The following is a 112,322-nucleotide window of genomic DNA, read 5'->3' as shown; positions in this document are numbered from 1 at the left end:
AGATTGCCCGCCACACCTCGGCCGATGATTGCGCCGGTCTGGCGGACGCCGAGCTGCTGGCTTGGGATGCCCCCGACCTGCAACTGTGCCACCAAATCGAACTGGATCCCCAGCGCGGGATCGAGCTGGCTATCGAGTGCGAACGGCTGGCGCTTGGTCGCGATGCCCGCATCAAGCACTCCGACGGCGCCGGTTTCTCCAGCCATCTTGGCATCAAGGTCTATGGCAACAGCCACGGCTTCGTCAAAGGCTACGCGGCGTCGCGCAACTCTCTGAGCTGTGTGCTGATCGGCGAGCAGGATGGCGACATGCAGCGTGATTACGGCTACTCCTCCAGCCGTACCCTCGACGGGCTCTGGAGCCCGCAGCGCATTGCCGACGAAGCCGTTGAGCGTACCGTCTCCCGCCTCGGCGCCCGCAAGATCTCTACCCGCCATGCGCCTGTGCTGTTCCACCCAGACACAGCCTCCGGTCTGTGGGGCCATCTGGTGATGGCCATCAGCGGTGGCAACCTCTATCGCAAGTCGAGCTTCCTGCTCGACAAATTGGGCAAGCAGATCCTGCCAGAGTGGCTCACCATTCAGGAGTTCCCCCACCTGCTGGGCGGGCTCGCCAGTACCCCGTTCGATGGCGAAGGGGTGCGTACCCGCGACATGGATATCATCCGTAACGGCGAGCTGATGAGCTGGCTGCTTACCTCCTACTCTGCCCGCAAGCTGGGGCTGACCACTACGGGTCACGCAGGTGGCATCCACAACTGGCAGGTCTCCAATACCGGCCAGGATTTTCAGGGCATGCTGAAAGAGATGGGCACCGGTCTGCTGGTGACCGAGCTGATGGGGCAGGGGGTCAATATCGTCAATGGCGACTACTCCCGCGGCGCTGCCGGTTTCTGGGTTGAGAATGGCGAAATAGCCTATCCGGTCGAGGAGATCACCATCGCCGGCAATCTGGCCGAGATGTTCAGCCATATCGTGGCGGTGGGTCGTGACGAGGATGAGCGCTCCAGCCTCAAGACCGGCTCGGTGCTGGTAGAGAATATGAAGCTGGCGGGCCACTGATCCCGGTTTCAACAGAACCGAAACCATGAAAAAGGCCCCCTCGCCAACGCGAGGGGGCCTTTTTATCGGCCAGCGATCAGGGTGCTATCAGCCCTTGATGCGTTCGATGCGGCCACCCAGACCCTGCAGCTTCTGCTCGATGTCTTCGTAGCCACGGTCGATGTGATAGATACGGTCGACGATAGTGGAGCCTTCGGCCACGAAGCCGGCCAGCACCAGACTGGCGGAGGCGCGCAGATCGGTCGCCATCACCTGGGCTCCCTTGAGTTGCTCGGTGTCACGGCAGATGGCTACGTTGCCCTGCAGTTCGATGTCTGCGCCCATCCGTACCAGTTCGGGAACGTGCATGAAGCGGTTCTCGAAGATGGTCTCGGTGACCATGCCGGTGCCTTTGGCTACGGCGTTCAGCACAGTGAACTGTGCCTGCATGTCGGTCGGGAAGGCCGGGTAGGGGGCAGTCTTGATGGTGACCGGCTTGAGGGTGCGGCCAGTCATGTCGAGGGTGATCCAGTCTTCACCCTTCTCAATCAGGGCGCCAGCCTCTTCCAGCTTGACCAGTACCGCTTCCAGCAGGGTCGGGTCTGTCTTGCGGCAGGTGATCTTGCCGCCGGTGACCGCTGCGCCAACCAGGAAGGTTCCGGTTTCGATGCGGTCAGGCTGCACGCTGTAGTTGCCGCCGTGCAGACGCTCGACACCGTCGATGGTCAGGGTGTCGGTGCCCGCGCCCTGAATCTTGGCACCCAGGGTATTGAGGAAGTTGGCCAGATCGACCACTTCCGGCTCGCGCGCGGCGTTTTCGATCACGGTGCGGCCATCAGCCAGGGTGGCGGCCATCATCAGGTTTTCGGTACCGGTCACGGAGACCATATCCATCAGGATGTGGGCACCTTTCAGGCGACCATCGACACGGGCCTTGATGTAACCATCTTCGATGGTGATCTTGGCGCCCATCAGCTCCAGGCCGTGGACGTGCAGGTTGACCGGACGGGCACCGATGGCGCAGCCGCCGGGCAGGGAGACGTCAGCCGCGCCGAAACGGGCGGCCAGCGGACCCAGCGCCAGAATGGAGGCGCGCATGGTCTTCACCAGCTCGTAGGGAGCGACATGGTTGTTCACCGCACCGGTCAGCACGGTGACGTTGCCGTTGACCTTGGTGGTCGCGCCCAGCATCTCCAGCAGCTTGATGGTGGTGCCCACATCTTTCAGGCGCGGCACGTTGGAGAGGTGTACCTCTTCATCACAGAGCAGGGTCGCGAACAGGATCGGCAGGGCAGCGTTTTTGGCGCCGGAGATGGTCACTTCGCCGTTGAGAGTACAACGACCATCGATTTTGAATTTGTCCATTTTTACTTCGTTACCAAATCAGGAGGGCAATAGGAATTTACGTTCGCGTTTCCACTCGGCGTCGGTGAACGCCTTGATGGAGAGGGCGTGAATGGCGTTGCTGGCGATCTTGTCCATCAGCGGGGCATAGATGGCCTGCTGCTTCTTGACCCGGCTCATGCCGTCAAACATGTCACCGACGGCGATCACTTGGTAGTGACTACCGTCCCCTTTGACATGGACTTCGGACAATGGCAGAGCCTCAAGGAGTATCGCTTCAATTTCAGAGACTTGCATTATGCGTCCTCAGTTGTGAGCGGGGTTGACTGAAACAGCCCGGCCACCCCGTAGAGGTTGGCCAGGGTATAGAAATCACTGGAGGCGCCCACCAGTTGCGGTGTGGCGCCTCGCGCTAATACGGCTTTGGCCCATTTGACCAGCAGGGCCAGTCCGGCAGAGTCGAGGGTGGTGACGCCGCCGAGCTCGAGCTGGTCGTCCTGCCACCATTCGGCGCGGCGTTGCCACAGGTCATTGACCTGTGGCGCCTGCAGCTCACCGCTGAGAGTCATGGTTTGAGTACCAGCGGCTTGGCGTTGTGTTCGCGCAACTGGGCGATCACCGCATCGATGCCGTTCTGGCGGATCAAACCGCCGAGCTCGCTCTGCTTGGCGGAGAGCAGGCTGATCCCCTCGGCCACCATGTCAAAGGCTTTCCATTCGCCGGTCTTGTTGTTCTTGCGCAGCTTGAACTCGAGGAAGATGTCCGGCTTGCCGGCCTCTTTCACGCTGACGTTGACGGCGGTGATATTGCCGCTGGGAGCTTTGCCCGGCTCGACCTTGACGGTCTGCTTGTCAAAATGGGCCAGCGCATCTGCGTAGGAGCTCACCATGTACTCGGTGAACACCTCGACGAAGGCATTGCGCTGCGCTTCGGTGGTCTCTTTAATCTGGTTGCCAAGCACCTTGTAGGCGGCGAAGCGGTTGTCCACATAGGGCAGCAGCTCTTCGCGGATGATCACCCGCAGGTGATCCGGATTGCTTTTCACCTGGGCCTGATCGGCTTTCAGGCGGGCAAAGGTCTGCTTGGCAGCCTGATCCACCAGCGCGTTGGGGTCGGTGGCATCGACTGCGGCCTGGGCAGACAGGGAAAAGAGCATGCTGGTCATCAGACCCAGCAGCAGGGCGATTTTCTTGAACATGGTTACTCCTTCTTGCTGTCTGATTTGCTGTCGGAGGATTGGCTGTAGAGGAACTTGCCAATCAGATCTTCCAGCACGATGGCGGACTTGGTGTCTTCAATCAGGTCGCCATCCTTGAGCATCTCGGTGCCCATCTCCTCATCGCTGAAGCCGGGGGCCAGACCGATGTACTGCTCGCCGAGCAGACCGGAGGTGAGGATGGAGAGGGAGCTGGTATCGGCAAACTCGCCAGCGCTCTTTTGCATCATCAGGGTTACTTCGGGCACCTGGGTTTTCGGGTCCAGTACGATGTCGCTGACCCGACCAACCACCACGCCGCCGACCTTGACCGGCGAACGGACTTTCAGGCCGCCGATATTATCGAAATGCGCGCGCAGGGTATAGGTTTCTCCTTCCGGTTTGAAGCTCAAACCGGCCACTTGCAGGGCCAGTGCCAGAATGGCACCGATGCCAGCCAGCATGAAGGTGCCGACCAGGAATTCTACTTTGCTGAACTTCATCTTTACCTTATCCAAACATGACTGCAGTGAGTATAAAATCCAGGCCGAGCACGGCGAGGGATGAGTGGACCACGGTACGGGTCGTGGCCTGACTGATCCCGGCCGAGGTCGGCTTGGCATCATAGCCGTTAAAGAGCGCAATCCAGGTGACCACCAGGGCGAAAATCAGGCTCTTGATGGCGCCCTGCATGATGTCTTCATGCCAGTCGACGGAGGCCTGCATGGCAGACCAGAAGCCCCCTTCGTCCACGCCGAGCCAGTCCACACCGACCAGCTTGCCGCCGAAGATACCGATCAGGCTGAACATAAAGGCCAGCAGCGGCATGCTGATGACGCCAGCCCAGAAGCGGGGGGCCACCACCCGACGCAGCGGGTCGACCGCCATCATCTCGAGGCTTGAAAGCTGCTCGGTGGCCTTCATCAGGCCAATTTCAGCGGTCAGGGCCGAACCGGCACGGCCGGCAAACAGCAGTGCCGTGACCACAGGCCCCAGCTCCCGCAGCAGGGAGAGGGAGACCAGCGGTCCCAGGCTCTGCTCGGCGCCGAAATCCTTCAATACGTTGTAACCCTGCAGCGAGAGCACCATGCCGATGAACAGGCCGGAGACCAGAATGATGGCCACCGACTGTACGCCCACCACATACAACTGCTGGACAAGCAGCGGGAAGTGCTTGCGCGGCTCGGGTTTGCCCGCCAGCGCATGGAACAACATGATGGTGGCGCGACCAACGGAGCTGATAAACCGCACTCCGACCCGCCCCAGCTTGCTTATTTGACTTATTAACATCAGAGATCCTGTAGCAGATCGCCTGCCGGAAAATGAAACGGAACAGGACCATCGGGCAATCCTTTGAGGAACTGCTCGACTTCGGGATTGTGCTCCTCGCGCAGCTGGTCCGGCGTGCCGTGCGCCACCACCTTGCGATTGGCAATGATGTAGGCGTAATCGGCGATGCTCAGCACCTCTTTCACATCGTGGGTGACGATGACGGAGGTGATACCGAGGGCATCGTTCAGCTCCTTGATCAGCTTGACCAGCACCGCCATGGTGATGGGGTCCTGCCCGACGAACGGCTCGTCATACATGATGAGGTCGGGGTCAAGGGCGATGGCCCGAGCCAGCGCCGCCCGGCGCGCCATGCCGCCGGAGAGCTCGGAGGGCATCAGTTTCGCCGCGCCGCGCAAGCCCACCGCCTGCAGCTTCATCATGACGATGGTGTGGATCAGCTCCTCCGGCAGGCCGGAGTGCTCTCGCAGCGGGAAGGCCACGTTGTCGTAGACCGTCATGCCGGTAAACAGGGCGCCGCTCTGGAACAGCATGCTCATCCGCTTGCGCACTTCATAGAGGCGCGAGCGGGAGAGGGTGGGGATATCTTCCCCGTCAAACAGAATGTGACCGGACTCCGGTTTGAGCTGGCCACCGATCAGCCGCAGCAGGGTGGTTTTACCGATGCCGCTCGGGCCCATGACGGCGGTCACCTTGCCACGAGGAATGGTCAGGTTGATCCCGTCATACAACAGCCGATCTCCGTGACTGAAGGTCAGATCGGAGATGGTGATCAGGTCATTGTTCAAACAATTGTCCATCCGGTGTAAATGAGGTGCGAATTTTATGGGGTAGTCTAGGTCTAAGCAACAGCAAGGAACAACTATTGAACAGGCTGCAAGCCCATTTGCACGACAGTTTTCTGTAACAAAGTGCGTCATCGAGAGCGGGACTTGCCATCCGATTCGCTTATCCGGGCAGACTTTTTTATAATCCCGCAGCTAATTTCGGCCCGGAGCTGTGTCTTTATGTCTGTAAAGCCTGAGAAAGTGTCTGAACTGTTCGATTTTCGTCGCAGTGCCCGCGCGGTGCTGGACACAGAAAAGCAAGCCATTGATGGACTCTATCAGTATCTGAACGACGCCTTCGACAAGGCGTGCGAAATGGTGCTGCGCTGCGGTGGCAAGATAGTGGTCACCGGCATGGGCAAATCGGGCCATATCGGCAGCAAGATCGCCGCCACCCTCGCCAGCACCGGCACCCCGGCCTTCTTCCTTCACCCGGGGGAAGCGAGTCACGGCGATCTGGGGATGATCTCCAGTGGCGACCTTATCATCGCCATCTCCAACTCCGGTGAGAGCGACGAAATCCTGGCTCTGCTGCCGGTACTCAAGCGCCGCGGCATACCGCTCATCTGCATGACCGGTAATCCCGCCTCCACCATGGCCAAAGAGGCCAATGTGCACCTGTGCATCAAGGTGGAGAAAGAGGCCTGCCCGCTGGGGCTGGCACCCACTTCCAGTACCACGGCAACCTTAGTCATGGGCGATGCCCTGGCGGTGGCCCTGCTGGAAGCGCGCGGTTTTACCGCCGATGACTTCGCCCTCTCTCACCCGGGCGGTTCCCTTGGCAAGCGTCTGTTGCTGCGGGTCGGCGACCTGATGCACAGCGGTGAGCTGTTGCCCCAGGTGGGGATAGATGCCACCATCAGCCAGGCGCTGCTGGAAGTGAGCCGCAAGGGGCTCGGTATGACGGCGGTGGTCGATGGCAATGGCCTGCTGGCCGGGCTCTTTACCGATGGCGACCTGCGCCGCATTCTTGACCAGCAGATCGATATCCATCACACCCCCATCAGCCGTGTGATGACGGCCAACTGTGTTACCGTAGGTCCAGAGATGATGGCTGCGGAAGCCGTCAAGCTGATGGAAACGAGAAAAATCAACGGATTACTGGTCGTAGATGGTGACAAGCGCCCGCTCGGCGCCTTCAACATGCACGACCTGCTGAAAGCCGGAGTAATTTGATGCAAAACGTACCGACCCTCTATGGTCCGGTGACGCGCAGCCAGTTCGACAAGGCGGCGCAAATCCGCCTGCTGGTGTGCGATGTGGACGGGGTGCTCTCCAACGGCCTCATCTACATGGGAAACAACGGCGAAGAGCTGAAAACCTTCTGTACCCGCGATGGTGCGGGCATGCGAGCGTTGCTCAATGCCGGGATCGAGATCGCCATCATCACCGGGCGCAACTCCCGTATCGTCAGCGATCGGATGAAAAGCCTGGGGGTGGCTCATGTGGTGCAGGGGGCTGATAAAAAGCTGCCTCACTTCGAAGCGCTGCTGGCCAAGCTGGGGTTGCCTGCTGAGCAGGCCGCCTATATGGGCGATGACACCATCGATCTGCCGGTGATGGCTGCTTGCGGTCTGGGTATCGCGGTAGCCGATGCCCATCCGCTGGTGCTGAGTCGTGCCGATATGGTGACCCGGCTTGGCGGTGGCATGGGCGCGGTGCGCGAGGTGTGTGACCTCATTTTGCAGGCGCAGGGCCATGACGATTATCAGCCCGAGGCTTCGGTATGAGCAGACAGACCCTGTTGTTTGCCCTGCTGTTTCTGGTCGCGCTGGTTGCCTGGCAGTTGGGCAAGGTTGAGCTGGTGCCTGAGAGCGCCGTCAAAATCGAAAACTATCAGCCGGATTTTGTCGCCAAAGATCTGGTGACCACCCGTTTTGATATCAACGGCAAGCGCACCGAGCGGCTGGAGTCGACCTACGCCGAGTATTATCAAATCCTCGAGCAGGCCACCTTCGACAAGCCGGTGGTCTACATGTATGACGATCAGGGTGCCGCCGAGTGGAAGGTGACCGCCGAAACCGGCGTGCTCAACACCGGCGACAATGTCATCCTGCGGGACAAGGTGCATCTGGATGGTCTGCTACCTACCTCTTTCATCTCCACACTGGATACTCCCTATCTGGAGCTGGATCTGGTGACACAGGATGTGCGCAGCAACCGGGAAGTGAACATTCTGGGTCGGGATTTCCAGACCCAAGGGGTTGGCCTCAAGGGCCATCTGGACCGCAAATATTTTGAGTTACTGGATCAAGGCCATGCCATCTATTTCAATGAAAAACGCTAATCTGGCCCTCGCAGCCCTGTTGTTGTGTGGTGCGGTGACCGCCAAAGAGTCCGACTTTGCCGAGAAGGTCTACGTCGATGCCGTCAAACAGGTGGCCGAGATGCAGGACAACCGCATCACCTTCGAAGAGGATGTGACCATCAATCAGGGCACCATCCGGATCAAGGCTGACAAGGTGGTAGTGACCCGCTCCGGCGAGAAAGGGGCCGAGGTGATGACTGCCTACGGCAAGCCCGCCACCTTCTTCCAGATCCTTGATAATGGCAAGCCGGTCAATGCCCACGGCAACACTATCCGCTACGAGCTGAAGAACCGGCTGGTGACCATCACCGGCAACGGTCAGCTCAAGCAGGAAGATAGCCAGGTCAATGGCGATCTGATTCGTTACGACATCGTCAAACAGAAGATGATCGCCGAGAGCAAGAGCCCGAGTCAGCGGGTTAAAACCGTGTTCCTGCCGGATCAGGTAGAGAATTTCGACAAGCCCGCCGACCAGAAGAAGCAGGGAAAATAAGCCATGGCAGTGTTGAAAGCAGTGGGCCTGCAGAAGAGCTACAAGCGCCGCATGGTGGTGAGTGACGTCAGCCTTGAAGTAGGCACCGGCCAGATCGTCGGCCTGCTCGGCCCCAACGGGGCGGGCAAGACCACCTCCTTCTACATGATCGTGGGGCTGGTACAGCGCGATGCAGGTCTCATCACCATCGACGATCAGGACATCAGCTTGCAGCCCATGCATGTGCGGGCGCGCAATGGCATCGGTTACCTGCCGCAGGAGGCCTCCATCTTCCGTCGCCTGTCGGTGTTCGACAACCTGATGGGGGTGATGCAGACCCGCAAGGGGTTGAGTCGCGAGGAGCGTGAGGACAAGGTTCAGCAACTGCTGGAAGAGTTCAACATCACCCACATTCGCGACAACCTGGGTCAGAGCCTCTCCGGCGGTGAGCGCCGTCGGGTCGAGATCGCCCGTGCGCTGGCGGCCGAGCCGCGTTTTATTCTGCTGGATGAACCCTTTGCAGGGGTTGACCCGATTTCTGTGATAGACATCAAGAAGATCATTCAGCATCTGAAAGATAGAGGCCTTGGCGTCTTGATTACCGACCACAACGTCAGAGAGACTCTGGACGTATGTGAGAAGGCCTATATCGTCAGCCACGGCAAGATGATTGCCGAAGGTGCACCGGCTGACATCCTTGCCGATGAGCAGGTCAAGCGCGTCTATTTGGGCGATCAATTCAGTCTATAGTAAGGGGGCATGCCTTCATTTCCTTTGACGAGTGCCTCGCTGAACATAAGGATATCCCGACGTAGATGAAGCCGACATTACAGTTGCGTCTCGGTCAGTCCCTGACCATGACGCCGCAATTACAACAAGCGATTCGTCTGCTCCAGCTCTCCACTCTGGAACTTCAGCAGGAAATTCAGCAAGCGCTCGAAAACAACCCTCTGCTGGAGCAGGAAGAGAGCGAGGCGCAAGAGACCAGTCCGGAAGCGTCGGTCGATGCCAGCCAGCTGGATTCCAGCGATGCCATGGCCCAGGAGCAGATGCCGGATGAGTTGCCGGTGGATACCACCTGGGACGAGGTTTACTCTGCCGGCACCGCCCAGAGCGCGGGCCCCATCCACGATGGGGAAGATAGCGTCTATCAGGGTGAAACCACCGAAAACCTGCAGGACTATCTGTTGTGGCAGATGCGACTCACACCGTTCAGCGATGTGGATGCAGCCATCGCGCTCGCCATCATCGATGCCATCGACGAATCCGGTTATCTGACCGTTGCGCTGGAGGATATCCAGGCTGCCGTTACCAGCGATGACGTAGAGGTGGAACTCGATGAGGTCGAGGCGGTACTCAAGCGGGTTCAGCACTTCGATCCGGTCGGCATTGCTGCCCGTTCTGTGCAGGAGTGTTTGCTGATCCAGCTGGATCAGTATGACCCGCAGACCCCCTGGCTCAACGAGGCCAAGGAGGTGATCCTCGAGCACATGGAGCTGCTCGGCAACCGGGATTACCGCACCCTCGCCCGCAAGACAAAACTCAAAGAGAGCGACCTCAAGGAGGTGCTGGATTTGATCCAGCTGCTGGAGCCGCGCCCCGGCAACGGCATCATCCAGAGCGACTCCCAGTACGTGATCCCCGACGTCTCAGTGGTCAAGAAGGGTAGCAAGTGGGTGGTCGAGCTCAATCCTGACTCCGCCCCCCGCATTCGGGTCAACGAGACCTACGCCGCCATGGCCCGCAACGCCCGCAGCAGCACCGACACCCAGTTTATTCGCTCCCATTTGCAGGAAGCCAAGTGGTTCATCAAGAGCTTGGAAAGTCGCAATGACACCCTGCTGAAAGTGGCCAGTTGCATTGTCGAGCAGCAACAGGGCTTTTTCGAGTATGGTGAAGAGGCGATGAAGCCGATGGTGCTCAATGACATCGCCGAAGCGGTAGAGATGCATGAGTCGACCATCTCCCGGGTGACGACCCAGAAGTTCATGCATACCCCCCGTGGTATCTTCGAATTGAAGTTTTTTTTCTCCAGCCATGTGAACACCGAAGGAGGAGGAGAGTGCTCATCGACCGCAATTCGCGCGCTCATCAAGAAGCTGGTCACGGCAGAGAATCCTGCCAAGCCGTTAAGTGATAGCAAGATCGCGGATTTGCTGGCCGAACAGGGTATTATGGTGGCGAGACGCACGATCGCTAAGTATCGCGAATCCTTGTTTATCCCACCTTCCAATCAGCGCAAACGCCTGGTTTAGGCAAACAAAAGGATGATGTTATGCAAATTAACCTGACCGGACACCATGTCGAGATCACCGAAGCTCTGCGTGATTATGTGAATAACAAATTTGCCAAACTCGAGCGTCACTTCGACCACATCAATAATGTTCATGTGGTGCTTAGCGTGGAAAAACTGAACCAGATAGCGGAAGCCAAATTGCACGTCAGCGGTGGCGAAGTGTTCGCCAACTCTGAACATGCCGATATGTATGCTGCGATAGACACCTTGCTCGACAAGCTGGACAGGCAGATCATCAAGCACAAAGATAAGTTAAATAAAAAATAACCATGCAACTTGAACACATACTGAGTCGGGACTGCACCAAGAGTGCAGTCCCTTGTACCAGCAAGAAACGCGCCCTCGAGATCATCAGCGAGCTGGCCGCCGAACGCCTTGGCACCTCCCGTCAGGCACTGTTCGAATGCTTGCTGGCCCGCGAAAAAATGGGTAGTACCGGGATCGGTGCCGGTATTGCGATCCCCCACGGTCGCATTGACGATGAGTTCCCGCCAACCGCGATCCTGATGACCTTTGCCGACCCTATTCCTTTCGACTCCATCGACAATCAACCGGTTGACCTGCTGTTTGCCTTGCTGGTGCCGGAAAGCGAGTGCAAGCAGCATCTCAAGACCCTTTCTCTGATGGCTTCCAAGCTGGGTGACAAGGCGGTTTGCCGCCAGTTGCGTCAGGCAACCAGCGACGAAGAGCTCTATCAGATCATGACCTCGGCCTGACAGCAGGCCAAGGATGAAACACCCGTTTTGGCGTGAGGGAACAAGATGCAGTTAATCGTGGTAAGTGGACGTTCGGGCTCCGGTAAAACGATAGCCCTGCGAGTGCTGGAAGATCTGGGTTACTACTGTGTGGACAACCTGCCGGTCAATCTGCTGCCCCAGCTGATCGTCTCGGTCGAGAGCCAGTATGACAAACTGGCGGTCAGCATCGATGTGCGCAACCTGCCGAGCGATCCGGAGAAACTGGAAAATCTGCTGGCACAGGTGCGCAATGAGGGGCGGGTAGAGTTCTCCAGCTTTTTCTTCGACGCCGACAACGGCACCCTGCTCAAGCGCTATGGCGAGAGCCGCCGTTTGCACCCCCTCTCACGCAACAAGCTGTCGCTGGATGAGGCGATTCGGGAGGAGACCCACCTGCTGGCGCCACTCTCCTCGACCGCTGACCTGCGTATCGACACCACCACCCTCAGCATTCACGACCTGAGCGAGCTCATCAAAACCCGGGTACTCGGCAAGAAAGAGAACGAGTTGGTGCTGGTGTTCGAGTCGTTCGGCTTCAAGTATGGCATTCCCAAGGATGCCGACTTCGTGTTCGATGCTCGCTTCCTGCCCAATCCACACTGGATCCCCGAGCTCAAGCCCTTCACCGGCAAGGATGAGCCGGTCGCCAACTACCTCTCGGCGCAGGCTGACGTGATGCTGTTTACCCAGCAGATCGAGAACATGCTGGTTACCTGGTTGCCCCATCTGGAGCGCAACAATCGCAGCTACCTCACGGTCGGCATCGGTTGCACCGGCGGTCAGCACCGCTCGGTCTTTATTGCAGAGCGGCTGGCCAGTGCATTCCGTTTGCTTGGCAAGAACGTGCAGATCCGCCACCGCACTCTCGACAAGAGTGCCCCCCAATCCTGACGGACCAATAGGACGACCCGATGACTGTTTCCGCCTCGGTTGAAGTGAAAAACAAGCTGGGTATTCATGCCAGACCAGCCATGATGCTGTTCGAGCTGGTGCAGGGTTTCGATGCCCACGTGCTGCTGCGCAATGAAGATGGTGTGGAGGCCGATGCTGACAGCATCATCGGCCTGCTGATGCTGGATTCCGCGCAAGGGCGGCAGGTGGAAGTACAGGTTGAGGGCCCTGAAGAGGTCGAGGCCCTGGCCGCCGTGGTGGAGCTGTTCACTTCCGGCTTCAACGAGGAGTAGTCACTCCTCGTTTTTGTTTTGATCCGCACTGCAGTGATCGGCTGTGTAATGATTTAGGATTTGCATCCTGGCAGCAGGAGATAGTCGACAATACATTGTTGCATCGCTGAATCCTAGTCTCGGTTAATTATCTCGTCAGTAATACAATCAGCCTCATGGCAAGCTTGCTGCTCTATAGCTGGAGCGGCGTCTTAGCTAGCCGATGCGGCGCTCGAGCTGGCCGTTCTCTGCTGATAGCGCAGATCTTCCTCTATGGTGACCACCACTTCCAGCGGCTTGCCGGAGCGGAATACCGAGATGGTCAGCTTGGTGCCGGGGCGGCTCTCGACAATCTTGTCCATGGCGCTGCGTACGCCACTGATGGCCTCTCCGTTGATCTTGAGCAGCACATCCCCTCGCAGCAGGCCACCTTTGGCCGCCGGGCCGTTGGGATCCAGACTCTCCACCACCAGACCACGCAGGGCGCCGAGGTTCATCATCCGCGCGACTATGGGGTTGATCTCGACGCTGGAGATCCCGAGGTAGCCGCGGATCACCCGGCCGTTGGCGATCAGCTCATCCATGATCCGTTTTGCCAGCCGGTAGGGGATGGCGAAGCTGATGCCGTAGCTCTCCTGATTGCCGTTGAGGTGATAGGTGGCGGTGTTGATCCCCACCAGATCGCCACGGCCGTTGACCAGCGCGCCACCCGAGTTGCCCTCGTTGATGGCGGCATCGGTCTGCAGCAGATCCTGACGGCCATTGCTGTCGGGCCCCATGCTGGAGAGGCCGGTACGGCCGGTCGCACTGATAATGCCCTGGGTGATGGTCTGGCCGACGTTGTAGGGGTTGCCGATGGCGAGCACCACATCCCCCACTTCTGGTAGCCGCTCGGGATCCTGTGGGATCACCGGCAGGTTGTCTGACTCGATATAGAGCACGGCGAGGTCGGTGAGCTGATCGGTGCCGACCAGCTCGGCACTGAAGACCCGGCCATCCTGCAACGCGACGATGATCTGGTCGGCATCGGCGATGACGTGGTAGTTGGTCAGCACATAGCCGCGCTGGTTCATGATGACGCCAGAACCCAGCCCTTGCGGGCGCAGTTCCCCCTGATTGCCCTGATTGGGGGCAAAGCTGCGGGTGTAGATGTTGACGACGGCAGGGCCTGCCCGATGGGCGGCATAGGAGAAACTCAGTTCACGGGCATTGGTGATGATGCCGGGCAGTTGGGCACCACCGCGAAAATGGGGAAACAGCAGCAACAGCAGCGCCGCGACGGTCAATCCAAAACCGACAGACTTGCCCAAGTAACTGACTAAAGGGGGGATTTTCATGTCATTCTCATCCGTACAGGCTGCGCGCAGAGAATAACACTATCGATGGATAAAAATCACCCGCGGTGAAGGCCGCGGGTGATAGAGGGGTTGGCGAACAACTTGAGCGTTAGCGGATCACCAGATAGAGCGAGGAGTCGCCGCGCTGGATGTTGAGTGCCAGCACGTCAGGCTTGTTCTTGAGCGCCTTGGTCAGCTCGCCCAGGGTGTTGATGCGCAGGCGGTTGACCCCGATGATGATGTCACCCTTCTGCAGGCCGGAAGCAGCTGCCGGAGAGCGAGGATCAATGTCGGCCACCGCAACACCGGAGACCGGGTCGGTAGTGGTGCTCAGCTTGGCCCCTTCCAGTGCCGGATGCAGCGCGCTGGCGCGTACTTCGCTGTCATCGGCCTGTTTCAGGGTCACCTTGGCAGTTTGTGACTTGCCATCGCGGATCAGCCCCAGTTCGACCTGCTTGCCAGCGCCCATGGTGGCGATCTTGGCACGCAGCTCGCCGAAGGAGCGAACCGGTTTGCCATCGATGCTGACGATGATATCGCCGGCCTTGATGCCCGCCTTGTCGGCCGCCGAATCAGGCATGACCTGATTGACGAAGGCACCATCCTTCTTGTTGTAACCGAAGGTTTTGGCGATGTCGGAGGTGAGCTCGGTGCCGGTAATACCCAGCTGGCCGCGACGCACTTCACCGTACTTGACGATCTGCTCGGTCAGATCCCGCACCATGTTGGAGGGGATGGCAAAGCCGATGCCAATGTTGCCGCCGTTCGGGCCCAGAATCGCGGTGTTGATACCGATCAGCTCGCCACGCAGGTTGAGCAGGGCGCCGCCGGAGTTACCGGAGTTGATGGCCGCATCGGTCTGGATGAAGTTCTCCAGATTCTCGATGTTGAGGCCGCTGCGACCCAGCGCACTGACAATACCGGAGGTGACGGTCTGACCCAGACCAAACGGGTTGCCGATGGCCAGCGCATAGTCACCCACCCGCAGCTCGTCGGAGTCGGCAAACTTGATCTGCACCAGATCCTCGGCCTTGATCTGCAGCAGGGCGATGTCGGACTGCTTGTCTTCACCGATCTTCTTGGCCGCGTACTCACGACCATCCTTCAGATTGACCTTGATCTCGTCCGCCTCGTGAACCACATGGGCGTTGGTGATCACGTAACCCTTCTTGGCATCGACGATGACACCGGAGCCGAGCGCCTGGAACGGCTGCTCGCTCACCTGTTCATCGGGCATGTTGGGGCCGAAGAAGAACTTGAACTGTTCCGGCAGACGCTGACGGGTAATTTTTTTGCCAGAAACCGAGATATTGACCACCGCCGGGGTGACCTGTTCGAGAACAGGCGCCAGGCTTGGCATCTCCTGATTTGAACCTAACAGGGAAGGCAGTGCAGCCTGAGCAGGGGCCGCAGACATGGCGATACCGACACTGAGGGCTAGCACACTGAGCATGGAAAGAGGTTTACGCATATGAAAAACAGCTCCCAGAAAAAGTTGCATTGCAATCGTCAAAGTCAGACCACGGGACTGGCCAATTAGTTCCGCGAGGAACTAGTTTGGTTGCTTGAGCAGTCCGGAAGAGGCGCCAGCATAGTCGCGAGGCGGAACGCCTGGCTCTTCTGCCACATTGGCAGGGGCTTCTTCTACCAATGACTCGCGGAACAGCGGTTCCTGCGCCTTGGCCAGGAATTTGCTCTGCTCGGCCATGTGGCGATAGAGGGTCTGATACTGCTCGGCCAGTTGCTCCATCAGGGCGGCGCTGTCGGCGAAGTGGGTGTTGATCTGGCCCTGATAACTCTCGAGCTCCTTGTGGGCCTTCTTCAGTTCCTGTTCGAGACGGCCAGCATCGCGGCTACGCACCGAAAAACGGCCGAGAACGATACCGATAATCAAGGCCGCGACAGCCAGCAGGATCCCAGTTAACAGACTCATAGATGCTCCTTGTTACAGCTAAAACAGAGTGGGTTTATGCGGTCGTCATAACCGCCATGCCTTGATGGCACTATACCGTGCGTCCTGAGGCCGTGATACCATTTTGTCCTCGATTCAGGGACTTGGAGAGGCGCTCAAGGATGACACCGCAGCAAAAATACCAGCAGGATCTGCTGCGCCCCGGCTTTGTGGCCGACCCCGCGCAGGGGATGGCCATTAGCAGGCTGGAGCGACTGTATCAGGATTTGCTACGGCGCCCGACTCCGACCAGATCTCGAGGGCTGCTGGGTTGGCTGCAAAAGCCCAAGCCGCCGGAGCCCGTCCTCGGTATCTATATGTGGGGCGGAGTGGGCCGAGGCAAGACCTGGCTGATGGATACTTTTTTCGACAGCCTGCCGGGGACGCGCAAGATGCGCAGCCATTTCCACCGCTTCATGCACCGCATTCACGATGAACTGCAGGGGTTGAGCGGGCAGTCCGATCCCCTCAAGCTGGTGGCCAGCAAGCTTGCCAGCGAGACAGACATCATCTGTTTCGACGAATTTTTTGTCTCCGACATCACCGACGCCATGCTGCTGGGTACGCTGTTTCAGGAGCTGTTTGGTCACGGTGTCGTGCTGGTCGCCACTTCAAATATTCCGCCGCAGGATCTTTATCGCAACGGGCTGCAGCGAGCCCGTTTTCTGCCAGCTATCGAGCTTATCGAGCGCCATTGCGAGGTACTTAACGTGGATGGCGGTATCGACTATCGCCTGCGTACGCTGGAACAAGCCGAGATTTATCACTGCCCGCTGGACTTGCAGGCAAAAGCCAATCTTGACCACTATTTTCAGCAATTAACCGGTGGGCACACGGCTTGCGAGGGGACGTTCGAGGTCAATCATCGTCAGCTGGCGTCGCTCGGGATGGGGGAAGGGGTGCTCTATATGGAATTTGAGCAACTTTGCTGTACTCCCCGCTCCCAGAACGACTATATCGAGCTGGCCAGGCTGTTCCATACCGTTCTGCTGGCCAATGTTCAGCCAATGGGCACAGGCACGGATGACGCGGCTCGCCGCTTCATTGCCATGGTCGATGAGTTCTACGAACGGCACGTCAAACTCATCATGTCGGCGGCGGTTCCCATGACAGAACTTTACCGCGAAGGGCTGCTGAATTTCGAATTCAAACGCTGTCTTTCACGGCTTCAGGAAATGCAATCGCACGAATACCTTGCCAGAGTGCACCTTCCTTAGTCACAATACCGCGCCTGCCAGTCGGATGGGCATCTGCGGCAGGTAGGGCCGGGCGACATTTGCTGGTTTCATGGCAGTGAAATTAGCAGGTGATATTTAAGGCAACTTCACTTATAATCGCCCGGCCCACGTTACAGCTGTCGATAAGACAGCAACACTTTAAGCTTTACTTGTATTCGAAGGGGTACAGGTAGGCCATCGTTTGTTGTTTGTGGGAGAGCCCCCATAAGCAATTGGGTCTGTAACAGGTAATTGGGTTTAACTTAATGAAAACTTTCGTTGCCAAGCCAGAAACCGTAAAACGTGACTGGTACATTGTGGACGCAGAAGGTAAAACTCTGGGTCGTATCGCAACCGAGATCGCTGCTCGTCTGCGTGGTAAGCACAAAGCTGAGTACACTCCGCACGTTGACACCGGTGATTACATCATCGTTGTAAACGCTGAGAAGGTACACGTAACCGGTAAGAAATTTACCGACAAAATGTACCACGCTCACTCCGGTTTCCCGGGTGGTATCAAGTCAATCAGCTTCGACAAGCTGATTCAGCGTAAACCGGAAATGGTAATCGAAGCAGCCGTCAAAGGCATGCTGCCGAAAGGTCCTCTGGGCCGTGCCATGTTCCGTAAACTGAAAGTTTACGCAGGCGCCGAGCATGCTCATGCTGCTCAGCAACCTCAAGTACTGGATATCTAATCGGGAACTGGCAACATGGCAGAAAATCAATACTACGGTACCGGCCGTCGCAAAAGCTCCACTGCTCGCGTATTTATCAAAGCGGGTAGCGGCAAGATCGTAATCAACCAGCGCTCCCTGGAGCAGTACTTCGGCCGTCCGACTGCCCGCATGGTAGTTCGTCAGCCGCTGGAACTGGTTGAGATGACCGAGAAACTGGACCTGTACATCACCGTTAACGGTGGTGGCATCTCCGGTCAAGCTGGTGCGATCCGCCACGGTATCACTCGTGCTCTGATGCAGTACGACGAAACCCTGCGTTCCGAACTGCGTAAAGCTGGCTTTGTTACTCGTGATGCCCGTAAGGTTGAGCGTAAGAAAGTTGGTCTGCACAAAGCTCGTAAGCGTCCGCAGTACTCCAAGCGTTAATTCGCTTTTGGTACTCACTCTTTCGAGTGTCAAAAAAGCCTGGCAACTGCCAGGCTTTTTTTATTGGTAATATTACCGACATCAATGCTAACCACGCGTCACAAAAGACAAAAAATTGTTTCTTTATTGTTTTCATTGCTCACCGCTCTTTCTTGTCAAGTTGTTATCTTTTCTTTAAAATTTCCCCTGTTTTCTGTGGCAATTGTAAATCCAGCTTCCGCCGCTGTTGTCACGGGAAAAATGGGGAACAGGGACACTATAAGAATGTGCGGAGTCCACATGGGAGAGTTTTTGGATGAGCAATGCGCCAGTTGATACCGGTCGCCGCAGATTTCTTACCTGGTCAACGGTTGCCGTTGGTGGGGTAGGAGCTGCGTTTACCGCAGTGCCGTTTATAAAGTCATGGAATCCGAGCGCCAAGGCCAAAGCAGCCGGTGCGCCGGTTGAAGTCGATATCAGCAAGTTGGAACCGGGTCAGCTCATCCGTGTCGAGTGGCGAGGCAAGCCTGTCTGGGTGGTGAAACGCACCAAACAGACGCTGGATGCCTTGGCCGCGCATGATGACAAGCTGCGGGATCCCTCATCTGAAGAGCCGCAGCAGCCTGACTATGCCCATAACGGGTACAGATCGATCAAGCCCGAAATTTTTGTCGCGGTCGGTATTTGCACCCACTTGGGGTGTTCACCTTCCTATCTGCCTGACAGCTTTGGCGAGCAGGTGCAGGGCGTTACGTCCGGCTTCTTCTGCCCGTGCCATGGCTCCAAGTTCGACATGGCCGGCCGTGTGTTCCAGGGGGTGCCTGCACCGCTGAACCTGGTCATTCCGCCCTATCAATTCATTAATGACACCACCATCCTGGTCGGTGCCGATGGCAAGGAGGCCTGACCATGTTGAGTAAACTGATGGGCTGGATCGATTATCGATTCCCGCTCACGGCCATGTACAACGACCACATGGCCAAGTATCCGGCACCGAAGAACCTGAACTTCTGGTACTTCTTCGGCTCGCTGGCCATGCTGGTGCTGGTCAATCAGATCATCACCGGTATCTGGCTGACCATGAACTACAACCCCTCTGCGGAAGGTGCGTTTGCCTCCGTGGAGTACATCATGCGCGATGTGGAGTACGGCTGGCTGCTGCGTTACATGCACTCAACCGGTGCGTCTGCATTCTTCATCGTGGTCTACATGCACATGTTCCGCGGCATGATCTATGGCTCTTATCAGAAGCCTCGTGAACTGCTGTGGATCTTCGGCATGCTGATCTTCCTGGTGCTGATGGCAGAGGCCTTTATGGGCTACTTGCTGCCCTGGGGCCAGATGTCATTCTGGGGGGCTCAGGTCATCATCTCGCTGTTTGGCGCCATTCCGGTCATCGGTGACGATCTGACCCTGTGGATCCGCGGTGACTACGTGATCTCCGGTGCGACCCTGAACCGCTTCTTCGCGCTGCACGTCATCGCGTTGCCGCTGGTGCTGGTGATGCTGGTTGCCATGCACATTCTGGCGTTGCACGAAGTGGGCTCCAACAACCCGGATGGTATCGACATCAAGAAGCACAAGGACGAAAACGGCTGGCCGCTGGATGCGGTGGCGTTCCACCCTTATTTCACCGTCAAGGACATGATCGGTGTGGCGGGCTTCCTGTTCTTCTTCTGCGCCATCATTTTCTTCAAGCCGGATATGTGGGGTTACTTCCTCGAGAAGCCGAACTTTGAAGTGGCCAACGGCCTGAAGACTCCTGCTCACATCGCGCCTGTGTGGTATTTCACCCCCTTCTACGCGATTCTGCGTGCGGTACCTGACAAGCTGCTTGGCGTCATCATGATGGGCCTCTCTATTGTGGTGTTGTTCCTGCTGCCTTGGCTGGATCGCTGCAAGGTGCGTTCTGTTCGCTATCGCAGCAAGCTGCACAAGCTTAACATCGCCCAGTTCGTGGTCTGCTTTATCATCCTGGGGGTGCTGGGTGTACTGCCGTCGACGCCGACCCTGACGCTGGTTGCCCAGATTTGTACCTTGGGTTATTTCGGTTTCTTCGTGCTGTTGTTCTTCTACAGCAAAAACGAACGCACCAAGCCGCTGCCGGAGAGGGTTACATTTAAATGAAAAAAATAATATTTGCAGTGCTGACCCTGCTGCCATCACTGGTGTTTGCCAATGCTGGGGCCGTGCATCTGGACAAAGCCAATTATGATCTGAGCGACAAGGCATCCCTGCAACGTGGAGCTGCCACCTTCATGAACTATTGTGCAGGCTGCCACTCTACCCAGTATCAACGCTACAACCGGGTTGCTGCCGATCTGGAGATCCCCGAGGAGTTGATGAAGGAGAACCTCATCTTCACCGGCGCCAAAGTGGGTGATCTGATGAAGAGCGCCATGTCCGAGAAGGATGCCGCCAAGTGGTTTGGTGCTCCCCCTCCGGATCTGACTCTGGTTGCCCGGGTACGTGGTGCGGACTGGATTTACACCTATCTGCGTTCTTTTTACGTGGATCCGACTCGTCCGTTTGGGGTGAATAATGTGGTGTTCCCGTCTGTGGGTATGCCTCATGTGTTGGAACCGTTGCAGGGAACCCCCCGTGCCGAGTTCGTCACTCACACGGTCGATGGAGTCGAGACCCAGCAGGTTGTCAGCATCAAATCTGACGGTAATGGTGAAATGGATGACGAAGAGTATGATCAGACGGTACTGGATCTGGTAAACTTCTTGGTCTACTCGGCTGAACCGGTACAACAGGAGCGTGAACGCATGGGCTTCTGGGTGCTTGGTTTCATCGTGATCTTCTTCATCTTCACTGTGCTGTTGAAGAAGGAATTCTGGCGCGACGTTCACTAAGCGACCAGATACGGGTAATATAATGCACGGCAATGAAGACCAAGATGCTTCATTGCCGTTTCTGCTTTTTAATGACGGGAGGGTTCAATGGCTGTAGCTGCCAATAAGCGTTCGGTAATGACGCTGTTTTCCGGTGCCAACGATATGTTCAGCCATCAGGTGCGTATTGTCCTGGCGGAGAAGGGTGTTAGCGTGGATATCTGCCAGGTTGATCCAGCCAATCTGCCGGATGAGCTGGCCGAGCTGAACCCGTACAACTCTGTACCGACCCTGGTTGATCGTGAGCTGGCACTCTACACCTCGCGCATCATCATGGAGTATCTGGACGAGCGCTTCCCGCATCCGCCCCTGATGCCTGTTTACCCGGTTGCCCGTGGTAACAGCCGTCTGATGATGCACCGCATCGAGCTGGACTGGTACTCCCTGGCCGACAAGATCATGGCCGGTACCGATGCTGAAGCGGCACGCAACGAACTGCGTGACAACCTGCTGGCCATCGCGCCGATCTTCGGTGAAATGCCCTATTTCATGAGCGAAGAGTTCGGTCTGGTGGATTGCTACATGGCACCGCTGCTGTGGCGTCTGCCGAGCCTTGGCATCGACCTGACCGGCCGTGGCGCCAAAGAGCTGAAGGCCTACATGGTTCGTCTGTTCGAGCGTGAGTCCTTCCAGGCTTCCCTGACCGAAGCCGAACGCGAGATCCGTGCTGGCGTATGAGCATGGAACCGACAATGACACCGAGCCGCCCGTACCTGTTACGGGCGTTCTTTGACTGGCTGCTGGACAACGATCTGACCCCTCATCTGGTGGTCAACGTCAACATTCCCCATGTGATGGTGCCGATGCAGTTTGCTCAGGACGGGCAGATAGTGCTGAACATCGCGCCCCGAGCCGTGATGCAATTTCACATGGATAACGAAGCAATCAGCTTCAGTGCCCGCTTTGGCGGGGTCTCCCAGCAGGTTTACATCCCGATGGCAGCCGTACTGGCTATTCATGCCCGGGAGAACGGCGTGGGCACCATGTTCCCGCCTGAGCCGGGTTACGATATCTGGCTTGAGCAGGCTGAAGCGCCGGTGGAGCCTGAGCCGGAACCGCCGCGTCCAAGCGGTCGTCCAACCCTGAAGGTGATCAAATAAAAAACGCAGCCGATTGGCTGCGTTTTTTTATGTGCGGTTGGGCTTAGTTCTGGGCGAATTCGAAGGCCTTGATCACGCGCTTCACACCGGTGACATGGCGGGCGATGTTGACTGCCTGCTCTCCCTCCTGGCGAGTCACCAGACCAATCAGGAACACCTCGCCGTTCTCGGTGACTACCTTGACCTTGGTACTGTCGAAGTTCTTGGTGCCGAACATGTCGGCTTTCACCTTGGAGGTAATCCAGGAGTCATTGCTGCGAGTGGTGAAACTGGCAGGTTGGCCGATGCGCAATTCGTTGTAGACGTGGCGAACCCCTTCGATGCGACTGACAATTTTGCCCGCCTCAATCTTGTAAACGTCAGAAGGTGTCTGTCCGACCAGCAGGACGCGGCCATTGTTGCTGTAGACGCTGATCTTGCTGGCTGCGCTGAGCGGCTTGTTGTCGGCCAGCAGATTGGCCGCTTTCAACTCGATGGTCTGGTCATCCCATTGCGCGCCCAGGGTTCGGCGATCGCCAGAGGCCTTGGCAGTCCCTGCGGCGCCGCCAACAACCAGGGCTGCGCAGCCTTGCAGCAGCAGGGTGCTAACCAGCAGACCGAGCAGGATAGTGTGCTTTTTCATGGTTTCAATCTTCCTGTTGCGGGAAAAGAGTCTGGTCGATGAGATCACACAGGCAGTGCAGGGTCAACAGGTTCACTTCCAGAATGCGAGGGCGACGGGCGGAGGGAACACGGATCTCCACATCGTTCGGGCCGAGCAGACCTGCCATTTCGCCACCGTCACCCCCGCTCAGCACCACTATGGTCATGTCACGGGAGAGGGCTGCCTCGGCGGCCTTGATCAGGCTGCGGCTGTGGCCGGAGGTGGTGATGACCACCAGAATGTCGCCAGGCTGGCCCAGCGCGCGGATCTGCTTGGCGTAGACCTCTTCAAAACCGTGATCGGTGGCGATGGCGCTGATGGTCGCCATGTCCGGGGTCAGGGCCATGCCGGGCAGGGAGGGGCGCTGGGTCTCGTAGCAGTTGACCAGCTCGGAGATGAACAGTTGCGCCAGTGCGGCAGAAGGACCGTTACCGCATGCCAGCACCTTGTGGCCATTGAGCAGGCAGATGGTGATCATCTGGGCTGCAGTATGGATGGCATCCGGCAGCGCCTCGGCGGCGGCTATCTTGGTCTGGATGCTTTCGGTGTAGTTCTCTTTGATGCGGTCAGTCATAGGGTCCTCTTAAAATGCGTTCTGGATCCAGGCTGGCTGGTCGCCCTCGAACGCAATCACATCGAATCGGCAGGCCTGATTGGCCTCGTTGATGGCATGTTGCTTCAAATAGTGGCGCGCTGCCAGCATGATCTTGTGCTGTTTGCTGCGGGTGACCGAGCTGGCGGCCCCGCCATGGCTGCCGGTGGCCCGGTAGCGCACCTCAACAAACACCAGGGTCTGGCCCTGGTGCATGATGAGGTCTATTTCACCGCCACGACAGCGGTAGTTGCGAGCTACCGGTTGCAGGCCCTGAGCCTGCAACCAGCGTTCAGCGACTTGTTCAAAGTGCTGTCCCTTGCTCGTTGGTGAGGGGAACAGGCTCGGCAACTGCTGGCGTATCCGTTTCCATAGTTCCTTCATTGGAGGGCTCCTCCAGTTGCTGAACGGCGTTCTCGTCGACCAGTTTGCCGTTCTGGTAAGTACCCCAGCTCAGCATCCGCACGATATTGCCCTGGGCATCCACGCTCAGCTGACCGCTCATGCCGGCCTGCTGCATGCCGCCTACCTTGCGCATCTGCTGCAGGTTCTCAGCCAGGCTGACGGCATCGTAGCCCATGGCAAACAGGCGCAGCAGGTCACCCTGAGTCTGCGGCCAGAGCAGGGCGATCTGCTCGCGCTGTTTCTCGTAGCCGCCCAGCAGCAGCGGCATATCGGCGATATGCATGCCGTTGAGCTCGGAGGCGACCTCGGTGGCGGCGCTGTCGTAGCCACGGGAGCTGGTATAGATGGGCAGGCTTCCCATCGGATTGACCGAGACATCCACGTAGGGCTTGATCATCCGGGTTTCCAGGCTGTTGGCCACCACATAAACGGCATCGATGCTGCGCGGTGCGGCATCAGAGAGTTGCACCACTTCACCAGCACGGGCGGTAGAGCGGCCGCTCAGGGCATTCTTGACCATCCCCTGCACTTCGTTGCGGGCACCGAAGGTGGCAACGACCGGCTTATCCTGGCTCAGGGTGGCCCAGCTCTGCTCGAACGCCTTGATACTGCTGTAACCGATCCGACCCTGGGCGGCGATCAGCAGCGGTTTACGGTAGCCCTGGGTGTAAAGGTACTGGGCTGCCTGGGCGGCATCTGCGGCGGCAGAGAGGGAGAAGTAGTAGGTGGTGTCGTTGACGACCGGCTTGTCCAGCTCGTTGAGCGCCAGTACCGGCACGGTCGGATTGGCCTTGAGCAGCTCCTCGACACGATCTTTCAGCAGCGGGCCGATGATCATGTCTGCCCCTTCCTGAATCGCCTGCTTATAAAGATCGCCGGTCGACTTGCTCTGGGTGTCGTAGAAGTTCAGGGTGAATTGCCCCTGATTTTCCTTATAAGACATCAGCATACCGTTACGGATGGCGGCGCCCTGCGGCTCCAGATTGCCGGAGAGGGGCAGCAGCACAGCGATCTGTTGCACCGAGGTGCTGGCAGTGGCCGCCAGATCGCCCAATCCTGCCGGCATATCCTTCTGGGCTGGATGGTTGGGGAAGTCGCGCTTCCAGCCTGCCAGTTGGCGGGCCAGCAGGTTCGGCTGGGCGCCAAACTCGTTGACCAGTGCCGCCAGTCGCAACCAGCCGGTGGTCACATCAGGGGCCGGAGCCTCTTCCAGCGCTTGCAGGGTGGAGGGGGTCATGCTTTTGAGCAACGACCAGATTTGCTGATGGTTGGTCGCCTGCTCGCTCTGATTGAGGTAGGGCTCCAGTGCAATCAACGACTTGGCTGCGCCAAACTTGTTGTTGATGTCGAGCTGCAGCACCACGCGCTGGCGATACCAATCCTTCTGGGTATCGGCATCCAGCACCACCTCGGGTTTGCCTTCCAGCAGGATCAGTGCCTGATTGGCGTGGCCTTGCGCCAGCAACAGATGGGCTTGCAGCAGTTGCAACTGCGCCTTCTGAACGGGATCCTTGGCCTGCTTCTGCAATTGCTGGAACAGTGCCGAGGCCGGTTTGGCCTGGCCCAGCGCCAGATAGCTGCGTGCCGCCAGCATCTGCCAGGTAAAGGCCTCGGCCGGCTTGGCGGGATCCACCTGCTCAAGATACCACTGGGCATTCTTGGTCAGATTGGAGAACGCAGAGGGCATGCCTGACTGCCCTGACGGTTGATTGGGCTCCGACGCACAGGCGGCGAGCAGTACTGCCGCGAGTATGATGCCGAAGAGTCGTGATACACTTAGCTGCTTTGTAACCCGGTTCAAGTTCATTCCCCGACCAGTGTTGAAGTTCCCCATAGTGTAAACGGGCCAATATGGCGACACAATTGTCGGGGCACTCGGAGATCCCATGAGTGACATCCCAACCCTGTATATAGTCCCCACTCCGATCGGCAATCTGACGGACATCACCCAGCGTGCATTGGACATTTTACGCAGTGTCGATCTGGTGGCAGCCGAAGATACCCGTCATACCGGTATCCTGCTCAGCCACTACCAAATCTCGGTGCCGACCTTCGCCCTGCACGATCACAACGAGCAGCAGAAAGCCGATGTGCTGATCGGCCGGATCAAAGAGGGCAAGAGTGTTGCGCTGGTCTCCGATGCCGGTACCCCGCTCATCAGCGACCCCGGTTATCACTTGGTCACCCGCTGTCGTGAAGCCGGGGTCAAGGTGGTGCCGCTGCCCGGTCCCTGTGCCGCCATCACCGCCCTGAGCGCGGCCGGTCTGCCCACCGATCGCTTTGCCTTTGAGGGCTTCCTGCCCGCCAAGAGCAAGGGACGTGACGATCGCCTGCAAGCCGTTATTGAAGACACCCGCTCGCTGGTGTTTTACGAATCTCCGCGCCGTGTGCAGGATACAGTGGAAGCGATTGCTCGCATTCTCGGCGAGCGTCAGGTGGTGGTGTGCCGCGAGCTGACCAAGACCTTTGAGTCGATCCACGGTCTGCCAGCGTCCGAAATGCTGGCCTGGCTTGGTGAGGATGACAACCGCTGCCGCGGCGAGATCGTGCTGGTCGTGGCTGGCGCCTCCAAAGAAGAAGAGGAGCTGCCAGCCGAGGCGATCCGTACTCTGGGTCTGCTGGTTGCCGAACTTCCGCTCAAAAAAGCAGCTGCACTGACCGCCGAGATCCACGGCGTGAAGAAGAATGCCCTCTATAAATATGGTCTCGAGCACTATTGAGTCGGTGGAATGGGCCGCCAGATTATTTTATGACCAGCACGCTCCTCTATATCTGTGAGCATTCACCCTGTAAACGGGGACCAAAGCGCGATAAATGGCTGTAAACGGGAATTGCCGGTTTACCCCGTGCGTATCGCAAGGCTATAATCCGCGCCTCGGAGTTGGCTGGGCAATCGCTGCTTCGTCGTTGTGTCCCTCGGGACAGACGGGCGGAGGGGAGGAAAGTCCGGGCTTCACAGGGCAGGGTGCCAGGTAACGCCTGGGGGGCGTGAGCCTACGACCAGTGCAACAGAGAGCAGACCGCCGATGGCCCGCAAGGGATCAGGTAAGGGTGAAAGGGTGCGGTAAGAGCGCACCGCGCGACTGGCAACAGTTCGTGGCACGGTAAACTCCACCCGAAGCAAGACCAAATAGGCCCCTATTGGCGCGGCCCGCGTTGGGGGCGGGTAGGTTGCTTGAGCCAGCGAGCGATTGCTGGCCTAGAGGAATGATTGCTACCCGGGGCAACCCGGTACAGAACCCGGCTTACAGGCCGACTCCGACCTCATTCCGCGTGAACCGTCACGCTAAAATCCCGGTGCCTAACGGCACCGGGATTTTTATTATTCACGCCGAGATGCACCGCATGGCGGCTTTCTGGAATTTGTAATAAAGTTCTCACCCTTTTTGGTCGATATACGTCGGCTGGACTGTCTGTATCTATCACACTGCTGGCCTGATGAGCGACCCTGTGGCAGTAAGGCGAGATGAAATGGTTAAGGTGGATTATTAATGTCATCAAGCAGCGCAATGCTCACACCTTCCCGGCTGCTTAGCGCAGAACGGGGCAGAACCCTGCCTCATTATGATCTGTTGGGTATCGAGCGGTTAAACCACGCCCGTTTGAAGCAGGTCAATGGCCAGTTGAGCACATTTTCCCTGCAAGCTGCGAGTTGTATGGCCCAGCTGTTTAATAGTGCGGAGTGCGAACTGAATTATGGCGAGTTCGCCTTTTCCGGTCCGGCAGAGATAGATGACGCTCATATCTGGGTCGAGGCGAGAAGTCCGCTTGAACCACAGCGCGCCGTCTATTTCTCGATCGCACCTCTGGTCATCTATCGTCTGGCGGTCCTCTTTTTCGGCGGCACCTTGCAGCAAAAAGAGGAACATGTTCAGTCTGGCAAAGGGTTGACCGATACCGAACAGCGGCTGTTATTGCGGCTTTGCCAGTATCAGGTTGATATCTGGTGTGCTTGTCTGGGGTTGGGGGATCTGAAGTGGCAGTTGCATGTCGTGCCACGTGATTCCATCGCCCACCGTCAGCTCTGGACCACGCAGGCAACCCTGCAGGCAGGTAATTGCACTCATCACTGGCAGATGTGGTTGCTTCCCCCCGAGGAGTCCATTTCTCAGGTCAGTCATTCCCTGCCGGAAGGTCAGCTGGAACAGGCTCTGACTCATGTCCCGGTTCGTCTGCGGGTGGTGATGGGCCAATTGTCCATGACGCTGGCAGATCTTGAGTGTCTCAAGGTGGGTGATGTGCTGTCACTGGATTTGCCTGAGGTGGTGCCAGCATTGATTGGCAGCCGTCCCTGCTTCAGTGGACGAATCGCAGAACACAAAGGCAGCCTGGTCTATCAGGTTGCGACGGTTGTAGAGGAGTAAATTGAATCATGAGCGAGCACAATATGAATGATCCGCTGGATCTGGATGGACTGGATCAACTGTTTGGTGACGACATCAGTATGCCTAGCGCCGCAGACTACTTGGCCCCCACCAGTAGCAGCAAACAACGGGATCTCTCCTTCTTTCGCCAGATCCCGGTCAAGGTGACGCTGGAAGTGGCCAGTACCGAAGTGCCGCTCGGCGATTTGATGCGCGTCGAGGAGGGGGCTGTCATTGAGCTGGACAAGCTGGCAGGTGAACCGCTGGATGTGCGGGTGAATGGCCGTCTGCTTGCCAAGGGCGAAGTCGTCGTCGTGAATGGCAAATATGGTCTGCGCCTGGTTGATGTCATCGATACCAACCTGCTGGGTGGCATGGACGACTGATGCGCTATCTGCTGCTGACGCTGCTGTTATTTTCGCTGCCCGGCTGGGGGGCGGACATGACCCTGTTCTCGGTATCGCCAGGCGCTTCAGGGGGCGAGGACTACAACATCAAGTTGCAGATCCTCTTCTTCATGACCCTGTTGGGTCTGCTTCCGACCTTGTTACTGATGATGACCAGTTTTACCCGGATCATCATCGTGCTGGCCATATTGAGACAGGCACTTGGCCTGCAGCAGAGCCCTCCCAACCGGGTGCTGATCGGCATCAGCCTCATCCTGACTGTGGTGATTATGCGTCCGGTCTGGACGGACATGTATCAGAATGCATTTGTCCCTTATGACCAGAATGAAATAACCCTGTCAGAGGGGATCGCCAAGGCAGAAAAACCCCTGCGTAAATTCATGCTGGCCCAGACCCGTGAGCCGGATCTGGAGCAGATGCTGCGCATCTCTGGCGAACCAACAACGGTCGCCAAAGAGGATGTGCCTTTCGGGGTGCTGTTGCCCGCGTTTGTCTTGAGTGAGTTGAATACCGCATTTCAGATTGGCTTTATGCTGTTTATCCCCTTTCTGGTGATCGATTTGGTGGTCGCCAGCGTCTTGATGGCGATGGGGATGATGATGCTCTCCCCGCTGATCATCTCGTTACCCTTCAAACTGATGGTGTTTGTGCTGGTCGATGGCTGGTCGATGACCGTCGGCACCTTGGCCGCCAGCTTTGGTGGGGGAGGCTGATATGACCCCTGAGCAGAGCGTTGCCCTGGTTGGTGGCGCGGTCAATCTGGTGGTGACCATGGTCTCGGTGCTGATTGTACCAGGCCTGATCGTAGGTTTGGTGGTCAGTATTTTTCAGGCGGCCACCCAGATCCAGGAGCAGACGCTCAGTTTTCTTCCCCGTTTTATCGTGACTTTGATGACCCTTATCTTTACGGGTAACTGGCTGTTGTCGCAGATAACCACCTTGTTTCAGGATCTTTTTCTTAAAATTCCCGGGTTTATTGGATGAATTCGCTGCTGTCCCTCAGTGCTGCTGACCTGACCGCATGGTTGGGACAGTGGTGGTGGCCGTTTATCCGGATCGGTATGGCATTCTGGGTGATGCCGGTCTTTGGGGATAACCGGGTGCCTGCGCAAGTTCGCCTGATGCTGGCGTTCATCATCAGCCTGCTGCTCGCCCCCATGATGAAGGATATGCCGGTTGTCGATCCTTTCAGTGCCGGTGCGCTGGTCCTGGCGGTGGAGCAGCTGCTGTTTGGTTTGCTGTTTGGTCTGTGTGTCCAGTTGCTCTATATGGTGATGACCACTGCGGGGCAGATCCTCTCCATGCAGATGGGGCTCGCGATGGCGGTGATGAATGATCCGGTCAACGGGGATTCTGCCCCCATCATCAGTCAGGTCATGATGGTGTTTTGCGCCTTGCTCTTTCTGGGGCTGAATGGCCACTTGGTGGTACTGGATATTCTGGTGCAGAGCCTGCGTAGCTGGCCGCCGGGTTCATCTCTGGATCTGATCGATATGAAAGGTGTGATCGGGTTGTTTGGTTGGTCTATCGGTGCCGCCCTGTTGCTGACGTTGCCTGCCGTTGTTGCCATGTTGATGGTTAACCTGACCTTCGGGGTGATGAACCGGACCGCCCCTTCGCTCAATATCTTCTCCCTCGGTTTTCCCATGACCCTGTTGCTCGGGTTGCTCACCATGGCGCTCTCCATCAGTGGTGTGCCCTCCCGTTATCTGGATTTGGTTACCCATGTGCTTGAACAGCTGCGAGGCTTGACCCCGGCATGAGTCAGAACAGCGCACAGGACAAAACCGAAGAGGCCTCCAGCCAGAAACGCCAGAAAGCGAGGGATGAGGGGCAGATCGCCCGCTCAAAAGAGCTCAGTTCTGCCGGTTTGCTGCTGCTTGGCGGGTTGGTTATGCAGTGGATGGTGCCGGGGTTTGGCCAGTTCTTTGCCGAGTTGATGAAGCGTCCGCAGCGTTTTGACTGGCAAGGTGCCCGTGACCCGCAGATGATGATCCATTGGTTGGGTGAAGCGCTGATAAACATGCTGTGGGTGCTGCTGCCCCTGTTTGGCTTTCTGGCCCTGATGCTGGTGTTGCTCAGCATAGTGCCGGGCGGTATGGCGCTGACCTGGAAAAAGCTGCTACCCAGTGGCGAGAAGATGAACCCTTTGAAGGGACTGGGGCGGATGTTCTCCAAGAACAGCCTGATGGAGTTGCTGAAGTCACTGCTCAAGGTGACGCTGATCGGTGGCACATTGGCGTTGATGTTAAATCATCAATGGCCTTCCTTGTTGATGATGAACCGGATGCCCCCTCAGGCGGCCCTCGAGCAGGCGCTACGGATCCTCTCCCAGGCATTTATTCTGCTGGGGAGTGTACAGATGCTGATTGCCGTGCTGGATGTGCCCTATCAGCGCTGGTCGCTTAACAAGCAGCTCAGGATGACCAAACAAGAGGTCAAGGATGAGCACAAGAACAGCGAAGGGCGTCCCGAAATCAAAGCCAAAATCCGCCAGGTACAGGGAATGCTTGCCCGCGCGCGTATCGAGCAGCGGGTACCGCAGGCAGATGTGATTATCGTTAACCCGACCCATTATGCGGTGGCCATAAAATATGATGCGGCTCGTGCCAATGCTCCTTTCGTGATTGCCAAAGGGGTCGACAGCATGGCCGAGCGGATCCGTCAGGTCGCCAAACAGCATGACAAGATGGTGATGAGCTTGCCTGAGTTGACGCGAGCCATCTATCACTCGACCAAGGTGGATCAGGAAGTCCCCGCAGGGCTGTACACGGCAGTTGCCTATGTATTGAACCATGTATTGCAGTTAAGGGCGTATGAGGCAGGCAAGGGAAGGAAACCGACCCCTCTTGCCCCGTTATATGTCCCGCCCGAGTTACGTCAACCTGAGAGGTAAGTTTTGAACTGGCGTGTATTCACCCAATCCTATACCGCAATTCCGCTGATGTTATTGGCCATTCTGGCCATGATGATCCTGCCTCTGCCCGGTTGGCTGCTGGATGCGCTCTTTACCTTCAACATCGTGTTGGCGGTACTGGTGTTGCTGGTATCCGTCTCGGCCCGCAGACCACTCGATTTCTCGGTATTCCCAACCGTATTGCTGGTTGCCACCCTGATGCGGCTGTCGCTGAACGTGGCCTCTACCCGGGTGGTGTTGCTGCATGGTCACGAGGGGCATGAAGCGGCCGGTAAGGTCATCCAGGCATTCGGTGAAGTCGTGATCGGTGGCAACTATGTCGTCGGTCTGGTGGTCTTCGTGATCCTGATGATCATCAACTTTGTGGTGATCACCAAGGGTGGCGAGCGGATTTCGGAAGTATCCGCTCGCTTCACTCTGGATGCTATGCCCGGCAAGCAGATGGCCATCGATGCCGACTTGAATGCCGGTACCATGGATCAGCATCAGGCCAGGGCTCGCCGTCAGGAGATCGCGCGAGAAGCGGACTTCTATGGTGCAATGGATGGTGCTTCCAAGTTCGTTCGTGGTGACGCGATAGCTGGCATGTTGGTGCTGATCATCAACCTGGTGGGTGGGTTGGCCATCGGTATTTTCCAGCATGCCTTGCCCGTTGCAGAAGCCTTCCAGCGTTATGCGCTGCTGACCATTGGTGATGGTCTGGTTGCCCAGATCCCGTCCCTGCTGATGTCGACTGCTGCGGCCATTATCGTGACCCGGGTCAGTGATGAGGGGGAGATGGCTGATCAGGTTGGTCAGCAGATCCTGGCATCGCCTCGCGTTATCTATACCTCTGCAACCATCATGCTGATCCTGGGTCTGGTGCCCGGGATGCCGATGCTCGCATTCCTCAGTTTCGCAGCTGTACTGGCCTGGACAGGTTGGAGTGTCAGCAAGCGAGCCGTCAATGTGCCGGATCTGGATGCAGCGCATGAGCTGACTCGTCAAATGATTCAGCCTGAACAGCAGGCACTGGAGTGGCAGGATTTGCCGCCCGTCGATACGGTCGCCATCGAGCTTGGTTATCGTCTGGTGCCATTGGCTGAAACGGATAAAGGGGCTGAACTGCTTGCACGAGTGCGCGGGATCCGCAAAACCCTCTCCGAGCAGTACGGTTTTCTGCTCCCCGAGATCCGGGTGCGCGACAATCTGCAGTTGCAGCCGGATCAGTACCGGATCAAGTTGTCCGGTGTCGCGTTGGCGATGGGGAACGTGGATTGCCAGCGCTTGATGGCCATCAGCAGTGGTGAGACTTATGGCGCGCTAGATGGCGAGTTGACCCAGGACCCGGCCTACGGCATGAGTGCGGTCTGGATCTCCCCGGAGCAAAAGGCCAAGGCCCTTAATCTTGGTTACTCGGTGGTAGATTCGGCCACCGTGATTGCCACTCACGCCAGCAAGCTGTTGCGTGAACAACTTGATGCACTGTTTGGTCACGATGAAGTGGGCAAACTGGGCCAATATCTCGCCAGTCAGTCACCCCGGTTGGCTGAAGAGCTCAATCTGGCGCTTACCCAGATGCAGCAATTGAGAGTGTTTCGGCAACTGCTAAAGGACCAGGTCAGTCTTACCGATATACGAACCGTTGCCACGACGCTGCTGGATGCGAGCGAGTTGACCAAAGACCCTGTCTTGCTGGCATCCGATGTGCGCTGTGCCTTGAAGCGCCAGATTGTGCGGCAGGCTATTGGTAATCGCGATGTGTTGGCCACCTTTACGCTGGATGAGCGCCTTGAGCAGACCTTGCTGGCTGCAATGAATCAGTCACAACAGCAGGGCAAAATCCAGCTGGACAGCTTTCCGGTTGATCCACAATTGCTGGCCCAATTGCAGCAAAATATGCCGTTGGTGAAGGAGCAGTTGCAGCAGTTGGGACATGCCCCCGTATTGGTTGTTATGCCGCAACTGAGACCGCTTATGGCCCGTTATGCCCGGTCATTTGCAAAAGGCCTCAAAGTGCTTTCCTACAATGAGATACCTGAAGAGCTACGGGTGGAGGTAATTGGTACACTTGGTTAATTACTGTTGGATAAATATCCTGAAGGGAAGTGTTTTTTCCGCCCCTGCTTGAATTGCCGTATGAATACTATATGATGTGGCGAAAATTGACGCAGCAATGTGTGAAAGTTAAATAACAAAAACAATATTAATTGTGTTGCCACACGCTTAGCCCATCAGGCTGGGCGTGTTATCACATTGTAAGGGCAAACTGAACTGAAAAGTCAGGACGCAAAGCCTCCGGTCTAACAGCAGGAAAGCTAATGACAGCGGGGTTACCAAGGTGAGTTTGGATACAATTCCGTTACCATCTAGATACAAATTGCACTTTTGTAAGTGCGAATTTGTATTTCTCCTTTGTGTCTGATAATTCAGCTCTATTGATTGTTCTATCCACAATCACAGGTGTCGGACGTCTATGTCTTCGGGATTACCAATAAATACAACAATCGGGTTGTGTGGCGATAGCTTGGCTGGGCCCCATATATTATTGATTCAGCCGCTAATAGTTGCCGAAAATGAGGTTGAAAAAATCCTATCCAAGGAAGGCATCAGGGTATCAAGCGTTAATTCTGTTAAACAATCAAAGGACATTATTGCTGATGGTAATGTCAATTTGATCCTGCTCGATATGGATGCTATGACCGAGCTTGGGCCGCGTATTCTGCGTGAATTCGAAGGACTTGATTGTGTCATCATGGTCAATGAGCACCAGGCCACCATTGCTGCGGAAGCTATGTGTGCCGGGGCTGTTGACTATATTGTCAAACCCTTCTGCCCCCAGCAATTGCTCGATGCTGTCCGTGGTGCTCTACGCCTTCGTCAGGCGATCCCCAATCTTATCGCTGTGTCGCCCATGAGCCTGCAGGTCTTGCAACTGGCCCGACGAGCAGCCAAAACCTCTGCCACCATTCTGATCGGTGGTGAGTCAGGAACCGGTAAAGAACGGTTGGCCCGTTATATTCACGAAATGTCTGCCAGAACGGAAAAACCATTTCTGGCGATTAATTGTGCAGCAATTCCTGAGGCAATGCTTGAGTCAATTCTTTTTGGCCACAATAAAGGTGCATTTACCGGTGCTGTTTCTGCCCAGCCCGGAAAATTTGAGTTGGCTCAGGGGGGGACCCTGTTGCTGGATGAAATATCAGAGCTTCCTTTGAACCTGCAGGCTAAATTATTACGGGTGCTGCAAGAAAAAGAAGTTGAGCGACTTGGCAGCAATCAAACGATTGCTCTTGATGTTCGAATCATTGCCGCCAGCAATAAAGATCTGCGCAAACTGGTTGCATGTGGGCTATTTCGTGAAGACCTTTTCTATCGTCTTGATGTATTGCCAATGAATTGGCCTGCATTACGTGAACGTCCTGAGGATATTATTCCGCTGGCCAACTACTTTATTGAGCGTTATGCGTCCCAACAGGGCTATCGCCTGAGTGAACGTGCCTGTCAGTTGTTGCTGTCATATGAATGGCCAGGAAATGTACGAGAGCTGGATAATGTCATTCAACGGTCATTAATAATGGCGCGTGGTTTGCATATACAGTCCGTCGATTTGATGTTGCCAAATTGTATTCTTCCCGAAGAAACAGTCGCAGCAGACACGTGGCATGCTCCCGAGGGGTTAAGTGAAACCAGGCGGCATGCCGAGTTCCAATTTGTATTAGAGACCTTGCGCCGCTTTCGTGGCCATCGTACCCGCACAGCCGATGCACTGGGCATGACAACCCGGGCACTGCGCTACAAGCTTGCGGCGATGCGTGAGCAAGGCATTGATATTGAACAGCAGATTCAAGCAGAGGGATAAAAAGTGAAGATTCAGATGATGTCATCACAGGTGACGCTACTGCAGCAGATGCAGGAGATGCAGCGTGTCGCAAGCCAGACCCCTTCTATCGAATCCAATTATCTATCTGGAGCATCATTTACCGATGCCATGCGGGATGTGGTCGGGCGCGTCAATGAACAGCAGAATGTCGCGTCAAAATTAATGGCATCCGTCGATGCCGGACAGAGCGATGATCTGGTGGGAGCCATGGTGGCGAGTCAAAAAGCCGGCTTGAGTTTTTCAGCTTTGATGCAGGTTCGCAACAAGCTGATGACCGGTTTTGACGACATTATGCGCATGCCGCTCTGAGGTAACAGATGACTGAACTGGTAACATCCCCTCAGGGGGCCGCCCCTGATTCGCTCAAAATCAGGTTGCAAGAGGGGCTACGCAATTGGCGTACTCTCTCCCGTGACAATAAATCGATCCTGACTATTGCTCTGCTGGCTGCCATTGTGGCCGGTACCATAGTCGTTATCCTGTGGACCTCCAGCAAAAACTATGTGCCTCTGTATGGCAAACAGGAGCTATACGATACCGCCAACATCATGGAGATGCTGGAGAAAGAGCAGGTACCTTTCCGTCTGGAAAAGAGCACCGGTCAGGTACTGGTTCCTGAAAATCAGCTGGCTCATGTCCGGATGGCACTTGCTGCGCGAGGGGTGCGTGCAGCCATGCCGTCGGGTCTGGAAGGGCTGGACAATGTAACCGGGTTGGGTACCAGCGAATTTATGGAAGGGGCGCGTTATCGTCATGCCCTGGAAGGGGAGCTGGCCCGCACCATCATAGCGCTCGATGCCGTGCGCAGTGCCCGTGTTCATCTGGCTATTCCGAAGCGCACGCTATTCGTTGGGCGCGATGAGGAGAAACCCAGCGCGTCAGTAATGCTCGATATGCAACCGGGCCAATCCATCGAAGCGGGTCAGGTCGAAGCGATAGCCAACCTGGTGGCGGGTAGTATTTCCGGAATGAAACCTGGTGCTGTGACCGTGGTGGACCAATCTGGCCAGTTGCTCAGCGCAGAGCTGGGGGACAAGGTCGGTTTTGGCAAGCAAAGTGTCCAACAGATGGAGTATGTGCGCAAGCTGGAACAATATATCCGTCAGCGTGCCAATGACATGCTCTATCCCATGTTGGGCAGCACCAATTTCAAGGTGCAGATCGCGGCAGACGTGAACTTCAATGCCGTCGAAGAGACCCAGCAGCAGCTCGATCCGCAAGGTGTGGTGACTCAAGAGTCCAACAAGTCCGACAAGACTATCGATGCGCTGGCGATGGGGATCCCGGGGGCGTTATCCAACCGCCCGCCTGAAACGGCGGCAAAAGATGAAAAGGCTGGTGCTGACAAAGGCAATGCAAATGCCAATACCGCGACACAACAGAACGACACTCGTACCGAGCGTCAGGAAATCAGCAAGCAGTACGAAAACAGTCGCACCATAGTGCACACCCGTTACCAGCAGGGGCGGCTGGAGCGAATTAACGTCTCCATTCTGCTTAACCAGCAGATTGCTCCGAAAGGAGGTTGGAGTGCCGAGCAACTGACACAGATCCGTCAGATGGTGGAGCGTGCAGTCGGTTTCGATGAGACGCGTGGCGATCAGATCAGCCTGCAGGCCTTCGATTTCAATGGTGCAGTACAAGTAGCCGCGCCCGAATCCAGCTGGTGGGAAACCCCCTACTGGCAAGACTCCTTGCGTTATCTGGTCGGTGGTTTGCTTGGCCTGACGCTGGTCTTCTTCGGTATTCGTCCGTTGGTGAAACATCTGGTTCGTACCCAGCAACAGCCTGATATGGAAATGGGTGAGACTGAGGAGGAGCTAGAGCCCACAGTCGGATTGTCCATGCGCAGGGATGACGATGATCCCCAGCTGACGTCTGCTCTTTCAAATAGTCTGATCCGTACTGACAACAAGATGGAGCCCCAGTTCTCGTCACTCGATATGGAGTCGTTGCCGGAACCGGGATCCGAGCTGGAGGTTCAGCTCAAGCATTTGCAGTTGCTGGTTGAAAAAGATACCGCCCGGGTGGCGGAGGTTGTCAGAGCATGGGTGAGTGGCAATGAACAGCGTTAACTTGAATCAGAGTGCCGTTGATATCGATATCGACAACCTTGAGAAGGCCGCCATCTTGTTGCTGAGCATGGGGACCGAGTCTGCTGCCAAGGTGATGCAGAAGCTCTCCCGCGACGAGGTGCAGCGTTTGATTTCCAAGATGGCCTCTCTCTCTGGCGTCAGCTCGATGGAAGCCAAGTGGACGTTGCAGCAGTTCTTCAATCACTACCGTGAGCAGAGCGGAATTGGCAGTGCTTCACGGGAGTATCTGGAACAGACGCTCGATCTTGCTCTGGGGCAACGACTCTCCCGTAGTCTGCTCGACAGTCTGTACGGCGATGTGATGAGCCAGGATATCCAGCGCCTGCAGTGGGTGCCTGCCGATGTGCTGGCCCGTTTCTTCCGCAACGAACATCCCCAAATGCAGGCTGTGCTGCTGGCCTTCTTGCCACCCCAGACTGCGTCCGCCGTGCTCGATGCCTTGCCCGGATCGGTACACGATGATTTGTTGGTGCGTGTCGCCAGTCTCACCAGTGTTAGTGAACATGTGCTGGGCGAGCTCAGACTGACGCTGGATCGCTGTCTCACCTACGTGGCGGATCAATCCGGTGCCAAGGTAAACGGGGTACGGCAGGTAGCCGATATTCTCAACCGTTATCAGGGGGACAAGGAGCAGATGCTCTCCCTGTTGCGCGAACACGATGGTGACATGGCGTTGGAGATCGAGAAGAACATGTTCGATTTCATGGCGTTGCGCCGTCAGAGCGACGACACCTTGCAACGTTTGGTACAGGAGCTGCCCAGCGAATTGCTGGCATTGGCTCTCAAGAACACCGAAACCAGCTTCCGCAAAGTGGTGTTGGGTGCCATGCCGAAGCGGATGGCTCAGGCGCTGGACGATCAGATCCAGAACCAGGGCAGTGTCTCTTTGCGCAAGGTCGAGCAGGCAAGGGAAGAGGTCATGCAACTGGTCCGCGAGTTGGTGGAGCAGGGCGAGATCGAGTTCCAGCTGTTCGAAGAGCCCACCGTCAGTTAAAAGGAGGCATTCATGAGTCACAATGTGCGCAAATTGATGCCTGGGGCGACCCGTCTGTATCGTTTCCCTGCGCTCGGTCAGAGTGGGGAAGAGGCCCGGAGCCAGCAAGAACAGTTTGAATTCGGCTATCAGCAGGGGCTGGAGCAAGGTCATGACGAAGGTTATCAAGCCGGCTATCAGCAAGGGCTGACCAGCGGCCTGCAGGAAGGCGAGAGCACCGGTTTGCAACAAGGGCAAACCCGCGGGTTTGCTCAGGGCCTTTCGGAGGGGCGAGCAGCCTTCGAACAGGCAATGGTGCCGTTTGCCAAGCTGCAAGAGCAGTGGGAGTCACTGAGCCGGGCCCGGATGGCCGAGCAGAAAGAGCTGATTGCCCAGCTGGTGGCGCAGGTGGCCAAGCGGGTCATCATGGCCGAATTCACCCTCAATCCGCAGCAGGTGATGAATCAGGTCGAGCAGGCGTTGGCTACCCTGCCGAGTGGGTCGGAAGAGCTGGTGATCTACCTCAACGAGGGAGACCGACAGCGACTCGCCGAGCAGGGGGTGACTCACTGCGAAGGGTGGCCTTTGCAAGTCGATGCAGCGCTCGGGGTAGGCGATGCCCGTATCGAAACGCGCGCTGCCGTCGTCGAGGTAAGCACCAGCTCCCGCCTGGCAACCTGTATCGAACAGCTCAACAGCTCGCTGGACGTGCCGCAAGATGCATGAAGCCTTGCAGCAGGCTCTGACCAGTGCGCTGGATAATCTGGATGAACTGCCCGCGTTTCGTCGTTTTGGCCGGTTGGTGCGAGTGACCGGTTTGACTCTCGAGGTAGTCGGTTGCCAACTGGTGATGGGGCAGCGTTGTCGTGTCAGCACGGCAAGTGGTGAACCGCTATTGGCCGAGGTAGTCGGTTTTAACCGGGATATCTCTTACCTGATGCCGCTGCAGCCGATGAGTGGCCTCTTCGCGGGGGCTCAGGTCGAACCGATCGATGGAGAAGAAACTGTTCGGCTTGGTCGTCATCTGCTGGGGCGGGTACTCGATGGACTGCTGCAGCCCCTCGACGGGCAGCCGTTACCCGACGTTGGTGACAGTGTCCCCCTGTTTGCTCTTCCCCCCAATCCACTATTGCGAACCCCGGTACGTGAACCGCTGGATGTCGGTATCCGCGCCATCAATGGCCTGCTGACTGTTGGCAAGGGCCAGCGCTTGGGGCTGTTCGCCGGCTCGGGGGTCGGCAAGAGTATGTTGCTGGGCATGATGACCCGCAATACCGCAGCCCGGATTGTGGTGGTGGGACTGATTGGTGAGCGGGGCCGTGAAGTGCGCGAATTCATCGAACACAGTCTGGGGGCGGAAGGTCTGGCTCGCGCCGTGGTCATCGCGGCGCCAGCAGATCAATCTCCCCTGATGCGGCTGCGAGCGGCCCAGCTATGCCACCGGATTGCCGAGTATTTCCGTGAGCAGGGGCAGGATGTGCTGCTGCTGATGGATTCACTGACCCGCTATGCCCAGGCGCAGCGGGAAATTGCGCTGGCTATCGGTGAACCCCCCGCGACCCGGGGCTATCCGCCCTCGGTATTCAGCATGTTGACCCAGCTGGTGGAGCGAGCCGGTAACGGCACGCATCCGGATGGCAGTCTGAGTGCTTTCTACACCGTGCTGGCGGAAGGGGATGACCAGCAGGATCCGGTGGTCGATGCGGCGCGCGCCATTCTCGATGGTCATATCGTGCTGACCCGCCGTCTTGCGGAAGAGGGCCACTATCCTGCCATCGATATCGGTGCCTCGGTCAGTCGGGTCATGCCGCAAGTCGTGCCTGCCGAATGGCAAAAGCTGGCGGTTACCTTGCGCCAGCTGTGGGGACGCTATCAGCAGGTGCGTGAGCTGCTGCCACTGGGGGGTTATCAACCCGGGGCCGATCCGCAGATGGATGAAGCTGTTCAGCGTTATCCGGGGATTGCGGCATTCTTGCAGCAAGGCTTGCATGAAGAGATTGCCTTTGACCAGGTGATGGTTGGTCTCAAGCAGGTGCTGGGGCAGGGATAAGGATTCGTTATGCTGAAGTCTTATCTGGGGTTGCAACAGGAAGAGCTGGAAAATCTTGGTGCTGAGCGTCAGCGTTTGCGGGAGCTGGCGTTGCGGGAAGAGCAGCGAGCACACAAATTGCAGGAAGTGATCTCCTCGCTGCGGCCCGGTTCCGACAAGTTTCACCCTTTGCTATGGCAAAACAAGCAACAGATGGATGGCCAGTTGCGCCGTTTGCTCTCCCATCAGGTGCAGCAATCTGCGCTGGCCAGACTGGATCTGGAGCGCCACGAAGGAGAACTTGTCCGGCAGTTCGGGCGGGTCAAGGGGCTGGAGCTATTGCTGGCACGACGTGATGATGTTGCTCGCCAGCAGCAGGAGAGGCGGGATCAGCTACAGCTGGACGAGCTGGCGAGTTTGCGTCACCTGACCCGCAAAGAGTAAGACGGAGGGTTAATCCGTGATGCTGTCCGGGTCACGATAACCTGAATCTTGTCCCAACAGCGAATGAATCGTCTCCATCTGGCCTGCCAGCAGGCGGCCATTGAGATCATTCTGGCGCAGACACTGGTGCAGCAGCTGTTCAAGCTGTTGCCATTGATTGGTTACCGTGGTGCGCAGGGGAAGTGGCAGCTTGGCTATCAGGGTGGCCATCCCCTTCTCATCGGGTTTGAGGCCCAATGTCTGCAGCTGCTGGCAGCGTAACTTTGCCTGTTGTGTCACCTTGGCCATCAGCGCTGTCTGCTGCTCGTTATGGACTTGCAGGCCATCGACATCATGGCTTGCCAGCAGTGCATGTTGGCGCAGCAACAGGGCGGTGAGTTCGGTATAGTGGCCGTAATCCTGCTGGATCCCGAGGATCAATGCCTTGACGGTGGCCTTGGTATCTACGCTCATCGGCGATGCATATCCAGAATGGCCTGACCCAGCGCATCCAGATCGATCTCCAGCTTGCCTTCACTGATGGCTTTGCGGATCTCGTTGACCTTGTCCATGTCGACGTCAGATGTGGTGGCCAGCTGGCTGCGGGCGTTGGCTACTGACTGCGCTGTGCTGCTGATCCGGGTTTCGGATGACTGTGCGGACCTGGTTTCCGGCTTGGTCGTGACATCCGGTTTGCGGCCAGGCTGGTTTTGAATATAGAGCGAGTCAGTACGGGTAATTTTCATAACATAAATTCCTGATGGTCTGTCTATGACAAGCGACCCAAGGCTTGTCGAACTTGAATCAAATTGCGATCTTGGTTCAAAAACGGGTTTCAACTTCCCCTATATCAGTCACCCATGCCTGTATCTCTTTGCCAGAGCTAAGATTTTTCACTCTGATCCCGTCGCCTATTCCGCCATTATCGAGGGCCTCCCCTCTGGTTGTGGCGGAGAACTCACCTTTCCCTGCGCGGATCAGTACCCCTTCCCCCTGTTTGACCGCCCAACTTTTTTGTAAGTCCAGCTCACCGATGAGTTGCCCGCTTCTCAGATGCCGGTTGCTTTTATGGCCCAGCAGGGAGTGATTGCTCGGGGTAAACCCGCGCTGTATGCGGCTGACATCCAGCTCTTTCTCCACCAGATCGCTGGCGCTGATGGCCTGGCCTTTTGCGATATCCCGTGCAGCAACCCAGACCGGCAACAGCAACGAGACCTCTACCCGCCCGCGCACCTGCCAGACGGGATCTGTGCATTTGATGAGATAGGGGCGTCGTCCCCAAGGTTGCCGATACTGACCACCTGCTTGTAACGAGAGTGAGTGTGAGGGGCAGGGAGGAAGGTGCTCGGCGGAAGGGGCAAGCCAGACTCGAAATTCCCCTGAGGTTGCAGGCCATCCCTGTTGGGTGATGTAGTCATCAAGACTCTGGCGGGCATCTTGTTCAAGCAACTGTTCAAGCATGGCGCTTTGCACCTGCGGGGCACCGTGCGCCAATGCGCTCAGCAGTAGCCAGAGGATGCCGCTCCATTTCCACACGGGAAGTCGCACTTCCTCATTTCTCATCTGCTTGCGGCGGATGGTGCATGGTAACCGCTTGAAACTAGGTATCTTCATGGTTGGCATGAGTCTTGATAAGGGTAACCCCGGTCTGAGTGAACGATAAAGGATGAAGCATGAGTATCTCATTTGACAGCGCCCTCGGCGTACACCCTTATGCCCTCGATGTCAGGGCGGAGCGGGCGCGTATTCTGGCGGGAAATCTGGCCAACGTGGATACACCGGGCTATCTGGCTCGGGATGTCGATTATAAGACGATTCTGGGCCGTGTCGCGCAGCAAGTTGCTGCGGGCGAGGAGAGTCAGGCCATCAGCCAGGGCGCCATGCGTGACGATATGCGTCACCCCCTCTATCGCATTCCTTATCAGGTCTCCATGGATGGCAATACCGCCGAATTGGGGGTTGAGCAGGGCAAATTTGCCAACAACGCCACCGATTTTCAGACCAGTCTCACTTTCCTCAATATGAAGATTACCGGGATCGCCAAAGCGATCGAGGGCCGTTAACCATGTCGTTCAACAAGATTTATGACATCGCCGGCAGTGCCATGCGCGCCCAGACCGTGCGGCTGGATACCGTTGCCTCCAACCTGGCCAACGTGGATAGTGCGGCCGCCAGTGAAGACGCCGCGTTTCGTGCCATCAAGCCTGTTTTTTCCACTCTCTATCAGAAGATTCAGGATGCCGATGGCCTCGGGGCTGCGTCGGTGCAAGTGGCGGGTATCGTACAGTCCGACCGTCAGGTCGAGAAACGGCTGGAGCCGACCAACCCGATGGCCGATCAGGATGGCTTTGTCTACTACTCCAACGTCAACGTGGTGGAAGAGATGGCCGACATGATGAGTGCCTCTCGCGGTTTTGAAACCTCGGTAGAGGTGATCAACCGGATCAACAGTATGCAGCAAGGTTTGCTGCGTCTTGGTCAGGGAGCCTAAGCCCATGAGTCTGCCACAGATAAGCAGTCTGGATACGGCGCGTGGTACGGGTCAGGCTGTTGCTGACCCAAAGATCGCCAGCAATGGCGCCGGTGCTGCTCAGGAAACGCAAGCCAACCAGAATAGCGGGATGCAGTTGCGTAACGAATTCCTGCAGATGATGGTGGCGCAGATCCAGAACCAGGACCCCACCAACCCCCTTGATGGTGCCCAGTATGTCGCCCAGCTGGCCCAGTTCAGCATGGTTGAAGGGGTCGAAGGGCTGAAGAAGCTTCAGTTACAGAGCAACACCAAGATGGATACCCAGCAGGTGTTGCAGAGTACCGCTTTGGTCGACAAAGAGGTCATGGTGCCGAGCAAAACCCTTAAACAACAGCAAGAGCACAAGATCCGCGGTCAAATCGAGCTGCAAGGTGCGGCGGAGCAAGTGGATCTCAAAGTGTATGACCAGCACGGCGTGCTGGTGGCCAGCAAGAGTTGGGGTGAGAGCAAGGCGGGCGGGCTGGATTATGAACTGTCCCCCCTTCCTGCCGGAGAGTACCGCTTTGAGGTCAAGGCCTCGGCGGGCAAGACCCTGGTGGCGACCAAAAATTATGTGGCGAGCAAGGTGGAACGTGTTGCTTTGCCCGGTACGGGAGAAATCATGCTGCAGGTTGCTGGTGTGGGCGATGTCCCGCTGTTCAGTGCAATCCAGTTCGGCAAATCAGCGTAATTAGAGAGGAGCGACACAGTGTCTTTCAGTATCGGATTGAGCGGCCTGCGCGCCGTAAACCAGGAATTGAGCGTTATCAGTAACAACGTGGCTAACGCCAGTACCGCAGGCTTCAAATCCAGCCGTGCCGAGTTTGCTGCTATCTATGGTGGTGGTCAGGCTGGCGGTGTCGAGATGAACAACGTCTCCCAGAACTTTGATCGCAATGGCGATGTGATGCGTACCGGCCGCGGGCTGGATCTGGCCATTTCTGGCAGTGGCTTTTTTGTGCTGAAAGATGGCAGCGGACAAACTTCCTACACCAGAGCGGGCATGTTCCAGCGTGATAGCGGTAACTACCTGACCACGGCGAGTGGTACCCGTCTGCAGGGTTATACCACTGATGACGCGGGCAAACTGCAATCTGGTGTGGTTGGGGATATTCAGGTCAAGGCGGGCAGCCTGCCAGCCAAGGCATCAGACAAGCTGGAGTTTGTGGCAAACCTAAAGGCCGATGCCAGCATAATCACCAAGCCATTTAGTGCAAAAGATTCGGAAACCTATAACTACTCCCAGACCAGCAAGGTGTATGACTCTCTCGGATCTGAGCATACCGTTACCCAGTATTTTGTAAAAACAACAGAGCCGAACAAGTGGGATGTGCATTACACCTTCAATGATGCTGATGTGACACCCGTCAGCGGTGTAAAAATGGAGTTTAGCGCTGATGGAAAGTTACTGAAAGCCCCGACAACGAGCTTGACGCTGGATCCTACCGCGAAGACGGGGGCCTCTCCCATTATATTGCAACTGGATATGAGCCGGGTTAGCCAGTATGCCTCTGACTTCAACGCAACTCGCAACCAATCCAACGGTTATACCGCAGGTGACCTGACCGGTGTACGGGTTGATGCCGATGGCGGTGTCTATGCCACCTTTACCAACGGTCAGAGCCTGTTGCAGGGCCAGGTCGTGATGGCGAACTTCACCAATCCCAATGGTCTGCTGCAGACCAACAACACCACCTGGCAACAGTCGTTCAGTTCCGGCCAGCCGGTACTGGGGGCGCCGGGAACCGGCACCATGGGCAAGCTGACCGCCGGGGCCTATGAGAGCTCAAACGTGGATCTGACCGGTGAACTGGTAAGCCTGATGACTTCTCAGCGTAACTATCAGGCCAACGCCAAGACCATCAGTTCCGCTGACAAGATGACCCAGGTTCTGTTCAACTCCTTCTAAGGGTAACCCGTGGAAAAGCTTATCTACACCGCCATGTCCGGGGCGCAACATACCTTGATGGCCCAGCAAATCCGGGCCAATAACCTGGCCAACGTCAATACCGCCGGTTTTCGGGCTGACTTTGAGCGGGTTTCTGCTTATGCCCTGACGGGCGATGGTTACCAGAGCCGGGTGATGGCCAAGGAGGAGATGGCGGGCACCAACTTCAAAGCAGGCCCTCTGATGCAGACGGGTCGCAAGCTGGATGTGGCGATTCGTGGCGAGGGTTTTCTGGCGGTGCAGACGCCTGATGGCAAAGAGGCCTATACCCGTGCTGGTAACCTGGAGGCCGATGCCGACGGGCTGTTGACCCTCAATGGCCGGCCGGTGCTGGGGGAGGGTGGCGAGCTGGTGCTGCCCGCTTATCGTGACATCAGTTTCGGCAAGGATGGCACCCTGAGCATCACTCCTCCGGGTGGGGGGGCCCGGCTCGATGTTGGCCGCCTGAAGCTGGTCAATCCGGATCCGGCCGAGCTGGTGAAAGGCCACGATGGTCTGTTCCGGATGCGTCAGGGGGGGGATGCCGAAAGCAGCGAACAGGTGGTGATGGCATCCGGCTTTCTGGAAGGGGCCAACGTCAATGCTGTGGATGAGCTGGTCAGCAGTATGTCATTGACCCGCAATTTCGAACTGCAGGTCAAGTTGATGAAAGCGGCGGATGATCAGGCTCGTCAAGGGGCCAAATTGATTTCCGGTCAGGGTTGATATTGACGATATCGGGCTGCTGTCCGATATCTGGCCACTCCTTTGTGGATTGGGCTTGATGAACAAGGTGGAATAACAATGCACGCAGCATTATGGGTCAGTAAAACAGGTCTGTCGGCACAAGATGCCAAGATGTCCAGTATCTCCAACAACCTGGCTAACGTGAACACGGTCGGCTTCAAGCGCGATCGGGTAGCGTTTGAAGATCTCTTTTATCAGGTGCAGCGCCAGCCGGGTGCTCAGCAAGATCAGCAGAATCTGGCGCCTATCGGTATTCAGATGGGTAATGGCGTGCGGGTAGTGGGTACCCAGAAGGTCTTCACCTCCGGCCAGTTCCAGAATACCAATCAGGAGCTGGATATGGCGGTGGTCGGTGCCGGTTTCTTCGGCGTCGAGCGCCCGGATGGCGAGACGGCCTATACCCGCAATGGTCAATGGCATCGCAATGCCGAGGGGCAACTGGTTAACGCGGATGGTTTGCCCATGGTGCCGCAGATCCAGATCCCCGATAACGCCACCAAGATCTCCATTGGTACCGACGGCACTGTCAGCGCATCTTTGCCGGGTCAACAAGAGAACGTCGAGCTGGGCCGTATCACCCTGACCAACTTCTCCAACCCGGCCGGTCTGGAAGCGCTTGGTGGCAACCTCTACCGTGCAACCGGCGCGTCCGGTGAGCCGATTGAAGGTGTACCGGGTGAAGAGGCGATGGGGGCTGTCAAGCAATTCACGCTGGAGAGCTCCAACGTGAACGTGGTCGAGGAGATGGTTGACATGATCACCACCCAGCGGGCTTACGAGATGAATGCCAAGGTGGTCTCTTCCGCCGACCAGATGCTCAAGTTTGTCACTCAGGCACTGTAATGATGAAGTCGATGCTGCGTTATATCTGGTTGGTATTGCTGTTGGGCGGCTGTGCCACCTATGAGCTGCAGGCACCCGAGCCGGGTGACGAGAAATGGGCGCCATCCCGTCCCAAGGTGACTGCGGCTGCGCAGGGCGAAGATGGTGGCCTCTATCGGGGCAACTACATGATGACCCTGTTTCAGGATCGGCGTGCTTACCGTGTTGGTGACATTCTCACCGTGGTGCTGGAAGAGCGTACCCAGTCGAGCAAGAAAGCCAATACCAGCATGAGCAAAAACAGCAGCATGAATGTGCCGGCCCCCTCTATTGGCGGTAAACTGCGCCCCGACTGGGGGGCCGCCCTCAGTGCGGATCGGGATTTTGATGGCGGAGCGACCTCCAGTCAGCAAAATACCCTGGCAGGTTCCATTACCGTGACCGTGGCAGAAGTGATGCCCAACGGAGTGCTGGGGATCCGCGGTGAAAAGTGGATCCGTCTCAATCAGGGGGATGAGTATATCCGCTTGGGCGGCATGGTTCGGGTTGAAGATATTGACCAGAGCAACCGTATCTCGTCCCAGCGCATTGCCGATGCCCGCATCACCTACGCCGGTCGCGGTGCCCTCGCCGACAGTAACCAGATGGGGTGGCTGGGCCGCTTCTTTAGCTCGGCGTTTGCGCCATTTTGAGGAATCACATGAACAGATGGTTTATCGCCCTGCTGTGTCTCTGCTTGCCCTGGGTTAGTCAGGCTGCCGCACCGGCCAAACGAGCCTTGCTGGATATTGCCGATGTGCAGGGGCTGAGAACCAACCAGCTGGTGGGTTATGGTCTGGTGGTCGGTCTCTCCGGGACCGGTGACAAAAGCCAGGTCAAATTTACCGGCCAATCCATGGCCAACATGCTCAAGCAGTTTGGCGTGCAGTTACCGGACGATCTCGATCCCAAGCTCAAGAACGTGGCAGCCGTTTCGGTCCAAGCCACGCTACCAGCCTTGGCTGGCAAGGGGCAGTTGCTCGATGTAACCGTGACTTCCATTGGTGATGCCAAGAGTTTGCGTGGTGGTTCTCTGTTGCTGACCCCCCTGCGTGGTATCGACGGTGAAGTCTATGCCGTGGCGCAGGGCAATCTGGTTGTCGCCGGTGTGAAAGCGGAAGGGCAATCAGGTTCATCGGTCACGATTAACGTGCCGACAGCCGGGATTATTCCCAACGGTGCCACCATCGAACGAGAGGTGGTCAGCAATTTTGCCGAAAAGCCGGAAGTGACCCTCAATTTGCACCAACCCAACTTCAAGACAGCCCGCAATGTGGAGCGCGCCATTAACCATCAGCTGGGGCCGGTCGCCCGAGCGGTGAGTGCCGGGCGGGTTCAGGTTGCTGCTCCCAGGGACGAGAGTCAGCGCATCGCGTTTATGGCACTGTTGGAAGATATAAAGGTGGATCCGGGTCAGGAGCGGCCGAAGGTGGTCTTCAACAGTCGAACCGGTACTGTGGTGATGGGGCTGGGGGTCAAGGTTCACAAAGCTGCCGTCAGTCATGGCAGTCTGACGGTGACGATTGGCGAGAGTCAGACGGTCAGTCAGCCCAACGCCTTCTCCAACGGGCAGACCACGACGACCCCCAATTCCAAGATCCAGGTCGATCGGGAACGTAACAACATGTTTGTCTGGCCGGATGGCACTTCCTTGGAAGTGATCGTCAAGGCTGTCAACTCACTCGGGGCAACCCCTGATGATGTTATGGCCATCTTGCAAGCGCTCAATGAGGCTGGCGCCCTCGAAGGTGAGTTGGTGGTTATCTAAGGATTATCATGACCAGAATTAGCTCGGATCCCGGTTTTTATCAGGATCTCAATGAATTGCAGCAAATCAAAAGCAACCCGGATCAGCGTGCCGCGCTGGATGCTGCAGCCGGTCAGTTTGAAGTCAGTTTTCTGCAAACCGTGCTCAAACATATGCGCTCGGCGACGGATGCCCTGCAGGATGAGGACGACAAGATCATCAAGGGACAATCCCTCTATCGCGATATGTATGACAGCCAGTTGGCGATGAGCATGGTCAAACGTGGTGGCATCGGTCTGCGGGAGCAGATGGTCAACCAGCTGGCTCCGTCATTAAAGAATCCGGACGGGGTGGTCGCTTCAGAGCAGCAGACCCTGGCTGCGTTCAGCCAGCCTCTCAACTCGGTAAAAATGAAGAAGGTTGACTGATGTCACTGCTCAATATCGGCGCCAGCGGACTAAATGCAGCCCAGATTGCATTGAACCTGACCGCCCAGAATATCGCGAACGTCAATACCATCGGGTATAGCCGTCAGGAAGCCATGATGGGCAGTCTGTCCGGTTTCGGGCGGTTGGATAATGGTGCCGGTGTCGAGGTGACAGGGGTACGCAGGGTAACGGATGACTATCTGGTTGCTCAACACTGGCGTAGCCGTTCGGCCACCGGTTCTTCTTATGCCTTTCATCAGTACATCAATACGACAGAGCAGTTGCTGGGCAGTGAGTCGATGAATATCGCAAAAGGGCTCGACAGCTTTTTTGCCTCGCTCAGTGCTGCGCTCGACAGTCCGGAAACCCCGGCACAGCGCAGCCAGATCGTCAGCTCGGCTGGGGCGCTCGCCAACCGCTTTACCCAGCTGGACGAGAGCCTGGTTACCCAGGAAAAACAGATCGACGATCAGTTGAGCAGCACTGTTTCCCAAGTGAACAGCTACCTGTCACAACTGGCCGAATTGAATGTCCAGATTGGCGATCAAGCCGCCAAGGGAGTCAATACCTCAGCGCTGGAAGATAGTCGCGAACAGGTTGTTCGTGAGTTGTCGACCTATATGGAAGTGCGGGTAAATCGTCAGAGTGACGGCGCTTTCGCGATCAGCCTGCCGCAAGGACAGCCGCTGGTGTTGGGGGGAAGCAGCAGTACTCTCGCGCTTGCTGGCGATAAACTCAGCCTCGCTTTCGGTGGTCAGACGTTTGAAGTTCCTAAATTGCACGGTGGTTCGCTGGCGGGTGTGATGGATTATCGCACCACAGTATTGCGACCGACCAGAGAGGCGCTGAATCAGATAGCGGGCAAGCTCGCAAAGGATTTCAATGATAAACAGGCCGGTGGTTTTGACCTTCATGGAGTAACCGGGAAACGGCTATTCGCTTTTGACGAAACAAAAGATATCCATGGTAACTACATCAATGCGTTGGGAACATTGCGGGTGGCTGATGGTTTTACCGGAGACGACCTGGCTTTTGCCAAGGCCGGTGGTGGCAAGGGCGATAACCGCAACCTGCAGGACCTGCTGACGATAAAAAATGGCCAATACGATGCCTATAGTGCCCTGCTTGGCAAGATGGCGGTGCAGAGCGGGCAGGCGAAAGCGAGCATGCAGGCCGATGCCAATATGGAAAAACAGATGGCGGCCAAGCTGAGCAGTGTCAGCGGGGTGAATACCGATGAGGAAGGGGTGAAAGTCATGGCTTACACCAAGGCTTATCAGGCCAATGCCAAGGTGATCAGCACCTCGGAACAACTCTTCAATTCCATTCTGAATATGTTCTGAGGAGGGTGACCATGCGCATCAGTACCAACCAGATCCAGCTCAGCATGCTAGACAATTTGCAGCATGGCTTCGGTGAATATGCCCGGCTTGATCGCCAAATCTCCACGCAAAAACGCATTCTTCAGCCCTCTGATGATCCTGTTGGCAGTGTGCAACTGCTGGGCTTGCAGAAAGAGCAGGTGGCGATGGCGCAGTACCAGAAAAATATTGCCAACGCCAAGAGCCAGCTCTCTCAAGGGGAGCTTCAGTTTGAAACCATGACCAACATGCTGATGCGGTTGCGGGAGTTGACCCAGACAGCTGCAACAGGCTCTTTGTCGGATGCGGATCGTAAAGCGGTAGCCAGCGAGGTCGCCATTATCAAGGATGGTCTGCTGGATCTGGCCAATGCGCGTAACGAGAGTGGCTCCAGCCTCTTTACCGGTAGCAAGGTTGATCAGACTGCATTGGTCAAGGTGACTGACCCTACAGCTGCTGATTTTGGGAGCTATAAGTACAACGGCGATGGTCTAATTCGCGATGTCAGTATTGCCAATGGCGTCACTGTGGGCTTGAACCAGACGGCTGACCAGCTGTTTCTGAAGCCTGACGATTTTTTCAAACGACTCGATAGCATGGTGACGGCAATTAATGACGCAGCACCTGACGCCGTCGATCAAGCCCGAGCCATGCTCGGCCGCAGCCAGACGCTGCAAGATAGTATCAGCCAGGCGGTGAGCACGATTGGTGCCCGGATCAATCTGCTGGATCAGATTGACGAGAGCCATGCCGAGAAAGGTGTCTATAGCAAGGAAGTGAGCAACCAGATAGAGTCGCTGGATTATGCCGAGGCCGCGACCCGACAGGCCCATGTCCTGATGGCATTACAGGTGCAACAGCAAGCTTTTGCCAAGGTTAATGGCCTTAGCCTGTTCAACTACATGCCGTAACGAGTGAAGGAGTCATGATGCAGATCCAGCAAACCCGTCTTGGGGGCGTTGCCGAGGCGCAGGCAAAGCCCAAGTTGCAGGGCCGCGCAACTGCACAGGCTCACACTCCGGAAAATCGAAAGCAGAACGAGCGCCACCCCAATATTATCCGGATGGATAGATGGGCCCTGATCGGCGCAGCGCAACAGCGCATTGCCCATGCTCAGGGTGGGGAACAAGCACTCAATCAGGTTTGGGGTGAATTGAAGCGGCTGGAACGCCAGTTGGGTCAGCGTGAGCTGGCCAGCAGTGACGTTGCCAACCGCTTAAAAATGCTGGAAGAGAAAGTCACCCAACCAAGAGGCCCTTTGACTGATGAGCTCAAGCCCAGACTTCTTGCGTCACCTCAGGAGCTGCGCACCCGGTTCAGTGCCGAGCATCTGGATTTATTAAGCGCCAAAAATAGCACTGAGCGACTGGTGTTTTCTTTCCCCCAAAGCAGTAGTGCGGTGGAGGTGACCATCCCGGCCGGAGCGCGAGAGGGGGAGGTCGCAACCATACTCGATCGGGCGCTGCGTAAAGAGCATATCCGGGCTCGGCTGAATGAGCTGGGCAAGCTGGAGCTCTCTGTCGCTGAACCCCATCGTCGCAAACTGGATGAGCCGATACTGATCCGGGGCGAGGGGATTCGTATTCCGGCAGGCAACCCGATCCCGGTGCAGTTCAAGCCCAGGGCCGGAGCGCTGACTCACATGGCCGAAGGGATTGCCAAAGGGGAGATCCGTCAGGAGCGGCAGCGGCTGCAAAAAGTGCTTGGCGAGATTGAGCAATCGGTTCGGGAGTTGAAACAGTTTCGCCAGAAGATGGTGCTGCAACTGGACAAGGTCAAGGCTCGCAGTCAGAACCTGAAACAGGAGGAGCTGGCACAGTTGCAATCCTCTCTGGCCGCCCGCCTCTCACAAGGCGGCTATATGGGCACCATGTCCGGTCTGCTGGCGCAGGCCAACGTCACTCGGCAAGGGGTGGTTGCGTTACTCACTTGATAGCGCTGACCTGTCTCATCGTTAAAAAACCGCACAAGCTGACTTGTGCGGTTTTTTTATCTCTGTGATGCCCTCTTGTGCCTGTGACGACGCGATCTGCTTGCGAGAACATTGTTGAGTACTTAACGGGGGGCCAAGAGAAACTGCCGTTCAGCAAAAAAAGATTTAATTTTCACGACGCTGTGGTCGTTCTTCATTGGGGTCAACCCAAACGCTGCCTGTGGCAGCATCTATTTCGAGGAAACGAAAATGAGTCTGTCAATCCACACCAACTTTGCCGCCATGGTCACCCAGAATCAGCTGGCTTCAACCAACAAGCTGGCCAGCACTGCCATGCAGCGTCTGGGTACCGGTATGCGCATCAACTCTGCCGCTGACGATGCTGCTGGTCTGCAAATCGCCACCCGTCTGCAATCCCAGTCCAACAGCCAGAAGACCGGTATGCGCAACGCCCAGGATGCTATCTCCATGATGCAGACCGCCGAAGGTGCCATGGACGAAATGACCAATATCGTTCAGCGCATGAAGGATCTGGCTACCCAGGCCGCCAACGGTACCAGCAGCGATAAAGATATCGCCGCCATGAACGCCGAATTTGGCGAGCTGACCAAAGAGCTGAAAAATATCGCCGGCAATACCACCTTCGGTGGTGAAAACCTGCTGGATAGCACCAATGGCAAATTTGCCAAGGGTAAGGTGACTTTCCAGATTGGCGGCACTGATAAAGAAACACTTACCGTAGATATTGGTGAAACCCTGAAGAAGGTTGTCGGTGGTGCTGCTAAGAGCGCAGCAGATGTTGCGGCTTTTGCTGCAGTGACTTCTCCTGAAACTGACTTGGCAGATGCTCAGACTGCGCTGAAGACCAAGCAGGATGAATATTCACCGCTGAAGGAAGCAGAAGATAAGGCCAAGCGAGTGTACGATGCCGATACGACCAATGGCACTAACAAGACAGATTGGGAAGGTAAAAAATCAACAGCCGACGCTAAAAATGCCGAAGTAGTAACTGCCCAAATCGCGGTTGAAGACAAGCAGAAAGCGTTGAATGCGGTCTCTGCTGCTGCCATGACCGCTGGATCCGGTTTGGACTCTGGCACCCTGAAATATGGTCTGCAGAGCCAGGAACACGCTCAAAAAGCTATCGGTGAGCTGGAATCGTTTATGCAGGATATCACCAGCGTACGTTCCGCTTTCGGTGCCAATATCAACCGTCTGGAGCACACCGTTAACAACCTCTCCAACATGAAAGAGAACACCGATATCGCCAAGGGCCGTATCATGGATGCCGATTTCGCCACCGAAAGCACCAACATGACCAAGAACCAGATGCTGATGCAAGCTGGCATGTCTGTGCTGGGTCAGGCAAACCAGATGACTGGTATGGTCACCGGTCTGCTGCGTTAATCGCTATAAGGGCCGCCACCTGTGTGGCGGCCTCTTTTCTTCCCCTTGCCGGTTGAAAAGTGCTGGCGAAACAGCCTTTTTCAACAAGCAAGTCTTGCCCTGATACCGAAGGAGTTGATATATGCAGGTCGATCCCGCTTCAGCCGCGATGCAAATGGTGACCAATGAGCGCAAGAATATGGACAAGCTGCTCAAGGGGCAGCTTGCCACGGTCAAGGCGCAGCAGAGTTCGCTGTCATCCATCAACTCCAAGCTCTCCAGCTTTCAGACTCTGCTGAAAGATCTGAATAAGCCGGCGACGTTGCAGGCCCAGAAAGCCAGCCTCTCGCAAGAGGGGGTCATGACGGTCACCAGCAATGGCAAGGCGACCCCGGGGCAATATAACTTTCAGGTCAATCAACTGGCACAGGCCCATCAGTTCGGGGTGCAACTGACGGATGAAAAGGCGCCATTGCCAACCTCCGGTAAAGTGTCGTTCACCCTTGATGGCAAGGCGTTTGCTATCGACTTGGCGACCTTGCCAGCGGGGGCGACAGCCCAGAGTCTGGTCTCTGCCATCAATGATTCGGCGGATAACCCTGGGGTCAAGGCCAGCCTGATCCGCACTGATGGCAAGGTTAATCTGGTGCTGACCAGTAAAGAGAGCGGGGCTGCCAAGGTGTTTACCCCCACCTATGATGGCGACCCGGCTTCCGCATTCGGCAAGGCTTTTATCGATGGCAAGGTGATCACCCCGGGTCAGGACTCCATCATCAAGATGGGGGTTGGCGACGGTGCGCTGGAGATCAAGTCGCCGACCAACAAGATTGAAAACGTGGTTGAAGGGCTGACGCTGGATCTCACCAAGGTGCAAAAGCCAACCGATGGCCCGATGCAGGTGACGGTGGCTTATGACAATGAAGCCGTCACCGGTTCATTGAAGAAATTTGTTGATAGCTACAACGAGTTGCTGGATTTGCTGAACAAAGAGACATCCACCGATATTAAGGCAAAAGGCGTACTGGCTTCTGATGCCACGGTGCGAGGTTTGAAAGGTGCGCTGGCCAACGCGGTTCGCAATCTGCCTGCAGGCATGACCCTGACTCAGCTTGGTATCAAAACCGAGAAGTCGGGCAAGCTGGTGTTTAGTGACTCTGATTTCAAAAAATCGCTCGAGAAGGACCCTGAACTGCTGGGCAAGGCGCTGATGGGGGATGACGGTTTGCTCAAGCGGATGAGCAAGGTGCTCGACCCTTTCTCCAAGAGCAACGGGGTGATGGCCACTCGCAAGAGCACATTGGAAGCCAATCAAAAGCGACTTGATGATAAAATGGAGTCGCTGAATAAACGGATGGAATCTGTTTACAAGCGTTACCTCAATCAATTCACCACCATGAACCAGATGATGCAGACCATGGGAGCACTCTAAGCTTTTTCCCTGGATGAACTGGTTTTGAACCTGCAATAGCGAGTGACCCATGTTTGAATCTGAAGATGGCTATGATGCCTATCGATTTGCCGCCACAGAAGCCAAGGCCGCGAGTGCCGATCCATATCAGCTGGTGCTGATGTTGATGGATGGCTTGCTTGATGAGATAGCCAGAGCAGAAGGGCATATCTTGGCGAAACAGTTTGAGCGAAAAGGGTTGGCCATCAACAAGTGTCTGCAGATCCTGGGTGGGTTGGACAGTGCGCTTGATATGAATAAGGGGGGTGAACTGGCGGTCAATCTGCATCGTCTTTATGACTACTGCGGTCAAAAATTGTTCGAAATCAGCGTTTCCAACAATGTTGAGGGGTTCGCCGAAGTGCGCAAAATCCTGCAAGAGCTGAAAGAGGGTTGGGAAGCAATGGCGCGTCATCCTCGTTAATACGGAAGTAGTACTTCCTTCCTCTCTGTTCTTCCTCACCCCCAACATATTGAAATTTCTTGGTTCTCGGCCTGGCCCACTCCTTGCTTGTGGGCTGGTTCATCTTCTTTTTGGGGCTCGTCATGCCAGGTATTGCTCCCGTGTTACGTGAGACCGAACTGCAGACTCGCCAGCGTCAGTTATTGGGGTTGGGTACGCTCTTGCTGCAACAAGCGCAAGCTGGCCAGTGGGATGCAGTCAGGCTAACCGATGGACGTTTCGCACAATTTGTCTCTCAAGTTAGCCGGAATCCCCAACTCTGGGCTGCGTTGCAACCAGCAAGAGATAAAGCCCGAATTTTGTATCGACAGGCATTGCAACTCTGCGAGCAGGAAACCCTGGTTCGTAAACAGGAGTGGCAGCAGCTTTCTTCGATTCGTGAAGGCTTGACCGCCTACGGTGAGACAGAGCAATGGGATTGATTCAATTTAGCGGTTTTGACGCTGCGTATTCGCCTGATGTCACGGCCTTGAACCGTTTGTCCGGCCAAGCCGGCAGTGAAGGTGAGCTGTATCAACCGCTGGATGAGGCGGTTGACCCTCTGCTTGCATTGCCCTTGCCCGAGCTGGCTGCCAGCGATGTTGCGGTAGAGGAAAAAGAGAGAGAACAGCCGGGGGCGGAAGGCGACCCGGCTGAACAGCTGCCGGCGTTTACCAATATGCCTCCTCTCTTTGTCAGAGTAAGTGATGCCGATCTTGATGGTTTTCGTGTGAGCCGTACTTTTTCCCGAGCTGAAGGTAGCACCGGTGGCCAGCAGGTGGTGGTGGATAACAAATTGCCACCCTCTCTTCGTACCTTGATGGGGAGTGCGACCGCGCTGCCCGAGCAAGAGGTGATGCCGCGTCGTGAAACGGTCTCTGCCGCTGCAGAACAGGCGCTCTCTACGTTGCTTGTCAAATCGAATGGGCAAACCGGTGTATTGCCCGGCCGCTTCACCTTGCCGGTTATGGCTGCCGGTTTGGATATGGGAAGTGTGCCTGACACCGCTGCGGTAGAAAACAGGTTGCCAGATGCTCGCCAGCTGGCAGTCGGTCAACTCGCTGCTGTACCGCCGCGTCCTGCCGACTATCAGTGGGCTCCTGTCCGGTTGTCAGACAACCAGAGCCAGTGGGGACAGCAGCTGGTTAACCTGCTTCAGGACAAGGTTGAACTGCAGGTCAATCAACAGGTGAAACAGGCTCATATCCGGCTGGACCCGCCAGAGCTGGGGCGACTGGAGTTGACCGTCAAGCTCGATGGTGACCGGCTCAATGTCCAGTTGAACGTGACCAATCCGGCTGTGCGCGATGCGATGATCCAGTCGATGGAGCGCTTGCGCATGAGCTTGGCTCCCCATCATGCCGGTGGGGTCGAGGTCAATGTGGGGCAGGGTGGCGAACAGGGACAGCAGGAGCGGTGGCAACAGGAGAAGATCCTGGCTGGCCGCCGCCAGTGGCAGGATGATCCGGATTCCCAATGGGATACGGTGCACGACTGGCTCAATACACTGGTCTGATTTTTAACCCGTAATAACGAGAGTGGTTTTACATTATGCGGCGTGTCATGAAGTGGTTGATGATATTCGTCATGGCTCTGTGTCTGTTGGCCATACTGGCCTATGGCGCATGGCTTAAGCGCGATGTGGTCGAAGTCTGGCTCGGATTGGCAGAGCCAAAGCCCGAGCTGAGCAGCACTCCGCTGTTCAAGCCGATGGAGCGCTTTGTTATCAGTCTGGAAGGGGGTGAGCAGTCTCATTATCTGGTGCTGGAGCTGGCACTGGTGACCTACAACCCGGCGCAGGTTGCCAAGCTGGATGAACTGACGCCACTGATCCGCAATGCCATGGTGCAGTATTTCAGCCACCGCTCCCATGATGACGTAAAAGTCGAGCTGCAGAATATTTCCAAGTTGCAAGTCTCTCTGCGCGACAAGCTGGTCACTACGGTACAGGGATATGGCTATAAGCCCTATCTTGATGAAGTGCTGATCACCAAGGTACTGGTACAGTAGCCACGATATGACAGATTCCGTTTGGGATGCTCAACAAGAGTTTGCCGATACTCCGCAACTTCCTCGCACGGGAGAGCCCGCCATTCTTGCTCGCTATCTGCCCTTGGTGAAGCGAGCTGCCAGCCATCTGCGCAGCCAGGTCAGTGCCTGTTTTGATCAGGAGGACATGGAACAGGTGGGAATGATGGGATTGCTGGAGGCGTGGCGCCGTTATGGCAGCGAGCCAGATGCCCAGTTTGAAAGTTATGCTTTCAAACGGATCCGTGGTGCCATGCTCGATGAGTTGCGCCGTCTGGACTGGCGACCCCGTCAGCTGCGACAGCAGGTGCATGGCCATAATCAGGTGCAGCGTGAACTGCACAATTGTTTGGGCCGACCCCCCTCAGAACAAGAACTTGCTACTGCGCTCGACTGTTCGGTGGATGAGGTGCGTCAGTTGTCCTACGCCAGCCAGGCTGAAGCACTGCAGAGCCTAGAAGAGTGGCTGGAGAATGGCGGCAAGGCGCCAACAACCGAGTCTGATGATGTCGATATGGCGATGACCATCAGCAAGGTGTTGGCCACTCTGGATAAACGCGAGCAGTTATTGCTTTCCCTCTATTACCAGCAAGAGCTCAACATGAAAGAGATCGCGCTGGTGCTGGGATTAACCGAATCCCGGGTTTGTCAGTTGCACAAACAATGCGTACTTCAGCTAAAGCAGCGATTGGTCGACTCCATATAGTAGTGCTTCACCTTTACTGGTGACCCTTCTTGTATCGTGCGGGAACATTCATGCAAAAACAGATTGGCATCGGCGTCATATTGGTGTGCGTGCTGGGTGGCTTCATGATGGCCGGGGGGAACCTCGCCGCCTTGTGGCAGCCAGCCGAACTCATCATCATTATCGGCGCAGCGGTAGGCTCCATGTTTCTTGGCAACTCGAAAGAGGTGATGCATGAAATGTGGCGGCAGATAAAAATGTGCTTCAAAGCCAACAAAGAAGAGAAAGAGGTCTATCGTGAGCTGTTGACTCTGATGCATCAACTGCTTGAAGAGACACGCAATAAGGGGATGAAGGCGCTCGACGAGCATATTGAAAATCCCCAGCAGAGCTCGGTTTTCTTGATGTATCCCCAGATTTCGGAAGATCCCCAACTGCTTGGTTTCATTATCGATAACCTGCGTCTGCTCGGAATGGGCAAGATCACACCCCATGAACTGGATACCGTGCTGGAGCAGGAGATTATGGCTATTGAAGAAGACATGCTCAAGCCTGCTCATGCCTTGCACAAAACCGGCGAGGCCTGCCCGGGCTTCGGCATTCTTGCTGCGGTGATGGGGATCATCATCACCATGCAGCAACTGGACGGCCCACTGAGCAATATCGGTGTCCATGTGGCGGCCGCTCTGGTGGGCACCTTTATCGGTATTTTCCTCTGCTACTGCTTGCTGGAGCCAATTAGCAATGCCATGGAAGAGATGGTCAAGCGCCGTATCGGTTTGTTGATGTGCATCAAGTCGATCCTGATTGCCCAGTTGCGTGGCAAGACACCGCTGCTTGCCGTCGATTCGGGTCGCAAGATCCTGGAGCCTGAAGTCAAACCAAGCTTCCTTGAGCTGGAAGATTGGGTGACCAACAGGGCGATGTAATGCGCAATCACGAACAGATTATCGTCAAGCGCCAGCAGCGTCGTAACAGCGGTCCCAAAGGGGGAGGCGCCTGGAAGGTGGCATTTGCCGACTTCACGTTGGCCATGATGGCGTTCTTCATGGTGCTTTGGATCCTCGCTGTGTCAAATCAGGAGGAGCGGGAAGTCGTTGCCAGCCGCCTGCGGGACTACAGCATCATGGACAGTGAGGCCAACCCGTTTGATATTCGCAACAGCCCCTATCCTGTCGATCTCGGTGGCAACCCCTCTGTGATGGATGAGCTTAACCCCAAGTTCGATCAGCAGGGTCAGCTGATGCCAAAGCATATGGATCGTAATCAGAGCATTTTTTCTGATGGTCCGGGCGGCGGGTATGAAAAGCTGTTGATAGGTAAGCTTGAGGGTGAGGCTCAGATGAAGCAGCTGGCCAGCTTTATCGACCATCTTGCTGAGCAGATGCAGGCGAAGAATAACCTCGAGATTCAAATTGTTCCCCAAGGATTGCGGATCCTGATCCGTGATGACGCGGATCGGGAAATGTATAGCCGCGGCAGTGCCCGTATCAGCCCTTTCTTTCGCCATATGTTGATGGCGCTGGCACCCATATTCCAGCGTATCGAGAATCGGGTCATGATTTCTGGCCATACCGACAGCACACCGTTTGCCGGTGACAATTACAGCAACTGGGAGCTGTCGTCAGACCGCGCCATGATGGCAAGACGGGTGTTGCTGGTGGGTGGCATGCCACCTGAACGGGTCGGGCAGGTTGTCGCGATGGCCGATACCATGCTGGAAGATACCCGGAATCCGCAAAGCAGCCGTAATCGGCGCATTGAATTGCTGGTCATGACAACTCAGGCAGAAACGAATCTGGAGCAACTTTTCAGCTCCCAAACGCAAGCGGCAGCTAGTCATGCCAAGGAGATGATTTCCCATGGACGACCCTGAGATCGAGTTTCCGCTGCATACCTCGCAAAATGATCCACGCAGAAAGGTACCGCGCTGGTATCTGCACGATGGAACTACGCCTTTTGAGTCACAGAGTTGCGGGATTGCGGCCAGATTGCTGATTTCCGGATTGCTGTTTGATAAGAGCATCGGCCGCGCAGTGATCAAAGATATTGGCCCGGGCGGGGTCGGTTTCCTTGCTCCGGCTCGATTTGAATTACCCGAAACGGTGACGCTCTCCCTGTTGCCGCGAATTGCGCTGGATTGCAACATCACTCATCGTCGCGCTATTGGTCGGCAGCTCTGCTTTTATGGTGCTCGCTGGTCATATCCGGAAGAGGTTGATTTGGCTCCTGTACTGAGCCATTGGCGCCACTGTTTCATGGTGCCGCAATCAGCGGCCGCTTCTGCTGAATCCCAAGAGGATCAGGCAAGCGTTCCAGTCTGATCTCGCCTCGACTCATATCAAGCCCCCTGGCAGCTTTCAGCAACAGGGGATCATGCAGACTGTCCAGTGAGACCGCTTTGACAATGGCGGTCGCCCCTTTCTTCCGGTTGGCGGTGGGGGCTTTGCCCTTGCTATAGACGATAGGGCAATGGGTTATCCCTTGCGCGACAGGGAGTTGCCAGGCCGGATTCCAGCGGCTGGCTTCATTCATTGATACGCCTTTTGCCTGAGCCCACGCGGGCAGTGAGCAGCCGTTCGGATGACGGAATATTTGCAAGTCATTGCCGCTGTGCCATGGCGGAAGTTGAAACTGATAGCTGTCAGCCATATCAAGCAGTCTTGCCAGCGCAACAAAGCGCGCGACATAAACGCGTGTTTCAGTCGGAAGTTCCAGTTCCCATATATTACGTGTCCCCGCTTTTAAAACCGCATTGAGTACCCGCCCTTCTCCTGCGTTGTAGGCGGCCATAGCAAGCAGCCAGTCATTGCCAAAGAAGCGATAAAGCCATGCCAGATAGGAAAGGGCAGCCTCTGTCGCCAATGGCAGTGAATAGCGCCCATCAAATTCGCTGGTGATGGGAATGGCAAATCGGGTGGCGGTATCTGGCATCAGCTGCCAAGGGCCTGCGGCGCCAGCAGAAGAGACCACATCCAATCGGTAACTGCTTTCCAGTAAAGGAACAAAGGCAAGCAAGGGCGGCAGTTTGCGTTCGTGAACCTGTCCCGCGATCCAGCGAATAACGGGCTGTGTCTCCGCAAGACGTTGTTGGAGATAAGGGCGCTGCTTCAGTAGGAATTGTTGCTGCTGGCTGACCAAGTCGACCCCTTTTCCCTGGATCGGGATTGGGAAACCAGCTTGCCAGTGATAATTGTGATAAGCATGGCAAGATGTTGATATCATTAACATCCCACTCATTAGCAAAAAAACGAGCCGGGTCATGGGGCAATTGTTGAGCAAGGATCGCGCAATAATAAAAACATGATATATCTCAACAGTTTTTTGAATTTAAGGTCGTCTGATCATGTGTAATCCAGGACGTAGCAAGCATGATAACACGAGTAAAAAAGAGCCCAAATTCGGGTAAAGCGATTCAGAAGTTTTTGCTGTATCTGATACTCGCCAATTTCATTCTGATGGGCTTATACATTGGTTACGCTCAAGAGCTGACATTTGCCACCAATATTCTGCTGACATCCCTGCTGATTATTTACAATCTGTTGCTTTGTCAGTTGGTGTCTCTGCGTGCTCGCCGTTCGAAAGATGGTTACATCATCTATCCAGTGATATGTGTCAGTATTTTGCTCTGTGCAGTGGTATTGTTCCGTTTCATCATATCGCCCAGATAGTGACCGCTCACCGACTTGCTGCTTATTAATCACTTTCTGTTTTTTCAGCAATAACTCTTGGAAAATCAACCTACTCAATCCGCAGCATGCAATTGCTGCGTCAATATGTTCCCTCTGTCCCATCTCCTTGCTTGAAAAGCCCCCTGCACGTCCTTAAACTTCAAGGTGGGGAAAAGTGGATCAAAGTGGTTTTTAGAGGGGCAATCTGCCTGCTCACTCACCTTCAGGGACTGCAATTTGTTGCGTGGCGCTCATGCCATCAGCCTGGACAGTAAAGGGCGGCTGGCAATTCCGACCAAATTCCGTGATTGGCTGCGCGATGAAAGCGACGGCCAGCTGGTCTGCACCATCGATATTGCCCATCCCTGTCTGCTGCTTTATCCCCTGAATGAATGGGAAGAGGTCGAGCGCAAGCTCAAGACTCTCTCCAGCATGAATCCGCAAGAGCGCCGTTTGCAGCGACTGCTGCTGGGACATGCAACTGAATGCGAGCTGGATGGCAATGGCCGTCTGCTGCTCAGTCAGCCACTGCGCAACCATGCGGGGCTGGACAAGAAAATCATGCTGGTGGGCCAGCTCAACAAGTTTGAGCTGTGGGATGAAGCCCGCTGGCAACAACAGGTCAATGACGACATCTTGGGTCTGCCCGGGGACGATTGGGCAAGCTCACCACGACTACAGGATTTCTCTTTATAAATGACCCAAGCCGCTGAACACATCACAGTGCTGCTGCACGAAGCCGTTGAAGGTCTGGCCATCAAGCCGGACGGTGTCTACGTCGACGGTACTTTTGGCCGTGGTGGTCATTCTCGTCTGATCCTGCAGCACCTTGGCCCCAATGGCCGCCTGATCGCCATCGACCGCGATCCCCAAGCGATTGCCGAGGCCGCCAAGATCCAGGATCCCCGTTTCGAAATCGTGCACGGCCCCTTCTCCGGCATCGCCTCCTATCTCGATGAGCGCGGTTTGCTGGGCAAGGTGGATGGCTTCCTGCTGGATCTGGGGGTCTCTTCACCCCAGCTGGATGATGCCGAGCGCGGCTTCAGCTTTATGAAAGATGGTCCGCTCGATATGCGGATGGACCCCACCTCCGGTCAGAGCGCCGCCGAGTGGCTGGCCAAGGCCGATGTGGATGACATCGCCTGGGTGCTGAAGACCTTCGGTGAGGAGCGTTTTGCCAAGAAGATCGCCCGTGCCATCGTGCACGACCGAGTGACCGAGCCTTATGTGCGCACTCGCCAACTGGCGGAGATGATTGCCCGGGTCAATCCGAGCAAGGAGAAGGGTAAGCATGCGGCAACCCGCAGTTTCCAGGCCATTCGCATCTATATCAACAGCGAGCTGGACGAGATCGAAACCGCGCTCAACGGTGCACTGGAAGTGTTGGCACCACATGGCCGTCTGTCGGTGATCAGCTTCCATTCGCTGGAAGACCGCTTGGTGAAGCATTTCATCCGCAAGCACGAGAAGGGGCCGGAAGTGCCTTACGGCATTCCGTTGACCGAGGCCCAGCTGGCTGGCGGTCGCAAATTGAAGTCGGTCGGCAAGGCGCTCAAGCCTTCTGATCATGAAGTATCTGAAAACAGCCGGTCACGGAGCTCGGTGCTGCGGGTTGCCGAACGGCTGGCGGAGTAAGCGATGAGCGAAGTGCGTGTTCATCTTGCCAAGGAGATCGTTGCCGATCTCTGGCGGCACAAGCTGCAGATTTTTCTGTCGGTCGCCGTGCTGGTGACCGCGTTTGCCGTGATCCTGGTGACCAACATGACCCGCGGTCTGACGGCCAAGCAGAACGATCTGATGGCAGAAGAGGATCGCCTCAATATCGAATGGCGCCACCTGCTGCTGGAGCAGGGCACCCTGGCTGAACACTCCCGGGTGGCGAGTCTGGCGATGGACAAGTTGCAGATGGGTCGTCCGCTGGTGACCACCGAGAAGGTAATTACCCAACCATGAAACGCAAGGCTACAGCCAAAGCTGCCAAAGCGAATGTCAAAGCGCCATCTATCTATCCATGGCGCTTTCGCACGCTTGCGGTGTTTATCGGCATCGCGTTTGTGGGTCTGATCCTGCGTCTTGCCTGGATCCAGGTGATCAATCCGGATCGTCTGCGTCAGGAAGGGGACATGCGCTCCCTGCGTACCACCTCTACCCAGGCGGTGCGCGGCATGATCACCGATCGCAACGGCGAGCAGCTGGCGGTTTCTGTGCCGGTCGAAGCTGTCTGGGCCGATCCCAAGACAGTGCATGAATCCGGTGCCATCAATAACGAGCGAGCCTGGCTGGCACTTTCTGCCGTGCTCAAGCTCGACATCAATACCCTCAAACACCGCATCGCCAACCCCAGCAAGCGCTTCGTCTATCTGCAGCGTCAGGTTACTCCTGCGGTGGCGGAATATATCAAGGGGCTCAAGCTGGGTGGCGTCTACCTGCGCCCCGAAGCGCGCCGCTTCTATCCGACTGGCGAAATCAGTGCCCATCTGGTGGGGGTGACCAACATCGATGGCAGCGGTATTGAAGGGATTGAGCGCAGCTACAACGAGTGGCTGACGGCGACACCCGGCGAAATGCGGGTGCGCAAGGATCGTCAGGGGCGCGTCATCGAGCGGCTTGGCATCGTCAAAGAGGGCAAGAACGCCAACGATCTGCAGCTCAGTATCGATCAGCGGGTGCAGGCTCTGGCCTACCGAGCCCTCAAGCGGGCAACCGACGAGAACAAGGCGACCTCCGGCTCCATGGTGATGCTGGATATCAAGACCGGTGAAGTGCTCGCCATGGTCAACACCCCCTCCTATAACCCGAACAACCGAGGCCAGTATCAGAGCTTCCGGGTACGCAACCGGGTGGTGACTGATACCTACGAGCCAGGTTCGACCGTCAAGCCATTGATTTTGCTCAGTGCCTTGCAGGCAGGTGTCACCAGCTGGAAGGATTTCATTCCCGGTGGTCCGCTCTTTATCGGTGCCAAGCAGATCAAGGACGTCAGTATCCACAAGGCGACCAACCTCTACGATATCCTGCGTTACTCCTCCAACATCGGTATGTCGCGCATCGCGTTGCGGATGCCGGCGCAGGAGATGATCAACACCCTCAGCATGTTCGGTTTCGGCATGGATACTGGCAGCGGGCTGATGGGCGAGAGCAGCGGCATGCTGCCCCAGCGTCGCCGCTGGTCCGATATCGAGCGGGCAACCCTCTCGTTCGGTTATGGTCTGCGGGTCACCCCGCTGCAGCTGGCTTCCGCCTACGCCACCCTGGCCAACAAGGGCAAGCGGGTGCCGCTCTCCATCGTCAAGGTGACTACGCCGCCCAAGGGTGAGCAGGTTATCGATCACAACAACGCCGCTGCCATGTTGCAGGCGCTGGAGTATGTGGTCGACAACGCCATTCCAAAAGCCAAGATCCCGGGCTATCGGGTTGGCGGCAAGAGTGGTACCGCCAAGGTCGCCGTCGCCGGTGGCTATGGCAAGGATTACATGGCCTGGTTTGCCGGTTTCGCACCCGCCAGTGATCCCCGTTTCGTCATGGTGGTGGTGATCAACGAGCCAAAAGGCAGCGCCTATTATGGCGGCGCCGTGGCTACCCCACCGTTTGCAGAGGCCATGGGCGGGGTGCTGCAGCTCTTCAATATTCGTCCCGATGCGGTGCCGCCAGCGGTGCCCACCAAACTTGCCCGTACGGAGGCTTCTCTTGTCCCGCGCACTTGATGCATTACTGCGCCCCTTCGGTATCCTGGCGCCGGCGCTCACCCTGACCGATATCCAGCTGGATAGTCGGCGGGTTGGCCCCGGCTCGCTCTTCGTGGCCATTCGTGGTCATCAGGTGGATGGCAGACGGTTTATCGAACAGGCGGTGGCTCAGGGAGCGACCGCTGTTGTGTTTGAGGAGGATGGTGAATTTATCCCACCATCAACTCCGGTTCCCTGTATCGGGATGCGGGATCTGCCCGCTCACCTCTCTGCTCTTGCGGGCTATTTCTACGATCAGCCAGCCCAAAAATTGGATCTGGTCGGGATCACCGGCACCAATGGCAAGAGCACTACGGCACTGCTGGTCGCCAACTGGCGCACCCTGCTGGGTGGTAAAGCGGGTGTGATGGGCACCATCGGCAACGGCCTGTTCGGCAACCTGATCGAAGCGGAAAACACCACCGGCAGCGCCGTGCAGGTGCAAGCCAATCTGGCTGCGCTGCAAGAACAGGGCGCGGATCTGGTGGCGATGGAGGTCTCCAGCCACGGTCTGGTACAGCACCGTGTGGCAGCTTTGCCCTTTGCCGCTGCCGTTTTCACCAATCTGAGCCGGGATCACCTCGACTACCACGGCACCATGGAAGCCTATGGCGCGGCCAAAGAGCAGCTGTTGCAGCTGGTCGATGAGTCGAATGCAGTGATCAACCGCGATGACGAGCTGGGTGCCAAGTGGCTCGAAAAGTATCCAGCAGCGGTGGCGTTCAGCGTTAATGGCCCGATTGAACACCATTCTGGCCGTCAATTAACGGCGCAGCAGCTCGATTTTCACCAGCAAGGTTTTCGCGCGCAGATTAACTCCAGCTGGGGGAATGGTGTATTATCCGCCCCCTTGCTCGGGCGCTTCAACGTCAGCAATGTGCTGGCCGCGATGGGCGTGATGCTGGTGCTTGGTTATGACTTCAACGAGCTGCTGGCAACTGCCCCGAAATTGCAACCAGTGACCGGTCGCATGGAGTGTTTCGGCGGTGGCGATACGCCGCTGGCGGTGGTCGATTACGCCCACACCCCGGATGCACTGGAGAAGGCATTGCAGGCCCTGCGGGTGCACTGCACAGGCCAGCTCTGGTGTCTGGTCGGTTGTGGTGGCGACCGCGATCGCGGCAAGCGCCCCATGATGGCAGCCATGGCTGAACAGTATGCGGATCGCGTGATCCTGACCGACGACAATCCCCGTACCGAGGAGCCGGCCCGGATCATGGCCGACATGGTGGCGGGTCTTCGCGATCCTGCTGCGGTGCAGGTGGAGCATGACCGGGTCAAGGCGATTGCGCTGGCCATCGGTCAGGCGAGCAAACAGGACATCATCCTGGTGGCCGGTAAGGGTCACGAGGATTATCAGATCATTGGAACCGACAAGCGGCACTACAGCGACCGGGAAACCGTCGCGGCCGCCTTGCACACATTATTGGAGTCATTCAAATGATGACCCTCAGGCTTGCCGAGCTGGCTCAGGTACTCGATGCCCGTCTGATTGGTGACGACGGCGAGATCACCGTCGTCAGTACCGACACTCGCACTCTGGGCGCGGGTGCCCTGTTCGTTGCTCTGCGCGGCGAGCGCTTCGATGCCCACGATTTTTGCGAACAGGCCGTTCAGGCAGGGGCCTCTGCCCTGCTGGTCGAGCGTGAGCTGCCGCTGGCCATCCCCCAGCTGGTGGTAGCCGACAGCCTGAAAGGACTGGGCCGACTCGGCAAACTGGTGCGCGAGCGTATCAACCCGAAAGTGCTGGCCATTACCGGCAGCTGCGGCAAGACCACGGTGAAGGAGATGGCAACCGCCATCCTGCGCAACGAAGGGGAAGTGCTGGCCACCGCTGGCAACTTCAACAACGAGGTGGGCGTGCCGCTCACCCTGCTGCGCCTCGAACCGCAACACAAGTTTGCGGTGATGGAGCTGGGTGCCAACCATCCGGGCGAAATCGCCTGGACTACTTCACTGGCCAAACCCGATGCCGCCATCATCAACAACGTGGCGGCGGCCCATCTGGAGGGCTTCGGCTCGCTGGAAGGTGTGTTCCACGCCAAGAGCGAAATCTTTGAGGGGCTGAGCCAAGGTGGCACCGCCATCGTCAATGCCAACAACGAATTCTGGCCGAAGTGGCGGGAACGCGGCATTCAGTGCGCCTTCTCCATCGACGATCAGAGCCAGCCGTTCCATGCTCGCGATGTAGTTCTCAACACTCAGGGTTGTGCCGAGTTCGTGATGGTGACTCCGCAGGGTGAGCTGAGCCTGACTCTGGCGATCCCGGGTCGCCACAACGTGGCCAATGCGTTGGCTGCCGCCGCGGGCTGTCTGGCCCTCGGCGCATCCCTCGACTCCGTCAAGGCTGGGCTGGAACAGATGGCGCCGGTCAAGGGGCGCTTCTGCGTCCAGCGCTGGGGTGGTCTGACCGTGGTGGATGATACCTACAATGCCAGCGTGGAATCCGTGCTGGCGGGCATCGATGCCCTGACCGCCATGGGCGGCTTCAAGGTGCTGGTGTTCGGTGATATGCGGGAACTGGGTGAGGAGTCTGCCGAGCAACACGCCCGGGTTGGCCGTCATGCCCGCGAGCGCGGTCTGGATGCCGTGCTGACAGTGGGGGAAGAGAGTCGCCACACCGCAGATGCCGCGGCTGGCCGACATTTCGATAACAAGGCGTCGTTGTTTGAAGTGCTTGCGCAAATGATAAATACACATCAGGAAATTTCGATTCTGGTCAAGGGGGCCCGTGGCTCCCGCATGGAAGATATCGTCGAGATGGTCAAAGGCCATCAGGAGTCAGCCACATGCTAGTCTGGCTGGCCGAACTGCTCACCCCGCACTTCACCTTCTTCAACGTCTTCTCCTACCTGACGTTTCGCGCCATCCTGTCGATCATCACCGGACTGGGGGTTGCCCTCTGGATGGGGCCGCGGCTGATCCGCCGTCTGCAGATCCTGAAGTTTGGTCAGGTGATCCGCAACGACGGTCCCGAGTCCCACCTCAGCAAGCGGGGCACCCCGACTATGGGTGGCCTGATGATCATTGCTGCGATTTTCACGTCTGTGCTGCTCTGGTGCCGCCTCGACAACCCTTATGTCTGGCTGGTGCTGTTTGTGCTGGGTGCCTACGGCGCCATCGGCTTTGCCGACGACTACCTCAAGGTGGTGCGCAAGAATACCGACGGCCTGATTGCACGCTGGAAGTATTTCTGGCAATCCGCGGTAGCGCTGGCGGTGGCGGTGTTCCTCTATGCGACTGCAACCCATGAGGGGCAGACCCAGCTGGTGGTGCCTTTCCTCAAGGATGTGATGCCGCAGCTTGGCCTGATGTTTATCGTGCTGACCTACTTTGTCATCGTCGGTACCTCCAATGCGGTCAACCTGACCGATGGTCTCGACGGCCTGGCCATCATGCCGACCGTGATGGTGGCGGGGGGCTTTGCCCTGATCGCCTGGGCTACCGGTAACGTCAACTTTGCCAACTACCTGCACATTCCCTACGTGCCCTATACCTCCGAGCTGGTGATCGTCTGTACCGCCATTGTCGGGGCGGGTCTGGGTTTCCTCTGGTTCAACACCTATCCGGCGCAGGTCTTCATGGGAGACGTCGGTTCCCTGGCGCTGGGCGGCGCGCTTGGCACCATCGCCGTGCTGGTCCGTCAGGAGTTCCTGCTGGTGATCATGGGCGGCGTCTTCGTGATGGAGACCGTCTCGGTGATCCTGCAGGTGGGTTCATACAAGCTGCGCGGCGTGCGGATCTTCCGCATGGCGCCGATCCATCACCACTACGAGAAGAAGGGCTGGCCGGAGCCGCGCGTCATCGTGCGCTTCTGGATCATCACCCTCGTGCTGGTGCTGCTGGGTCTTGCCACCCTGAAGGTGAGGTAAGGCCATGGTCATCATCATCGGATTGGGCAAAACCGGGCTTTCCTGTGTCGATTACTTCCTCGGCCGTGGCGTGACGCCACTGGTGATGGATACCCGTGCCAACCCGCCCGGCAAGGATCAACTGCCGCCTGAGGTAGAGCTCATTCACGGGCTCGACGAGGCGCTGCTCAAGCAGGCGCACATGATTGTCGCGAGCCCGGGTATCGCGCTGGCGACCCCCGAACTGAAAGCGGCTGCCGAGTGTGGCGTGCAGATCGTCGGTGATATCGAGCTGTTTGTGCGCGAGACCCAGACCCCGGTCATCGCCATCACCGGCTCGAACGGCAAGAGCACCGTCACTACCCTGGTGGGCGAGATGATTGCCGAAGCCGGTCTCAATGTCGGTGTGGGCGGCAATATCGGCACGCCTGCGCTGGAGCTGCTCAAGCAGCCGATGGATCTCTGCGTGCTGGAGCTCTCCAGCTTCCAGCTGGAAACTACTCATAGTTTGCGTGCTGCCGCCTCCGTGGTGCTGAACCTCTCAGAAGATCACATGGATCGCTATCAGGGCATGGCCGACTATCGCGCCGCCAAGATGGAGATCCATCAGCACTCCAAACACATTCTGGTCAATCGTGACGATGCCCAGACCCTGCCCGATGTGGGTCAGGTGTGGCAGAGCTTTGGTCTCGACTGCAATGGTTATGGCCGTTGCCTGCTGGATGGCCGCTACTGGCTGACCCTGCACGGTGAACCACTGCTGGCGGTAGACGAGATGAAGATCGTCGGTGCCCACAATCAGGCCAACGCCCTTGCGGCCATGGCGCTGTGCGATGCGGTCGGTATTCCCCGCGCTGCGCAACTCACCGTGCTGCGTCGTTTCGAGGGCTTGCCCCATCGTGCCCGCTTCGTACGCGAGGTGAACGGGGTGCGCTGGATCAACGACTCCAAGGCCACCAACGTGGGAGCCACGCTGGCTGCCGTTGCCGGTGTGCGCGAGTCGGTCAAGGGGCGCCTGCTGCTGCTGGCAGGTGGTCAGGGTAAGGGGCAGGATTTTGGCCCGATCCAGGCGCTGTTGGGCAACCAGATCGATCACATGTACTGCTTCGGTCAGGATGCCGAGGTGCTGCTGGCTCTGGGCGAGCAGACCGAACGGGTGGCCGACTTGGCCGCTGCGGTTGCCAAAGCGGCGGCCGATGCCAAGCCCGGTGACTGGGTGCTGCTGGCGCCAGCCTGTGCCAGCCTCGATCAGTTCAAGTCGTTCGAGGTGCGCGGCGATCGCTTCACCGAGATGGTGCTGGCACTATGAACGCCCTTCGCGCAGCAGCAGGTCTGTTCCAGCGCTGGTTGTTACCGGCGCGTCCTGCCGGTCTCTACGATCGGCAGCTGGTACTGCTGGCGCTCTCCCTGATGGCGGTCGGGGTGGTCATCGTGGCCTCGGCGTCGATTCCCGAGGGGATTGCGCTGGGGGATGACCCCTTCATGTTTGTGAAGCGTCACGCCCTGTTTCTGGTGATGGCGCTCGGTATCTCCTGGTTTGTGTTGCAGGTGCCGATGGCGCGCTGGCAACAGCACAACGGCCCCATGTTGCTGCTGGCGATCTTGATGCTGGTGCTGGTGCTGCTGGTGGGGCGGAACGTCAACGGTGCGGTACGCTGGTTGCCGCTCGGCCCCTTCAACCTGCAGCCTGCCGAGTTTGGCAAGCTGGCGCTGTTTGTCTATCTGGCCGGTTATCTGGTGCGGCGCCAGAGCGAAGTGCGTGAAGCCTGGATCGGCTTCCTGAAACCGCTGGCTGTATTCGGGGTGCTGGCAGTCTTGCTGCTGTTGCAGCCTGACCTGGGTTCCACCGTGGTGATGTTCGTTACCTCGTTCGGCATGCTGTTTCTGGCCGGTGCCCGACTGGGACAGTTTTTGACCCTGATCGGCGCAGGCCTCGGCTCTGTGGTGATGCTGATCATCGTCGAGCCCTACCGGATGCGGCGGGTGACCTCCTTTATGGATCCCTGGGCCGATCCGTTCGGCAGTGGCTACCAGTTGACCCAGTCGCTGATGGCGTTTGGTCGTGGCAGCTGGTTTGGCGAAGGGCTTGGCAACTCTATCCAGAAGATGGAGTACCTGCCGGAAGCGCACACCGACTTCGTGTTTGCGATCCTCGGTGAAGAGCTGGGTTACGTCGGGGTGCTGGGCGCCCTGTTCCTGATTTTTGCGCTGGCGGTCAAGGCGCTCAAGCTGGGGCATCGAGCGCTGCTGGCCGAGCGGCTCTATGACGGTTATCTGGCGATCGGCATCGGCATCTGGTTCAGCTTCCAGACCTTCGTCAACGTCGGCGCGGCCAGCGGCATGATGCCGACCAAGGGCTTGACCCTGCCGCTGGTCAGTTACGGTGGTTCCAGTCTCATCATCATGTCGGTGGCGGTGAGCATGTTGATTCGAATCGATTTTGAGTTGCGTCAGGCGACAGCCCAGGCGCGCGTGCGGGAGGTTTAGTGAGCAAGACTCTGTTGGTGATGGCAGGTGGTACCGGTGGGCATGTGTTCCCCGGTCTGGCCGTGGCCGATCGCCTGAAGGCCCAGGGCTGGACTGTCCACTGGCTCGGCACTGCCGACCGGATGGAGGCGGAGCTGGTGCCCGCCCACGGTTATCCCATCTCCTTCATCGATATTCAGGGGGTGCGTGGCAACGGCATCAAGCGACTGCTGGTGGCGCCCTATCGCATCGTCAAATCGATCCTGCAGGCGCGTCAGGTACTCAAGACCGTTCGCCCTGATGTGGTGCTCGGCATGGGCGGTTTTGCCTCCGGCCCGGGTGGGGTGGCGGCCTGGTTCTCCGGCATCCCGCTGCTGCTCCATGAGCAAAATGCTGCTGCCGGCATGACCAACAAGTTGCTGGCCCGTATCGCCAGGCGGGTGTTGATGGCATTTCCGGGCGCCTTCGCGCCGAGCCGTCGCACCGCCGTGGTCGGTAATCCAGTGCGTCCCGAAGTGGTCGCCCTGCCGGATCCGCAACTGCGCAGCGGGGATGAGCCACTGCATCTGCTGATCGTCGGCGGCAGTCTAGGAGCGCGGGTGCTCAACGAGCAGGTACCTGCTGCGGTGGCAGCATCCGGCGTGCCCATTGAAGTGCGTCACCAGTGTGGCAAGGGCAATGCTGAGGCCGTCTCTGCTGCCTATGCCCAGCACGACATCAATGCCGAGGTGAGCGAATTTATCAAGGATATGGCCAGCGCCTACGCCTGGGCCGACCTGGTGGTCTGCCGTGCCGGTGCCCTGACTGTTTCCGAAGTGGCTGCCGCCGGTGTGGCTGCCATTTTCGTGCCGCTGCCCCATGCGGTGGATGATCACCAGACCCGTAACGCCTTGACTCTGGTCGACGGCGGTGCGGCCGAGTTCCTGCCCCAGTCCGAGCTGAATACCGCATCACTGGCGGCGCGTCTGACCTGGCTGGCTGGTCGCAGGGAGACCCTGTTTAACATGGCGAAAGCGGCTCGCCGCGTCGCCATCACCGATGCGGCCGAGCGGGTTGCAGATGAGTGCAAACAGCTCGCAACCGGGCAGCGTGGTAAAGATTGATGAGCAAGGTTGCAGCGGTGACACCGTGCAGCCTTGTACCTGTATGTATTGATGCCGCCGTGCAACTGCGTTTTGACGGCGCATGGCCTGCGGCAGACTAAAGAGACGATTATGACCAAGGTTGAACTGGCAAAACTACGTACTGTGATCCCCGAAATGCGCCGCGTGCGTCGCATCCACTTTATCGGCATCGGTGGTGCCGGTATGGGCGGGATTGCCGAAGTGCTTGCCAACGAAGGGTATCAGGTAACAGGTTCTGATCTGGCTCGCAACGCCGTGACCGAGCGGTTGGCCGGACTGGGCGCCCACATCTTTGTCGGCCACAGTGCCGAACACGTTGAGGGTGCCAGCGTGGTGGTGGTCTCTACCGCCATCAAGCAGGACAACCCGGAGCTGCTGGCCGCCCGCGAACTGCGGATCCCGGTCGTACGCCGCGCCGAGATGCTGGCCGAGCTGATGCGTTTCCGTCACGGTATCGCCATTGCCGGTACCCACGGCAAGACCACCACCACCAGTCTGGTGGCGAGCATCTATGCCGAAGCCGACCGCGACCCGACCTTCGTCATCGGTGGCCTGCTCAACAGTGCCGGTACCAATGCCCGACTGGGCAGCAGCCGCTACCTGATCGCTGAGGCGGACGAGAGCGACGCCTCTTTCCTGCATCTGCAGCCGATGGTCTCTATCGTGACCAACATCGAAGCGGATCACATGGATACCTACGGCGGTGATTTCTCCAAGCTGAAGGCCACCTTCATCGAGTTTCTGCACAACCTGCCCTTCTACGGACTGGCGGTGGTCTGCATCGATGATCCTGTGATCCGTGGCATGTTGCCCGAGATTGCCCGTCCGACCCTGACCTACGGTCTCTCCAACGATGCCGATGTACAGGTGCTGGATTTTGTCCAGACCACCAACCACAGCTGCTTCCGTGTTCGCCGCAAAGAGGCGGGTGAGCTGCAGGTGACCCTCAATTTGCCGGGTATTCACAACGCATTGAACGCCGCAGCGGCGATAGCTGTCGCGACAGAGGACGGGGTCAGCGACGAGGCCATCATCTCTGCACTGGCCAAATTTGAAGGGGTCGGTCGCCGCTTCCAGCAGTATGGCGAGTTTGAAACCGGTCGCGGCAAGGCGATGCTGGTGGACGATTACGGTCACCACCCGAGCGAAGTGAAGGTCACCATCAACGCCGCCCGTGCCGGTTGGCCCGAGAAGCGTCTGGTGATGGTGTTCCAGCCGCACCGTTATACCCGCACCCGCGACCTCTACGAGGACTTCGCCGATGTGCTCTCCAAGGTAGACGTGCTGGTGATGCTGGAGGTTTATGCTGCCGGTGAGGAGCCGATCCCGGGCGCTGATGGACGGGCACTGTGCCGCTCCATTCGCTCGCGTGGCAACCTGGAACCCATCTTCGTCGCCACACCGGATGACGTGCCAGCCGTACTGGCCGACCTGATCGGCGAGGGGGATTTGGTGCTGACTCAAGGCGCCGGGAACGTCGGGGCGCTGGCTCGTCGTCTCGGAGAGATGAAATTGAGCATAGATAGCATGAAATCTGGCGCCTGAGGGCCCAATGAGTATTTTGACCGCCAAGCCGGGGCCTATATAATGGCGAACCGGTCTGTCAAAGGCCGGTTTAGCGCGTTACACGGGGATCGATCGGGTGGAGGCAAGGGCACAGGGGCGCACCAAGGGTGGCTTCATCGCAGGGGTAGCATTTTTCCTGCTGGTGATATGGGGCTGCTACCGGACGGCGCTGGATGTTAAAGGTTGGCTGACAGATGCCAACCGGTTGCCCATGAGCGAGCTGTTGCTGCAGGGGCAACACCAGTATTTGCAAACCGAAGAGCTGCGGATGGCCGTGCTGGATGGCGCCGAGCTGCGCAACTTCTTCGAATTGGACGTCAACGAATTGCAGGCAAGGCTCAACGCCCTGCCATGGGTGGCCTCGGTCTCGGTACGAAAGAAGTGGCCGAACAAGATCAAGATCTACCTCACGGAACAAGATGTGGCGGCTCGCTGGAATGGCAACCGCTTCGTCAACACCAAGGGCAAGGTATTCAGTGCCCCAGATCGGGTCAAGACACCGCTGTTGCAGCTGTCAGGGCCGGATGACCAGGCCGCTCGGGTGTTGAAAGAAAGTCGGCAGTACGAGTCGCAACTGGCTGCCAAGGGATACAAGTTGCTGGGGGTGAATCTGACCCCCCGCCATGCCTGGGAACTGACCCTGGATGGCAATATCAAGCTGTTCCTGGGACGCAATGACATTGCGCTCCGGCTGCAGCGGTTTATCGATGCCTTCCCGGTTATCGAACCCCGTGCGCAAGTCGCCTACGTGGATCTTCGATACGACACCGGAATGGCAGTTGGCTGGAAGAAGAGCGAAGAGAAAGTGCATGACCAACACCGCAGATAGGAATTTGATTGTCGGACTGGATATCGGCACAACCAAGGTGGCGGTTCTGGTCGGGGAAGTATTGCCGGACGGTGAACTGAACGTCATCGGTATGGGCAGTCACGCTTCTCGCGGAATGGAGAAGGGCGGGGTCAATGACCTCGACTCCGTGGTCAAGTCACTGCGCCGCGCGGTGGAAGAGGCCGAGATGATGGCGGATTGCCAGATCAGCTCGGTTTACCTCGGTTTGTCCGGCAAGCATATTGATTGCCGCAACGAGACCGGTATGGTGCCCATCTCCGATGAAGAGGTGACCCAGGAGGATGTGGACAACGTGATCCACACCGCCAAGTCGGTTCGCCTCTCCGACGAGCTGCGGGTGCTGCATGTGCTGCCTCAGGAGTTTGCCATCGATTATCAGGAAGGGATCAAGAATCCGGTTGGCCTCTCCGGTGTGCGGATGGCAGCCAAGGTTCACCTGATCACCTGCCACAACGACATGGCCCGCAACATTGAGAAATGTGTGGAGAAGGTCGGTTTGCGCGTGGATCAACTGATCTTCTCCGCGCTGGCCTCCAGCTATGCGGTGTTGACCGAAGACGAGAAAGAGCTGGGTGTCTGCGTGGTGGACATCGGTGGCGGCACCATGGATATGTCGCTGTTTACCGGCGGTGCCCTGCGCCACACCAAGGTGATCCCGTATGCTGGCAGCACTGTGACCAGCGACATCGCCTACGCCTTCGGCACGCCGCCGCTCGACGCGGAAGCGATCAAGGTGCGCTACGGTTGCGCCCTCGGTCGTCTGGTCAGCAAGGAAGACAATATTGAAGTACCCAGTGTCGGCGGTCGCCCGGCGCGCAGCCTGCAACGGCAGACACTGGCTGAAGTGATTGAGCCCCGTTACACCGAGTTGCTCTCCATGGTGAATGATGAGCTGGTGCGGGTACAAAGCGAGTTGAAAGCGCAGGGGGTCAAGCATCAGCTGGCAGCCGGTGTGGTCTTGACCGGCGGCGCGGCCCAGATTGAAGGCATTGTGGAGTGTGCAGAGCAGATCTTCCAGAGCCAGGTCCGGGTGGGAGAGCCCATGAACATACGTGGTTTGAGTGATTACGTGCAGGCACCGGTGTACTCGACTGCGGTCGGGTTGCTGCAATATGGCCGCACCCATCAAGCCACAGGTAGCAACAAAGAATATGCCGCCAAGGCAAGCGTCGGTGGCCTGGTCAAACGGGTTAGCAACTGGCTGCGTGGCGAGTTCTAAGAATTTTGCTGAGTCAGGCAAATAAAGCGGAGAGACAACATGTTTGAATTTATGGATAGCCACACTGACGAAGCCGTCATTAAAGTGATCGGTGTAGGTGGCGGCGGCGGTAACGCTGTCGAGCACATGGTTCGTCAAAATATTGAGGGTGTTGAGTTCATTACCGTCAACACCGACGCCCAGGCACTGCGTAACTCCAGCGCCAACACTACCCTGCAGATCGGCGGTGGCATCACCAAGGGTCTGGGTGCCGGAGCCAATCCGGAAGTGGGTCGTGATGCGGCCATGGAAGATCGCGAAGCGCTGCGTGAGCTGCTGACCGGTTCCGACATGGTGTTCATCGCCGCTGGTATGGGTGGTGGTACCGGTACCGGTGCTGCGCCGATCGTGGCTGAAGTGGCCCGCGAGATGGGCATCCTGACCGTTGCTGTGGTGACCAAGCCGTTCTCCTTTGAAGGGAAGAAGCGGATGGGCTTTGCCGCCCACGGTATCGAAGAGCTCTCCAAGAACGTCGACTCCCTGATCACCATCCCCAACGACAAGTTGCTGAAGGTGCTGGGTCGCGGTATCTCCCTGCTGGATGCCTTCAAGGCGGCCAACGATGTACTGCTTGGCGCGGTACAGGGCATTGCTGAGCTGATCACCCGTCCGGGCTTGATCAACGTCGACTTCGCGGACGTGCGTACCGTAATGCGCGAAATGGGTACCGCCATGATGGGTACCGGTTCCGCCTCTGGTGATGACCGTGCTGAAGAAGCGGCCGAGAAAGCCATCTCCAGCCCGCTGCTGGAAGACGTGGATCTGGCTGGTGCCCGTGGCATCCTGGTCAACATCACCGCCGGTATGGACATGACCATCGAAGAGTTCGAAACCGTAGGTAACGCGGTCAAGGCCTTCGCTTCCGAAAACGCCACTGTAGTAGTGGGTACCGTAATCGATCCGGAAATGCACGACGAACTGCGTGTGACCGTGGTTGCTACCGGTATCGGTGCCGAGCGCAAGCCGGACATCACTCTGGTTAAGAGCAGCCAGGTGCAAGAGCGCCCGGTGCGTCAGCCGCTGGTTAGCGACATGATGCAAGGCCGCGTGATGGACGAAGCCCCGGCCAAGGTGGTCAACGCCGAGCCGCAAGCTCGTCGTGAACCGGATTACCTGGATATTCCGGCGTTCCTGCGCAAGCAAGCTGACTAAGCCTCTTATGGCTCTTGTTTGTTTGTTGTTCAAGGAATGTGCTAAGATGGCCTGCCAACGACCATCTGGTCCGGATTTTAAGCTGTTTAGGGTACACCCATGATTAGACAAAGAACCTTGAAAACGAGTGTACAGGCGACTGGTGTCGGCCTGCATTCGGGCCGGAAAGTCACCATGACGTTCCGTCCGGCGCCTGTGAACACAGGGATCGTTTACTTGCGTACCGACCTGAATCCTGTGGTGGAGCTGCCAGCCAATGCCGATCAGGTGCGCGATACCGTGCTCTGTACCGCTCTGGTCAACGAAGCCGGTGTCCGTGTCTCTACCATTGAGCACCTCTCTGCCGCGCTGGCAGGGATGGGGATCGACAACCTCTACGTTGAGGTTGACGCGCCCGAGATCCCGGTGATGGATGGCAGTGCGCATCCCTTTATCTACCTGCTGCAGGAAGTCGGGATCCGTGAGCAGAATGCTGCCAAGCAGTTTGTGCGGATCAAGAAGAGCATCCGGGTTGAAGACGGCGACAAGTGGGCGGAATTCCACCCTTATCGCAACGGCTTCAAGATGGATCTCGAGATCGATTTCCAGCATCCGGTTTTTGAAGGGCGCAATCAGCGTTGCGTACTGGACTTCTCCGGTGCCTCCTTCGTGAAAGAGATCAGCCGTGCACGTACCTTCGGTTTCATGCGCGATATCGAGTACCTGCGTTCCCAGAACCTAGCGCTGGGCGGAAGCCTGGAAAACGCCGTGGTCCTGGACGACTATCGGGTACTAAACGAAGACGGTTTGCGTTATGAGGATGAGTTCGTCAAGCACAAGATGCTGGACGCGATCGGTGACCTCTATATGTGTAACCGCAGCATCATCGGTGAGTTTCGTGCCTACAAGACCGGACATGCCCTGAACAACAAGCTGCTGCGTGCCTTGCTGGCCGAGCAGGAGGCTTGGGAACTGGTGACCTTCGAGGGTGAGGGCGACAAAGCGCCTATCGCTTACTACGATAACGGTCTGGTTCTGGCCTGATAGCTGTGCAACGGAACGTCGGTCCTCTCTCCGCACCGACGTTCCGTCATTTGTTTACTCCATCCTTTAATACCGATTATCTCCCGGTTTTATTTCCCGTGCAGGCTCTTGGCCGCACCTGACCGAGCAGACTGATTTCTATGAGCATTACCCTGATCCTCCACGGCAAGCAGCGACGCAAGTTGCACCTGCCCAAACAACGTCTGGCCTGGGTCGGCGGTATTCTCTTCTCCCTGTTGGCCCTTGGTGGTGGTTGGCTCTGGCAGAGCTGGCAGCAGAAAATGGAGGCGCTGGAAGTGGCGCTTGCCGTTGCCGAGCAACACTCCGTCGACCAGAGTGGTGACGAAGCCCGTGAACAGTTGGCAATGCTGGCTGCGCAGGTGGGCACCATGCAGGGTCAGCTTGGCCGTCTCAATGCCCTCGGCGAACGATTGACCGAGCAGGCCGATCTCGATCCCGACGAGTTCAATTTCAAAGAGCTGCCCCCCATGGGCGGCCCTTCTTATGATGAAGAGCTGGAAGTGAGCCTCAACGAGCTGCAAGCCTCGATGAAGCACCTCAGCCAGCAGCTCAGCAGCCGTGAAGAGCAGCTGTCGGTACTTGAATCTTTCATCATGAATCACCATATCACCGATGCCGGTTTTATTTCCGGCACGCCAGTCAAACAGGAGCGAGTTTGGGTCTCGTCCGGGTTTGGTGGACGAGTCGATCCGTTCAACGGGCGTGCCAAGATGCACAAAGGGGTCGATTTCCGTGGCAAACCCGGAACCCCGATTCTGGCCACAGGGCCCGGCATTGTTAGCTGGGCGGGCCGTCATCCGGAATTTGGCAATATGGTGGAGATTAATCACGGCAATGGCCTGGTCACCCGCTATGCCCACAACTCCAAGTTGCTGGTCGAGGTGGGCACCCTGGTTGATCAGGGTCAGAAGATTGCCTTGATGGGACGCACCGGTCGCGCGACCGGGGTCCATCTGCATTACGAAGTGTTGAAAGATGGTCGTCAGGTCAACCCCGCACGCTTTCTCAGTGCCAGACGGGGTTAGGTTTTTTTCTTCAGGTTCCAGTGACGGAACGCTTTTATAACCAGAAATAGTTGGTACCCATGATTAGCACACTGCTTACCAAGATTATCGGCAGCCGGAACGACAGAACGCTCAAGGCTTTGCGCAAAATTGTAAAACAGATCAATGCCATGGAGCCTCAGTTCGAGGCTCTCTCCGATGCCGAGTTGCAGGCCAAAACGGCTGAATATCGTCAGCGTATCGAGCAGGGTGAGACCCTGGAGCAGTTGCTGCCGGAAGCGTTCGCGACCGTGCGTGAAGCCTCCAAGCGGGTGTTCGGCATGCGCCACTTCGACGTGCAGCTGATCGGCGGCATGGTGCTGAACTCCAACCGCATCGCGGAAATGAAAACCGGTGAAGGTAAGACTCTTACTGCGACTCTGCCAGCTTACCTGAATGCCCTGAGTGGCCGCGGCGTCCACGTGGTGACGGTGAACGACTACCTGGCCAAGCGTGATGCGGAAGCTAACCGTCCACTGTTCGCTTTCCTCGGCATGACCGTCGATTGCAACGTGCCCGGTATGGATGCATCCCAGAAGCGTGACGCCTACGCCGCCGACATCACTTACGGTACCAACAACGAATTCGGTTTTGACTACCTGCGCGACAACATGGCGTTCTCGCCCGAGCAGCGCGTACAGCGCCCGCTCAACTACGCGCTGGTGGATGAGGTGGACTCGGTGCTTATCGATGAAGCCCGGACTCCGCTCATCATCTCCGGTCCGGCCGAAGATAGCTCAGAGCTCTATATCCGCGTCAACAAGCTGATCCCGCTGCTGGTCAAGCAGGACAAGGAAGACACCGAAGAGTACACCGGCGACGGTCACTACACGGTGGACGAGAAGAACCGTCAGGCCCTGCTGACCGAAAACGGTCAGATCTTCGTGGAAGAGCTGCTCAAGAAAGAGGGGCTGCTGGACGAGAACGACTCCCTGTTCTCCGCCACCAATATCAGCCTACTGCACCACGTCAACGCAGGTCTGCGCGCCCATACCCTGTTTGAGCGCAACGTGGACTATATCGTGCAGAAGGACGAGATCGTCATCGTTGACGAACATACTGGCCGTACCATGCCGGGTCGTCGCTGGTCAGATGGCCTGCATCAGGCCGTTGAAGCGAAGGAAGGGGTGAAGATCCAGAACGAGAACCAGACGCTGGCATCCATCACCTTCCAGAACTACTTCCGTCTCTACAACAAGCTGGCGGGGATGACAGGTACTGCGGATACCGAAGCCTTTGAATTCCAGCAGATTTATGGCCTGGATACCGTGGTTATCCCGACCAACAAGCCGATGGTGCGCAAGGACATGGGCGATCTGGTCTACCTGACCGCCAATGAGAAGTATGCCGCCATCATCGAAGATATCCGTCAGTGTGTGGCCAAGGGCCAGCCTGTACTGGTTGGTACTGTCTCTATCGAGAACTCCGAGCTGCTCTCCGGCATCCTGACCAAGGAAAAGATCCCGCACAAGGTGCTGAACGCCAAGTTCCACGCCATGGAAGCGGAGATCGTTGCCCAGGCCGGTCAGACAGGTGCGGTCACCATCGCCACCAACATGGCCGGTCGTGGTACCGACATCGTGTTGGGCGGCAACTGGCAGGCAGAGATTGCCAAGCTGGAGAACCCGACCAGCGAGCAGATTGCCGAGCTGAAAGCCGCCTGGCAGGTGCGTCACGATGCGGTGCTGGCCGCTGGTGGTCTGCACATTATCGGCACCGAGCGTCACGAGTCCCGCCGTATCGATAACCAGCTGCGCGGCCGTTCCGGTCGTCAGGGTGACCCGGGCTCCTCCCGTTTCTACCTCTCCATGGAAGATACCCTGATGCGGATCTTCGCCTCCGATCGCGTGACCGGCATGATGAAGAAGCTGGGCATGGAAGAGGGCGAAGCAATCGAGCACCCATGGGTCACCAAGGCGATCGAAAACGCCCAGCGCAAGGTGGAAGGTCGCAACTTCGACATCCGCAAGAGCTTGCTGGAGTTTGATGACGTGGCCAACGACCAGCGCAAGGTGGTCTACGAGCAGCGTAACGAGCTGCTGGATACCAACGACATCTCCGAGACCATCCACGTTATCCGTGACGACGTCTACGGCGCGGTGATCGACGAGTACATCCCGCCCCAGTCTCTGGAAGAGATGTGGGACGTGCCGGGCCTGGAAGCGCGCCTGAAGGCGGACTTCGCGCTGGATCTGCCGCTGCAACAGTGGCTGGCGGAAGATGACAAGCTGTACGAAGAGAAGCTGCGCGAGCGCATTCTGGACGAAGCCACCAAGCTCTATGCCCACAAGGAAGAGCTGGTCGGCAAAGAGGTGCTGCGCAACTTCGAGAAAGCGGTGATGCTGCAAACCCTGGATGGTCTGTGGAAAGAGCATCTGGCTGCCATGGATCACCTGCGTCAGGGCATCCATCTGCGCGGTTACGCCCAGAAGAACCCCAAGCAGGAGTACAAGCGCGAATCCTTCGATCTGTTTACCCAGATGCTGGAAACCCTCAAGCGCGACGTGGTCAGCATCCTGAGCCGTGTTCAGGTGCAGGAGCGCGATGTGGAAGCGATGGAAGAGCAGCAGCGCCAGCAGGCGGAAGCCGCTCCCCGTACCTATACCCACGCCGCTGCCGAGAGCCAGCTGGTCGATGAGCAGGCCGCAGGCGAAGAGGGCCACACCACCTTCGTGCGCGACGAGCAGAAGGTCGGTCGCAACGATCCCTGCCCGTGTGGTTCTGGCAAGAAGTACAAGCACTGCCACGGTCAGTTGACCTGATCGACGCTATGCCATAACAGGCGGGCCAAGTGCCCGCCTTGTTTTTGTCAGAAGGTGGCGAAGTCACTGTAGTGGCGCCACTTTGCAAAGGATTATCGGATATCAGGCATTATCGGTCGTTCACCCAGCCAGAGGTTGGGCGCATCGAACGGCCCGGTCATGTATCGCGTGTAAAGGTACCAAGATGGAACAGAAAAAACGGATCTGGGTGGCGGTTGGCGTCATCGAGAATGAACGGGGCGATATCTTCATCGCCAGACGCTCCTCCGATCGCCATCAGGGGGATCGCTGGGAGTTTCCCGGTGGCAAGGTGGAGTCCGGTGAGGATCTGCTGACTGCGCTGGATCGGGAGCTGTGGGAAGAGATCGGCATCCGGGTATTGGATTGTGCCCCCTTCATGGAACTGCAGCACGACTACCCCGAGAAGCAGGTATTGCTGGATATCTGGAAGGTGACCCGTTTCAGCGGTGAGCCGTTCGGCAAAGAGGGGCAGGGGTGTCTGTGGGTGCCGGTGGCAGAGCTGCATAACTACCACTTCCCCGATGCCAATGGCCCGATTGTAGCGCGGCTTCAAGGCCTGCTGGCATGAGCCGGTAGCAATCAACAAGCATGAAAAAAGGGCCAATCGGCCCTTTTTTCATATTGCGGAGGTGAGTGATCTGAGGCTTATAGCCACTGATCGCCCTCTTCCGGCTCCGGCAGCAGATCCGGGTTGATCTCCCCCGGGATGCGCTTTTCTTCATCGGCCCATTCGCCAAGATCGATCAGCTGGCAGCGCTTGCTGCAGAAGGGGCGGAACGGACTCTGCGGGCCCCATTCCACTTCGCTCTGACAGGTCGGGCACTTTACCTTGGTGACCATAAGCCCTCCTTAGCAGCAGGCGAGCTGGAACGGTACGTCGCCAATCGGCTGTTCTGCGGTAGGCAGAAAGCGCAGGGCGAAGCGGTTCTTGTGGCCGCTCAGGGTCGGGTAGCAGAACAGATTGCCGGGCAGCTTGATGCGGATCAGCTCGGCGCTCTCGGCGGTGTCCTGGAAGAAACCGTTGCTGGCAACCTGCTCACTGAAGCTGCCTGATTCACGCCACAGGCGCAGCAGCAGGGTGATGGCATTCATCAGCAGGTTAATGTCGCTCAGCCAGCCTTGCATCTGCTGGTGACGGGTGATGGCCGGGGTGCCGAGCCAGTGGTGTAGCTGCGGCACATCGAAGGCACACAGGCCACCGGGGATGGAGAAACGCTGGCGAATGGAGCCGAGCAGACGATCCTCTTTCAGGCGGGCACCCGGGCGTGGTGAATTGAGCAGGTTGCGGGAGAGCTGGCTGCTCTCTTGCTGCATCAGTTTGATCTGCTCCAGATCGACATCGGGCAGGCTGGCCCAGTGGCTCAGACGCTGGCCGAGACGCTCCAGATCCTTGATGAGATCGGCGCGCAGGTCACCACGCTCCAGCAACTCCTGCAGATCGAACAGCCCCTTGAAGAAGGCGATATGTGCCCAGGATTGTTCACTCTCCAGATTGTCGCGGATCTGGGAAAACAGGGACTCCAGACGAAGATAGGTCCGGCTTTTTTCATTGAGGGGGAAATCGTAAATCATGCCTAATCCTGGCCAGCCATAAACCGGCCTAGTGTACTCACACTTGGCGGCCTTGTTGAGAGGCAATTGCCAGATATGTCTCGTGCAGCGCCAAAATCCGCGTTTTAATCGCCATTTCGCTGCCATTGTGGTTTTCGATGACATCATCCGCCGCAGCGAGGCGTTCCACCCGACTTGCTTGGGCGGCGATGATGGCCCGGGCCTGCTCGGCCGATACCCCATCACGGCGACAGGTGCGTTCAATCTGGGTGGCTTCATCCACATCGATCACCAGCACCCGGTTGGCGAGGCCGGTGAGTTTGTTCTCCACCAGCAGTGGCACCACCAGCAGGCAGTAAGGAGAACTGGCCGCGGCACATTGGCGCAGCATTTCGCTGCGAATCAGCGGGTGGAGCAGGGCATTGAGCCACTCCTTGGCCTGTGGATCGCTGAAGACCCGCTCGCGCAGGGCACGACGGTCGAGTTGACCGCTCGGATCAATCACATTCGGGCCAAAATGGTCGGCGATGGCGGCAAGGGCCGGGGTACCCGGCTCGACCACTTCGCGGGCGATCACATCGGCATCCACCACCTCGATACCCAGCGCGGCAAACTGATTGGCGATAGTGGTCTTGCCGCTGCCGATACCACCTGTGATAGCAACTACATACATGGGGGCCTCTTGCTCAAAGCAGGGTAGAGAGATACCAGCGGGTGATGGTATCGCCCCATAGCAGGGCGATCCAGCCCGCGATGGCGAGGTAGGGGCCGAAGGGGATGGGCTTGCCCTGATGGTGTTTGTGCAAGGCGATCAGACTGATGCCGATCACTGCGCCGATCAGGGATGAGAGCAGCAGAATTATGGGCAGCGCCTGCCAACCGAGCCAGGCGCCCAGCGCCGCCAGCAGCTTGAAGTCGCCATAGCCCATCCCCTCCTTGTCAGTGAGCAGCTTGAAGGCCCAGTAGAGGCTCCAGAGCACCAGATAGCCCGCCATGGCACCGATCACGGCATCCGCCAGCGGCACGAAGCCACCAGCCAGATTGAACAGCAGCCCGCCCCACAGCAGTGGCAGGGTGAGCTGGTCGGGCAGCAACATTTTGTCGAGATCGATGAAGGTGAGGGCGACCAGCACCCAGGTCAGCAGCAGGGCGGCCAGTGTGCTCCAGCCTGGCGTTATGACCATGGCAACGGCCACCGAGAGCAGGGCGGTCAGCAGCTCTACCAGCGGATAGCGGGCCGAGATGGGGGCCTGACAGTCGCGGCAACGCCCTTTGAGCCAGATCCAGCTCAACAGCGGGATGTTCTCCAGCGCAGTGATGGCGTGGCCACAGTGAGGGCATGCGGAGCGCGGCACCATCAGGTTGTAGCACTCTGGCGCAGTGGCCTCCTCATCAGGGGTGAAGTAGCTGCGATATTCGGCCTGCCACTCCCGTTCCAGCATGATGGGCAAGCGGTGGATGACCACGTTAAGGAAGCTGCCGATCATCAGGGAGAAGAGAAAAACCAGCGAGAAGTAGAGCCAGGGCAAGCTGTGAGCCAGCTCGAGAAGAAGTGTCATAACCAACCGTCAGTTATTGAATGAGGGGGAGGGCATGGTTGTGGTGCCATGCCCTGATGAATCAGCCTACCACTTCGCCAAGCTTGAAGATGGGCAGGTACATGGCAATAACCATGCCGCCGACCAGCACCCCGAGCACCACCATGATGAGGGGTTCCAGCAGGCTGGTGAGGCCATCGACCAGATCATCCACCTCCTGTTCGAAGATGGTGGCGACCTTGGAGAGCATATCATCGATGGCACCGGACTCCTCACCGATCATCACCATCTGGATCACCATGTCGGGGAAGAGATCGACGGTGCGCATCGCCACGTTGATCTGCATGCCCGCCACCACCTCGTTGCGAATGGCCATGACCGCGGTGCGATAGACATAGTTGCCGGAGGCCCCTGCCGCCGAAATCAGCGCATCCACCAGCGGGATACCGGCGGAGAAGGTGGTCGACAGAGTGCGGGCAAAGCGAGCCATGGCCGCCTTGTGCAGGATCATCCCGACCACCGGAATGGTGAGGACGAACTTGTCGGTATTGTCTTTCACCTTCTGGGAGGCCCGCCAGGCCCGCACGTAAAGGAAGATGCCAAGGGCCGTGCCACCAAAGAAGACATACCACCAGTTCTGCATAAAGCGGGAGATGCCGATAACAAACTGGGTGAACACCGGCAGCTCGGCGCCGAAGCTCTTGAAGATATCCTCGAACTGCGGAATGACGAACAGCAGCAGGATGGAGGTGACCACGATGGCGACCAGAATGACCATGGTGGGGTAGAACATCGCCTTCTTGATCTTCGATTTGAGCGCTTCCGACTTTTCCCGATAGGTGGCGATACGGTCGTAGATGGTCTCCAGCGCACCGGATTGCTCACCGGCTTCCACCAGATCGCAATAGAGATCATCGAAATAGAGAGGATGGCGGCGCAGCGCCTCCGACATGGGGGTACCGGTCTCCACATCGGCGGCAATCTGCCCCATCAGCTCGCGCATCGAGGCTTTCTCGTGACTGCGGGCGATGATCTGCAGGCTCTGCACCAGTGGTACGCCGGCGGAGAGCATGGTGGTGATCTGACGGGAGACGATGGCGATATCCATCGGTTTGATCTTGGCGCCGCCCTTGGAGAAGAGCCCCTGGGACTTCTTGGCCACCTTGGTGACGTTGACCCCTTGCTTGCGCAGTTCGGCCTTGACGGTGTTGATGCTGTCTGCCTGCAGCTCGCCGGAGACCTTCTGCCCCTTGCGGTTTACCCCGTGCCAGCGGAAGGCGAAGACTTTCTTGGGGGCATTGTTCTTTTTCGTTAGGGTTGCCATCTTTGCATCCTGCAATGGGGTTAGTTGTCAGAGTCGGACTCTGCACGTCACCAACCTGGTCAAGGTGCCCGACTGGCTTGATGCCTGCGGGGTACTGATAGGGTGGGTGGTACCTTCTTGGCGCCAGCCCGGTCACTTTAATGCCTGATTATTCTGTCGTTCGGGTTGTCATCTATTCCATGTTCGTGAACGACGAATTCGCTCTGCCAGCCAAACCGTCGGGTCGTTCCGTCATACGGATCAGTTGGTTGTGACCCTGTTGACCTCGGCCAGACTGGTGACCCCGAGCCGTGCCTTCTCCAGCCCAGAGGTACGCAGGGTACGCATCCCCTCCTTCTGGGCGATCGCGGCGATTTGCAGGGAGTTGGCCCCCTGCATGATCAATTTGGCGATGTTCTCCGACATCAGCATGATTTCGTAGATGCCGACCCGCCCCTTGTAGCCGCCGGAACACTCCTTGCAACCAACCGGTTTGAACAGTCGCAAGCCAGCTGCCAGCTGCTGTGGGGTAAAACCCAGCTCCAGCAGTTCGGCTTCCGGCACCACTTCCGGTGCCTTGCAGTGGTCGCACAGTTTACGGGCCAGCCGCTGGGCCATGATCAGGGTCACCGAGGAGGCGATGTTGAAGGCCGGAACCCCCATGTTCATCATCCGGGTCAGGGTCTCGGCGGCGGAGTTGGTATGCAGGGTGGAGAGCACCAAGTGACCGGTCTGCGCCGCCTTGATAGCGATCTCGGCGGTTTCGAGATCGCGAATTTCACCCACCATCACCACATCCGGATCTTGCCGCAAGAAGGAGCGCAAGGCGCTGGCAAAGGTGAGCCCCGCCTTGGGGTTGACCTGCACCTGATTGACGCCGGGCAGGTTGATCTCCACCGGATCTTCGGCGGTAGAGATATTTACCTCGGTGGTGTTGAGAATATTGAGGCCGGTATAGAGCGAGACCGTTTTCCCCGAGCCGGTGGGGCCGGTCACCAGGATCATTCCTTGTGGCTTGGAGAGGGCGCGCAGGTACTGTGCCTTCTGGCGGTCGTCGAAGCCAAGCTGCTCGATATTGAGGCGTGCCGCCGAGGAGTCGAGCAAACGGATAACGATCTTCTCCCCCCACATGGTGGGCAGGGTGTTGACCCGCATATCCATCGATTTGTTGCGTGACAGCTTCAGTTTGATGCGGCCATCCTGTGGCAGCCGCCGCTCGGCGATATCGAGCCGCGCCATCACCTTGAGGCGAGCGGAGAAGCGGTTGGAGAGGTTGACCGGCGGTGTGGCAATTTCATGCAGAATGCCATCGATACGAAAGCGCACCCGATACTTGAACTCATAGGGCTCGAAGTGCAGGTCGGAGGCACCGCGCTTGATGGCATCCATCAGGATCTTGTTGATGTACTTGACGATGGGAGCATCGTCATCGGTGGTATTGACGCTCTCGTCCAGCCGGCTGTTCTCGTCGGAGACCTCGAGATCCGAAATTTCGGATTCGTCGATATCCTCCATGCCGAGGGCGTCATTTTCGCTCTCCAGCAGCTTGCCGATGGCGGCGGTGAGCTTGTTCTCCTCCACCAGCAGCGCTTCGGTATGAAGGCCGAAGCTGAAGCCAAAGTCCTCCAACGCCGAGACATTGGTCGGATCAGACATGGCGATATAGAGGGTGTGGCCCTGAGTGTAGATGGGCAGTACATGGTGTTTCTCAATCAGCTTCTGATTGAGGTACTTCTGCGGGATCTCGGCCAAATCAAAGGCGGCAAGATCCAGCAGAGGTACCCCATACTCCAGCTCGCAGAAATCGGCGAGCGCCTTGCTGTCGAGGATCTCGTTTTCTATCAGAAATGTCACAAAGGGTTTGCGCTGAGCCTTGGCCTGGCTCAGATAGCGCTGGGAGTCCTCTTCACTAATCAGTGAAGAGGCGGCCAGGCTTAATGCCAGGCCGCTATTAGGGCTAGAGGTCATGCGTTAGCAGAGACCAGCTGCCTCACAGCTGCCGCCGCGAGTCCAGGTAACTTGTGCTCCTGCAGTTACTGCGCTCACTAGTGGTGCTGGTGTTAGTGTATAAGTTTCATCGTCAAGAGCTGCTATGGCTGTGGCTGTAATGACGCCATCAGCGTCAACGGCCACGCTTGCTACGTTACCATAAGCAGCAGGAGCAGCAGCAGTTCCGGCGGCATTACATGCTTGCGCTTTAGTATCATCAGAAGCGCCAGCAACGCATACTTCAATGGCTGTTTTGACGGGGCCTACTGCTGCAATCACTTCTGCAAATTTGGCTCGTTTGGTGTAGGTCTGATACGCCGGCAGCGCTACCGCCGCCAGAATGGCCACGATCGCGACCACGATCATCAGTTCAATAAGGGTAAAACCCGATTGTTTCTTCATTTCGCTCTTCATGGAAAATATCCTTTTATCCTTGGTTCCTGGGAAGTGTCGGTAGAAAACTATCCGAACGTCAGTATCTTATCCGAGCTTTCAGGGGTGGCAACAGAGATTGTCGCCCTTGTTAACAACTTTTCTATCATTTACCAAAAACATGATATAAATCATAAAACAAGAGGCTTCTAACGACTCTTTTTTATGGGGAGGGACGCGGGTCCGTCATTACACTCCTTTGCTGAGGGATCCTGCATAAAGAAAAGGCGCCCATGGCGCCTTTTGCAAGTTGTTTATCCGGTTAGGTCGAGTATTTGCTCAAGCCTGCGGGGTGAATCTCACTGCTGGATAAAGCGCATGGAGAGATCGAGCGCCCGTACATGCTTGGTCAGCGCCCCGACAGAGATAAAATCGACACCGGTGGCGGCAAACTCGGCCAGGGTATCCAGCGTCACATTGCCGGAGACTTCGAGCTTGGCGCGGCCCTGATTGATGGCGACCGCTTCCCGCATCATGGCAACATCGAAGTTGTCCAGCATCACGATATCGGCCTTTGCCACCAGCGCCTGTTCCAGCTCGGCCAGCGATTCCACTTCCACCTCCACCGGTTTGCCCGGATTGAGATGACGAGCCTCATTAATCGCCTCGGCAATGCCGCCGCAGGCAAGGATATGGTTCTCTTTGATGAGATAGGCGTCGTAGAGGCCGATGCGGTGATTCTTGCCGCCGCCACAGGTGACCGCGTACTTCTGGGCGGTGCGCAGCCCAGGGATGGTTTTGCGGGTGTCGAGCAGGCGGCAGTCAGTGCCCTCCAGCTCCGCCACATAGCGGGCGGTGAGGGTGGCGACGCCGGAGAGGGTCTGGACAAAGTTCAGCGCATTGCGCTCGCCGGTCAGCAGTAGGCGGGCAGGGCCATGGAGGCGGAACAGCTCCTGATTGGGGGAGAGCACTTCCCCATCCTGCACCTTCCAATCCACCTTCACGTCGCCGCCGAGTTGTACGAACACTTCATCGACCCAGGGCTGGCCGCAGAATACTCCTGCTTCACGGGTGATGACCCGGGCGCTGGCCATCCGATCTGCCGGGATCAGTTGGGCGGTGATATCGGCGCTGGCGTCCGGTTGGTCCAGTGTGGTGAGGGCATTGCCCAGATCTTCGAGTAGTGCGGCGCGCACGGCGCGGCTGACATCCTGTTGAAACATGCCTTATTCCTGCAAGGGTCTGAGCAGCAGTTGCCGCTCCTTTTGAACCAGCTCCAGCCGACCGAGGGCGTTCATGCCAACCAGCACTTCGTCACCGTCTGCCGCCGGATTGATAAAGATGGCCAGATCGTACAAGGTCAATGGCCCCATCGCCAGCGTTTCGATGGTGCCGTTGCCGACCCGGATCTGCCCCGCGGCGGTATTGACCTGGCTGCTGCCATGAGCGGTCAGGCCGAGCCGCTCGGCAACCTGCTGCGGGATGGTGATACGGGTGGCGCCGGTATCGAGCAGCAGTTGCACCGGCTGGCCGTTGATGGCACCCTCCAGACGATAGTGGCCGCTCTGGTCGGCCCGCAGCAACAGCTCGCCGCTGGCGGTGACGCTTGGTTGGTTGCGGGAGTGAAAATAGAGGGTCAGCAGGCCCATCAAAGAGAGCCAGGCCAGTAACCACATCCAGCGTGCCGTGTGCTGCATACCCCATCCATGTCGAGCGGAAGATGACTCAGCCTAACATACCATTTCCCGTTGATTCAGTGAGTTGGTGCTGGGTTGCCTATCAGGTATCTTCGTTTTTTCGCCATTTATCAGCCAACTCGAGTAGCCGATGACCCAACTCGCTTCGCAACCTTGTTTCTCTATCGATGCCGCTGGCTGGTGCCAGCAGGCGCGCCGGGTGCCTTCTCCTCACCACAATGAACGGGTCTCGCCGGACGATATTTCCCTGCTGGTGGTGCATGGCATCAGCCTGCCGCCGGGGGAGTTTGGCGGTCCCTTTATCGACGATCTCTTTATGGGACGACTCGACCCTGAGGCTCACCCCTATTTTGCCGGTATCCATCAGTTGCGGGTTTCGGCCCATTGCCTGATCCGTCGTGATGGCGAGCTGGTGCAGTATGTGCCGTTCGGCGCGCGCGCCTGGCATGCTGGTATCTCGAGCTGGCAGGGGAGGGAGGCATGCAATGACTTCTCCATCGGTATCGAGCTGGAAGGGACTGACGAAATCCCCTACACCGAGGCTCAATACCGGGCATTGGCAGGGCTCACTCGAGCTATCTCGGAGCGCTATCCGGCGATTACCCACGAAAAAATTGTCGGCCATTGCGATATCGCGCCAGGGCGCAAGACGGATCCCGGAGCCAGTTTCCAGTGGGATTACTACCGGCAACTACTAAACAGCTAAAGTAAATATTCAAATTTAGTTTGGATTTTAAAATCAATGGCTTGCCTATCTGGTAGGCCATTTTTGTCTCTGGTTGCGCAAATGTTATTTGTGAGCGAGGTCAAGAATATTGGTCAGACCATTTTCTATGAGCTAAATCATGTTTCCCCTGCTTTACCTCTTAAGTGGTGGGGCTGATTCTTGACTCAGATCATCTTTTGAGTGGACTTTTCAAAAGGCCTCTGCTAATTTTCGCCCCATCCATAAAATTGGTAATACCAATTTAACAAAGTAGCCTCATGCCCTATCGCAAGATTACGCAACCCAAGTTGGCCGACTCCATTGTCGCCGAGCTGGAACAGATGATTCTGGAAGGCAGCCTGCAGCCAGGGCAGAAATTGCCTCCCGAGCGGGAACTCGCCATCCAGTTTCAGGTATCGCGCCCCTCCCTGCGCGAAGCCATCCAGCGGCTGGAAGCGCGCGGATTGCTTTATCGCCGTCAGGGCGGCGGCACCTATGTGCAGAATGCCCTGAGCAAGGGGATCGCCGATCCTCTGTTCGAACTGCTCAGTACCCACCCGGAAGCCCAGTATGATCTGCTGGAGTTTCGCCACGCGCTGGAAGGTATCTGTGCCTACTACGCGGCCTTGCGGGGAACCGGGTCTGATTTCGAGCGCATTCGTCAGGTGCAAACCACCATCGAGGAGGCGGGCCAACTCGGCTCGCTGGTGGCCGAATCGGCAGCCGTCACCCAGTTCTATCTGGCGGTGGCCGAGGCGTCCCACAACGTGGTGCTGCTGCACCTGCTGCGGGCCATGAGCCCGATGCTCGAGCAGAACATTCTGCAGAATAACGAGATTTTGAATCGCCGCCCGGGAGTGGTAGCCAAGATACGTCGCCATCGCGCGAATCTGATCGAGGCTATTCTTTCGGGGGCTCCGGAGCGGGCCAGAACAGCTTGTCATGAGCATCTGGCCTTTATCGAGGACACCTTGTTGGATATGCAGAGGGAAGACAGCCGGATCCAGCGATCCATGCGTCGGATCCGTCAGCAGGAAAACTAATCCCACAAGGCTTTATTGTCGAATGCTTGCGCCCTTCGCCGTGCAATGCCGTGCAATCACAACAACATAGGAACCAGCCATGTCTGATATCCTGAAGAACGATGTGGACCCGATAGAAACGCTGGAGTGGCTTGCCTCTCTGGAATCCCTGCTGCGTGAAGAGGGTCCGCAACGCGCTCAGTTCATCCTTGAACAGTTGGCCGAGAAAGCCCGCGTAAGCGGTGTGGACGTGGCTGCCAAGGCAAATCGCGATTACATCAACACCATCCCGTCCAGCGACGAGCCGGACTACCCGGGTGACCTGGAGATGGAACGCCGCATTCGCGCCATCATCCGCTGGAACGCCATGATGATCGTGCTGCGCGCGTCCAAGAAAGACCTGGACCTGGGTGGTCACATGTCTTCCTTCGCTTCTTCTGCGACCATCTATGATGTCTGCTTCAACCACTTCTTCCGTGCTCGCAACGAGAAGGATGGTGGCGATCTGGTTTACTTCCAGGGTCACATCTCCCCGGGCATCTATGCTCGCGCCTTTGCTGAAGGTCGTCTTACCGAAGAACAGTTGGACAACTTCCGTCAGGAAGTGGACGGCAAGGGTATCCCTTCCTATCCGCACCCGAAACTGATGCCGGACTTCTGGCAGTTCCCGACCGTCTCCATGGGTCTGGGCCCCATCGCCGCCATCTATCAGGCTCGCTTCCTGAAGTACCTGACCGACCGTGGCATCAAGGATTGCTCCGAGCAGACCGTTTACGCCTTCCTGGGTGACGGCGAGATGGACGAGCCGGAAGCCAAGGGTGCCCTGACCGTTGCCGTGCGTGAAAAGCTCGACAACCTGGTATTTGTGGTTAACTGCAACCTGCAGCGTCTGGATGGTCCGGTTGTCGGTAACGGCAAGGTTATCAACGAGCTGGAAGGCCTGTTCGCTGGCGCCGGTTGGGACGTGACCAAGGTTATCTGGGGTCGCAAGTGGGATGAGCTGCTGAAGAAAGACACTTCCGGCAAGCTGATCCAGCTGATGAACGAGACCGTGGACGGTGACTACCAGACCATGAAGTCCCGCGACGGTGGCTACATCCGCGAGCACTTCTTCAACCGTTATCCGGAAACTGCCGCGCTGGTCAAAGACATGACCGACGAGGAGATCTTCGCTCTGAACCGCGGTGGTCACGATCCTCGCAAACTGTTCGCTGCATTCAACAAGGCGACCCAGACCAAGGGCAAGCCGACCGTTATTCTGGCCAAGACCATCAAGGGTTACGGTATGGGTGAAGCGGCCGAAGGCAAGAACATCGCTCACCAGGTCAAGAAGATGGAGCTGGACTCCGTGCGTCACCTGCGTGACCGCTTCAACCTGCCGGTGGCCGACGAGCAGCTGGCCGATCTGCCTTACCTGAAGATCGAAGCCGGTTCTGCCGAGCACAAATACCTGCACGACCGTCGCACTGCCCTGAAAGGCTATGTGCCGACCCGTCTGCGCGAAAGCACCACCAAGCTGGAAATCCCGGCACTGGATGCCTTCGGTCCGCTGCTGGGTGAGCAGGCGCGCGAAATCTCCACCACCATGGCGTTCGTGCGTTCCCTGAACGTGATGCTGAAAGACAAGTCCATCGGCAAGCGCATCGTGCCGATCCTGGCTGACGAAGCCCGTACCTTCGGTATGGAAGGTCTGTTCCGCCAGATCGGTATCTACAGCCCGCACGGTCAGCAGTACACCCCGCAAGACCGCGACATCGTCTCCTACTACAAGGAAGACAAGCAGGGTCAGGTTCTGCAAGACGGTATCAACGAGCTGGGCGCCATGTCCTCCTGGCTGGCTGCTGCGACCTCTTACAGCACCAACGACTGCCCGATGATCCCGTTCTACATCTACTACTCCATGTTCGGCTTCCAGCGGATCGGCGACATGGCGTGGGCAGCCGGTGACCAGCAAGCCCGTGGCTTCCTGCTGGGTGCGACCTCCGGTCGTACTACCCTGAACGGCGAAGGTCTGCAGCACGAAGATGGTCACAGCCACATTCTGGCGAACACCATCCCGAACTGCATCTCCTACGACCCGTCCTACGCCTATGAAGTGGCGGTGATCGTACAGGACGGCCTGCGCCGCATGTACGGTGAGAACCCGGAGAACGTGTTCTACTACATCACCACCCTGAACGAGAACTACGCCATGCCGGCCATGCCGGAAGGCGCCGAGGAAGGCATCCGCAAGGGTATCTATAAGCTGGAATCCGTCGCCGGTACCAAGGCGAAAGTTCAGCTGCTGGGTTGTGGTTCCATCTTGGGTCACGTGCGCAAGGCTGCCCAGATCCTGGCCAGCGAGTACGGCATCGGTTCCGATGTGTTCAGCGTCACCTCCTTCAACGAGCTGGCCCGTGACGGTCAGGACGCGGATCGCTGGAACATGCTGCACCCGACTGCCGAAGCCCGTGTACCCTACATCGCCCAGGTACTGGGTTCCGAAGCCACCATCGCTGCGACCGACTACATGAAGTCCTTCGCCGATCAGGTTCGCGCCTTCGTTCCGACCGAGAACTACCGCGTGCTGGGTACCGACGGTTACGGCCGTTCCGACAGCCGTGCCAACCTGCGTCGTCACTTCGAAGTGAACGAGTTCTACGTGGTGGTTGCTGCTCTGACCGAACTGGCCAAGCGCGGCGAGGTAGACAAGCAGGTTGTGGCCGACGCCATCGCCAAGTACGGCATCGATGCCGACAAGGTCAACCCGCTGTACGCGTAAGTGGATCAAGGGGCGCGCCGTCATACGGCGCGACCCTGCCAGGATTTAAAACGGTTAACGCGAGATGTGCGTGGCGGCATCAGCCAGTCACGCGGATCGACGCAAGAGGATAAAGCACAATGTCCAAACAGATTATGGTGCCAGATATCGGCGCCGATGAAGTTGAAGTCACCGAGATCATGGTGGCCGTGGGTGACAAGGTCGAGCTGGACCAGTCCATCATCGCAGTAGAAGGCGACAAGGCCTCCATGGAAGTACCGGCTCCGTCCGCCGGTATCGTCAAAGAGATCCTGATCAAGGTGGGCGACAAGGTTGCCACCGGTTCCCAGATCATGATCTTCGAAGCCGAAGGCGCTGCTGCTCCTGCAGAAGTGGCTGCACCGGTTGCTGCTGCTCCGGCCGCCGCACCTGCCGCTGCCGTGCGCAAAGATGTGCACGTACCGGACATCGGTGACGACGAAGTGGACGTGACTGAAATCATGGTTGCCGTGGGCGACATGGTAGAAGCTGACCAGTCCATCATCGCCGTGGAAGGTGACAAGGCCTCCATGGAAGTACCGGCACCGTTCGCAGGCCGCGTAGTCGAGATCAAGGTTGCCGCTGGCGCCAAGGTCTCTACCGGCTCTCTGGTGATGGTATTTGAAGTGGCTGGCGCCGCTCCTGCCGTTGCTGCTGCACCGGCCCAGGCTGCCGCTCCGGTGGCTGCTGCCCCGGTTGCCGCCGCTGACAAAGAGGTCAACGTACCGGATATCGGTGGCGACGAAGTGGAAGTCACCGAGATCATGGTTGCCGTGGGTGACAAGGTTGAAGCCGACCAGTCCCTGATCGCCGTGGAAGGTGACAAGGCCTCCATGGAAGTGCCTGCGCCGTTCGCCGGTGTGGTCAAAGAGATCAAGGTGAAGGCGGGTGACAAGGTCTCCACCGGTTCCCTGATCATGGTCTTCGAAGTGGCTGGCGCAGCTCCTGCCGCCGCGCCGGTTGCTCAAGCTGCCGCACCGGTCGCCGCTGCCCCTGTTGCCGCAGCTCCGGCTCCGGTTGCCCAGGCCACTGCCGCTGCGACTGATTTCGTTGCCAATGACGCTTATGTACACGCCTCTCCGGCGGTACGCCGTCTGGCGCGCGAGTTTGGCGTCAACCTGGCCAAGGTGAAAGCCTCCGGTCGCAAGGGCCGCATCGTCAAAGAAGACGTACAAGCCTACGTGAAGGATGCCATCAAGCGTGCCGAGTCCGCTCCTGCCTCTGCCGGCGTAGCCGGTGGCAACGGTCTGGGCGTACTGCCGTGGCCGAAGGTAGACTTCAGCAAGTTTGGTGATGTGGAAGAGGTCGAGCTGACCCGCATCCAGAAGATCTCCGGTCCGAACCTGCACCGCAACTGGGTCATGATTCCTCATGTCACCCAGTTCGACGAAGCCGATACCACCGAGCTGGAAGCGTTCCGCAAAGAGCAGAACGCGATGCTCGAGAAGCAGAAGGCCGACGTGAAGATCACCCCGCTGGTGTTCATCCTGAAAGCCGCCGCCAAGGCGCTGGAAGCTCACCCGCGCTTCTGCAGCTCCCTGTCCGAAGATGGCAGCAAGCTGATCATGAAGAAGTACATCCACATCGGTGTGGCGGTAGATACCCCCAACGGTCTGGTTGTGCCCGTGGTGCGCGATGTTAACAAGAAGGGCATCATGGAGCTGTCTCGCGATCTGGCCGAGATCTCCAAGAAGGCCCGTGCTGGCAAGCTGACCGCTGCCGACATGCAGGGCGGTTGCTTCACTATCTCCAGCCTGGGTGGCATCGGCGGTACCAGCTTTACCCCGATCGTCAACGCGCCGGAAGTGGCCATCCTTGGTGTTTCCAAGTCCGAGATGAAGCCGAAGTGGAACGGTAAAGAGTTCGCGCCGCGCCTGATGCTGCCGCTGGCTCTGAGCTACGACCACCGCGTGATCGATGGTGCCGATGGGGCTCGCTTCATCACCACCATGAACGGTGTGCTGTCCGACATTCGTCGACTGGTCCTGTAAGTGAGAGGGCGGGCCCAGAGCCTGCCCTTTTTACTTCTCATTTCATTAACATGATCGTAAACTTGCCCCGTTTTTTTCACGGCTGCAGCCACCCGTTTCGGTATAAGACTGCGCTGTCCGGGGATATAAGAACGACAAAGAGGTCATGATGAGTAAAGAAATCAAAACCCAGGTCGTAGTACTGGGTGCTGGCCCTGCCGGTTATTCCGCTGCTTTCCGTGCAGCCGATCTGGGTCTGGATACTATTATCGTCGAGCGTTACTCCACCCTGGGTGGCGTCTGCCTGAACGTGGGCTGCATCCCCTCCAAGGCGCTGCTGCACGTTGCCAAAGTGATTGAAGAAGCCAAGGCGCTGGCCGAGCACGGCATCGTCTTCGGTGCACCGCAGACCGACATCGACAAGATCCGTCTGTGGAAAGAGAAGGTTATCAACCAGCTGACCGGCGGTCTGGCTGGCATGGCCAAGATGCGTAAAGTTCAGGTTGTTAACGGCTTGGGTAAATTTACCGGCCCGAACACCCTGGAAGTGGAAGGTGCCGACGGCAAGACTACCGTGACCTTCGACAACGCCATTATCGCGGCCGGTTCCCGTCCGGTGAAGCTGCCGTTCATCCCCCACGATGACCCGCGCGTATGGGACTCTACCGATGCGCTGGAGCTGAAAACCGTTCCCGGCAAACTGCTGGTTATCGGTGGCGGCATCATCGGTCTGGAGATGGGTACCGTTTACTCCTCTCTGGGTTCCGAGATCGACGTGGTGGAATTTGCCGACCAGCTGGTTCCGGCTGCCGACAAAGATATCGTCAAGATCTACACCAAGCGCGTCGCCAAGAAATTCAACATCATGCTGGAGACCAAGGTCACCGCAGTTGAAGCGCGCGAAGACGGCCTGTACGTCTCCTATGAAGGCAAGCACGCTCCTGCCGAGCCGGTTCGTTACGACAACGTGCTGGTTGCCGTAGGTCGTGTGCCGAACGGCAAGATGCTGGATGCCGAGAAGGCAGGCGTTGCCGTGACCGAGCGCGGTTTCATCGAGGTGGACAAGCAGCTGCGTACCAACGTGGCGCACATCCACGCCATCGGTGACATCGTTGGCCAGCCGATGCTGGCACACAAAGGTGTTCACGAAGGTCACGTTGCCGCCGAAGTTATCGCCGGCAAGAAGCACTACTTCGACCCGAAAGTGATCCCGTCCATCGCCTACACCGAGCCAGAGATGGCATGGGTTGGTCTGACCGAGAAGGAAGCCAAGCAACAGGGCCTTAACTTCGAAGTCGCTACCTTCCCGTGGGCTGCTTCCGGTCGCGCCATTGCGTCCGACTGTTCCGACGGTATGACCAAGCTGATCTTCGACAAGGAGAGCGGCCGAGTCATCGGTGGTGCCATCGTCGGTACCAACGGTGGTGAACTGCTGGGTGAAATCGGTCTGGCCATCGAGATGGGTGCGGACGCCGAAGATATCGCGCTGACCATCCACGCTCACCCGACTCTGCACGAGTCCGTGGGTCTGGCTGCCGAAGTGTTCGAAGGCTCCATCACCGACCTGCCGAACGCCAAGGCCAAGAAGAAAAAGTAATTTTCTTCCCCGCTTGTCTAAAAAGCCGCTCGAATGAGCGGCTTTTTGTTTTCTCCTTGCTGCCCCGACTTCGACAAAGCCCAATATGCTAAAGATAGGTTTTGGCACTGACGAGAGAGGCACGATGCTAGAAGCACCCATTCCACCCGATGAGGCATTGCGGCTGGAGACCCTGCGGCGGCTATCTTTGCTGGATTCCGAGGCCGAGGAGCGGTTTGACCGGCTGACCCGCATGGCCCGACGGGTGTTCAATGTCCCCATCGCGCTGGTGAGTCTGGTGGATGAAGATCGCCAGTGGTTCAAATCCTGTATTGGTCTGGAGGTCCGTGAGACCGCCCGGGACATCTCGTTTTGTGGTCACGCCATCATGGGCAATGAGACCTTTATAGTGCCGGATGCTTCGCAGGATCCCCTCTTTGCCGACAATCCGCTGGTGGTGGGTGGGCCCGGCATCCGCTTCTATGCCGGACAGCCACTGCGGATCGCCAACGGTTGCAAACTGGGGACGCTCTGCATCATCGATACGGTGCCACGGGAATTGAGCGACGAGGATGTGGGACTGCTCAAGGATCTGGCTGCGATGGTGGTGCGCGAGCTAGAAGCAGTGCAGCTGGCCACCATTGATGAGTTGACCCTGATCTCCAATCGGCGCGGGTTCGTGATGCTGACGGAGAAGAGCCTCTCGCTGGCCAGTCGCTTGCAGATGCCACTGGCACTGCTCTATCTGGATCTCAATGGCTTCAAGGGGATCAACGATAGGTGGGGGCATTCAGAAGGGGATCGGGCCCTGATCGCCTTTGCCACTCTGCTCAAGCAGGCTTTTCGTGGCGCCGACGTGTTTGCCCGCATGGGCGGCGATGAGTTCGCCGTCCTGCTGCCCAATGTGGTGGAGGCGCAGGCGCAACTGGCTTATGAGCGTTTCAATGTCATGTTGGCCGAGCACAATCAGCACAGTGGTTGCGGTTATGCACTGACCTGCAGCACCGGAATTGTCTGCTATGACGGGCGCGGTTGTGCCTCTCTGGCCGAGCTGCTCACCCGCGCGGATGAGCTGATGTATCAGCGCAAACGGGATGGCAAGGGCTGACGGCTATGCCGGATTAGCCGCCACCAAAACAACAGAGAGCGCTACGGCGCTCTCTGTTGTTGATGACTCAGGTCAAGGTCGGGGTCAGAGCCGGAAGTTGCCAACCAGCTTGTCCAGCTGACCGGAGAGCTGCTGCAGGCTGCGGCTCGACTCGGTCAGCTGGTGGGCGATATCGGCGGTCTCCATGGTGAGCTGGTTGATATCTTCCACGTTGCGGTTGATCTCGCCGACCACGCTGGACTGCTCCTCGGTGGCGGTGGCGACCTGGATGTTCATGTCGTTGATCTGGGTGATGTGGGCGGTGATCTGGCCGAGGGCGGCGTTGGCCTCATCGGCCTGGCTCACCACCTCCAGACTCTGGTCGCGCCCCTGTGCCATGGCGCTGACAGCGCGGGCACTCTGCTCCTGCAAGCGGTTGATCATCCCCTGGATCTCGGCGGTCGAGGCGGCGGAGCGGTTGGCCAGATTGCGCACCTCATCTGCCACCACGGCGAAACCTCGACCCTGTTCACCGGCGCGAGCGGCCTCGATGGCGGCGTTCAGTGCCAGCAGGTTGGTCTGCTCCGAGATGCTGCGGATGGTTTCGAGGATACTGCCGATGGAGTCGGTCTGGCTCGCCAGCGACTCGATGACCCCAGCCACCTGCTCAATCTCGCCGGAGAGGTCGACGATGCCGTGGCGCGCCTGCGCTACCACTACTGCCCCTGCATCGGCCTGATCGTTGGCCTGTCTGGCTACTTCGGCTGCCAGCGAAGCGTTACCGGCGATCTCGCTCACCGTGGCCCCCATTTCGTGGATGGCGGTGGCCACCTGCACAGTACGGTCACGCTGGGCAGTACAGTTGTGCTGGGTCAGCTGCGCCTTGTTGGCCACCTCGTTGGCGGTGGCCGCGAGCTGGCGGGAGTTCTCTGCCACCTGCTCGATGGATCCGTGGATCTTGGCGACGAAGTTGTTGAAGCCGGTGGCGACCTGACTCAGTTCGTCACGTCCCTCCACTTTCAGGCGCTGGGTGAGATCACCATCGCCGCTGCCCAGCTCCTTGAACAGGCGGGCCAGCTCGTTGAGCGGGCGGCTGACCGAGCCTGCCAGCAGCATCCCCATCAGCCCCATGGCAAGCGCAATCACCAGCGAGATCATCAGGATCTCGTTGCGGGTCTGATCCAGCTCGGCATAGATCTCGGCTTCTGGCACCTGGGCCACCAGATACCAGTCGAGCAGCGGGATATAGCTGCTGGCCAGTACCATGGGCTCGCCATTTACCTCGGCGTTGATGACGGCAAAGGGGCGTTTGGCCAGCAGGCTGCCGGTATCACCGCTGGCGATGCCGCCCAAGGTATCGCGTTCGATACGGTTGGCCTCGGGGTGCAGCTTCACCTTGCCGCTGCCATCGACCATAAAGACGATGCCGCTCTCTTCCAGCCGGAAGTTGGAGACCATGGTCACCATGGTGTCGAGGGATTTGGCAAAGCCGGCCAGCCCGCGCCCGTTGAGCTGCTGGAAGTTGACGAACAGCTTCACCTCGCCGTTGCTCTCGCGGAAGATGCTGAGGGTCATCTCCTTCTGGCTCTTGGTGTAGTCATAGAACCAGGCGTCTTGCGTGGGGGTCAGGTTGCGCAGAAAGCCATCCTGGTTGTAGTAGGCTGCACTCTGGCGATCGGCGAAGGAGGCGGTCACCAGACCATACTGGTTGGCCACATCCTTGAGCTGGTTGATGAGGATCGGCTCCTGCTCTTTGGGCATGCCCCGATCCACCCAGTCGAGGATGAAGCGGTCGGTGGCCAGTTGGCGGGCGGCCTGGGCGATGCCGTGGAGATCCTGTTCAATCTCCTTGCTGATCCGCTGGGTCAGGTTGGGGAGCTCCTGCTCGAACATCCGGTTTTCGATCAGTTGCTGGGCCGAGCGTTGGCTGAAGTAGCCTACCAGCAGGCAGGAGACGACCACGGCCAGGGTGACCGTGGCCAGTATTTTCTGTTTAAGAGTGAGGGTTGCCAGCATAAAGGTGCTCAAAAGGTTGAGATTGACGACGCTCATATTAGCGGCAGCGCGGCGCTACCCATGAGGCTTGCAGCCCTTTATTTGCGGATTACGTTTGCGCTCACAGGGGCGGCGGCGTGCCCCTTCGCCATGCAGCACAGGCGGGATGCGGATTGACGGTTGCGCTAACTGCCGGGCCCCTTATAGTAGAGGCCATCCTTGGTGACTGACCCTCTGAATAATATGGAAAATATGATGCGCAGCTTAGGTGCGGGATGGACCCGTCTGCTTTTGGTGATGCTGGCGGCCTGCCCGCTGCTGGCTGTGGCGGCACAGGGGGAGCGCCCGAAAATTGCGGTGGTGCTCAGCGGCGGCGGCGCCAAGGGTTCTGCCCATATCGGCATCCTCAAGGTGCTGGAGCAGAAACGGATTCCGGTCGACATCATAGTCGGCACCAGCATGGGCTCTTATGTGGCGGGGATGTATGCCATGGGGCTCAGTGCCGAGGAGGTGGAGCGCACCACCTTGGCCATCGACTGGAACAAGGGGTATCAGGACAAGGTTGGCCGCGACGAGCTGTCGCTGCGCAAGAAGCAACAGAACGAGCAGTATCAGCTGCGCACCGACATCGGGGTGAATGGCGACACCACCCAGCTGCCGGACGGTTTCTTTCAGGGCCAATCCATGGCCAGCCTGCTGCGGGGGGCAACCTCCAACCTGCCGGTGCAGGCGAGCTTCGATGATCTCCCCATTCCCTACCGCGCCATGGCGACTGACATGGAGACGGTCACCCCCTTTGTGCTCGATCACGGCAGCCTGGCCAAGGCGATGCAGGCCTCCATGTCCATTCCCGGCGCCCTCAAGCCGGTGGAGTGGGAGGGGCACATCCTGGCGGACGGCGGCAGCGTCAACAACATGCCGGTGGATGTCGCCAAGGCGATGGGGGCCGACGTGGTGATCGCGGTGGATATCGGTGCCAAGCTGCGTACCCGGGAGTCCCTCAAGTCAGGGTTGGCGATGATTGACCAGCTCACCACCTATATGACCCAGGTTGGTACCGACAAGCAGAAGGCGCTGATGGGGCCGAAAGACATACTGATCGCACCCGAGTTTGGCGATATGGGGATCGCCGACTTTGCCCGGATGCCGGAGGGGATCAAGATCGGTGAGACGGCGGCTGACAAGGTGTCGCTGCAACTCGATAAACTGTCGCTCACCAAGGCGCAGTACAACGCCTATCGCAACCAGAAGCTGAGCCGCCGTGCCGAGCGTAGCGGTCAGCCCGCCTACTTTATCGACAAGGTGGAGATCATCAACAAGTCGCGCCTCTCCGACGAGACGGTGCGCGCCATGCTGAAAGTGCGGCCGGACAAGGTGCAGACCAACGAGAGTCTGGAAGCGGGCATTCGCCGCCTCTACGCGCTGGAGTCCTTCGATCGCATCACCTACGAGGTGGAGGAGCGTGACGGGGAAAACGTGCTGCTGGTGGACGCCAGCGAGAAGAACTGGGGGCCGGGCTACCTCAACTTCCAGTTCGGTTTCACCGATGACTTCGAGAACACCTCCAACTACAACGTCGGCATGTCCTATACCCTCACCAACGTCAACGAGTGGGGTGCCGAGTGGCTGACCGAGGCGTCGCTGGGCACGGCCAAACATATCAAGACCGACTTCTATACCCCGCTCGAACCCTCCCAGACCTTCTATGGTGAGGCGAGTCTGGCCTATGACCAGACCCTGCGCCGCCTGTTTTTCCCCAATCCGGATCCCGAGATGGTTTCGATAAGCTATCTCGACTCCGAATACTCCTTCTTCAGCGGTGATCTGGCGGTGGGCTGGAACCGCCAGCCCTGGAGCAGGTTGTCGATGGGGCTGGAGGGACAACTGGGCACGATTGATGTGAAGAACTTCAAGGGGCTGGAGATGGATGCCACGGCGTGGGGCCCCTATGTCCGCTTTGAACACGACAATCTGGATAGCCTCTATTTCCCCTATCAGGGGGTGAAATGGGACATGAAACTGGGCCACTCCCACGTCAGTGTGGATGGACTCGAGTCAGCAGATGGCCGCAGTGAAGGCTGGAATTATCAGCTCTCGATGATCAAGCCCTGGTCATGGGACAGGCACAGCCTCAACCTGATCCTCGAAGGGGGTGGCTCGGGCAGTGAAGAGGTGGTGCCGCTGCATATTCAGGATCTGGGCGGACTGTTCCGCCTCTCCGGTTTCCAGCGCTACCAGCTGAGCGGTCGCTACAGCCTGTTTGGTGGCCTGCGCTACATCTATCGGGTGGCAGACAATGACTTCGGTGCCCTCAAGATGCCGCTCTATCTGGGCGGATCTCTGGAGCAGGGCGGGGTCTGGAACAAGGGGGAGGATATCAGTCTGGAGAGCTCGTTTACCGCCGGGTCGGTTTATGTCGGGGTGGAGAGCTTCCTCGGCCCTGTGTTCCTCGGCTACGGCATGGCGGAGGGGGGCAATGACGTCTTCTATCTGCAATTGGGCAGTACGTTCGAATAATGCTGAAATGATGCCAATTTGTTAACTCTGGTTGAGGGCGTTCAATTAATTTTCAAAAAACACCAGTCTGTTTAATTGGTTACGATTTTGTGGTGAATAAGTAAACAGGGTTTGGATTTTAATTAGTCGTTAAAACTTATATAGTGGGGAGCACCCTACGGGGTGTCCCGCAAGGACGATCGCCGCGAGCGTGGGCGAACCCCAAAAAAAGACCAAAGAGGAATTAGTCGTGCTTGAAACATACCGTAAACACGTCGCAGAACGTGCCGCCGAGGGCGTGGTTGCCAAACCTCTGGATGCAGAGCAGGTCGCCGCCCTGGTAACGCTTCTCAAGAACCCGCCCGCTGGCGAAGAAGACTTTCTGAAAGAGCTGTTGTCCTCCCGTATTCCCCCCGGTGTTGATGAAGCGGCCTATGTCAAAGCCGGTTTCCTCACCGCCGTCGCCAAGGGCGAAGCCCACTCTCCCATCCTGACTGCCGCCGAAGCTGTTGAGCTGCTGGGTACCATGCAGGGTGGTTACAACATTCAACCGCTGATCGACCTGCTGGATCACGCCACCCTGGCGCCGCTTGCCGCCAAGGGGCTCTCCCACACCCTGCTGATGTTTGACTCCTTCCATGACGTGGAAGAGAAGGCCAAGGCGGGCAATGTCCACGCCAAACAGGTGATGCAGTCCTGGGCTGATGCCGAGTGGTTCCTCTCCCGCCCGGAGCTGGCCGAGAAGATCACTGTCACCGTGTTCAAGGTGACCGGCGAAACCAACACCGACGACCTCTCTCCGGCACCGGACGCCTGGTCCCGCCCGGACATTCCGCTGCACGCCTTGGCGATGCTGAAAAACGCCCGTCCCGGCATTACTCCGGACAAGGATGGCGCCGTCGGCCCCATCAAGACCATCGATGCCCTGAAAGAGAAAGGCTTCCCGCTGGCCTATGTGGGTGACGTGGTCGGTACCGGTTCTTCCCGTAAATCCGCCACCAACTCGGTGCTCTGGTTTATGGGCGATGACATTCCGTTCGTGCCGAACAAGCGCGCTGGCGGTGTCTGTCTGGGTGGCAAGATTGCCCCGATCTTCTTCAACACCATGGAAGATGCCGGCGCCCTGCCCATCGAAGTGGACGTCTCCAAGCTGGAAATGGGCGATGTGATCGACATCTACCCGTTTGCCGGCAAGATCTGCAAACACGGCACCGAACAGGTGCTGGCGCAGTTTGAACTGAAGACCGACGTGCTGATCGACGAAGTGCGCGCCGGTGGTCGTATCCCGCTGATCATCGGCCGCGGCTTGACTGACAAGGCCCGCGAAGCGCTGGGTCTGCCGTTCTCCACCGTGTTCCGTCGCCCGCAGCCGGTGGCCGATACCGGTAAAGGCTTCACCCTGGCCCAGAAGATGGTGGGCAAGGCGTGCGGCGTGAAGGGCATTCGCCCGGGCACTTACTGCGAGCCCAAGATGACCACGGTCGGCTCCCAGGACACCACGGGCCCGATGACCCGCGACGAGCTCAAAGATCTGGCCTGTCTCGGCTTCTCCGCCGATCTGACCATGCAGTCCTTCTGCCACACCGCGGCCTATCCGAAGCCCATCGACGTACAGACCCACCACACCCTGCCGGACTTCATCATGAACCGCGGCGGTGTGAGCTTGCGTCCGGGTGACGGCGTCATCCACTCCTGGCTGAACCGCATGCTGCTGCCGGATACCGTGGGTACCGGTGGTGACTCCCACACCCGTTTCCCCATCGGTATCTCCTTCCCGGCGGGCTCCGGTCTGGTGGCCTTCGCCGCCGCCACCGGCGTGATGCCGCTGGATATGCCGGAATCCGTGCTGGTGCGCTTCAAGGGCGAGTTGCAACCGGGCATCACCCTGCGTGATCTGGTTCATGCCATCCCCTACGCCGCCATCCAGAAAGGGCTGCTGACCGTCGAGAAAGCGGGCAAGAAGAACATCTTCTCCGGCCGCATCCTCGAGATCGAAGGTCTGCCGACCCTGAAGGTGGAGCAGGCGTTCGAACTGGCTGATGCCAGCGCCGAGCGTTCCGCTGCCGGTTGCACCATCAAGCTGGATAAAGAGCCGATCATCGAGTATCTGAAGTCCAACATCGTGATGCTGAAATGGATGCTCTCCGAAGGCTACGGCGACGTACGCACCATCACCCGTCGCATCAAGGGGATGGAAGAGTGGCTGGCCAACCCGACCCTGATGGAAGCGGACAAGGATGCCGAGTACGCCGAAATCATCGAGATCGATCTGGCCACCATCAAGGAGCCGATCCTGTGTGCGCCGAACGATCCGGACGATGCCCGTTTGCTGAGCGACGTGGCTGGCGACAAGATCGATGAGGTGTTCATCGGTTCCTGCATGACCAACATCGGTCACTTCCGTGCCGCCGGTAAACTGCTCGAGAAGTATCAGGGCGAGCTGCCGACCCGCATGTGGATCGCACCGCCCACCAAGATGGACAAGGATCAGCTGACCGAAGAGGGCTACTACGGCATCTTTGGTCGCGTCGGTGCCCGCATCGAGATCCCGGGTTGTTCCCTCTGCATGGGTAACCAGGCGCGGGTCGCGGAAGGGGCCTCGGTGGTCTCCACTTCCACCCGTAACTTCCCGAACCGTCTGGGTAAAGGTGCCAACGTTTATCTGGCCTCTGCGGAGCTGGCCGCTGTTGCCGCCATCCTCGGCAAGATCCCGACTGTGGCGGAGTACCTGCAGTATGCCAAGGCGCTGGATGCCACTGCGGCAGACACTTACCGCTACCTCAACTTCAACGAGATCGCCTCCTACACCAAGAAGGCTGATGCGGTGATCCTGCAGCAAGCCGTTTAACGGAGTTCTTGCGCGATTTGCGCGATAAGAAGCCAATAATGCCGCGTATTTACGCGGCATTATTTATTTGTGTGTTATTCACCGTCTTTTTTGAAGATTGTTTGCACGATCCTTGCTAGAGAGATCCAACCACCTGTTTGGTGGTTCGTTTTATAAACGCTTTGGGTTATGTTGTTCGGTTATGTGCGGTAATGATGAGGCATCGTTATCGAGGGAAAGTGGATATCTGTTCACTGGGTGCTTGCGTTGGCAGGCCTGACGAATTGCGGCGTGGTTCTTTATGTTTCTGTTCAGGATCGATCTCTCCCGAACCGGGTTACGCTTCGGCGGTGCCTTGCTGGTCTTTACCCTGCCGCTGCTGGTGGGAGCTTGGCTCATCCACAGCAATTATGTGCAGGAGCTGAAAGCGGAATCCAGCGCCTCGGCCCACAAGGCCAGAACCCTGATGGAGTCGATGCTGGATCATGCGGAGCAGGCCAATCGCTCCGTGCTGCCCTTGGTGAAGGCTCCCTGTCGCGACAACCTGCTGGTGCTGCGCAAGAAGGTCGCCATCGAGCCCTTCCTGCGTTCGGTCAATCTGGTGCGAAACGGTATCATCAATTGCACTTCGCTGTTTGGTGAGGCCAATGATGCCGATGACGGCTCCATCTACACCGGCCGCAAGCTGCTGCTGATGAGTGGCAACCGGGTGCGGCAAAATCACCCTCTGCTGGTGGTGCGCACCGAGCAGGGAAAGGATGCCGCCTTGAGCGCCATCGACAGTACCCAGCTCAGCTTCATGCTCTCTATGAGCGGAAAATCCAGTGCGCTCTATCTGCAGGTGGGGTCGGCCTGGCTCAATGAGTCTGGCCGTTATCTGAGCGAAGCGCCCACCCTCCATCGCGGGATCAGCCAGGCCCTCACCTCATCCCATTATCCTTTCACCATCCATGCCGGTTATGCCATGCCGGTCTACTGGAAGTCGCTGTGGGCCGCGCGGCACGTGGCGCTGTCGTGGCTGGCGGTTTCCTCGCTTTTGCTGGCCTGGCTGGTGTGGTGGGTGCTGGGGCGTCCCGGCTCGCCAACAGATGAATTGCGACGCGCCCTGCGAGCCAGGGAGTTTGTTCCCTACTTGCAGCCGCTGATAGCCAGCCACGACGGCAAGATGATGGGCGCCGAGGTGCTGATGCGCTGGGAGCATGTCAATGAAGGGGTGATCCGGCCCGATCTCTTTATCCCGCAAGCGGAGGAGTCGGGACTGATCGTCCCCATGACCACCCATATCATGAAGCAGGTGGCGACACGGTTGAACCGCTCTCAGGAGCAGTTGCCCGATGGGTTTCATATCAGCTTCAACATCAGCGCCGCCCATTGCCACGATTTTGCCCTGTTGGCCGAGTGCCGCGCCTTTCTCGGTCACTTCCTCCCCGGCAAGGTGGTACTGGTGCTGGAGCTGACCGAGCGGGAGCTGCTGATGTCAGATCCCCAGACCCTCTCCCTGTTCCGCCAGCTGGACGAGATGGGGGTCAAACTCGCCATCGACGACTTTGGTACCGGCCACTCCAGCCTGGCTTACCTGCAGCAGTTTCATGTGGATTACCTCAAGATCGACAAATCCTTTATCGCCCGCATCGGTACCGAGTCGCTCTCGGAGCATATCGTGGACAATGTGATCGATCTGGCAACCCGGCTCGGTCTGGCGCTGGTGGCGGAAGGGGTGGAGAGCGAGCGTCAGGCTGACTACCTCAGGGCCAAAGGGGTCGATTATTTACAGGGATACCTGTTTGCCCGCCCCATGCCGCTGCGCCAGTTCTGCGAGGAGCTGCTGCCGGAAGAGGCACAAACCCGCCAGCCAGATGGGGTGCGAGGCATCCCGAACGCCACCTGATCTATCGGTGACAGACGGGCGGCCACGCTCCCGTCTGGCAGGGTAGGGAAGTGCTATATCCCTATCCCCCCCTCGACTGCAGGGGCTTGTTTTCCATGCCTTGTGGCTCACTTTTCGGTAGAATCGGCGCTCATTTTGACGTCAGTAAAAGATGAGGCGCGGTATGACGGTTCAGTTCCAGGCATTTCACAGCATCAAGGCGATCGGTAATCGGGAGGTGCTGTTCAACTGGTCGAGAACCAATCCCCTCGGGGCGCTGGATCAGGTGTGGCGCCCGAAAACCCGCGACGAGCTGCAAGCGCTGCTGCGGGAACACCCCGAGCGCAAGCTGCGCCTTATCGGTTCCGGCCTCTCTTTTGAACCCATCCATAGCGTCTATGCCGAGGGCAGTCAGGCGCTGCTGGTGGACTTGCACCACCTGCGCGGCCAGCTGGCGAAAACGGCCGATACCGTGACCTATCAGGCGGGGACGCCGCTCGATACCGTTTATGCCGAGCTGATCGCCATGGAGCGGATGCTGCCCGCATCCCCGGGCGTTATCGGCATCCAGACCCTGGGCGGCGCCCTCAGCACCGGCACCCACGGTCAGGGGCTGCACCAGTCTGCCCTCTGCGATGCGGTGGAGGCCCTGACCGTGATGCTGGCCAATGGCGACATCATCCGGGTGGATCGCAGTGACCCGCGCTTCGGCGCCTTCGTGATGGGGATGGGGATGCTCGGCATCCTGCTCGACGTCACCCTGCGCACTGTGCCGAACCGCATTATGCGCTGCACCAAGTTCACCACCGATTACCCCTTCCTGCTGGAGCACAACGAACGGCTCAACCGCGAGCACGGCTTTGTGAAGAGCTGGTGGTTTGCCTGGACCGGTGAGAGCCACATCTGGCTGGTGGATCCCGCCTCTGATGAGGAGGTGGCCCGTTACCGGGCCGCGGGTAGCGAGCCGCTGCTGCTGGATGGCGATATCGACGCCCGCATGAACGCTGCTCTTAATGCCACTATCGACGCCACCATGCAGAAGATGGCGAAAGACACCAAGGATGAGGCGCTGGCTGGCGAGCACTTCGAGACGGTGCGCCGCTTCAAGGATGCCTCCGATCTGGTGGGCAACGTCTACCAGATCCTCTGCAAGGGGATCCCGGCTCCCCAGATCAACTGCGAGGTGGCGGTGCCGCTGCATCGGATGAACGAGGCGCTGGAGACCCTGCAGGCCTGGCAGCAGGCCAACCTGGGAGTGTTGCACTACCCCTTTATCCTGCGCTGTACCGGCCCTTCCGAGGCCTGGCTTAGCGCCGCTTATGGCCAGTCGGTCTGCTGGATCGGTTTTCTGGTCTATCTGGCGGCGGACGGCACCTTCGTCAACGGCTCCATGGAGCAGATGCGCGAGCTGCAGCAACTGCTGGTACCGCTCGGCGGCATTCCCCATTTCGGCAAGCATCTGGCGATGGATCTGTATGACTTCCCGGCCCTGCTACCGCGCTGGAACGACTTCGTGGCGTTGAAAGCCGAGCTCGACCCCCACGGCCGCTTTGAAAACCGCTGGCTCAGCGACCTGTTTGCCAACCGGTAAGGATCTGACATGACCGATATGCAAGACACTCGAATTCCCGTGACCCTGCTGACCGGCTTTCTCGGCAGCGGCAAGACAACTCTGCTCAACCACTGGGTCAAGCAGCCAGAGCTTGGCGAGTGCGCCGTGCTGATCAACGAGTTCGGCTCGGTGGGGTTGGATCACCATCTGGTGCAACAGGTGGATGAGCAGGTGATGCTGCTCGACTCCGGCTGCATCTGCTGCTCGGTGCAGGGCTCTTTGGTGGAGGCGTTGCAGGGGCTGTTTATGAAGGCCATCCAGCGCAAGATCAAACCGTTCAAGCGGCTGATTATCGAGACCACTGGCCTCGCCGATCCGGCCCCCGTGCTCTTTACCCTGCGCGAAGAGGGCTTTATCGCCCAGCGCTACCGCTTCGATGGCACAGTCACCGTGGTGGATGCCGGCCATATTGAGCAGCAGTTGGCGACTCAATATGAAGCGGTGAAACAGGTGGCGCTGGCGGATCTGCTGGTGGTGAGCAAGGGGGATCTGGTGGATGGCGAACAGCTGGCGCGGGTCGAAGCCCAGCTGGCGGCACTCAATCCGGCGGCCCCCATCCAGCAGGTGACCAATGGCGAACTGTCGCCAGCAGTGCTGGAGAAGCTCGGCGCCTACAACGAAGCGGCGGGGCGCGATGTGCGCCAGCTGCTGGCCTGGCTGCGCACCGAATCCCCCAAGCAGGGGCTGGCGTCACCGATACAGCCGAAGATGCAACCGTTCGCCGCCAAGGTGGGCACTGCTGCACCCACCCACTTCGAGCACGGCAACATCGAAAGTTTCTCCCTGCGTATCGGCGAGCCGCTCAAGCCCTCTCGCCTGCTGGCTGCCATCGATGCGGTGCAGGCCCAATATGGCGATGCCCTGCTGCGCCTCAAGGGGATCTTGCAGCTGGAGGGAGAGAGCCAGCCGGTGGTGATCCACGGCGTCCACG

General features: G+C 57.8%; 113 protein-coding genes, 1 other RNA gene and 1 riboswitch (2 of these 115 only partly in view). Of the genes, 86 read left to right on the top strand and 28 right to left on the bottom strand.

Annotated features, from left to right (window positions below; genetic code table 11):
• On the top strand, positions 1-1,061 hold the 3' portion of the coding sequence (gene pmbA / locus VF684_RS05100; protein WP_040068810.1) for a metalloprotease PmbA. 283 nt of this gene lie to the left of the window's left edge; only the last 1,061 of its 1,344 coding nucleotides appear in the window; its start codon lies off the left edge, out of view; its stop codon occupies positions 1,059-1,061.
• 87 nt (positions 1,062-1,148) lie between these two features.
• Here pmbA and murA read toward each other — a convergent pair whose 3' ends face one another.
• The 7 genes from murA to mlaF are packed head-to-tail and all read right to left on the bottom strand — an operon-like array spanning position 1,149 to position 5,669.
• Positions 1,149-2,405: a UDP-N-acetylglucosamine 1-carboxyvinyltransferase gene (murA, locus tag VF684_RS05095; RefSeq protein ID WP_005336355.1), complete on the bottom strand. Its 1,257-nt coding sequence runs from the start codon at positions 2,403-2,405 to the stop codon at positions 1,149-1,151.
• Positions 2,406-2,423: 18 nt separating this feature from the next.
• Entirely contained in the window at positions 2,424-2,681 is a 258-nt protein-coding gene (gene ibaG, locus VF684_RS05090; RefSeq protein ID WP_005306001.1) for a BolA family iron metabolism protein IbaG, read from the bottom strand.
• Positions 2,681-2,953, bottom strand: coding sequence for an STAS domain-containing protein (locus tag VF684_RS05085; RefSeq protein ID WP_005336352.1), 273 nt, complete (start codon positions 2,951-2,953; stop codon positions 2,681-2,683). The genes ibaG and VF684_RS05085 overlap by 1 nt, the downstream gene beginning before the upstream one ends.
• Entirely contained in the window at positions 2,950-3,582 is a 633-nt protein-coding gene (locus VF684_RS05080) for an MlaC/ttg2D family ABC transporter substrate-binding protein (RefSeq protein WP_005336350.1), read from the bottom strand. The genes VF684_RS05085 and VF684_RS05080 overlap by 4 nt, the downstream gene beginning before the upstream one ends.
• Positions 3,583-3,584: 2 nt before the next feature.
• Complete coding sequence (gene mlaD, locus VF684_RS05075) at positions 3,585-4,082, bottom strand: outer membrane lipid asymmetry maintenance protein MlaD (protein ID WP_005336348.1); 498 nt, start codon at positions 4,080-4,082, stop codon at positions 3,585-3,587.
• 7 nt (positions 4,083-4,089) lie between these two features.
• Complete coding sequence (gene mlaE / locus VF684_RS05070) at positions 4,090-4,869, bottom strand: lipid asymmetry maintenance ABC transporter permease subunit MlaE (RefSeq protein WP_005336345.1); 780 nt, start codon at positions 4,867-4,869, stop codon at positions 4,090-4,092.
• Positions 4,869-5,669, bottom strand: a complete 801-nt coding sequence (gene mlaF / locus VF684_RS05065; protein ID WP_005336343.1) for a phospholipid ABC transporter ATP-binding protein MlaF — start codon at positions 5,667-5,669, stop codon at positions 4,869-4,871. Before mlaF ends, mlaE begins: the two co-directional genes overlap by 1 nt.
• A 207-nt stretch (positions 5,670-5,876) precedes the next feature.
• Between mlaF and VF684_RS05060 the strand changes: the two genes are divergently transcribed.
• The 10 genes from VF684_RS05060 (at position 5,877) to npr (ending at position 12,693) form a co-directional block, all read left to right on the top strand.
• Complete coding sequence (locus VF684_RS05060; protein WP_069527044.1) at positions 5,877-6,872, top strand: KpsF/GutQ family sugar-phosphate isomerase; 996 nt, start codon at positions 5,877-5,879, stop codon at positions 6,870-6,872.
• Positions 6,872-7,426 carry a 3-deoxy-manno-octulosonate-8-phosphatase KdsC gene (gene kdsC, locus VF684_RS05055; protein ID WP_139440303.1) on the top strand — a complete coding sequence of 185 codons (555 nt, stop codon included), beginning with the start codon at positions 6,872-6,874 and terminating at the stop codon, positions 7,424-7,426. Before VF684_RS05060 ends, kdsC begins: the two co-directional genes overlap by 1 nt.
• The gene (gene lptC / locus VF684_RS05050; RefSeq protein ID WP_005336338.1) at positions 7,423-7,983 is read left to right on the top strand and encodes an LPS export ABC transporter periplasmic protein LptC; all 561 of its coding nucleotides are present in this window, start codon (positions 7,423-7,425) and stop codon (positions 7,981-7,983) included. The genes kdsC and lptC overlap by 4 nt, the downstream gene beginning before the upstream one ends.
• Positions 7,970-8,497, top strand: a complete 528-nt coding sequence (lptA, locus tag VF684_RS05045; RefSeq protein ID WP_040068817.1) for a lipopolysaccharide transport periplasmic protein LptA — start codon at positions 7,970-7,972, stop codon at positions 8,495-8,497. Before lptC ends, lptA begins: the two co-directional genes overlap by 14 nt.
• A gap of 3 nt (positions 8,498-8,500) precedes the next feature.
• The gene (gene lptB, locus VF684_RS05040) at positions 8,501-9,226 is read left to right on the top strand and encodes an LPS export ABC transporter ATP-binding protein (protein ID WP_005336333.1); all 726 of its coding nucleotides are present in this window, start codon (positions 8,501-8,503) and stop codon (positions 9,224-9,226) included.
• 65 nt (positions 9,227-9,291) lie between these two features.
• A complete protein-coding gene (locus tag VF684_RS05035) occupies positions 9,292-10,731 on the top strand; it encodes an RNA polymerase factor sigma-54 (RefSeq protein WP_139440302.1) in 1,440 nt (479 codons plus the stop codon).
• Between the two features lie 20 nt (positions 10,732-10,751).
• Positions 10,752-11,039, top strand: coding sequence for a ribosome hibernation promoting factor (gene hpf / locus VF684_RS05030; RefSeq protein WP_005336323.1), 288 nt, complete (start codon positions 10,752-10,754; stop codon positions 11,037-11,039).
• Between the two features lie 2 nt (positions 11,040-11,041).
• Complete coding sequence (ptsN, locus tag VF684_RS05025) at positions 11,042-11,488, top strand: PTS IIA-like nitrogen regulatory protein PtsN (RefSeq protein WP_005336322.1); 447 nt, start codon at positions 11,042-11,044, stop codon at positions 11,486-11,488.
• A 45-nt stretch (positions 11,489-11,533) separates the two neighbouring features.
• Positions 11,534-12,400, top strand: coding sequence for an RNase adapter RapZ (gene rapZ / locus VF684_RS05020; RefSeq protein WP_139440301.1), 867 nt, complete (start codon positions 11,534-11,536; stop codon positions 12,398-12,400).
• Positions 12,401-12,420: 20 nt separating this feature from the next.
• A complete protein-coding gene (gene npr / locus VF684_RS05015) occupies positions 12,421-12,693 on the top strand; it encodes a PTS phosphocarrier protein NPr (RefSeq protein WP_005336318.1) in 273 nt (90 codons plus the stop codon).
• A gap of 191 nt (positions 12,694-12,884) precedes the next feature.
• On the opposite strand, the gene degS is transcribed toward npr, so the two are convergent.
• The 3 genes from degS to VF684_RS05000 all read right to left on the bottom strand — a co-directional run bounded on the left by degS (position 12,885) and on the right by VF684_RS05000 (position 15,942).
• On the bottom strand, positions 12,885-14,009 hold the full coding sequence (gene degS / locus VF684_RS05010; RefSeq protein WP_440173859.1) for an outer membrane-stress sensor serine endopeptidase DegS: 1,125 nt from the start codon (positions 14,007-14,009) through the stop codon (positions 12,885-12,887).
• 109 nt (positions 14,010-14,118) lie between these two features.
• Positions 14,119-15,480 carry a Do family serine endopeptidase gene (locus VF684_RS05005; RefSeq protein WP_005336295.1) on the bottom strand — a complete coding sequence of 454 codons (1,362 nt, stop codon included), beginning with the start codon at positions 15,478-15,480 and terminating at the stop codon, positions 14,119-14,121.
• An 81-nt stretch (positions 15,481-15,561) separates the two neighbouring features.
• Positions 15,562-15,942 (bottom strand): YhcB family protein, encoded by a 381-nt coding sequence (locus tag VF684_RS05000; RefSeq protein ID WP_005356646.1) that lies wholly within the window; start codon positions 15,940-15,942, stop codon positions 15,562-15,564.
• A gap of 140 nt (positions 15,943-16,082) precedes the next feature.
• Between VF684_RS05000 and zapE the strand changes: the two genes are divergently transcribed.
• The 8 genes from zapE to VF684_RS04960 all read left to right on the top strand — a co-directional run bounded on the left by zapE (position 16,083) and on the right by VF684_RS04960 (position 22,256).
• Positions 16,083-17,177, top strand: a complete 1,095-nt coding sequence (zapE, locus tag VF684_RS04995; RefSeq protein ID WP_103251090.1) for a cell division protein ZapE — start codon at positions 16,083-16,085, stop codon at positions 17,175-17,177.
• A gap of 266 nt (positions 17,178-17,443) precedes the next feature.
• Complete coding sequence (rplM, locus tag VF684_RS04990) at positions 17,444-17,872, top strand: 50S ribosomal protein L13 (RefSeq protein WP_005336289.1); 429 nt, start codon at positions 17,444-17,446, stop codon at positions 17,870-17,872.
• Positions 17,873-17,887: 15 nt separating this feature from the next.
• On the top strand, positions 17,888-18,280 hold the full coding sequence (gene rpsI, locus VF684_RS04985; RefSeq protein ID WP_005336286.1) for a 30S ribosomal protein S9: 393 nt from the start codon (positions 17,888-17,890) through the stop codon (positions 18,278-18,280).
• Between the two features lie 295 nt (positions 18,281-18,575).
• Positions 18,576-19,166 carry a ubiquinol-cytochrome c reductase iron-sulfur subunit gene (gene petA / locus VF684_RS04980; RefSeq protein ID WP_040068840.1) on the top strand — a complete coding sequence of 197 codons (591 nt, stop codon included), beginning with the start codon at positions 18,576-18,578 and terminating at the stop codon, positions 19,164-19,166.
• A 2-nt stretch (positions 19,167-19,168) separates the two neighbouring features.
• Entirely contained in the window at positions 19,169-20,386 is a 1,218-nt protein-coding gene (locus tag VF684_RS04975; RefSeq protein WP_040068842.1) for a cytochrome b, read from the top strand.
• Entirely contained in the window at positions 20,383-21,117 is a 735-nt protein-coding gene (locus VF684_RS04970; RefSeq protein WP_040068844.1) for a cytochrome c1, read from the top strand. Before VF684_RS04975 ends, VF684_RS04970 begins: the two co-directional genes overlap by 4 nt.
• Before the next feature lie 87 nt (positions 21,118-21,204).
• Positions 21,205-21,834, top strand: coding sequence for a stringent starvation protein SspA (sspA, locus tag VF684_RS04965; RefSeq protein ID WP_005336279.1), 630 nt, complete (start codon positions 21,205-21,207; stop codon positions 21,832-21,834).
• Positions 21,831-22,256 (top strand): ClpXP protease specificity-enhancing factor, encoded by a 426-nt coding sequence (locus tag VF684_RS04960; protein ID WP_005336278.1) that lies wholly within the window; start codon positions 21,831-21,833, stop codon positions 22,254-22,256. The genes sspA and VF684_RS04960 overlap by 4 nt, the downstream gene beginning before the upstream one ends.
• A gap of 43 nt (positions 22,257-22,299) precedes the next feature.
• On the opposite strand, the gene dolP is transcribed toward VF684_RS04960, so the two are convergent.
• From dolP to VF684_RS04940, 4 genes are read right to left on the bottom strand one after another with little or no spacing between them, the layout of a single operon-like run.
• Positions 22,300-22,878 carry a division/outer membrane stress-associated lipid-binding lipoprotein gene (gene dolP, locus VF684_RS04955; protein WP_005336277.1) on the bottom strand — a complete coding sequence of 193 codons (579 nt, stop codon included), beginning with the start codon at positions 22,876-22,878 and terminating at the stop codon, positions 22,300-22,302.
• 4 nt (positions 22,879-22,882) lie between these two features.
• Complete coding sequence (locus VF684_RS04950; RefSeq protein WP_005336275.1) at positions 22,883-23,473, bottom strand: D-sedoheptulose-7-phosphate isomerase; 591 nt, start codon at positions 23,471-23,473, stop codon at positions 22,883-22,885.
• Between the two features lie 9 nt (positions 23,474-23,482).
• Positions 23,483-23,875, bottom strand: a complete 393-nt coding sequence (locus tag VF684_RS04945) for a YraN family protein (protein WP_040068846.1) — start codon at positions 23,873-23,875, stop codon at positions 23,483-23,485.
• Positions 23,796-25,583, bottom strand: coding sequence for a penicillin-binding protein activator (locus VF684_RS04940; protein ID WP_225315380.1), 1,788 nt, complete (start codon positions 25,581-25,583; stop codon positions 23,796-23,798). Before VF684_RS04940 ends, VF684_RS04945 begins: the two co-directional genes overlap by 80 nt.
• A gap of 199 nt (positions 25,584-25,782) precedes the next feature.
• Between VF684_RS04940 and rsmI the strand changes: the two genes are divergently transcribed.
• The 16 genes from rsmI to lfiJ all read left to right on the top strand — a co-directional run bounded on the left by rsmI (position 25,783) and on the right by lfiJ (position 40,988).
• Positions 25,783-26,616, top strand: coding sequence for a 16S rRNA (cytidine(1402)-2'-O)-methyltransferase (gene rsmI / locus VF684_RS04935; RefSeq protein WP_103251092.1), 834 nt, complete (start codon positions 25,783-25,785; stop codon positions 26,614-26,616).
• Between the two features lie 157 nt (positions 26,617-26,773).
• Positions 26,774-27,160: RNase P RNA component class A (gene rnpB, locus VF684_RS04930), an RNA gene on the top strand.
• Positions 27,161-27,387: 227 nt separating this feature from the next.
• Complete coding sequence (gene lfiM, locus VF684_RS04925; RefSeq protein WP_180993713.1) at positions 27,388-28,260, top strand: lateral flagellar motor switch protein LfiM; 873 nt, start codon at positions 27,388-27,390, stop codon at positions 28,258-28,260.
• Positions 28,261-28,268: 8 nt separating this feature from the next.
• Entirely contained in the window at positions 28,269-28,646 is a 378-nt protein-coding gene (gene lfiN / locus VF684_RS04920) for a lateral flagellar motor switch protein LfiN (protein WP_019444828.1), read from the top strand.
• A complete protein-coding gene (gene fliP, locus VF684_RS04915) occupies positions 28,646-29,380 on the top strand; it encodes a flagellar type III secretion system pore protein FliP (protein WP_005336248.1) in 735 nt (244 codons plus the stop codon). Before lfiN ends, fliP begins: the two co-directional genes overlap by 1 nt.
• 1 nt (position 29,381) lies before the next feature.
• A complete protein-coding gene (gene fliQ / locus VF684_RS04910; protein WP_005336246.1) occupies positions 29,382-29,651 on the top strand; it encodes a flagellar biosynthesis protein FliQ in 270 nt (89 codons plus the stop codon).
• Positions 29,648-30,430, top strand: a complete 783-nt coding sequence (gene lfiR, locus VF684_RS04905) for a lateral flagellar biosynthetic protein LfiR (protein ID WP_139440299.1) — start codon at positions 29,648-29,650, stop codon at positions 30,428-30,430. Before fliQ ends, lfiR begins: the two co-directional genes overlap by 4 nt.
• Entirely contained in the window at positions 30,427-31,563 is a 1,137-nt protein-coding gene (gene flhB / locus VF684_RS04900) for a flagellar biosynthesis protein FlhB (RefSeq protein WP_100646895.1), read from the top strand. Before lfiR ends, flhB begins: the two co-directional genes overlap by 4 nt.
• Positions 31,564-31,566: 3 nt before the next feature.
• Positions 31,567-33,642 carry a lateral flagellar biosynthesis protein LfhA gene (gene lfhA, locus VF684_RS04895; RefSeq protein WP_103251095.1) on the top strand — a complete coding sequence of 692 codons (2,076 nt, stop codon included), beginning with the start codon at positions 31,567-31,569 and terminating at the stop codon, positions 33,640-33,642.
• A 174-nt stretch (positions 33,643-33,816) separates the two neighbouring features.
• Positions 33,817-33,904, top strand: a riboswitch (cyclic di-GMP riboswitch).
• A gap of 135 nt (positions 33,905-34,039) precedes the next feature.
• Positions 34,040-35,425, top strand: a complete 1,386-nt coding sequence (gene lafK, locus VF684_RS04890) for a lateral flagellar response regulator transcription factor LafK (RefSeq protein WP_139440298.1) — start codon at positions 34,040-34,042, stop codon at positions 35,423-35,425.
• A 3-nt stretch (positions 35,426-35,428) separates the two neighbouring features.
• The gene (gene lfiE / locus VF684_RS04885; protein ID WP_139440297.1) at positions 35,429-35,755 is read left to right on the top strand and encodes a lateral flagellar hook-basal body complex protein LfiE; all 327 of its coding nucleotides are present in this window, start codon (positions 35,429-35,431) and stop codon (positions 35,753-35,755) included.
• A gap of 17 nt (positions 35,756-35,772) precedes the next feature.
• Positions 35,773-37,521 carry a lateral flagellar M-ring protein FliFL gene (fliFL, locus tag VF684_RS04880; protein ID WP_193556828.1) on the top strand — a complete coding sequence of 583 codons (1,749 nt, stop codon included), beginning with the start codon at positions 35,773-35,775 and terminating at the stop codon, positions 37,519-37,521.
• Positions 37,508-38,536 carry a lateral flagellar motor switch protein FliGL gene (gene fliGL, locus VF684_RS04875; protein ID WP_069527056.1) on the top strand — a complete coding sequence of 343 codons (1,029 nt, stop codon included), beginning with the start codon at positions 37,508-37,510 and terminating at the stop codon, positions 38,534-38,536. The genes fliFL and fliGL overlap by 14 nt, the downstream gene beginning before the upstream one ends.
• A gap of 12 nt (positions 38,537-38,548) precedes the next feature.
• Entirely contained in the window at positions 38,549-39,241 is a 693-nt protein-coding gene (gene lfiH / locus VF684_RS04870) for a lateral flagellar assembly protein FliH (protein ID WP_139440296.1), read from the top strand.
• Positions 39,234-40,565: a lateral flagellar FliI-like assembly ATPase LfiI gene (lfiI, locus tag VF684_RS04865; RefSeq protein ID WP_139440295.1), complete on the top strand. Its 1,332-nt coding sequence runs from the start codon at positions 39,234-39,236 to the stop codon at positions 40,563-40,565. Before lfiH ends, lfiI begins: the two co-directional genes overlap by 8 nt.
• A gap of 9 nt (positions 40,566-40,574) precedes the next feature.
• Positions 40,575-40,988 carry a lateral flagellar protein LfiJ gene (lfiJ, locus tag VF684_RS04860; RefSeq protein ID WP_019444820.1) on the top strand — a complete coding sequence of 138 codons (414 nt, stop codon included), beginning with the start codon at positions 40,575-40,577 and terminating at the stop codon, positions 40,986-40,988.
• 9 nt (positions 40,989-40,997) lie between these two features.
• On the opposite strand, the gene VF684_RS04855 is transcribed toward lfiJ, so the two are convergent.
• The 3 genes from VF684_RS04855 to flgA all read right to left on the bottom strand — a co-directional run bounded on the left by VF684_RS04855 (position 40,998) and on the right by flgA (position 42,428).
• Complete coding sequence (locus VF684_RS04855; RefSeq protein WP_111899825.1) at positions 40,998-41,441, bottom strand: flagellar protein FlgN; 444 nt, start codon at positions 41,439-41,441, stop codon at positions 40,998-41,000.
• A complete protein-coding gene (flgM, locus tag VF684_RS04850) occupies positions 41,438-41,713 on the bottom strand; it encodes a flagellar biosynthesis anti-sigma factor FlgM (RefSeq protein ID WP_043821914.1) in 276 nt (91 codons plus the stop codon). The genes VF684_RS04855 and flgM overlap by 4 nt, the downstream gene beginning before the upstream one ends.
• Before the next feature lie 76 nt (positions 41,714-41,789).
• Positions 41,790-42,428: a flagellar basal body P-ring formation chaperone FlgA gene (flgA, locus tag VF684_RS04845; RefSeq protein WP_275065859.1), complete on the bottom strand. Its 639-nt coding sequence runs from the start codon at positions 42,426-42,428 to the stop codon at positions 41,790-41,792.
• Between the two features lie 212 nt (positions 42,429-42,640).
• On the opposite strand from flgA, the gene lfgB reads away from it, so the two are divergent.
• The 22 genes from lfgB (at position 42,641) to VF684_RS04735 (ending at position 60,795) form a co-directional block, all read left to right on the top strand.
• On the top strand, positions 42,641-43,030 hold the full coding sequence (gene lfgB, locus VF684_RS04840; RefSeq protein ID WP_019444816.1) for a lateral flagellar basal body rod protein LfgB: 390 nt from the start codon (positions 42,641-42,643) through the stop codon (positions 43,028-43,030).
• A 2-nt stretch (positions 43,031-43,032) separates the two neighbouring features.
• Positions 43,033-43,458 (top strand): lateral flagellar basal body rod protein FlgCL, encoded by a 426-nt coding sequence (flgCL, locus tag VF684_RS04835; protein WP_019444815.1) that lies wholly within the window; start codon positions 43,033-43,035, stop codon positions 43,456-43,458.
• Positions 43,459-43,462: 4 nt separating this feature from the next.
• Positions 43,463-44,170: a flagellar hook assembly protein FlgD gene (locus VF684_RS04830; protein WP_047438693.1), complete on the top strand. Its 708-nt coding sequence runs from the start codon at positions 43,463-43,465 to the stop codon at positions 44,168-44,170.
• Between the two features lie 18 nt (positions 44,171-44,188).
• Positions 44,189-45,388, top strand: coding sequence for a lateral flagellar hook protein FlgEL (gene flgEL / locus VF684_RS04825; RefSeq protein WP_005336214.1), 1,200 nt, complete (start codon positions 44,189-44,191; stop codon positions 45,386-45,388).
• A 9-nt stretch (positions 45,389-45,397) separates the two neighbouring features.
• The gene (gene lfgF / locus VF684_RS04820; protein ID WP_100646884.1) at positions 45,398-46,132 is read left to right on the top strand and encodes a lateral flagellar basal-body rod protein LfgF; all 735 of its coding nucleotides are present in this window, start codon (positions 45,398-45,400) and stop codon (positions 46,130-46,132) included.
• Positions 46,133-46,210: 78 nt separating this feature from the next.
• Positions 46,211-46,996, top strand: a complete 786-nt coding sequence (lfgG, locus tag VF684_RS04815; protein WP_127006221.1) for a lateral flagellar basal-body rod protein LfgG — start codon at positions 46,211-46,213, stop codon at positions 46,994-46,996.
• Positions 46,996-47,667: a flagellar basal body L-ring protein FlgH gene (gene flgH / locus VF684_RS04810; RefSeq protein WP_047438686.1), complete on the top strand. Its 672-nt coding sequence runs from the start codon at positions 46,996-46,998 to the stop codon at positions 47,665-47,667. Before lfgG ends, flgH begins: the two co-directional genes overlap by 1 nt.
• Before the next feature lie 8 nt (positions 47,668-47,675).
• Complete coding sequence (gene fgIL / locus VF684_RS04805) at positions 47,676-48,782, top strand: lateral flagellar basal body P-ring FlgIL (RefSeq protein ID WP_440173845.1); 1,107 nt, start codon at positions 47,676-47,678, stop codon at positions 48,780-48,782.
• A gap of 8 nt (positions 48,783-48,790) precedes the next feature.
• Positions 48,791-49,189 carry a rod-binding protein gene (locus tag VF684_RS04800; RefSeq protein ID WP_019444809.1) on the top strand — a complete coding sequence of 133 codons (399 nt, stop codon included), beginning with the start codon at positions 48,791-48,793 and terminating at the stop codon, positions 49,187-49,189.
• On the top strand, positions 49,189-50,532 hold the full coding sequence (lfgK, locus tag VF684_RS04795) for a lateral flagellar hook-associated protein LfgK (protein ID WP_047438681.1): 1,344 nt from the start codon (positions 49,189-49,191) through the stop codon (positions 50,530-50,532). Before VF684_RS04800 ends, lfgK begins: the two co-directional genes overlap by 1 nt.
• A gap of 11 nt (positions 50,533-50,543) precedes the next feature.
• The gene (gene lfgL, locus VF684_RS04790; RefSeq protein ID WP_118854518.1) at positions 50,544-51,461 is read left to right on the top strand and encodes a lateral flagellar hook-associated protein LfgL; all 918 of its coding nucleotides are present in this window, start codon (positions 50,544-50,546) and stop codon (positions 51,459-51,461) included.
• Positions 51,462-51,475: 14 nt separating this feature from the next.
• The gene (locus tag VF684_RS04785; RefSeq protein ID WP_440173842.1) at positions 51,476-52,483 is read left to right on the top strand and encodes a hypothetical protein; all 1,008 of its coding nucleotides are present in this window, start codon (positions 51,476-51,478) and stop codon (positions 52,481-52,483) included.
• Between the two features lie 249 nt (positions 52,484-52,732).
• On the top strand, positions 52,733-53,890 hold the full coding sequence (locus VF684_RS04780; protein ID WP_421335780.1) for a flagellin N-terminal helical domain-containing protein: 1,158 nt from the start codon (positions 52,733-52,735) through the stop codon (positions 53,888-53,890).
• A 121-nt stretch (positions 53,891-54,011) separates the two neighbouring features.
• Entirely contained in the window at positions 54,012-55,298 is a 1,287-nt protein-coding gene (gene lafB / locus VF684_RS04775) for a lateral flagellar capping protein LafB (RefSeq protein WP_440173841.1), read from the top strand.
• Between the two features lie 49 nt (positions 55,299-55,347).
• Positions 55,348-55,740: a lateral flagellar export chaperone LafC gene (lafC, locus tag VF684_RS04770; RefSeq protein ID WP_005336195.1), complete on the top strand. Its 393-nt coding sequence runs from the start codon at positions 55,348-55,350 to the stop codon at positions 55,738-55,740.
• Between the two features lie 59 nt (positions 55,741-55,799).
• Positions 55,800-56,201 (top strand): LafX, encoded by a 402-nt coding sequence (locus tag VF684_RS04765; protein WP_234879861.1) that lies wholly within the window; start codon positions 55,800-55,802, stop codon positions 56,199-56,201.
• A gap of 47 nt (positions 56,202-56,248) precedes the next feature.
• Positions 56,249-57,274 (top strand): flagellar hook-length control protein FliK, encoded by a 1,026-nt coding sequence (locus VF684_RS04760; RefSeq protein WP_234879860.1) that lies wholly within the window; start codon positions 56,249-56,251, stop codon positions 57,272-57,274.
• Positions 57,275-57,345: 71 nt separating this feature from the next.
• Positions 57,346-57,768 carry a lateral flagellar basal body-associated protein LafF gene (lafF, locus tag VF684_RS04755; RefSeq protein WP_269428984.1) on the top strand — a complete coding sequence of 141 codons (423 nt, stop codon included), beginning with the start codon at positions 57,346-57,348 and terminating at the stop codon, positions 57,766-57,768.
• Positions 57,769-57,775: 7 nt separating this feature from the next.
• Positions 57,776-58,492, top strand: coding sequence for a lateral flagellar system RNA polymerase sigma factor LafS (gene lafS, locus VF684_RS04750; protein ID WP_106843499.1), 717 nt, complete (start codon positions 57,776-57,778; stop codon positions 58,490-58,492).
• 50 nt (positions 58,493-58,542) lie between these two features.
• Positions 58,543-59,400, top strand: a complete 858-nt coding sequence (gene lafT / locus VF684_RS04745) for a lateral flagellar motor stator protein LafT (protein ID WP_019444796.1) — start codon at positions 58,543-58,545, stop codon at positions 59,398-59,400.
• Positions 59,400-60,347: a lateral flagellar motor protein LafU gene (gene lafU, locus VF684_RS04740; protein ID WP_106843500.1), complete on the top strand. Its 948-nt coding sequence runs from the start codon at positions 59,400-59,402 to the stop codon at positions 60,345-60,347. The genes lafT and lafU overlap by 1 nt, the downstream gene beginning before the upstream one ends.
• Entirely contained in the window at positions 60,334-60,795 is a 462-nt protein-coding gene (locus VF684_RS04735; protein WP_106843501.1) for a hypothetical protein, read from the top strand. Before lafU ends, VF684_RS04735 begins: the two co-directional genes overlap by 14 nt.
• Here the strand turns inward: VF684_RS04735 and VF684_RS04730 are convergent.
• Complete coding sequence (locus tag VF684_RS04730) at positions 60,728-61,702, bottom strand: lytic transglycosylase domain-containing protein (RefSeq protein ID WP_234829626.1); 975 nt, start codon at positions 61,700-61,702, stop codon at positions 60,728-60,730. The two genes, VF684_RS04735 and VF684_RS04730, sit on opposite strands and share 68 nt — an antisense overlap.
• A gap of 677 nt (positions 61,703-62,379) precedes the next feature.
• Here VF684_RS04730 and mraZ point away from each other — a divergent pair.
• The 18 genes from mraZ to mutT all read left to right on the top strand — a co-directional run bounded on the left by mraZ (position 62,380) and on the right by mutT (position 83,572).
• Positions 62,380-62,838, top strand: a complete 459-nt coding sequence (gene mraZ / locus VF684_RS04725; protein ID WP_013723406.1) for a division/cell wall cluster transcriptional repressor MraZ — start codon at positions 62,380-62,382, stop codon at positions 62,836-62,838.
• On the top strand, positions 62,839-63,777 hold the full coding sequence (rsmH, locus tag VF684_RS04720; protein ID WP_005336168.1) for a 16S rRNA (cytosine(1402)-N(4))-methyltransferase RsmH: 939 nt from the start codon (positions 62,839-62,841) through the stop codon (positions 63,775-63,777).
• A gap of 3 nt (positions 63,778-63,780) precedes the next feature.
• A complete protein-coding gene (gene ftsL, locus VF684_RS04715) occupies positions 63,781-64,095 on the top strand; it encodes a cell division protein FtsL (protein ID WP_005336166.1) in 315 nt (104 codons plus the stop codon).
• Positions 64,092-65,846: a peptidoglycan glycosyltransferase FtsI gene (locus tag VF684_RS04710; RefSeq protein ID WP_005336163.1), complete on the top strand. Its 1,755-nt coding sequence runs from the start codon at positions 64,092-64,094 to the stop codon at positions 65,844-65,846. The genes ftsL and VF684_RS04710 overlap by 4 nt, the downstream gene beginning before the upstream one ends.
• Positions 65,779-67,311: a UDP-N-acetylmuramoyl-L-alanyl-D-glutamate--2,6-diaminopimelate ligase gene (murE, locus tag VF684_RS04705; RefSeq protein WP_139440280.1), complete on the top strand. Its 1,533-nt coding sequence runs from the start codon at positions 65,779-65,781 to the stop codon at positions 67,309-67,311. Before VF684_RS04710 ends, murE begins: the two co-directional genes overlap by 68 nt.
• The gene (locus tag VF684_RS04700) at positions 67,308-68,663 is read left to right on the top strand and encodes a UDP-N-acetylmuramoyl-tripeptide--D-alanyl-D-alanine ligase (protein WP_139440278.1); all 1,356 of its coding nucleotides are present in this window, start codon (positions 67,308-67,310) and stop codon (positions 68,661-68,663) included. Before murE ends, VF684_RS04700 begins: the two co-directional genes overlap by 4 nt.
• Positions 68,657-69,739: a phospho-N-acetylmuramoyl-pentapeptide-transferase gene (gene mraY / locus VF684_RS04695; protein ID WP_005355120.1), complete on the top strand. Its 1,083-nt coding sequence runs from the start codon at positions 68,657-68,659 to the stop codon at positions 69,737-69,739. Before VF684_RS04700 ends, mraY begins: the two co-directional genes overlap by 7 nt.
• Before the next feature lie 4 nt (positions 69,740-69,743).
• Complete coding sequence (gene murD / locus VF684_RS04690; protein ID WP_005336156.1) at positions 69,744-71,027, top strand: UDP-N-acetylmuramoyl-L-alanine--D-glutamate ligase; 1,284 nt, start codon at positions 69,744-69,746, stop codon at positions 71,025-71,027.
• Positions 71,024-72,205: a cell division protein FtsW gene (gene ftsW / locus VF684_RS04685; protein ID WP_139440275.1), complete on the top strand. Its 1,182-nt coding sequence runs from the start codon at positions 71,024-71,026 to the stop codon at positions 72,203-72,205. The genes murD and ftsW overlap by 4 nt, the downstream gene beginning before the upstream one ends.
• Positions 72,205-73,287: an undecaprenyldiphospho-muramoylpentapeptide beta-N-acetylglucosaminyltransferase gene (murG, locus tag VF684_RS04680; protein WP_139440273.1), complete on the top strand. Its 1,083-nt coding sequence runs from the start codon at positions 72,205-72,207 to the stop codon at positions 73,285-73,287. The genes ftsW and murG overlap by 1 nt, the downstream gene beginning before the upstream one ends.
• A 111-nt stretch (positions 73,288-73,398) precedes the next feature.
• Entirely contained in the window at positions 73,399-74,853 is a 1,455-nt protein-coding gene (gene murC, locus VF684_RS04675) for a UDP-N-acetylmuramate--L-alanine ligase (RefSeq protein WP_139440271.1), read from the top strand.
• Between the two features lie 97 nt (positions 74,854-74,950).
• Positions 74,951-75,703, top strand: coding sequence for a cell division protein FtsQ/DivIB (locus VF684_RS04670; RefSeq protein ID WP_005336149.1), 753 nt, complete (start codon positions 74,951-74,953; stop codon positions 75,701-75,703).
• On the top strand, positions 75,684-76,943 hold the full coding sequence (gene ftsA / locus VF684_RS04665; RefSeq protein ID WP_005336148.1) for a cell division protein FtsA: 1,260 nt from the start codon (positions 75,684-75,686) through the stop codon (positions 76,941-76,943). The genes VF684_RS04670 and ftsA overlap by 20 nt, the downstream gene beginning before the upstream one ends.
• A gap of 39 nt (positions 76,944-76,982) precedes the next feature.
• Positions 76,983-78,134, top strand: coding sequence for a cell division protein FtsZ (ftsZ, locus tag VF684_RS04660; protein ID WP_005336147.1), 1,152 nt, complete (start codon positions 76,983-76,985; stop codon positions 78,132-78,134).
• A 99-nt stretch (positions 78,135-78,233) separates the two neighbouring features.
• Positions 78,234-79,157, top strand: a complete 924-nt coding sequence (gene lpxC, locus VF684_RS04655; RefSeq protein WP_005336146.1) for a UDP-3-O-acyl-N-acetylglucosamine deacetylase — start codon at positions 78,234-78,236, stop codon at positions 79,155-79,157.
• Between the two features lie 140 nt (positions 79,158-79,297).
• A complete protein-coding gene (locus VF684_RS04650) occupies positions 79,298-80,203 on the top strand; it encodes a M23 family metallopeptidase (protein ID WP_107684323.1) in 906 nt (301 codons plus the stop codon).
• A 59-nt stretch (positions 80,204-80,262) separates the two neighbouring features.
• The gene (gene secA, locus VF684_RS04645) at positions 80,263-82,983 is read left to right on the top strand and encodes a preprotein translocase subunit SecA (protein ID WP_107684322.1); all 2,721 of its coding nucleotides are present in this window, start codon (positions 80,263-80,265) and stop codon (positions 82,981-82,983) included.
• A 184-nt stretch (positions 82,984-83,167) separates the two neighbouring features.
• Positions 83,168-83,572, top strand: coding sequence for an 8-oxo-dGTP diphosphatase MutT (gene mutT / locus VF684_RS04640; protein ID WP_107684321.1), 405 nt, complete (start codon positions 83,168-83,170; stop codon positions 83,570-83,572).
• A gap of 77 nt (positions 83,573-83,649) precedes the next feature.
• Here mutT and yacG read toward each other — a convergent pair whose 3' ends face one another.
• From yacG to VF684_RS04595, 9 genes are all read right to left on the bottom strand, one after another.
• Positions 83,650-83,844 (bottom strand): DNA gyrase inhibitor YacG, encoded by a 195-nt coding sequence (yacG, locus tag VF684_RS04635; RefSeq protein WP_005336142.1) that lies wholly within the window; start codon positions 83,842-83,844, stop codon positions 83,650-83,652.
• Between the two features lie 9 nt (positions 83,845-83,853).
• Entirely contained in the window at positions 83,854-84,576 is a 723-nt protein-coding gene (gene zapD / locus VF684_RS04630) for a cell division protein ZapD (protein ID WP_005336141.1), read from the bottom strand.
• Between the two features lie 37 nt (positions 84,577-84,613).
• Positions 84,614-85,228, bottom strand: coding sequence for a dephospho-CoA kinase (coaE, locus tag VF684_RS04625; protein WP_107684319.1), 615 nt, complete (start codon positions 85,226-85,228; stop codon positions 84,614-84,616).
• Between the two features lie 13 nt (positions 85,229-85,241).
• On the bottom strand, positions 85,242-86,114 hold the full coding sequence (locus VF684_RS04620) for a prepilin peptidase (RefSeq protein ID WP_107684318.1): 873 nt from the start codon (positions 86,112-86,114) through the stop codon (positions 85,242-85,244).
• A 61-nt stretch (positions 86,115-86,175) separates the two neighbouring features.
• Positions 86,176-87,417 (bottom strand): type II secretion system F family protein, encoded by a 1,242-nt coding sequence (locus tag VF684_RS04615; protein ID WP_139440269.1) that lies wholly within the window; start codon positions 87,415-87,417, stop codon positions 86,176-86,178.
• A gap of 240 nt (positions 87,418-87,657) precedes the next feature.
• Complete coding sequence (tapB, locus tag VF684_RS04610; protein WP_005356616.1) at positions 87,658-89,364, bottom strand: PilB family type IVa pilus assembly ATPase TapB; 1,707 nt, start codon at positions 89,362-89,364, stop codon at positions 87,658-87,660.
• A gap of 3 nt (positions 89,365-89,367) precedes the next feature.
• The gene (locus VF684_RS04605) at positions 89,368-89,787 is read right to left on the bottom strand and encodes a pilin (RefSeq protein WP_050552022.1); all 420 of its coding nucleotides are present in this window, start codon (positions 89,785-89,787) and stop codon (positions 89,368-89,370) included.
• Positions 89,788-90,116: 329 nt separating this feature from the next.
• Entirely contained in the window at positions 90,117-90,980 is an 864-nt protein-coding gene (nadC, locus tag VF684_RS04600) for a carboxylating nicotinate-nucleotide diphosphorylase (RefSeq protein ID WP_139440266.1), read from the bottom strand.
• Between the two features lie 3 nt (positions 90,981-90,983).
• Positions 90,984-91,454, bottom strand: a complete 471-nt coding sequence (locus VF684_RS04595; protein ID WP_040068932.1) for a retropepsin-like aspartic protease family protein — start codon at positions 91,452-91,454, stop codon at positions 90,984-90,986.
• Positions 91,455-91,584: 130 nt separating this feature from the next.
• Here VF684_RS04595 and ampD point away from each other — a divergent pair, with 130 nt between their 5' ends.
• The 6 genes from ampD (at position 91,585) to VF684_RS04565 (ending at position 100,615) form a co-directional block, all read left to right on the top strand.
• Positions 91,585-92,160, top strand: coding sequence for a 1,6-anhydro-N-acetylmuramyl-L-alanine amidase AmpD (gene ampD, locus VF684_RS04590; RefSeq protein WP_139440264.1), 576 nt, complete (start codon positions 91,585-91,587; stop codon positions 92,158-92,160).
• A 278-nt stretch (positions 92,161-92,438) separates the two neighbouring features.
• Positions 92,439-93,203 (top strand): pyruvate dehydrogenase complex transcriptional repressor PdhR, encoded by a 765-nt coding sequence (gene pdhR / locus VF684_RS04585; RefSeq protein ID WP_005336127.1) that lies wholly within the window; start codon positions 92,439-92,441, stop codon positions 93,201-93,203.
• 79 nt (positions 93,204-93,282) lie between these two features.
• Entirely contained in the window at positions 93,283-95,943 is a 2,661-nt protein-coding gene (gene aceE / locus VF684_RS04580) for a pyruvate dehydrogenase (acetyl-transferring), homodimeric type (protein ID WP_064339264.1), read from the top strand.
• Positions 95,944-96,062: 119 nt separating this feature from the next.
• Complete coding sequence (gene aceF / locus VF684_RS04575; protein WP_201998033.1) at positions 96,063-97,952, top strand: pyruvate dehydrogenase complex dihydrolipoyllysine-residue acetyltransferase; 1,890 nt, start codon at positions 96,063-96,065, stop codon at positions 97,950-97,952.
• A 148-nt stretch (positions 97,953-98,100) separates the two neighbouring features.
• Positions 98,101-99,528 carry a dihydrolipoyl dehydrogenase gene (lpdA, locus tag VF684_RS04570; RefSeq protein ID WP_005336123.1) on the top strand — a complete coding sequence of 476 codons (1,428 nt, stop codon included), beginning with the start codon at positions 98,101-98,103 and terminating at the stop codon, positions 99,526-99,528.
• 124 nt (positions 99,529-99,652) lie between these two features.
• Positions 99,653-100,615, top strand: coding sequence for a sensor domain-containing diguanylate cyclase (locus tag VF684_RS04565; protein ID WP_139440260.1), 963 nt, complete (start codon positions 99,653-99,655; stop codon positions 100,613-100,615).
• 84 nt (positions 100,616-100,699) lie between these two features.
• Here VF684_RS04565 and VF684_RS04560 read toward each other — a convergent pair whose 3' ends face one another.
• Positions 100,700-102,610, bottom strand: coding sequence for a methyl-accepting chemotaxis protein (locus VF684_RS04560; protein WP_139440258.1), 1,911 nt, complete (start codon positions 102,608-102,610; stop codon positions 100,700-100,702).
• 234 nt (positions 102,611-102,844) lie between these two features.
• Here VF684_RS04560 and VF684_RS04555 point away from each other — a divergent pair, with 234 nt between their 5' ends.
• The 5 genes from VF684_RS04555 to VF684_RS04535 all read left to right on the top strand — a co-directional run.
• Positions 102,845-105,106, top strand: coding sequence for a patatin-like phospholipase family protein (locus VF684_RS04555; protein ID WP_139440354.1), 2,262 nt, complete (start codon positions 102,845-102,847; stop codon positions 105,104-105,106).
• 229 nt (positions 105,107-105,335) lie between these two features.
• The gene (gene acnB / locus VF684_RS04550) at positions 105,336-107,933 is read left to right on the top strand and encodes a bifunctional aconitate hydratase 2/2-methylisocitrate dehydratase (RefSeq protein WP_106843559.1); all 2,598 of its coding nucleotides are present in this window, start codon (positions 105,336-105,338) and stop codon (positions 107,931-107,933) included.
• A gap of 280 nt (positions 107,934-108,213) precedes the next feature.
• Positions 108,214-109,800 (top strand): EAL domain-containing protein, encoded by a 1,587-nt coding sequence (locus VF684_RS04545; protein ID WP_021231269.1) that lies wholly within the window; start codon positions 108,214-108,216, stop codon positions 109,798-109,800.
• A 163-nt stretch (positions 109,801-109,963) separates the two neighbouring features.
• On the top strand, positions 109,964-111,370 hold the full coding sequence (locus VF684_RS04540) for a D-arabinono-1,4-lactone oxidase (protein WP_139440255.1): 1,407 nt from the start codon (positions 109,964-109,966) through the stop codon (positions 111,368-111,370).
• A gap of 9 nt (positions 111,371-111,379) precedes the next feature.
• On the top strand, positions 111,380-112,322 hold the 5' portion of the coding sequence (locus VF684_RS04535; RefSeq protein WP_162516379.1) for a CobW family GTP-binding protein. It continues 185 nt past the right edge of the window; only the first 943 of its 1,128 coding nucleotides appear in the window; its start codon is at positions 111,380-111,382; the stop codon falls past the right edge of the window.

The organism is Aeromonas sp. Lyrl_2 (genome assembly GCF_051948815.1).
In the GTDB taxonomy this organism is placed as follows: Bacteria; Pseudomonadota; Gammaproteobacteria; order Enterobacterales; family Aeromonadaceae; genus Aeromonas; species Aeromonas veronii.
This window is presented reverse-complemented; position numbering and strand designations above follow the sequence as displayed.

What these genes read in the sequence shown, in the direction of transcription:
- hpf (WP_005336323.1), top strand. Translation starts at nt 10,752, where the DNA reads ATGCAAATTAACCTGACCGGACACCATGTCGAGATCACCGAAGCTCTG.
- lfgG (WP_127006221.1), top strand. Translation starts at nt 46,211, where the DNA reads ATGCACGCAGCATTATGGGTCAGTAAAACAGGTCTGTCGGCACAAGAT.
- VF684_RS04540 (WP_139440255.1), top strand. Translation starts at nt 109,964, where the DNA reads ATGACGGTTCAGTTCCAGGCATTTCACAGCATCAAGGCGATCGGTAAT.
- lafB (WP_440173841.1), top strand. Translation starts at nt 54,012, where the DNA reads ATGCAGGTCGATCCCGCTTCAGCCGCGATGCAAATGGTGACCAATGAG.
- VF684_RS04615 (WP_139440269.1), bottom strand. Translation starts at nt 87,417, where the DNA reads ATGGCAACCCTAACGAAAAAGAACAATGCCCCCAAGAAAGTCTTCGCC.
- VF684_RS04555 (WP_139440354.1), top strand. Translation starts at nt 102,845, where the DNA reads ATGCGCAGCTTAGGTGCGGGATGGACCCGTCTGCTTTTGGTGATGCTG.
- lfgB (WP_019444816.1), top strand. Translation starts at nt 42,641, where the DNA reads ATGAGTATCTCATTTGACAGCGCCCTCGGCGTACACCCTTATGCCCTC.
- lfiI (WP_139440295.1), top strand. Translation starts at nt 39,234, where the DNA reads ATGCATGAAGCCTTGCAGCAGGCTCTGACCAGTGCGCTGGATAATCTG.
- lfiJ (WP_019444820.1), top strand. Translation starts at nt 40,575, where the DNA reads ATGCTGAAGTCTTATCTGGGGTTGCAACAGGAAGAGCTGGAAAATCTT.
- VF684_RS04735 (WP_106843501.1), top strand. Translation starts at nt 60,334, where the DNA reads ATGGACGACCCTGAGATCGAGTTTCCGCTGCATACCTCGCAAAATGAT.
- flgCL (WP_019444815.1), top strand. Translation starts at nt 43,033, where the DNA reads ATGTCGTTCAACAAGATTTATGACATCGCCGGCAGTGCCATGCGCGCC.
- ampD (WP_139440264.1), top strand. Translation starts at nt 91,585, where the DNA reads ATGACCCAACTCGCTTCGCAACCTTGTTTCTCTATCGATGCCGCTGGC.
- VF684_RS05085 (WP_005336352.1), bottom strand. Translation starts at nt 2,953, where the DNA reads ATGACTCTCAGCGGTGAGCTGCAGGCGCCACAGGTCAATGACCTGTGG.
- VF684_RS04650 (WP_107684323.1), top strand. Translation starts at nt 79,298, where the DNA reads ATGAGCATTACCCTGATCCTCCACGGCAAGCAGCGACGCAAGTTGCAC.
- zapD (WP_005336141.1), bottom strand. Translation starts at nt 84,576, where the DNA reads ATGATTTACGATTTCCCCCTCAATGAAAAAAGCCGGACCTATCTTCGT.
- lfiN (WP_019444828.1), top strand. Translation starts at nt 28,269, where the DNA reads ATGAGCGAGCACAATATGAATGATCCGCTGGATCTGGATGGACTGGAT.
- mlaE (WP_005336345.1), bottom strand. Translation starts at nt 4,869, where the DNA reads ATGTTAATAAGTCAAATAAGCAAGCTGGGGCGGGTCGGAGTGCGGTTT.
- lafK (WP_139440298.1), top strand. Translation starts at nt 34,040, where the DNA reads ATGTCTTCGGGATTACCAATAAATACAACAATCGGGTTGTGTGGCGAT.
- npr (WP_005336318.1), top strand. Translation starts at nt 12,421, where the DNA reads ATGACTGTTTCCGCCTCGGTTGAAGTGAAAAACAAGCTGGGTATTCAT.
- lafF (WP_269428984.1), top strand. Translation starts at nt 57,346, where the DNA reads ATGGCTCTGTGTCTGTTGGCCATACTGGCCTATGGCGCATGGCTTAAG.
- pdhR (WP_005336127.1), top strand. Translation starts at nt 92,439, where the DNA reads ATGCCCTATCGCAAGATTACGCAACCCAAGTTGGCCGACTCCATTGTC.
- flgH (WP_047438686.1), top strand. Translation starts at nt 46,996, where the DNA reads ATGATGAAGTCGATGCTGCGTTATATCTGGTTGGTATTGCTGTTGGGC.
- secA (WP_107684322.1), top strand. Translation starts at nt 80,263, where the DNA reads ATGATTAGCACACTGCTTACCAAGATTATCGGCAGCCGGAACGACAGA.
- mlaF (WP_005336343.1), bottom strand. Translation starts at nt 5,669, where the DNA reads ATGGACAATTGTTTGAACAATGACCTGATCACCATCTCCGATCTGACC.
- ptsN (WP_005336322.1), top strand. Translation starts at nt 11,042, where the DNA reads ATGCAACTTGAACACATACTGAGTCGGGACTGCACCAAGAGTGCAGTC.
- lpxC (WP_005336146.1), top strand. Translation starts at nt 78,234, where the DNA reads ATGATTAGACAAAGAACCTTGAAAACGAGTGTACAGGCGACTGGTGTC.
- yacG (WP_005336142.1), bottom strand. Translation starts at nt 83,844, where the DNA reads ATGGTCACCAAGGTAAAGTGCCCGACCTGTCAGAGCGAAGTGGAATGG.
- VF684_RS04560 (WP_139440258.1), bottom strand. Translation starts at nt 102,610, where the DNA reads ATGCTGGCAACCCTCACTCTTAAACAGAAAATACTGGCCACGGTCACC.
- lfiM (WP_180993713.1), top strand. Translation starts at nt 27,388, where the DNA reads ATGTCATCAAGCAGCGCAATGCTCACACCTTCCCGGCTGCTTAGCGCA.
- aceF (WP_201998033.1), top strand. Translation starts at nt 96,063, where the DNA reads ATGTCCAAACAGATTATGGTGCCAGATATCGGCGCCGATGAAGTTGAA.
- VF684_RS05000 (WP_005356646.1), bottom strand. Translation starts at nt 15,942, where the DNA reads ATGAGTCTGTTAACTGGGATCCTGCTGGCTGTCGCGGCCTTGATTATC.
- VF684_RS04970 (WP_040068844.1), top strand. Translation starts at nt 20,383, where the DNA reads ATGAAAAAAATAATATTTGCAGTGCTGACCCTGCTGCCATCACTGGTG.
- lptA (WP_040068817.1), top strand. Translation starts at nt 7,970, where the DNA reads ATGAAAAACGCTAATCTGGCCCTCGCAGCCCTGTTGTTGTGTGGTGCG.
- VF684_RS04855 (WP_111899825.1), bottom strand. Translation starts at nt 41,441, where the DNA reads ATGAGCGTAGATACCAAGGCCACCGTCAAGGCATTGATCCTCGGGATC.
- rsmH (WP_005336168.1), top strand. Translation starts at nt 62,839, where the DNA reads ATGACCCAAGCCGCTGAACACATCACAGTGCTGCTGCACGAAGCCGTT.
- VF684_RS04940 (WP_225315380.1), bottom strand. Translation starts at nt 25,583, where the DNA reads ATGCCCTCTGCGTTCTCCAATCTGACCAAGAATGCCCAGTGGTATCTT.
- VF684_RS04800 (WP_019444809.1), top strand. Translation starts at nt 48,791, where the DNA reads ATGACCAGAATTAGCTCGGATCCCGGTTTTTATCAGGATCTCAATGAA.
- VF684_RS04950 (WP_005336275.1), bottom strand. Translation starts at nt 23,473, where the DNA reads ATGACTGACCGCATCAAAGAGAACTACACCGAAAGCATCCAGACCAAG.
- lfgL (WP_118854518.1), top strand. Translation starts at nt 50,544, where the DNA reads ATGCGCATCAGTACCAACCAGATCCAGCTCAGCATGCTAGACAATTTG.
- mutT (WP_107684321.1), top strand. Translation starts at nt 83,168, where the DNA reads ATGGAACAGAAAAAACGGATCTGGGTGGCGGTTGGCGTCATCGAGAAT.
- kdsC (WP_139440303.1), top strand. Translation starts at nt 6,872, where the DNA reads ATGCAAAACGTACCGACCCTCTATGGTCCGGTGACGCGCAGCCAGTTC.
- ftsA (WP_005336148.1), top strand. Translation starts at nt 75,684, where the DNA reads ATGACCAACACCGCAGATAGGAATTTGATTGTCGGACTGGATATCGGC.
- mlaD (WP_005336348.1), bottom strand. Translation starts at nt 4,082, where the DNA reads ATGAAGTTCAGCAAAGTAGAATTCCTGGTCGGCACCTTCATGCTGGCT.
- VF684_RS04565 (WP_139440260.1), top strand. Translation starts at nt 99,653, where the DNA reads ATGCTAGAAGCACCCATTCCACCCGATGAGGCATTGCGGCTGGAGACC.
- flhB (WP_100646895.1), top strand. Translation starts at nt 30,427, where the DNA reads ATGAGTCAGAACAGCGCACAGGACAAAACCGAAGAGGCCTCCAGCCAG.
- murD (WP_005336156.1), top strand. Translation starts at nt 69,744, where the DNA reads ATGGTCATCATCATCGGATTGGGCAAAACCGGGCTTTCCTGTGTCGAT.
- coaE (WP_107684319.1), bottom strand. Translation starts at nt 85,228, where the DNA reads ATGTATGTAGTTGCTATCACAGGTGGTATCGGCAGCGGCAAGACCACT.
- ftsW (WP_139440275.1), top strand. Translation starts at nt 71,024, where the DNA reads ATGAACGCCCTTCGCGCAGCAGCAGGTCTGTTCCAGCGCTGGTTGTTA.
- lafS (WP_106843499.1), top strand. Translation starts at nt 57,776, where the DNA reads ATGACAGATTCCGTTTGGGATGCTCAACAAGAGTTTGCCGATACTCCG.
- VF684_RS04595 (WP_040068932.1), bottom strand. Translation starts at nt 91,454, where the DNA reads ATGCAGCACACGGCACGCTGGATGTGGTTACTGGCCTGGCTCTCTTTG.
- flgA (WP_275065859.1), bottom strand. Translation starts at nt 42,428, where the DNA reads ATGCTTGAACAGTTGCTTGAACAAGATGCCCGCCAGAGTCTTGATGAC.
- ibaG (WP_005306001.1), bottom strand. Translation starts at nt 2,681, where the DNA reads ATGCAAGTCTCTGAAATTGAAGCGATACTCCTTGAGGCTCTGCCATTG.
- lptB (WP_005336333.1), top strand. Translation starts at nt 8,501, where the DNA reads ATGGCAGTGTTGAAAGCAGTGGGCCTGCAGAAGAGCTACAAGCGCCGC.
- murC (WP_139440271.1), top strand. Translation starts at nt 73,399, where the DNA reads ATGACCAAGGTTGAACTGGCAAAACTACGTACTGTGATCCCCGAAATG.
- dolP (WP_005336277.1), bottom strand. Translation starts at nt 22,878, where the DNA reads ATGAAAAAGCACACTATCCTGCTCGGTCTGCTGGTTAGCACCCTGCTG.
- VF684_RS05060 (WP_069527044.1), top strand. Translation starts at nt 5,877, where the DNA reads ATGTCTGTAAAGCCTGAGAAAGTGTCTGAACTGTTCGATTTTCGTCGC.
- VF684_RS04605 (WP_050552022.1), bottom strand. Translation starts at nt 89,787, where the DNA reads ATGAAGAAACAATCGGGTTTTACCCTTATTGAACTGATGATCGTGGTC.
- fgIL (WP_440173845.1), top strand. Translation starts at nt 47,676, where the DNA reads ATGAACAGATGGTTTATCGCCCTGCTGTGTCTCTGCTTGCCCTGGGTT.
- flgM (WP_043821914.1), bottom strand. Translation starts at nt 41,713, where the DNA reads ATGAAAATTACCCGTACTGACTCGCTCTATATTCAAAACCAGCCTGGC.
- rsmI (WP_103251092.1), top strand. Translation starts at nt 25,783, where the DNA reads ATGAGTGACATCCCAACCCTGTATATAGTCCCCACTCCGATCGGCAAT.
- VF684_RS04975 (WP_040068842.1), top strand. Translation starts at nt 19,169, where the DNA reads ATGTTGAGTAAACTGATGGGCTGGATCGATTATCGATTCCCGCTCACG.
- rapZ (WP_139440301.1), top strand. Translation starts at nt 11,534, where the DNA reads ATGCAGTTAATCGTGGTAAGTGGACGTTCGGGCTCCGGTAAAACGATA.
- VF684_RS04730 (WP_234829626.1), bottom strand. Translation starts at nt 61,702, where the DNA reads ATGTTAATGATATCAACATCTTGCCATGCTTATCACAATTATCACTGG.
- ftsL (WP_005336166.1), top strand. Translation starts at nt 63,781, where the DNA reads ATGAGCGAAGTGCGTGTTCATCTTGCCAAGGAGATCGTTGCCGATCTC.
- VF684_RS04545 (WP_021231269.1), top strand. Translation starts at nt 108,214, where the DNA reads ATGTTTCTGTTCAGGATCGATCTCTCCCGAACCGGGTTACGCTTCGGC.
- nadC (WP_139440266.1), bottom strand. Translation starts at nt 90,980, where the DNA reads ATGTTTCAACAGGATGTCAGCCGCGCCGTGCGCGCCGCACTACTCGAA.
- lfgK (WP_047438681.1), top strand. Translation starts at nt 49,189, where the DNA reads ATGTCACTGCTCAATATCGGCGCCAGCGGACTAAATGCAGCCCAGATT.
- fliP (WP_005336248.1), top strand. Translation starts at nt 28,646, where the DNA reads ATGCGCTATCTGCTGCTGACGCTGCTGTTATTTTCGCTGCCCGGCTGG.
- mraY (WP_005355120.1), top strand. Translation starts at nt 68,657, where the DNA reads ATGCTAGTCTGGCTGGCCGAACTGCTCACCCCGCACTTCACCTTCTTC.
- lfiR (WP_139440299.1), top strand. Translation starts at nt 29,648, where the DNA reads ATGAATTCGCTGCTGTCCCTCAGTGCTGCTGACCTGACCGCATGGTTG.
- zapE (WP_103251090.1), top strand. Translation starts at nt 16,083, where the DNA reads ATGACACCGCAGCAAAAATACCAGCAGGATCTGCTGCGCCCCGGCTTT.
- rplM (WP_005336289.1), top strand. Translation starts at nt 17,444, where the DNA reads ATGAAAACTTTCGTTGCCAAGCCAGAAACCGTAAAACGTGACTGGTAC.
- aceE (WP_064339264.1), top strand. Translation starts at nt 93,283, where the DNA reads ATGTCTGATATCCTGAAGAACGATGTGGACCCGATAGAAACGCTGGAG.
- lafU (WP_106843500.1), top strand. Translation starts at nt 59,400, where the DNA reads ATGCGCAATCACGAACAGATTATCGTCAAGCGCCAGCAGCGTCGTAAC.
- VF684_RS04780 (WP_421335780.1), top strand. Translation starts at nt 52,733, where the DNA reads ATGAGTCTGTCAATCCACACCAACTTTGCCGCCATGGTCACCCAGAAT.
- lpdA (WP_005336123.1), top strand. Translation starts at nt 98,101, where the DNA reads ATGAGTAAAGAAATCAAAACCCAGGTCGTAGTACTGGGTGCTGGCCCT.
- VF684_RS04830 (WP_047438693.1), top strand. Translation starts at nt 43,463, where the DNA reads ATGAGTCTGCCACAGATAAGCAGTCTGGATACGGCGCGTGGTACGGGT.
- lptC (WP_005336338.1), top strand. Translation starts at nt 7,423, where the DNA reads ATGAGCAGACAGACCCTGTTGTTTGCCCTGCTGTTTCTGGTCGCGCTG.
- degS (WP_440173859.1), bottom strand. Translation starts at nt 14,009, where the DNA reads ATGAAAATCCCCCCTTTAGTCAGTTACTTGGGCAAGTCTGTCGGTTTT.
- VF684_RS04785 (WP_440173842.1), top strand. Translation starts at nt 51,476, where the DNA reads ATGATGCAGATCCAGCAAACCCGTCTTGGGGGCGTTGCCGAGGCGCAG.
- fliGL (WP_069527056.1), top strand. Translation starts at nt 37,508, where the DNA reads ATGAACAGCGTTAACTTGAATCAGAGTGCCGTTGATATCGATATCGAC.
- VF684_RS05005 (WP_005336295.1), bottom strand. Translation starts at nt 15,480, where the DNA reads ATGCGTAAACCTCTTTCCATGCTCAGTGTGCTAGCCCTCAGTGTCGGT.
- VF684_RS05080 (WP_005336350.1), bottom strand. Translation starts at nt 3,582, where the DNA reads ATGTTCAAGAAAATCGCCCTGCTGCTGGGTCTGATGACCAGCATGCTC.
- VF684_RS04700 (WP_139440278.1), top strand. Translation starts at nt 67,308, where the DNA reads ATGATGACCCTCAGGCTTGCCGAGCTGGCTCAGGTACTCGATGCCCGT.
- VF684_RS04620 (WP_107684318.1), bottom strand. Translation starts at nt 86,114, where the DNA reads ATGACACTTCTTCTCGAGCTGGCTCACAGCTTGCCCTGGCTCTACTTC.
- VF684_RS04710 (WP_005336163.1), top strand. Translation starts at nt 64,092, where the DNA reads ATGAAACGCAAGGCTACAGCCAAAGCTGCCAAAGCGAATGTCAAAGCG.
- VF684_RS04960 (WP_005336278.1), top strand. Translation starts at nt 21,831, where the DNA reads ATGAGCATGGAACCGACAATGACACCGAGCCGCCCGTACCTGTTACGG.
- rpsI (WP_005336286.1), top strand. Translation starts at nt 17,888, where the DNA reads ATGGCAGAAAATCAATACTACGGTACCGGCCGTCGCAAAAGCTCCACT.
- murE (WP_139440280.1), top strand. Translation starts at nt 65,779, where the DNA reads ATGCGGTGCCGCCAGCGGTGCCCACCAAACTTGCCCGTACGGAGGCTT.
- tapB (WP_005356616.1), bottom strand. Translation starts at nt 89,364, where the DNA reads ATGACCTCTAGCCCTAATAGCGGCCTGGCATTAAGCCTGGCCGCCTCT.
- lafC (WP_005336195.1), top strand. Translation starts at nt 55,348, where the DNA reads ATGTTTGAATCTGAAGATGGCTATGATGCCTATCGATTTGCCGCCACA.
- murA (WP_005336355.1), bottom strand. Translation starts at nt 2,405, where the DNA reads ATGGACAAATTCAAAATCGATGGTCGTTGTACTCTCAACGGCGAAGTG.
- sspA (WP_005336279.1), top strand. Translation starts at nt 21,205, where the DNA reads ATGGCTGTAGCTGCCAATAAGCGTTCGGTAATGACGCTGTTTTCCGGT.
- lafT (WP_019444796.1), top strand. Translation starts at nt 58,543, where the DNA reads ATGCAAAAACAGATTGGCATCGGCGTCATATTGGTGTGCGTGCTGGGT.
- petA (WP_040068840.1), top strand. Translation starts at nt 18,576, where the DNA reads ATGAGCAATGCGCCAGTTGATACCGGTCGCCGCAGATTTCTTACCTGG.
- VF684_RS05035 (WP_139440302.1), top strand. Translation starts at nt 9,292, where the DNA reads ATGAAGCCGACATTACAGTTGCGTCTCGGTCAGTCCCTGACCATGACG.
- ftsZ (WP_005336147.1), top strand. Translation starts at nt 76,983, where the DNA reads ATGTTTGAATTTATGGATAGCCACACTGACGAAGCCGTCATTAAAGTG.
- VF684_RS04945 (WP_040068846.1), bottom strand. Translation starts at nt 23,875, where the DNA reads ATGAAGGAACTATGGAAACGGATACGCCAGCAGTTGCCGAGCCTGTTC.
- lfiH (WP_139440296.1), top strand. Translation starts at nt 38,549, where the DNA reads ATGAGTCACAATGTGCGCAAATTGATGCCTGGGGCGACCCGTCTGTAT.
- fliQ (WP_005336246.1), top strand. Translation starts at nt 29,382, where the DNA reads ATGACCCCTGAGCAGAGCGTTGCCCTGGTTGGTGGCGCGGTCAATCTG.